The 114,360-nt window shown below is 63.7% G+C and carries 105 protein-coding genes, 1 tRNA gene and 3 pseudogenes (2 of these 109 cut by a window edge); 29 read left to right on the forward strand and 80 right to left on the reverse strand.

All coding sequences use genetic code 11. From position 1 onward, the window contains the following. The 10 genes from X739_RS157165 to X739_RS157120 all read right to left on the reverse strand — a co-directional run. A protein-coding gene (locus X739_RS157165; RefSeq protein WP_023793855.1) for a GMC family oxidoreductase crosses the window boundary here: on the reverse strand, window positions 1–1,133 show its 5' portion. Its footprint begins 370 nt before the window's first position; 1,133 of the gene's 1,503 nt are visible here — the first part of the coding sequence; it begins with the start codon at window positions 1,131–1,133; its stop codon lies beyond the left edge, outside the window. Between the two features lie 68 nt (window positions 1,134–1,201). Further along, a complete protein-coding gene (locus tag X739_RS157160; protein ID WP_023770523.1) occupies window positions 1,202–2,317 on the reverse strand; it encodes an ABC transporter ATP-binding protein in 1,116 nt (371 codons plus the stop codon). Between the two features lie 3 nt (window positions 2,318–2,320). Further along, entirely contained in the window at window positions 2,321–3,265 is a 945-nt protein-coding gene (locus X739_RS157155) for a carbohydrate ABC transporter permease (RefSeq protein WP_023770522.1), read from the reverse strand. Beyond that, the gene (locus X739_RS157150; protein ID WP_015315823.1) at window positions 3,262–4,212 is read right to left on the reverse strand and encodes a sugar ABC transporter permease; all 951 of its coding nucleotides are present in this window, start codon (window positions 4,210–4,212) and stop codon (window positions 3,262–3,264) included. Before X739_RS157150 ends, X739_RS157155 begins: the two co-directional genes overlap by 4 nt. A gap of 89 nt (window positions 4,213–4,301) precedes the next feature. After that, window positions 4,302–5,555, reverse strand: a complete 1,254-nt coding sequence (locus X739_RS157145) for an ABC transporter substrate-binding protein (protein ID WP_031240042.1) — start codon at window positions 5,553–5,555, stop codon at window positions 4,302–4,304. A 58-nt stretch (window positions 5,556–5,613) separates the two neighbouring features. After that, window positions 5,614–7,125, reverse strand: a complete 1,512-nt coding sequence (locus X739_RS157140; protein ID WP_023793859.1) for an aldehyde dehydrogenase family protein — start codon at window positions 7,123–7,125, stop codon at window positions 5,614–5,616. 17 nt (window positions 7,126–7,142) lie between these two features. After that, a complete protein-coding gene (locus X739_RS157135) occupies window positions 7,143–7,919 on the reverse strand; it encodes an enoyl-CoA hydratase/isomerase family protein (protein WP_023793861.1) in 777 nt (258 codons plus the stop codon). Beyond that, window positions 7,912–9,513: an acyl CoA:acetate/3-ketoacid CoA transferase gene (locus X739_RS157130; protein ID WP_023793863.1), complete on the reverse strand. Its 1,602-nt coding sequence runs from the start codon at window positions 9,511–9,513 to the stop codon at window positions 7,912–7,914. Before X739_RS157130 ends, X739_RS157135 begins: the two co-directional genes overlap by 8 nt. Then, window positions 9,510–10,526 carry a Gfo/Idh/MocA family oxidoreductase gene (locus X739_RS157125; protein WP_023793865.1) on the reverse strand — a complete coding sequence of 339 codons (1,017 nt, stop codon included), beginning with the start codon at window positions 10,524–10,526 and terminating at the stop codon, window positions 9,510–9,512. The genes X739_RS157130 and X739_RS157125 overlap by 4 nt, the downstream gene beginning before the upstream one ends. Continuing rightward, on the reverse strand, window positions 10,523–11,581 hold the full coding sequence (locus X739_RS157120) for a LacI family DNA-binding transcriptional regulator (RefSeq protein ID WP_023770516.1): 1,059 nt from the start codon (window positions 11,579–11,581) through the stop codon (window positions 10,523–10,525). Before X739_RS157120 ends, X739_RS157125 begins: the two co-directional genes overlap by 4 nt. A gap of 237 nt (window positions 11,582–11,818) precedes the next feature. On the opposite strand from X739_RS157120, the gene X739_RS157115 reads away from it, so the two are divergent. Further along, the gene (locus X739_RS157115; protein ID WP_023781271.1) at window positions 11,819–12,973 is read left to right on the forward strand and encodes a dihydrodipicolinate synthase family protein; all 1,155 of its coding nucleotides are present in this window, start codon (window positions 11,819–11,821) and stop codon (window positions 12,971–12,973) included. 92 nt (window positions 12,974–13,065) lie between these two features. Here X739_RS157115 and X739_RS157110 read toward each other — a convergent pair. Both X739_RS157110 and X739_RS157105 read right to left on the reverse strand, forming a co-directional pair. After that, a tRNA-Val gene (locus tag X739_RS157110) sits at window positions 13,066–13,140 on the reverse strand. 115 nt (window positions 13,141–13,255) lie between these two features. Then, window positions 13,256–13,618 (reverse strand): response regulator, encoded by a 363-nt coding sequence (locus X739_RS157105; RefSeq protein ID WP_006199474.1) that lies wholly within the window; start codon window positions 13,616–13,618, stop codon window positions 13,256–13,258. 162 nt (window positions 13,619–13,780) lie between these two features. On the opposite strand from X739_RS157105, the gene X739_RS157100 reads away from it, so the two are divergent. Both X739_RS157100 and hisN read left to right on the forward strand, forming a co-directional pair. Then, complete coding sequence (locus X739_RS157100; RefSeq protein ID WP_023781272.1) at window positions 13,781–14,722, forward strand: N-formylglutamate amidohydrolase; 942 nt, start codon at window positions 13,781–13,783, stop codon at window positions 14,720–14,722. A gap of 368 nt (window positions 14,723–15,090) precedes the next feature. After that, complete coding sequence (gene hisN, locus X739_RS157095) at window positions 15,091–15,864, forward strand: histidinol-phosphatase (RefSeq protein ID WP_023770512.1); 774 nt, start codon at window positions 15,091–15,093, stop codon at window positions 15,862–15,864. A 138-nt stretch (window positions 15,865–16,002) separates the two neighbouring features. Here the strand turns inward: hisN and X739_RS157090 are convergent, their stop codons facing one another. After that, window positions 16,003–16,980 (reverse strand): alpha/beta hydrolase, encoded by a 978-nt coding sequence (locus X739_RS157090; RefSeq protein WP_023770511.1) that lies wholly within the window; start codon window positions 16,978–16,980, stop codon window positions 16,003–16,005. 476 nt (window positions 16,981–17,456) lie between these two features. On the opposite strand from X739_RS157090, the gene X739_RS157085 reads away from it, so the two are divergent. Further along, window positions 17,457–17,924: an Hsp20 family protein gene (locus tag X739_RS157085; RefSeq protein ID WP_013893124.1), complete on the forward strand. Its 468-nt coding sequence runs from the start codon at window positions 17,457–17,459 to the stop codon at window positions 17,922–17,924. Window positions 17,925–18,005: 81 nt separating this feature from the next. On the opposite strand, the gene X739_RS157080 is transcribed toward X739_RS157085, so the two are convergent. Continuing rightward, window positions 18,006–19,058, reverse strand: a complete 1,053-nt coding sequence (locus tag X739_RS157080) for a low specificity L-threonine aldolase (protein WP_023793871.1) — start codon at window positions 19,056–19,058, stop codon at window positions 18,006–18,008. A gap of 472 nt (window positions 19,059–19,530) precedes the next feature. On the opposite strand from X739_RS157080, the gene gltB reads away from it, so the two are divergent. Together gltB and X739_RS157070 are read left to right on the forward strand one after the other, a co-directional pair. After that, on the forward strand, window positions 19,531–24,264 hold the full coding sequence (gene gltB, locus X739_RS157075) for a glutamate synthase large subunit (RefSeq protein ID WP_023793873.1): 4,734 nt from the start codon (window positions 19,531–19,533) through the stop codon (window positions 24,262–24,264). A gap of 140 nt (window positions 24,265–24,404) precedes the next feature. Beyond that, window positions 24,405–25,859: a glutamate synthase subunit beta gene (locus X739_RS157070; RefSeq protein ID WP_023781275.1), complete on the forward strand. Its 1,455-nt coding sequence runs from the start codon at window positions 24,405–24,407 to the stop codon at window positions 25,857–25,859. Here the strand turns inward: X739_RS157070 and X739_RS157065 are convergent. Both X739_RS157065 and X739_RS157060 read right to left on the reverse strand, forming a co-directional pair. Then, window positions 25,856–27,046: a DUF459 domain-containing protein gene (locus tag X739_RS157065; protein ID WP_084056159.1), complete on the reverse strand. Its 1,191-nt coding sequence runs from the start codon at window positions 27,044–27,046 to the stop codon at window positions 25,856–25,858. The two genes, X739_RS157070 and X739_RS157065, sit on opposite strands and share 4 nt — an antisense overlap. Before the next feature lie 70 nt (window positions 27,047–27,116). Then, entirely contained in the window at window positions 27,117–28,340 is a 1,224-nt protein-coding gene (locus X739_RS157060; RefSeq protein WP_023770506.1) for a lytic murein transglycosylase, read from the reverse strand. A gap of 202 nt (window positions 28,341–28,542) precedes the next feature. On the opposite strand from X739_RS157060, the gene galU reads away from it, so the two are divergent. After that, the gene (gene galU / locus X739_RS157055; RefSeq protein WP_031240044.1) at window positions 28,543–29,457 is read left to right on the forward strand and encodes a UTP--glucose-1-phosphate uridylyltransferase GalU; all 915 of its coding nucleotides are present in this window, start codon (window positions 28,543–28,545) and stop codon (window positions 29,455–29,457) included. 179 nt (window positions 29,458–29,636) lie between these two features. On the opposite strand, the gene X739_RS157050 is transcribed toward galU, so the two are convergent. Further along, window positions 29,637–31,403, reverse strand: coding sequence for an outer membrane beta-barrel protein (locus tag X739_RS157050; RefSeq protein WP_031251978.1), 1,767 nt, complete (start codon window positions 31,401–31,403; stop codon window positions 29,637–29,639). 249 nt (window positions 31,404–31,652) lie between these two features. Here X739_RS157050 and X739_RS157045 point away from each other — a divergent pair, with 249 nt between their 5' ends. Further along, window positions 31,653–32,654, forward strand: coding sequence for a KpsF/GutQ family sugar-phosphate isomerase (locus tag X739_RS157045; protein ID WP_023793879.1), 1,002 nt, complete (start codon window positions 31,653–31,655; stop codon window positions 32,652–32,654). Between the two features lie 224 nt (window positions 32,655–32,878). On the opposite strand, the pseudogene X739_RS1000000171335 reads toward X739_RS157045, so the two are convergent. From X739_RS1000000171335 to X739_RS156985, 13 genes and pseudogenes are all read right to left on the reverse strand, one after another. Further along, a pseudogene (locus X739_RS1000000171335) lies at window positions 32,879–32,974 on the reverse strand (NfeD family protein); the annotation flags it as partial. Continuing rightward, the gene (locus X739_RS157040) at window positions 32,935–33,450 is read right to left on the reverse strand and encodes an NfeD family protein (protein ID WP_023793881.1); all 516 of its coding nucleotides are present in this window, start codon (window positions 33,448–33,450) and stop codon (window positions 32,935–32,937) included. The pseudogene X739_RS1000000171335 and the gene X739_RS157040, both read right to left, overlap by 40 nt. A 14-nt stretch (window positions 33,451–33,464) precedes the next feature. Beyond that, window positions 33,465–34,415, reverse strand: coding sequence for an SPFH domain-containing protein (locus tag X739_RS157035; RefSeq protein WP_015315843.1), 951 nt, complete (start codon window positions 34,413–34,415; stop codon window positions 33,465–33,467). 121 nt (window positions 34,416–34,536) lie between these two features. Continuing rightward, window positions 34,537–35,748 (reverse strand): FAD-binding oxidoreductase, encoded by a 1,212-nt coding sequence (locus X739_RS157030; protein WP_023781280.1) that lies wholly within the window; start codon window positions 35,746–35,748, stop codon window positions 34,537–34,539. A 52-nt stretch (window positions 35,749–35,800) separates the two neighbouring features. After that, window positions 35,801–36,865 carry a ferrochelatase gene (hemH, locus tag X739_RS157025; RefSeq protein ID WP_023793884.1) on the reverse strand — a complete coding sequence of 355 codons (1,065 nt, stop codon included), beginning with the start codon at window positions 36,863–36,865 and terminating at the stop codon, window positions 35,801–35,803. Between the two features lie 228 nt (window positions 36,866–37,093). Further along, window positions 37,094–39,175, reverse strand: a complete 2,082-nt coding sequence (locus X739_RS157020; RefSeq protein ID WP_023793886.1) for a 5'-nucleotidase C-terminal domain-containing protein — start codon at window positions 39,173–39,175, stop codon at window positions 37,094–37,096. A 211-nt stretch (window positions 39,176–39,386) separates the two neighbouring features. Further along, entirely contained in the window at window positions 39,387–39,764 is a 378-nt protein-coding gene (locus X739_RS157015; RefSeq protein ID WP_023770500.1) for a hypothetical protein, read from the reverse strand. Between the two features lie 185 nt (window positions 39,765–39,949). Next, window positions 39,950–41,395 carry a homospermidine synthase gene (locus X739_RS157010; RefSeq protein WP_023770499.1) on the reverse strand — a complete coding sequence of 482 codons (1,446 nt, stop codon included), beginning with the start codon at window positions 41,393–41,395 and terminating at the stop codon, window positions 39,950–39,952. Between the two features lie 152 nt (window positions 41,396–41,547). Further along, complete coding sequence (locus X739_RS157005) at window positions 41,548–42,477, reverse strand: DUF3445 domain-containing protein (protein WP_023770498.1); 930 nt, start codon at window positions 42,475–42,477, stop codon at window positions 41,548–41,550. A gap of 3 nt (window positions 42,478–42,480) precedes the next feature. After that, window positions 42,481–43,143: an aminotransferase class IV family protein gene (locus X739_RS157000; protein WP_031247674.1), complete on the reverse strand. Its 663-nt coding sequence runs from the start codon at window positions 43,141–43,143 to the stop codon at window positions 42,481–42,483. Then, entirely contained in the window at window positions 43,092–44,234 is a 1,143-nt protein-coding gene (locus X739_RS156995) for an aminodeoxychorismate synthase component I (RefSeq protein ID WP_023770496.1), read from the reverse strand. Before X739_RS156995 ends, X739_RS157000 begins: the two co-directional genes overlap by 52 nt. 174 nt (window positions 44,235–44,408) lie before the next feature. Then, window positions 44,409–45,143 (reverse strand): NADH dehydrogenase, encoded by a 735-nt coding sequence (locus tag X739_RS156990; RefSeq protein WP_023770495.1) that lies wholly within the window; start codon window positions 45,141–45,143, stop codon window positions 44,409–44,411. Window positions 45,144–45,497: 354 nt separating this feature from the next. Then, the gene (locus X739_RS156985; RefSeq protein WP_023793892.1) at window positions 45,498–47,336 is read right to left on the reverse strand and encodes a M3 family oligoendopeptidase; all 1,839 of its coding nucleotides are present in this window, start codon (window positions 47,334–47,336) and stop codon (window positions 45,498–45,500) included. A gap of 191 nt (window positions 47,337–47,527) precedes the next feature. Between X739_RS156985 and X739_RS156980 the strand changes: the two genes are divergently transcribed. From X739_RS156980 to X739_RS01000000165905, 3 genes are all read left to right on the forward strand, one after another. Next, window positions 47,528–49,069 (forward strand): sigma-54 dependent transcriptional regulator, encoded by a 1,542-nt coding sequence (locus tag X739_RS156980; protein ID WP_023781288.1) that lies wholly within the window; start codon window positions 47,528–47,530, stop codon window positions 49,067–49,069. A 398-nt stretch (window positions 49,070–49,467) separates the two neighbouring features. Then, entirely contained in the window at window positions 49,468–51,288 is a 1,821-nt protein-coding gene (locus tag X739_RS156975) for a DUF882 domain-containing protein (RefSeq protein WP_245273801.1), read from the forward strand. A gap of 212 nt (window positions 51,289–51,500) precedes the next feature. Further along, the gene (locus tag X739_RS01000000165905; RefSeq protein WP_245273802.1) at window positions 51,501–51,656 is read left to right on the forward strand and encodes a hypothetical protein; all 156 of its coding nucleotides are present in this window, start codon (window positions 51,501–51,503) and stop codon (window positions 51,654–51,656) included. Window positions 51,657–51,734: 78 nt separating this feature from the next. On the opposite strand, the gene X739_RS156970 is transcribed toward X739_RS01000000165905, so the two are convergent. Next, on the reverse strand, window positions 51,735–52,373 hold the full coding sequence (locus X739_RS156970) for a 2-dehydro-3-deoxy-phosphogluconate aldolase (RefSeq protein ID WP_023793897.1): 639 nt from the start codon (window positions 52,371–52,373) through the stop codon (window positions 51,735–51,737). A gap of 196 nt (window positions 52,374–52,569) precedes the next feature. Between X739_RS156970 and X739_RS156965 the strand changes: the two genes are divergently transcribed. The 3 genes from X739_RS156965 (at window position 52,570) to X739_RS156950 (ending at window position 55,415) form a co-directional block, all read left to right on the forward strand. Then, the gene (locus tag X739_RS156965; protein WP_023793899.1) at window positions 52,570–53,502 is read left to right on the forward strand and encodes a rhodanese-related sulfurtransferase; all 933 of its coding nucleotides are present in this window, start codon (window positions 52,570–52,572) and stop codon (window positions 53,500–53,502) included. Window positions 53,503–53,619: 117 nt separating this feature from the next. Further along, a complete protein-coding gene (locus X739_RS156960; protein ID WP_023793901.1) occupies window positions 53,620–54,357 on the forward strand; it encodes a tellurite resistance TerB family protein in 738 nt (245 codons plus the stop codon). A gap of 302 nt (window positions 54,358–54,659) precedes the next feature. Continuing rightward, window positions 54,660–55,415, forward strand: a complete 756-nt coding sequence (locus X739_RS156950; RefSeq protein WP_023793906.1) for an SDR family oxidoreductase — start codon at window positions 54,660–54,662, stop codon at window positions 55,413–55,415. Window positions 55,416–55,448: 33 nt separating this feature from the next. Here the strand turns inward: X739_RS156950 and X739_RS156945 are convergent, their stop codons facing one another. Next, on the reverse strand, window positions 55,449–55,823 hold the full coding sequence (locus tag X739_RS156945; protein WP_023781295.1) for a YciI family protein: 375 nt from the start codon (window positions 55,821–55,823) through the stop codon (window positions 55,449–55,451). Between the two features lie 148 nt (window positions 55,824–55,971). Then, window positions 55,972–57,156: a pyridoxal phosphate-dependent aminotransferase gene (locus X739_RS156940; RefSeq protein ID WP_023781296.1), complete on the reverse strand. Its 1,185-nt coding sequence runs from the start codon at window positions 57,154–57,156 to the stop codon at window positions 55,972–55,974. 83 nt (window positions 57,157–57,239) lie between these two features. On the opposite strand from X739_RS156940, the gene X739_RS156935 reads away from it, so the two are divergent. From X739_RS156935 to denD, 4 genes are all read left to right on the forward strand, one after another. Beyond that, on the forward strand, window positions 57,240–57,926 hold the full coding sequence (locus tag X739_RS156935) for a GNAT family protein (protein ID WP_023781297.1): 687 nt from the start codon (window positions 57,240–57,242) through the stop codon (window positions 57,924–57,926). Window positions 57,927–57,940: 14 nt separating this feature from the next. Further along, on the forward strand, window positions 57,941–58,909 hold the full coding sequence (locus X739_RS156930) for a cation diffusion facilitator family transporter (RefSeq protein WP_023781298.1): 969 nt from the start codon (window positions 57,941–57,943) through the stop codon (window positions 58,907–58,909). Window positions 58,910–58,998: 89 nt separating this feature from the next. Then, window positions 58,999–59,208 (forward strand): hypothetical protein, encoded by a 210-nt coding sequence (locus X739_RS156925; protein ID WP_015315870.1) that lies wholly within the window; start codon window positions 58,999–59,001, stop codon window positions 59,206–59,208. Window positions 59,209–59,220: 12 nt separating this feature from the next. Then, window positions 59,221–60,201: a D-erythronate dehydrogenase gene (denD, locus tag X739_RS156920; protein WP_023781299.1), complete on the forward strand. Its 981-nt coding sequence runs from the start codon at window positions 59,221–59,223 to the stop codon at window positions 60,199–60,201. Between the two features lie 38 nt (window positions 60,202–60,239). Here denD and X739_RS156915 read toward each other — a convergent pair whose 3' ends face one another. The 4 genes from X739_RS156915 to X739_RS156900 all read right to left on the reverse strand — a co-directional run bounded on the left by X739_RS156915 (window position 60,240) and on the right by X739_RS156900 (window position 64,416). Then, entirely contained in the window at window positions 60,240–61,469 is a 1,230-nt protein-coding gene (locus tag X739_RS156915; RefSeq protein ID WP_084056212.1) for a nickel/cobalt transporter, read from the reverse strand. A gap of 14 nt (window positions 61,470–61,483) precedes the next feature. Continuing rightward, a complete protein-coding gene (locus X739_RS156910) occupies window positions 61,484–62,152 on the reverse strand; it encodes a DUF1007 family protein (RefSeq protein WP_023770477.1) in 669 nt (222 codons plus the stop codon). A 164-nt stretch (window positions 62,153–62,316) separates the two neighbouring features. Continuing rightward, the gene (locus X739_RS156905) at window positions 62,317–63,216 is read right to left on the reverse strand and encodes a LysR family transcriptional regulator (protein WP_015315874.1); all 900 of its coding nucleotides are present in this window, start codon (window positions 63,214–63,216) and stop codon (window positions 62,317–62,319) included. Window positions 63,217–63,219: 3 nt separating this feature from the next. Continuing rightward, a complete protein-coding gene (locus X739_RS156900) occupies window positions 63,220–64,416 on the reverse strand; it encodes an amidase (protein ID WP_023770476.1) in 1,197 nt (398 codons plus the stop codon). A gap of 542 nt (window positions 64,417–64,958) precedes the next feature. On the opposite strand from X739_RS156900, the gene odc2 reads away from it, so the two are divergent. Next, the gene (gene odc2 / locus X739_RS156895; protein ID WP_023770475.1) at window positions 64,959–66,092 is read left to right on the forward strand and encodes an ornithine/lysine decarboxylase; all 1,134 of its coding nucleotides are present in this window, start codon (window positions 64,959–64,961) and stop codon (window positions 66,090–66,092) included. 97 nt (window positions 66,093–66,189) lie between these two features. Then, entirely contained in the window at window positions 66,190–66,759 is a 570-nt protein-coding gene (locus X739_RS156890) for an N-acetyltransferase (RefSeq protein ID WP_023793914.1), read from the forward strand. A gap of 90 nt (window positions 66,760–66,849) precedes the next feature. Here the strand turns inward: X739_RS156890 and X739_RS156885 are convergent, their stop codons facing one another. The 7 genes from X739_RS156885 to flhA form a co-directional block, all read right to left on the reverse strand. Further along, window positions 66,850–67,134, reverse strand: coding sequence for an SCP2 sterol-binding domain-containing protein (locus X739_RS156885; RefSeq protein WP_015315878.1), 285 nt, complete (start codon window positions 67,132–67,134; stop codon window positions 66,850–66,852). Between the two features lie 185 nt (window positions 67,135–67,319). Further along, window positions 67,320–67,841 (reverse strand): hypothetical protein, encoded by a 522-nt coding sequence (locus X739_RS156880; protein ID WP_023770474.1) that lies wholly within the window; start codon window positions 67,839–67,841, stop codon window positions 67,320–67,322. A gap of 29 nt (window positions 67,842–67,870) precedes the next feature. Further along, a complete protein-coding gene (locus tag X739_RS156875) occupies window positions 67,871–68,296 on the reverse strand; it encodes a hypothetical protein (protein WP_023793917.1) in 426 nt (141 codons plus the stop codon). 13 nt (window positions 68,297–68,309) lie between these two features. Continuing rightward, window positions 68,310–68,882 (reverse strand): rod-binding protein, encoded by a 573-nt coding sequence (locus X739_RS156870; protein WP_023770473.1) that lies wholly within the window; start codon window positions 68,880–68,882, stop codon window positions 68,310–68,312. An 81-nt stretch (window positions 68,883–68,963) separates the two neighbouring features. Continuing rightward, window positions 68,964–69,356, reverse strand: coding sequence for a hypothetical protein (locus X739_RS156865; RefSeq protein ID WP_023770472.1), 393 nt, complete (start codon window positions 69,354–69,356; stop codon window positions 68,964–68,966). Between the two features lies 1 nt (window position 69,357). After that, entirely contained in the window at window positions 69,358–70,110 is a 753-nt protein-coding gene (gene fliR, locus X739_RS156860) for a flagellar biosynthetic protein FliR (RefSeq protein ID WP_023770471.1), read from the reverse strand. Next, window positions 70,107–72,194, reverse strand: a complete 2,088-nt coding sequence (flhA, locus tag X739_RS156855; RefSeq protein WP_023793920.1) for a flagellar biosynthesis protein FlhA — start codon at window positions 72,192–72,194, stop codon at window positions 70,107–70,109. The genes fliR and flhA overlap by 4 nt, the downstream gene beginning before the upstream one ends. A 115-nt stretch (window positions 72,195–72,309) precedes the next feature. Between flhA and X739_RS156850 the strand changes: the two genes are divergently transcribed. Both X739_RS156850 and X739_RS156845 read left to right on the forward strand, forming a co-directional pair. Continuing rightward, the gene (locus X739_RS156850; RefSeq protein ID WP_023793923.1) at window positions 72,310–72,609 is read left to right on the forward strand and encodes a putative quinol monooxygenase; all 300 of its coding nucleotides are present in this window, start codon (window positions 72,310–72,312) and stop codon (window positions 72,607–72,609) included. Window positions 72,610–72,840: 231 nt separating this feature from the next. Next, complete coding sequence (locus tag X739_RS156845) at window positions 72,841–74,622, forward strand: chloride channel protein (protein ID WP_023793925.1); 1,782 nt, start codon at window positions 72,841–72,843, stop codon at window positions 74,620–74,622. A gap of 22 nt (window positions 74,623–74,644) precedes the next feature. Here the strand turns inward: X739_RS156845 and X739_RS156840 are convergent, their stop codons facing one another. The 32 genes and pseudogenes from X739_RS156840 to X739_RS156690 form a co-directional block, all read right to left on the reverse strand. After that, a complete protein-coding gene (locus tag X739_RS156840) occupies window positions 74,645–76,288 on the reverse strand; it encodes an MFS transporter (RefSeq protein ID WP_023793928.1) in 1,644 nt (547 codons plus the stop codon). Window positions 76,289–76,459: 171 nt separating this feature from the next. Next, window positions 76,460–78,328, reverse strand: a complete 1,869-nt coding sequence (gene asnB / locus X739_RS156835) for an asparagine synthase (glutamine-hydrolyzing) (protein ID WP_023770467.1) — start codon at window positions 78,326–78,328, stop codon at window positions 76,460–76,462. A 176-nt stretch (window positions 78,329–78,504) separates the two neighbouring features. Then, complete coding sequence (gene fliQ, locus X739_RS156830) at window positions 78,505–78,771, reverse strand: flagellar biosynthesis protein FliQ (RefSeq protein WP_023770466.1); 267 nt, start codon at window positions 78,769–78,771, stop codon at window positions 78,505–78,507. A 13-nt stretch (window positions 78,772–78,784) separates the two neighbouring features. Next, window positions 78,785–79,192: a flagellar hook assembly protein FlgD gene (gene flgD / locus X739_RS156825; protein WP_023770465.1), complete on the reverse strand. Its 408-nt coding sequence runs from the start codon at window positions 79,190–79,192 to the stop codon at window positions 78,785–78,787. After that, window positions 79,192–79,635 carry a flagellar biosynthesis repressor FlbT gene (flbT, locus tag X739_RS156820; RefSeq protein WP_023770464.1) on the reverse strand — a complete coding sequence of 148 codons (444 nt, stop codon included), beginning with the start codon at window positions 79,633–79,635 and terminating at the stop codon, window positions 79,192–79,194. The genes flgD and flbT overlap by 1 nt, the downstream gene beginning before the upstream one ends. Continuing rightward, window positions 79,632–79,979 (reverse strand): flagellar biosynthesis regulator FlaF, encoded by a 348-nt coding sequence (flaF, locus tag X739_RS156815; RefSeq protein ID WP_023770463.1) that lies wholly within the window; start codon window positions 79,977–79,979, stop codon window positions 79,632–79,634. The genes flbT and flaF overlap by 4 nt, the downstream gene beginning before the upstream one ends. 28 nt (window positions 79,980–80,007) lie before the next feature. After that, on the reverse strand, window positions 80,008–81,051 hold the full coding sequence (locus X739_RS156810; protein WP_023793931.1) for a flagellar hook-associated family protein: 1,044 nt from the start codon (window positions 81,049–81,051) through the stop codon (window positions 80,008–80,010). Between the two features lie 3 nt (window positions 81,052–81,054). Further along, window positions 81,055–82,509 (reverse strand): flagellar hook-associated protein FlgK, encoded by a 1,455-nt coding sequence (gene flgK, locus X739_RS156805; protein WP_023793933.1) that lies wholly within the window; start codon window positions 82,507–82,509, stop codon window positions 81,055–81,057. A 27-nt stretch (window positions 82,510–82,536) separates the two neighbouring features. Further along, window positions 82,537–83,796, reverse strand: a complete 1,260-nt coding sequence (locus X739_RS156800; protein ID WP_023781311.1) for a flagellar hook protein FlgE — start codon at window positions 83,794–83,796, stop codon at window positions 82,537–82,539. Between the two features lie 79 nt (window positions 83,797–83,875). Beyond that, window positions 83,876–84,618, reverse strand: a pseudogene (locus tag X739_RS01000000165910) (response regulator transcription factor). Between the two features lie 221 nt (window positions 84,619–84,839). Continuing rightward, window positions 84,840–85,370 (reverse strand): transglycosylase SLT domain-containing protein, encoded by a 531-nt coding sequence (locus X739_RS156795; RefSeq protein ID WP_031240052.1) that lies wholly within the window; start codon window positions 85,368–85,370, stop codon window positions 84,840–84,842. Beyond that, on the reverse strand, window positions 85,357–86,736 hold the full coding sequence (locus tag X739_RS156790) for a flagellar hook-length control protein FliK (protein WP_023793938.1): 1,380 nt from the start codon (window positions 86,734–86,736) through the stop codon (window positions 85,357–85,359). Before X739_RS156790 ends, X739_RS156795 begins: the two co-directional genes overlap by 14 nt. Then, window positions 86,733–88,103, reverse strand: a complete 1,371-nt coding sequence (locus tag X739_RS156785) for a chemotaxis protein (protein WP_023793940.1) — start codon at window positions 88,101–88,103, stop codon at window positions 86,733–86,735. Before X739_RS156785 ends, X739_RS156790 begins: the two co-directional genes overlap by 4 nt. Beyond that, the gene (locus X739_RS156780; protein ID WP_023793942.1) at window positions 88,100–89,473 is read right to left on the reverse strand and encodes a MotB family protein; all 1,374 of its coding nucleotides are present in this window, start codon (window positions 89,471–89,473) and stop codon (window positions 88,100–88,102) included. Before X739_RS156780 ends, X739_RS156785 begins: the two co-directional genes overlap by 4 nt. Beyond that, window positions 89,470–90,090, reverse strand: a complete 621-nt coding sequence (locus tag X739_RS156775) for a hypothetical protein (RefSeq protein ID WP_023793944.1) — start codon at window positions 90,088–90,090, stop codon at window positions 89,470–89,472. The genes X739_RS156780 and X739_RS156775 overlap by 4 nt, the downstream gene beginning before the upstream one ends. Before the next feature lie 3 nt (window positions 90,091–90,093). Next, entirely contained in the window at window positions 90,094–91,743 is a 1,650-nt protein-coding gene (fliF, locus tag X739_RS156770; RefSeq protein ID WP_023781317.1) for a flagellar basal-body MS-ring/collar protein FliF, read from the reverse strand. Window positions 91,744–91,869: 126 nt separating this feature from the next. After that, window positions 91,870–92,940 carry a flagellin gene (locus tag X739_RS156765; RefSeq protein WP_023770453.1) on the reverse strand — a complete coding sequence of 357 codons (1,071 nt, stop codon included), beginning with the start codon at window positions 92,938–92,940 and terminating at the stop codon, window positions 91,870–91,872. A gap of 274 nt (window positions 92,941–93,214) precedes the next feature. Beyond that, window positions 93,215–94,201, reverse strand: a complete 987-nt coding sequence (locus X739_RS156760; RefSeq protein WP_023770452.1) for a flagellin — start codon at window positions 94,199–94,201, stop codon at window positions 93,215–93,217. Window positions 94,202–94,408: 207 nt separating this feature from the next. Next, window positions 94,409–95,140: a flagellar type III secretion system pore protein FliP gene (gene fliP, locus X739_RS156755; RefSeq protein WP_023781318.1), complete on the reverse strand. Its 732-nt coding sequence runs from the start codon at window positions 95,138–95,140 to the stop codon at window positions 94,409–94,411. Beyond that, on the reverse strand, window positions 95,137–95,631 hold the full coding sequence (locus X739_RS156750) for a flagellar basal body-associated FliL family protein (RefSeq protein ID WP_023793948.1): 495 nt from the start codon (window positions 95,629–95,631) through the stop codon (window positions 95,137–95,139). The genes fliP and X739_RS156750 overlap by 4 nt, the downstream gene beginning before the upstream one ends. A 20-nt stretch (window positions 95,632–95,651) precedes the next feature. Next, window positions 95,652–96,356 (reverse strand): flagellar basal body L-ring protein FlgH, encoded by a 705-nt coding sequence (flgH, locus tag X739_RS156745; protein ID WP_023770449.1) that lies wholly within the window; start codon window positions 96,354–96,356, stop codon window positions 95,652–95,654. After that, window positions 96,353–96,940, reverse strand: coding sequence for a MotE family protein (locus X739_RS156740; protein WP_031240056.1), 588 nt, complete (start codon window positions 96,938–96,940; stop codon window positions 96,353–96,355). Before X739_RS156740 ends, flgH begins: the two co-directional genes overlap by 4 nt. A 2-nt stretch (window positions 96,941–96,942) precedes the next feature. Continuing rightward, window positions 96,943–98,184, reverse strand: a complete 1,242-nt coding sequence (locus X739_RS156735) for a flagellar basal body P-ring protein FlgI (RefSeq protein ID WP_023770447.1) — start codon at window positions 98,182–98,184, stop codon at window positions 96,943–96,945. After that, complete coding sequence (gene flgA / locus X739_RS156730; protein ID WP_023770446.1) at window positions 98,181–98,693, reverse strand: flagellar basal body P-ring formation chaperone FlgA; 513 nt, start codon at window positions 98,691–98,693, stop codon at window positions 98,181–98,183. Before flgA ends, X739_RS156735 begins: the two co-directional genes overlap by 4 nt. A 6-nt stretch (window positions 98,694–98,699) precedes the next feature. Further along, a complete protein-coding gene (gene flgG / locus X739_RS156725) occupies window positions 98,700–99,488 on the reverse strand; it encodes a flagellar basal-body rod protein FlgG (RefSeq protein WP_023770445.1) in 789 nt (262 codons plus the stop codon). A 10-nt stretch (window positions 99,489–99,498) separates the two neighbouring features. Continuing rightward, window positions 99,499–99,822: a flagellar hook-basal body complex protein FliE gene (locus X739_RS156720; protein ID WP_023770444.1), complete on the reverse strand. Its 324-nt coding sequence runs from the start codon at window positions 99,820–99,822 to the stop codon at window positions 99,499–99,501. Further along, window positions 99,819–100,235, reverse strand: coding sequence for a flagellar basal body rod protein FlgC (flgC, locus tag X739_RS156715; RefSeq protein ID WP_015315914.1), 417 nt, complete (start codon window positions 100,233–100,235; stop codon window positions 99,819–99,821). Before flgC ends, X739_RS156720 begins: the two co-directional genes overlap by 4 nt. Before the next feature lie 2 nt (window positions 100,236–100,237). After that, window positions 100,238–100,618, reverse strand: coding sequence for a flagellar basal body rod protein FlgB (gene flgB, locus X739_RS156710; RefSeq protein WP_015315915.1), 381 nt, complete (start codon window positions 100,616–100,618; stop codon window positions 100,238–100,240). 72 nt (window positions 100,619–100,690) lie between these two features. Continuing rightward, the gene (locus X739_RS156705; protein WP_023770443.1) at window positions 100,691–101,524 is read right to left on the reverse strand and encodes a hypothetical protein; all 834 of its coding nucleotides are present in this window, start codon (window positions 101,522–101,524) and stop codon (window positions 100,691–100,693) included. Then, window positions 101,505–102,920: a flagellar protein export ATPase FliI gene (fliI, locus tag X739_RS156700; protein ID WP_023770442.1), complete on the reverse strand. Its 1,416-nt coding sequence runs from the start codon at window positions 102,918–102,920 to the stop codon at window positions 101,505–101,507. The genes X739_RS156705 and fliI overlap by 20 nt, the downstream gene beginning before the upstream one ends. A 1-nt stretch (window position 102,921) precedes the next feature. Beyond that, complete coding sequence (gene flgF, locus X739_RS156695; RefSeq protein WP_023770441.1) at window positions 102,922–103,647, reverse strand: flagellar basal-body rod protein FlgF; 726 nt, start codon at window positions 103,645–103,647, stop codon at window positions 102,922–102,924. A 2-nt stretch (window positions 103,648–103,649) separates the two neighbouring features. Further along, window positions 103,650–104,771 carry a DUF1217 domain-containing protein gene (locus X739_RS156690; RefSeq protein WP_023770440.1) on the reverse strand — a complete coding sequence of 374 codons (1,122 nt, stop codon included), beginning with the start codon at window positions 104,769–104,771 and terminating at the stop codon, window positions 103,650–103,652. Window positions 104,772–104,927: 156 nt separating this feature from the next. Between X739_RS156690 and motA the strand changes: the two genes are divergently transcribed. Genes motA through X739_RS156660 form a run of 6 tightly spaced genes read left to right on the forward strand, consistent with a single transcriptional unit; the run spans window position 104,928 to window position 109,761 of the window. Continuing rightward, complete coding sequence (motA, locus tag X739_RS156685) at window positions 104,928–105,803, forward strand: flagellar motor stator protein MotA (protein ID WP_015315920.1); 876 nt, start codon at window positions 104,928–104,930, stop codon at window positions 105,801–105,803. Window positions 105,804–105,835: 32 nt separating this feature from the next. After that, a complete protein-coding gene (locus tag X739_RS156680; RefSeq protein ID WP_023770439.1) occupies window positions 105,836–106,783 on the forward strand; it encodes a FliM/FliN family flagellar motor switch protein in 948 nt (315 codons plus the stop codon). A 17-nt stretch (window positions 106,784–106,800) separates the two neighbouring features. Next, window positions 106,801–107,187, forward strand: a complete 387-nt coding sequence (fliN, locus tag X739_RS156675) for a flagellar motor switch protein FliN (RefSeq protein ID WP_015315922.1) — start codon at window positions 106,801–106,803, stop codon at window positions 107,185–107,187. Between the two features lie 43 nt (window positions 107,188–107,230). Beyond that, on the forward strand, window positions 107,231–108,244 hold the full coding sequence (locus X739_RS156670) for a flagellar motor switch protein FliG (RefSeq protein WP_023770438.1): 1,014 nt from the start codon (window positions 107,231–107,233) through the stop codon (window positions 108,242–108,244). A gap of 3 nt (window positions 108,245–108,247) precedes the next feature. Then, window positions 108,248–109,330 (forward strand): flagellar biosynthesis protein FlhB, encoded by a 1,083-nt coding sequence (gene flhB, locus X739_RS156665; RefSeq protein ID WP_023770437.1) that lies wholly within the window; start codon window positions 108,248–108,250, stop codon window positions 109,328–109,330. Further along, complete coding sequence (locus tag X739_RS156660) at window positions 109,327–109,761, forward strand: hypothetical protein (RefSeq protein ID WP_015315925.1); 435 nt, start codon at window positions 109,327–109,329, stop codon at window positions 109,759–109,761. Before flhB ends, X739_RS156660 begins: the two co-directional genes overlap by 4 nt. Before the next feature lie 24 nt (window positions 109,762–109,785). On the opposite strand, the gene X739_RS156655 is transcribed toward X739_RS156660, so the two are convergent. From X739_RS156655 to X739_RS156645, 4 genes and pseudogenes are all read right to left on the reverse strand, one after another. Next, window positions 109,786–110,556 carry a helix-turn-helix transcriptional regulator gene (locus X739_RS156655; protein ID WP_023770436.1) on the reverse strand — a complete coding sequence of 257 codons (771 nt, stop codon included), beginning with the start codon at window positions 110,554–110,556 and terminating at the stop codon, window positions 109,786–109,788. After that, on the reverse strand, window positions 110,553–111,263 hold the full coding sequence (locus X739_RS156650; RefSeq protein ID WP_023770435.1) for a helix-turn-helix transcriptional regulator: 711 nt from the start codon (window positions 111,261–111,263) through the stop codon (window positions 110,553–110,555). Before X739_RS156650 ends, X739_RS156655 begins: the two co-directional genes overlap by 4 nt. A 463-nt stretch (window positions 111,264–111,726) precedes the next feature. Then, window positions 111,727–112,834: pseudogene (locus X739_RS01000000165915) on the reverse strand (histone deacetylase family protein). Between the two features lie 73 nt (window positions 112,835–112,907). Next, complete coding sequence (locus X739_RS156645; RefSeq protein ID WP_023770433.1) at window positions 112,908–113,561, reverse strand: TetR/AcrR family transcriptional regulator; 654 nt, start codon at window positions 113,559–113,561, stop codon at window positions 112,908–112,910. A 261-nt stretch (window positions 113,562–113,822) separates the two neighbouring features. Here X739_RS156645 and X739_RS156640 point away from each other — a divergent pair, with 261 nt between their 5' ends. Then, a protein-coding gene (locus X739_RS156640; RefSeq protein ID WP_023793958.1) for an amidohydrolase crosses the window boundary here: on the forward strand, window positions 113,823–114,360 show its beginning. 1,136 nt of this gene lie beyond the right edge of the window; only the first 538 of its 1,674 coding nucleotides appear in the window; its start codon is at window positions 113,823–113,825; its stop codon lies off the right edge, out of view.

The following is a 114,360-nucleotide window of genomic DNA, read 5'->3' on the forward strand; positions in this document are numbered from 1 at the left end:
GGCAGGTCCTCGCACATCAGATACCAGTCGACCGCATGGCCGGCCATGAAATCGAGCACGAATTTCGGCACCCGTTTCACATTGGCCTTTAGCATGTTTCCGTCGATCTTGCCGAGAAGCTGGACATTGCCGAGCGGTTTGCCGCCCTTGCCGCCCGTCAGATAGTAGTCGTTCAGCATCAGCGTCTTCTGGTAGACGGCATCGTTCCTGCGGCGCGGATCGATCGCCAGCATGGCGCTAGAATTGTGGTTCATGAAATTGCGACCCACCTGGTCGGAGCGGTTGGCGAGGCCTTTGCCATCGGGAGAAGGCGAGCGCAGCAGGATGACCGCTGAATTGACCGCGCCGGCCGACAGGATGACCAGTTTTGGCGACAGCTTCTTCAGCTCGCCGTTCTGGCGGTAATGAACCGCCGATATGGTTTTGCCGTCCGGAGCAGTCTCGAGATATTCGACATAGGCGCCGGTTTCGAGCTTGATGTTCGGATCGTTCAGTGCCGCCGCCAGCGGTGCGGTCTGGGCGTCCATCTTTCCCTGGCCAGTATTGGGGAAGGCGTCCCAGCCAGTCCTGCCCTCCTTCAGCCAGGTGTCGATGTCGACGCCGAGCGGGAGCGAGGCCGGATGCAGGCCCAGCCGCTTGAGCTCGGCGCGGGCACGCGCGATCGGCGCCTCGTCGGGCACAGGCGTATAGGCATAGGGGACCGAGTGGAACGGCTCGGTCGGATCCTCGCCGAGCGTGCCGCGGACGCGGAAAAGCTGCTCTGCCCTGGAATACCAAGGCTCGAATTCATCATAGGAAAACGGCCAGGCCGGCGAGACGCCGCCGAAGTGCTCCATGGTGGAGAAATCCTCTTTGCGGTAGCGGATCAGCACCGCGCCGAAGAATTTAGAATTGCCGCCGACATAATAGTAATTGCCCGGGTTGAATGCAGCGCCACCGGCCTCGCGCCACATCTCCTTCGGCCGGTAGTGGCCGTCAACGAAGATCGAGCGCGTGTCGCGCGCATGCGGGGTCGCCGGCAAGGGTTCGCCGCGCTCCAGCATCAAGATGGAAGCGCCGCTGCCGGCCAGGCCGGCGGCAACCGTGGCGCCGCCGATGCCGGAGCCGGTGATGACGATATCCGGGTTTGTCATTGTCTAGAGGTCTTTGTTCTGATGCATGTCATTGCCCCAAAACCAGACCCACTTTTGGGCGACACGCATTAGCGAATACGGCTCTCGGTCGCTGGATCGAAGAACACCGCCTTGGTCAGGTTGAAGGCGAGCAGCGTGTTGGTACCGGGCTGGATGTTGGCATCGGCGCGTAGTCGCGCCACCACGCCCTTGCCGCCGAGATTGGTGACGGCGAAGGTGTCGGAACCGGCCGGCTCCACCACCTCGATATGGCAATCGGCGGTGGCGATTTGCGAGGCGTTGCGCTCCGCGCCTTCCGGATCGGTGAGCGCCTCCGGACGAACGCCGAAGATGACCGGCTTGCCCTTGAACGCCGACAATCCGGCCGGGGCGTTGGCCATAGGCAAAGTGATCGGCTGGCGTGCCTCGCGATCGAGCACGACGGCGAGGTCGCCGCCATTGCCGTCGATGGTCGCCGGGATCAGGTTCATCGCCGGCGAACCCATGAAGTCGGCGACGAAGACATTGCTGGGGTTGTTGTAGATCTCGGCCGGCGTACCGAATTGCTGCACCTCGCCGTCGCGCATGACGGCGATCTTGGTCGCCAGCGTCATCGCCTCGATCTGGTCGTGGGTGACATAGACGATCGTCGTGCCCGTGGTGGCGTGCAGGCGCTTGATCTCGATGCGCATGTCGACGCGCAGCTTGGCGTCGAGATTGGAAAGCGGCTCGTCGAACAGGAACAGCTTGGGGTCGCGCACCAGCGCCCGGCCCATGGCGACGCGCTGGCGCTGGCCGCCCGACAGCTGGCTCGGCTTGCGGTTCAGCAGATGGCCGATCTGAAGCACCTTCGCCACCTTGTCGATCGCCTTCTGGCGCTCGTCGGCCGGCACGCCGCGCATCTCCATGCCGAAGGAGATGTTCCCGGCGACCGTCATGTTCGGGTAGAGCGCGTAGCTCTGGAACACCATGGCGATGTCGCGCTTGGATGGGTGCAGATCGGTGATGGTGCGGCCGTCGACGCGGATATCGCCAGAGGTGATCGTCTCCAGTCCGGCAATAGTATTGAGCAAAGTGGACTTGCCGCAGCCGGAAGGGCCGACCAGCACCAGGAAGCCGCCCTTTTCCAGCTCGAGATTGATCCCCTTCAGGATCTCGACCTGGCCGAAACGCTTCCTCAGACCATCAATTTCCAGAAAAGCCATTGGTTATCCTTTGACCGCGCCCGCCATCAGGCCACGCACGAAATAGCGGCCTGCGAGCACGTAGACGAGGAGGGTGGGCAGGGCCGCGATCATCGCGGCCGCCATGTTGACGTTGTATTCGACGACGCCGGTCGAGGTGTTGACGACGTTGTTGAGCGCCACCGTCATCGGCATGGCGTCGCCGGTGCCGGCATAGGCGGAGGCGAACAGGAAGTCGTTCCAGATGTTCGTGAATTGATAGATGACGGTGACGACGAAGATCGGCATCGAGTTCGGCAGCATGATGCGCCGAAAGATCTGGAAGAAGGAGGCGCCGTCGACCTGCGCGGCCTTGACCAGTTCGGTCGGGAACGCCTCATAATAATTGCGGAAGAACAGCGTGGTGAAGCCGATGCCGTAGACGACGTGGACGAACACCAGGTTCACCGTCGGGTTGCCGAGGCCGAAGCTGGTTCCGACCGTGTTCTGCAGCGTCACGCCGAACCGTCCGAGGCTGCCCAGGATCGTCGCCATCGGCAGCAATACCGATTGGAACGGGATGAAGCAGGCAAATAGCATCAGCCCGAACACCAGGGTCGCGCCGCGGAAACGCCATTTGGTCAGCACGTAGCCATTGAGCGCGCCCAACATGGTCGAGATAAGCACGGCCGGAACCACCATCTTGATGGAGTTCCAGAAATAACCCTTGATGCCGGCGCAGGTGAGGCCGACGCAGGTCTCGCCCCAGGCCTTGAACCAGGGGTCGAAGGTCGGCGCCTTTGGCAGCGCCAGCATGTTGCCGTTCTGGATCTCGTCCATGGTCTTGAACGAGGTCACCAGCATGACGAATAGCGGCATCAGGTAGAACAGCGCGAACAGCGCGAGAAGCCCGTAGATCACGATGCGGTTGACGATCTTGACGTTCATGCCGCCGCTGGCCTGGCGGACGGGAGTGGTCACGGCGCTCATCGCGACTTCTCCCTAAGTTCCGAATAGAGATAGGGCACGATGATGGCGACGATGGTCATCAGCATGATCACGGCGCTGGCCGAGCCGACGGCCATTTCGTTGCGCTTGAAGGTGTATTCATACATGAAGTTGGACGGCAGCCAGGCCGAGCCGCCGGGGCCGCCGCTGGTCAGTGCCACGACTAGGTCGTAGGATTTGATGGCAAGGTGCGCGAGCACGATGAAGGCCGACAGGAAGATCGGCCGCAACAGCGGAATGACGATGCGGCGATAGAGCTGGAAGGTGGTGGCGCCGTCGATCTGCGCCGCCTTCATGATCTCCCCGTCAATGCCGCGCAGGCCGGCCAGGAACATCGCCATGATGAAGCCAGAGGCCTGCCAGACGCCGGCGATGACCACGGTATAGATGACGAAATCCTTGTTCTTGATCCAGTCGAAATGGAAGCTCGTCCAACCCCATTGATGCAGCGTCTGTTCGAGACCGAGGCCGGGGTCGAGGAACCATTTCCAGGCAACGCCGGTGACGATGAAGGAGAGCGCCATCGGGTAGAGGTAGATGGGACGCAAAACCCCTTCGCCGCGAATCTTCTGGTCGAGCAGGATGGCCAGGAACAGGCCGAGCGCCAGGCAGATCAAAATGTAGAGAAAGCCGAAAATCCCCATATTGGTGATCGACGTGTACCAGCTCGATGGCGGGTCGGTGTCGAAGGTCCAGCCCCACAATCGCTGATAGGCGCGCGCGCCCGTAATGGCATAGGAGGGGAAGGTCTTGGAGTTGGTGAAGGACAGGTAGATCGTCCACAGGATGAAGCCGTAGACGAAGACGATGGTGATGGCGAAGCTCGGCGCCAGCACGATCTTGGGCAAGGCATCCTGCAGGCGCGAGCGCACCGAGGTGCGCGACCGCTCCGGTGTCAGCTTGATCTGGGTTGTCGCTACACTGCTCATGGGGTTCCTCCCGTCGGCGTCCGGGCGATCGGCCTCACGGACCGGAAACCTTCCCCGCCGGAGCGGGGAAGGTGTTTTGTGGCCGGCGCTTACTTGGCGTCGTCGATCGCCTTGACCAGTTCGGTCACGGCCTCGTCCGAGGTCTTGATCTGACCGTGGACAAACTTCGAGACGACGTCCTTATAGGCATTGGCGACAGCCGGAGGCGCGCCATAGCCCTGGGCCAGCGAGCCGAACAGGGTGCCGCCTTCGTTGGCCTTCTTCAGGTCGGCGATACCCTTCTTGCCGCAAGCGTCGAAGTCGGTGTCAGGCACGTCGGTGCGGGCCGGAACCGAACCCTTGACGACGTTGAAGGCCGACTGAAAGCTCTTCGACAAGGTGGCGGTGGCCAGAGCGACCTGGGCGGCCTTGCGGTCGTCCGGAACGTTGAACATGCCGAACATGTCCGAGTTGTAGATCACCGAACCGTCGGTGCCCGGGAAGCGGTAGCAGAGGAAGTCCGTGCCCGGCGTCTTTTTGGCGGCGTGGAACTCGCCCTTGGCCCAGTCGCCCATGACCTGCACCAGCGCATCGCCCTTGATGACCATGGCGGTGGCGAGGTTCCAGTCGCGGCCAGAGAAGTTCGGGTCGACATAGGTGACGAGCTTGGCGAGATTGTCGAACGACTTCTTCATCGTGTCGGACTTGAGCGACGCGTCGTCGAGGTCGTTCATCGCCTTCTTGTAGAACTCAGGTCCGCCGGTCGACAGCACGACGGAATCGAACATGGTTGCTTCCTGCCAGTTCTGGCCACCAAGCGCGAGCGGGGTGACCCCGGCCGCCTTGGCCTTGTCGAGCAGGGCGATGAAATCATCGAAGGTCTTCGGCTCGGTGCCGCCGATCTTGTCCATCACCGACTTGTTGATCCAAAGCCAGTTGACGGAGTGGACGTTGACAGGAGCGGCAACCCACTTGCCCTCATAGACGGAGAATTTCTGCAGGGCGGCCGGAACCGACTTGTCCCAGCCTTCCTTCTTCGCCGTCTCGGTGAGGTCGCCCATGACGCCGGCAGCGGCATAGTCGAGCACGGTGTAGCCGAGCATCTGCGAGGCGGTCGGATAGTTGCCGGCCGCGACCATCGCCTTCAGCGCGGTCATGGCGGCATCGCCGCCGCCGCCGGCCACGGGGACGTCCTTCCAGGCATAGCCTTCCTTGGCCAGATCGCCCTTGAGCACGTTGAGAGCAGCCGCTTCGCCACCCGACGTCCACCAATGCAGCATCTGCACTTCCTTGACGTCCTCGGCATGGGCCGCGAAAGCCAGGCCCGAAGCGAGCGCCGTTCCGATAAGCAGTTTGCGCAACATGTACTTCCTCCCTTGTTGCATTACACGACCGGTGGCAGCCCACCGGGTTCTTCCCAACTCAGCCGACCCACCAACCGGTGCGCTGGCCGCGATGAAACTGGATTGTCTTTTCCTCGGTATAGTCCTCGACAGCGCGCTTGCCGAGTTCGCGGCCCAGGCCCGACTGCTTGTAGCCCCCGAACGGCAGTTCTGGATAACCTTCCATGAACGTGTTCACCCAGACAGTCCCCGAACGCACGCCCCGCGCCACCGACATGCAGGTGTCGATGCTGGCGCTCCACACACCCGCCGACAGACCATAGGGCGTGTTGTTGGCGATGCGCAACGCCTTTTCAATCGATTCAAAAGTCAGCACCGAGAGCACCGGCCCGAACACTTCCTCGCGCGCGACCGTCATGTTTTCGGTGACGTTGCGTAAGATCGTCGGATCGAGATATTGGCCGGCATTGGAAGGGAGTTGCGCGCCGCCACTGTAGATGCTGCCGCCCTCACTCGCGGCGGCCGCGACGTAACCCGTTACCTTGGCCAGATGGTCGGACGAAATCATCGCGCCGACCTTGGTTAGGTCGTCGAGCGGATCGCCCACGGTTACCTTGGCGGTCAATGCCTTCACGGCGGCCAGGAAGTCGTCGGCGATCGCCTCATGCACGATCAGCCGGCTGCCGGCATTGCAGCACTCGCCGGCGTTGAAGAAGCCGCCGAATACCGCGGCATCGGCAGCTGCCTCGAGATCGGCATCGGGGAAGACGATCTGACCGTTCTTGCCGCCGAGTTCCATCGAAACCTTCTTCAGGGAATTCGAGGCCGCGGCCATGGTCATCTTGCCGACACGGGTGGAACCGGTGAACGAAACCATCTCGACCAAGGGATGGCTGACCATCGGCGCGCCGACATCGGCGCCGAGACCGGCGAGGATATTGACGACGCCAGCGGGAACGCCGGCTTCCAAGAGGATATTGCCAAGCACGAAGGTCGAGGCAGACGTCATCTCGCTTGGCTTGACCACGGCCGTGCAGCCGGCGGCGAGCGCGAAAGGCAGCTTCTGGCTGACGATGAGGAACGGGAAATTCCACGGCGTGATGATCGAGACGACGCCGATCGGCTCGCGCAGCACGACGCCCAGCATGGCATCGCCGAGATTGGCGTAGCTTTCGCCGTGCAACGTTCGGGCAAGCGAGGCGGCATAGCGCCAGATGTCGACGGCGCCGCCGATCTCGCCGCGCGCTTGGGCGATCGGCTTGCCGGATTCCAGCGCATCGAGCCGGGCGATGTCTTCCAGCCGGATCTCGATCAGGTCGGCGGCCTTGAGCAGGAGCGCGGCGCGTTCGGACGCTTTCATGCGCGGCCAGGGGCCGGTCTCGAAGGCCCTGTGCGCCGCCTGCACCGCTGCCTCCACTTCGGCGGCACCCGCCTGGGCATAGTGTGAAACCATGAAGCCGTGGCCGGGGCTCTTGCGTTCCAGCACGCGGCCATCGCGGGCATCGACATGCTTGCCGTCGATCAGAAGCTTGTATGCTTTAGGGGCCACGGAGGCCTCGGCAGGCATGGAAATCCTCAGAGGTGCATTCATATGATTTCCACTCTGTCCTAGGAACGCGAAAACACGGGCTTCTGCTTGGTCTTGAAGGACCCGACGCCGGCCTTGAGATCGCCGGTGAGCGCGATGAAGCCGCTGGCCAAGGCTTCTGTCGCAGCGGCACTTTCCTCGCCCTCCGCAACCGCGATCATCAGCTTGGCGGCTTCGGTCGCCAGTGGTCCGCGTCCGGCGATTTTTTCAGCCCAGATCCTGGCTTCATCCGACGCCTTGCCGGTTTCGACGACGCGGTCGACGACACCCAGCGCAAGCGCTTCCGGTGCCAGGAAAATCTCGCCACCGACAGCCATGCGACGCACCGTCTGGGCGCCGAAGCGACGCACCGCGCGTTGCGTGCCGGACCAGCCGGGGACGACGCCGATCGAGGTCTCGGGGAAGCCGAGCTTCACCTGCGTTTCGGCGACGCGGAAATCACAAGCCACAGCCAGTTCCAGCCCGCCGCCGAGCGCGTGGCCGGACAGAACGGCGATGGTCGGTTGCCGCAGCCGCGCCAGCCGGTCGAAGACACGGTGGCCGTAGCGTACCCATTGCACTTGGAAATCGGCTGCGCTCATGCTCCCCCAGGCCTCGACATCGCCGCCGGCGCAAAACCCCTTGCCTTGTCCGCTTATGAGGACGACGCGGACTTCCTCCGCGCTTTCCGCCTCCTCCAGCGCCGCTTCCAGCGCGCGCAGCATCGGGATATCGAGCGCGTTGAACTTTTCCGGACGGCGCAAGGTGACAACGCCGATCGCGCCATCCCGCTCGAAGGTGACGAGGCGCTCAGCCATGCGCGCCTCCGAGCAAGGCGCCGCCATTCAGGGACAGGCCGATCGGCCGATCCTGGTAGAGCGGCGCCGGCGTCACCTTAAGGTCGTTGGCTACATTGAGCGGGATCTCGGCCTGCGCCAGCACATCGCGCTCGAGGTCGATGCCCGGCGCCAGTTCCGTCACCATCAGCCCGTCCGGCGTCAACTTCATGACGCAACGCTCGGTGACATAGGTGATGTCCTGTCCCTGCGCGACGGCGCGCTTGCCGGAGAAGGAGATGTGCTCGACCTCCTCGACGACTTTCCTGACCTTGCCTTCCTGGTCGATGCGGATGCCGCCATTGGCGAGCGACAGCTTGGCCCCGGCATTGAAGAAGCCGGAAAAGACGATCTTCTTCGCCCGTGAGGTGATGTCGACGAAGCCGCCGGCGCCTGCGGTGACATGCGGCCGCGCCGAAAGCCTGGAGACGTTGACCGAGCCGTGGCGGTCGATCTGCAGGAAAGAGAGCAGCGAAGCGTCGAAGCCGCCGGCCTGGAAATAGATGAACTGGTGCGGCGAGGGCATGATCGCCTCGGCGTTGGAGGCGCAGCCGAACTTGAAGTCGAGCAACGGCACGCCGCCGACCGCGCCCTGTTCGATCAGCCAGGTGACCTTGCCGTGCTGGCCTTCTTCCAGAAGAATACGCGGCACGTTGGCCGAAATGCCGAAGCCGATGTTGACGGCCATGCCGTCGCGAAGCTCCATGGCGACACGGCGGGCGATTACCTTCTGAACATTCATCTCCGGCGTGCGGAAGCTCGACAGCGGCCGGAAGATTTCACCTGAAATCGCCGGGTCGTAAGGCGTCAGCGTCGTCTGCAACTGGTCCGGCGCGACGACAATATGGTCGACCAGCACGCCGGGCACGCGCACGTCATGCGGCTTCAGCGTGCCGTTCTCGACGACGCGCTTGACCTGCGCGATGACGATGCCGCCATTGTTGCGGGCGGCGAGCGCCTGTTCGAGGCCGCCGAGATAGGCGCCCTCATGCTCGTAGGTCAGGTTGCCGCGCTCGTCCGCCGTGGTGGCGCGAATGATCGAGACCTGGGGCACGATGGCGCGGAAATAGAGCCATTCCTCGCCGTCGAATTGCTGCACCGACACGATGGGTTCGCCGGCGGCGGCGTTCATGGCGCAGCCCTGATGGCGGGGGTCGGCGAAAGTGTCGAGGCCGACCTTGGTCAGCACGCCCGGCCGCTTGGCCGCGGCTTCGCGGTGCATGTCGAACAGGATGCCGGACGGCACGTTATAAGCGGCAACCGCATTGTCGCCGATCATCTTCCAGATTTGCGGCGGCTCGGCGGAGGAGGGGCCTGACGGATAGGAGCCGCACAGCGTACGCTTCAAGAGGCCAGGCTTCGCCAGATGATCGATGCCCTTGATGCCATACATGTCGCCGGCGGCAATCGGGTGCAGCGTGGTGATATCCTTCGGATGGCCCTCGCTATCGAAGCGTTCGCCGATCGCGGCGAGCACGGCGTCCGGACACCCGAGGCCGCTCGACGAGGACACCGAGACGACCACGCCGTCCTTGATCAGGCCGGCGGCGTGCGCCGATGAGACGACCTTGCTCAATTCATGCTCCCGAGTTTCGGGTCGATCTTGACGGTCTTGCCGGAAGCCGCCGATTGCAATGCCGCCTCGGCCGAGGCGAGCGACCAGATGCCGTCCTCGCCGGTGGCGGGAGGCTGGCCCTCGCCGCGGACCGCGGCATGGAACCCGCGTACCGACCTCGTGTAGAGATCCTCGCGGTCGAAGCTCAACTGTTCTTCGCCGCTGGCGGTGCGCAAGAGGACCGAGCCGGCCGGCTTTTGCGTCATCACATCGCGGGCGATGAGCGAGCCCCGCGAGCCGTGCACCTCGAAGCCGGTGTCGGCAAACCTGGTGGTGAATCCCTCATGCGATTGCGCGATAAGGCCCGATTTGAAGCGCCAGAGGCACATGGCGCCATCTTCCAGCCCGCTGCCGGCCATGCCGGCGGATTGCGTGAAAGCGGAAACCTCGACCGGATCGTCGCCAAGCACGAAGCGCAGCGTGTCGGCATCGTGCACGGTGATGTCGAGCACCACCCCGCCGCCCGCCTCCGGTCTGGTGATGCGCCAGCCCTGCAGGTTTTCGGGCAGGTAGACGGAATGGAAGACACGCGCGGCAATGGGGTTGCCGATGCGGCCCGCGGCAACGGCGTCGCGCATGGCACGGTGCGCGCCGGCATTGCGCAGATGATGATTGGTACCGAGCACGATGCCCGCGGCCTTGGCCGCGGCGACCATCTTGCGTGCGTCATCGCTGGTCAGCGCCAGCGGCTTCTCGCACAGCACATGCTTTCCCGCCCTGGCGGCGGCCAGCGCCTGTTCGAAATGCAGTTCATTGGTGGTCGAGATGTAGACGGCGTCGATGTCGGATCCGAGCAAGGCATCGAGACTTGATACGGCGGCTGGAATGCCATTTTCCATTGCATAGGCCATGGCGCGTCCGGGGTTGGAGCTCATCACCGCTGATATTTCGCCATCGGGTTGCGCGCGAATGGCGTCGATCATGAATTGCCGGGCGATCGTGCTGGAGCCGATCAGCCCCCATTTGACGCTCATGTCGCGGTTCCCGCCGCCGCGGGCCTTTTTCGCGTGCGGCGATCCGGGCCGCAGCTTTCCCTGACCACGAGATTGACAGCGCCGATATGATCCTCGGCCCGCGTGGTGCGCGACTGGATCATCTTGATCATGACGTGGGCCGCGCGTTCGCCGAGGCCGGCGGAGTCCACCGCTACGCTGGTCAGCGGCGGCATATAATGTTCGGCCTCGACCACGTCGTCGAAGCCGACGACAGCGAAATCCGCGCCCGGCTCAAGTCCGCGCTTGCGCAGCGCCAGCATGACGCCAAAGGCTACGGCATCGTTGAAGCACAGGGCCGCGGTTGGCGGCTCGGTCATTGCGAGCGACGTTTCCAGGCAGGCCATGCCGCCCTTGCGATTGGTCTCGCCTTCGATGATAAGCGCGTCGCGGGCGTCGATGCCGAGGGTGTCGCAGGCCTCGCGAAAGCCGCCCAGGCGCTCATGATAGACGACGAGGTCGGACGAGCCGCCAAAGAAGGCCAGGCGGCGATGCCCCTTGCCAACCAGATGCGAGGTCGCGAGATAGGCGCCCCGATGATTGTCGGGAGCAATCACCGGAATGCGGCTTTCAGGCAGCCGGCGCATGGCGAAGGCAATCGGCAGACCGGCTATTTCCAGCCGCCGGAACGCCCCTGGCGTCGTGCCGCGCGCCGGGGAAACGATGAGCCCGGCGACGCCCTGTTCCATCAGAGACTTCAGCACCTCTTCCTGGCGCACCGGATTCTCGGCCGTGTTGGCGATGAAGGGCACGATGCCGGCCGACTGGAAGACCCGTTCCATGCCGACCGCCAGCTCGGCGAAGAACGGGTTGGTGAGATCGTTGATGACCATGCCGATGACGTTGGAGTGGGCCTTGCGCAGATTGGCGGCGCCGCGGTTGTAGACATAGCCGACATCCTCGATCGCCTTGCGGACCTTGACCGCGGTTTCGGGGCGGATCAGCCCGCTGCCCTGGAGCACGAGCGACACCGTCGATTTGGACACGCCCGCTTCCCGGGCAATGTCGAAGATCGTCGCCTTCGCCCGGCTGGCCATCCAGATATCCTCCCCAGTTTTTTCAATTGGTTTATTGGAACGTTCTAATATCTGTTCCACGGATGAGTCAATCAGGATTTTTCTCGATCAAGAGAAGTGGTCATGGGTGGTCAAATATAGCCTCCCCAAGGCTTTCCGTGTGCAGCGCAACATTGGCCGAGTTTGGCCAGCTCGAATCTCAAAGCTTGTTGATTTATTGGAACGTTCCATTTATAGGAGCCGCGAAGGGAGACATCCATGGACATTGCCTTGCCTGGCGAGGGTGGCCGCGGCACACCCTACGCCCTTGTCGGACAGCCGGTCCAGCCGGTGATCGGCGCGCGGTTTTCGCGCATCACCTATGCCGCCGCGCATGTCGTCGCCGATCCGCTGGGAATGACAGATCCATGGTCGCGGCCCGTTGTCGATTGGGACAGGACGATGGCGTTTCGTCATCATCTATGGCGGCTCGGCTTCCGCATCGCCGAGGCGATGGACACGTCGCAGCGCGGCATGGGTTTCGATTGGACGAATGCGCAGGAATTGATCCGCCGTTCAATCGCGGAGGCGCGGACCGTCGCTGGCGCCGATCTCGCCTCGGGTGCGGGAACCGACCATCTGGCTCCGTCGAGGGCCCGGACTGTCGACGACGTGGTCGCCGCCTATGAGGAGCAGTTCGCCTTCATCGAAGGCCAGGGCGGCAAGGCGATCATGATGGCCAGCCGCGCGCTGGCGGCCGTGGCGAAGGGGCCGGACGATTACGCCCTGGTTTACGACCGCATATTGGGCCAGGCCTCCGGCAAGGTCATCCTGCACTGGCTGGGCGACATGTTCGATCCGGCCTTGAAAGGCTATTGGGGAAGTGACGATTTCGAGACCGCGCTCGATACGGTGATCGCCATCATGGAGCGCAATGCCGGCAAGGTCGAAGGCATCAAGATATCGCTGCTCGACGCCGGCAAGGAAGTGGCGCTCAGGAACCGGCTGCCGGACGGCGTGATGATGTTCACCGGCGACGACTTCAATTATCCCGAGCTGATCGCCGGAGACGGCAAGCGGCACTCGCATGCGCTGCTCGGCATTTTCGACGCGATCGCGCCGGCCGCCAATGCCGCGCTGGCGAAACTGGCTGACGGCGATCGTGCCGGCTACGACGCGCTGATGGCGCCGACCGTGCCGCTGTCACGAAAAATCTTCGAGGCGCCGACTGAATATTACAAGGCCGGCATTGTCTTCATGGCCTGGCTCAACGGCCACCAGGACCATTTTTCGATGGTCGGCGGCATGCAGTCGGCGCGCGGCATCCGCCACTATGCCGAAGTCTTTCGCCTCGCCGACCAGGCAGGGTTGCTGGCCGACCCCGACCTTGCCATTTCGCGGATGAAAAGCCTGTGTGCTGTCGCGGGGGTCTAAACGCGTTTCGCGATCGGATCACCCGTCGTCCATTTCCGGTGAGCGCCAAGACAGGCGCGCCATGCTGCAAGGTCCGAATGTGTGGCTTCGAATGGTGGGCGTGACAGGGATTGAACCTGTGACCCCTGCAATGTCAATGCAGTGCTCTCCCGCTGAGCTACACGCCCATCCGAAGCCGCGCATACACCATTTTTGGTCAGGCGCGTCAATAGCAGGAAAAGAGGAAAAACACGTCGTCCCGCCGCGGCCGTGGACCGACGCCGGCGGCTTGCGGAAGGCGGTTCAAGCCGCCTGCAGCATCTTCTCGACCTCGTTGACCAGATCGCGCAGGTGGAAGGGCTTGGACAGCACCTTGGCGTCTTTCGGCGCCTTGGAATCCGGGTTCAGCGCCACGGCGGCAAAACCGGTGATGAACATTACCTTGAGGTCGGGATCGATCTCGGTGGCGCGCCGCGCCAGTTCGATGCCGTCCATCTCCGGCATGACGATGTCGGTCAGAAGCAGCGAGAACGGTTCCTCGCGCAGCCGCTCATAGGCACTGGCGCCGTTGTCGAAATCGCTGACCTGATAGCCGGCGCGCTCCAGCGCCTTGACGAGGAACCGGCGCATATCGTCGTCGTCTTCCGCCAGAAGAATGCGTGCCATGATATCCCGTCCGAATCACCCGCCCGAGACTGCCGTGGAGCAGGCCCGTTAACCATCCTGTATATGAGGAGGTGAGAGTAAACATCAAGTGAACGCGGACGCGCCTGACCCATATTTGCCCAGCGGCACGACCGCCGAAATGCTGGACATGCGGCCAGCAAGGTGGCAGTTTCATGCCATGATGCACTGGTGTTTTCGGGTTCGTTCAAATTGAAGACGGCAGCCGAGGATTTTTCGGTCTTTCCACCCTTCGAAATCCGGTCGGGCGCCGAGCAGCGCGTCCCCTTCCTGTTCAACTCGCCGCATAGCGGCCGCTACTATCCCGAACGCTTCCTTGCCATGGCAAGGCTCGATCGCAATGCCATCCGCCGCTCGGAGGATTGCTATGTCGACGAGTTGTTCGGCGGCGCCGTGGCGCTCGGCGCGCCGATGCTGGCGGCGAATTTCCCGCGCGCCTATCTCGACGTCAACCGCGAGCCCTGGGAACTCGACCCACGCATGTTCGCCGAGCCGGTGCCGTCCTTCTGCAACATCCGCTCCGCGCGCGTGGCCGGCGGGCTCGGCACCGTGCCGAAGCTGGTGGGCGAGGGGCTCGACATCTATTCGGGCCGCTTGCCACTCGCCGAGGCGGTTGCCCGCATCGAGGCCGTCTACAAGCCCTATCACGAAACGCTGAAACGGCTTTTGACCAGGACCCACGCCCGGTTCGGCTTTGCCGTCCTGATCGATTGCCATTCGATGCCGGCGAGCATCCGTGTCGGCGACAGCGGGCTGCGGCCGGATTTCATCATCGGCGACCGTTTCGGCATCTCGGCCACCGCGGCCCTGACCGAAGCCGCGATCGGCCTATTGACCGCGATGGGCTATACGGTTGCCCACAACAAGCCTTATGCCGGCGGGTTCATCACCGAGCATTACGGCCGTCCGGCGCGTCATTTGCATGCGCTGCAGATCGAGGTCAATCGCGGGCTCTACATGAATGAGCGGACATTCGAGAAAGCCGCCGGCTTCGACGCGCTGGCCGACGATCTGACGCGGTTTTCAGCCGACCTGATGGCGATGCCGGACCATCATTTCATCGACCTGCCGCTGGCCGCGGAGTAAGCCCACGCCTTGTCTCATGCGTGCCACTGCCCAAGATTTTGTGTGCTTCTTTGGGCGGCCCGCTCCAGGAGCGGGCCTGAAAAAAAGACCGCATCGTTTGCACGATACGGTCGAAGTCTAGGGAGGAAACGCCCAAGGAGGGCATGGACAGGAAACCCTGTCCGAGATTGAGGGTATTGTGCAGCGCACAAATGTCAAGCGACGTTTAGGCTTTTTTAATTCAGAGTGATGTGGAAATTGCGTTTCGATGACGTTGGAGTGACATTCCGGCAACAGTCATCGCGGCGTATAAATCGATAAACAAGCTTGTCTTGGCGGCGAAGTCGCGGCAGGCCCGGCTCGGGCGCGCTGCAAAGCGGGAGAATCAGTTGGACATCAGCATCGATTTCATGCGCCGTATCGCGCAAGCGGCCGCAGCGGAGACCTTGCCGCGCTTCCGCGCCCAGGGCGCGGTCGCCAACAAGGAAAAAGGCAGCTTCGATCCGGTCACGGAGGCCGACCGCGAGGCCGAGCGCGCCATCCGGGCGCTGATATCGGCCGAGTATCCCGATCACGGCATCCTGGGCGAAGAACATGGCAGCGAGAACATTTCCAGCCGGCATGTCTGGGTGATCGATCCGATCGATGGCACGCGCGCCTTTATCTCCGGCCTGCCGGTGTGGGGGACGCTGGTCGGGCTGACGATCGATGGTGACGCGGTCGCCGGCATGATGGCGCAGCCCTTCACCGGCGAGCTGTTCTACGCCAACGCCTCTGGATCTCACTATGAGGGGCCGGGAGGGCCCCGCAAGCTGACCACCCGCAAGACGACGAAGCTGGCCGAGGCCACGTTGTTCACCACAACGCCGGCGCTGTTCAAGGGCGAAGCGCGCAATCGCTATGACGCGTTCGAGCGGCAAATCCAGCTCGCCCGCTATGGCGCCGATTGCTATGCCTTCGCCATGATCGCCTCGGGGAGCGTCGACATCGTCGCCGATCCCGGCTTGAAGCCCTACGACATCGTGGCGCTGATCCCGATCATCGAGAAGGCAGGCGGGGTCGTCACCACTTTCGATGGCGGGCCGGCGGAGAATGGCGGCGACGTGCTGGCGGCCGCGACACCGGAGCTTCATGCCGCCGCCATGGCTGCCCTGCGCGGCTGAGGTCACTTCCGGTCGGCGCGGGCTATGGAGCGCTGGAATTCCGCGGGGCGTATCCGTAGACCTGCTTGAACGCCGCCGACGTCTTTCTTCCTGACAATGGGGTTCAGCCATGCCGGCCTTGGAGGAGCCGCGGGCCTGTCAGGCTGTCGGGTCGTCCGAGCCGGGGACGAAGGCGTCGAAGGCGGCGAGGAATTGTTCGCGGTAGAGATCGGCTTCCTGCAGGATCTCGTGCTTGGCGCCGTCGATCATCAACAGCGAACCCAGCCTTAGATTTCTCGCATATGCCTCCACCGCCCTGGTCGAGACGACCTGGTCGGCGCCAGCGGCAATGATCAGCAGAGGCACCTGAATGCGGGCCATGAAGTCGGGGTCGCTAATGGCTGCCGACGCCTTCGCCGCTGCCTGCAGCCAGCGGATCGTCGGGCCGCCGAGCGCCATTTGGGGATATTCTTCATAAATGCGCGTGTTACGGCGATAGCGTTGCGGATCCGATGTCACCTTGTTGGCTTCGAAGGGCAGCGTGTGTCTCGGCCTTGGACCCCAGGCGGCATAGAGCCAGCCGAGCCCCAGGGCGCAGAAAAACGAACAGATCCGGCGCACCGTCCCTATCGAGACCGGCAGGTCGGGCAATGTCAGGAACGGCGCGATCAGCACCATGCGCCGCACGCGGTTCACCATCGACGGCGCGGCAAGCAGCGCGATCACAGCGCCGGCCGAATGGGCGAGGATATAGTACGGTCCGCGGCAGTCCGGCAGCACGATCTCTTCGAAGAACTGCTCCAGGTCAGCCGTATAGTCGCGGAACGACCTGACATAGCCACGCTGGCGATCGCGGATCAGCCTGTCGGAACCGCCCTGACCGCGCCAGTCTAGGATGGCGACACCAAAGCCGCGTGCGGCAAGGTCGCGGATGGTCTCGAAATATTTCTCGATGCACTCATTGCGGCCGCCGAGCAGCACCACGGTGCCCCGCATCGGCCGCGCCACCGCCGCGAACAGGCCATAACGTATTTTCTTGCGGTCGCGCGTGGTGAAAAAGCCGCCCTTGGCGTTTTCCGGTCGCGGATTGCCCTCGGTTTCGTGGAAGAGCGGAGTGTCGTGGAAAAGATCCGTCATTCGGCGCTTTGTGCTCGGCGTCCTTGCGCGCCAGTCGGTCGCGGCTGGCATCGTTACGGTGATAGACGCCAACACATCAAAAGCAAAGCAAATCCGGGTTATGGAGGACTGCGACGGGGAAGGCCGGAAGCGGCTTTGAGCGCGCTTCCGGCCCCTGTCGATCCGGGAGGAAGGGACGTTAACACCCGGTTCGGCCTCGTTGCGGCATCCCGGTAAATCCGGCGCCGCCAATCCTTGATCTTGAAAGCCACTTTAGCGCTGGCTGTCTGAACGGACGCCGAAGCACCGGTTCATCTGCCGTTCATCGAAGGTTGGCCGCCTCGTTCTTTGCCGTCAAACGAAACTTGAAATGCTTTCGAGCGCTCCCCAGATGTGGGTTGCGGTCGCCAATCGGGGCCGCTGGTCCTCCCGAAACGCCGCTCGCGGGTTTCGCACCGACCATACGCAAACCATGTTGCTCAACAGGAGAACACCTCATGCGTCACGTTGATTTTTCCCCGCTTTACCGTTCGACCGTCGGCTTCGACCGTCTCTTCACGATGCTGGATTCGCTTGCGCAGCCTGACGGCGCGCAGACCTATCCGCCCTATAACATCGAGCGCACCGGCGAGGATTCCTACCGGATTTCGATGGCCGTCGCTGGCTTCTCGGACGAGGAAATCTCGATCGAAGCTCACCGTAACGTGCTGACCGTGAAGGGCGAGCGCAAGGACGAGGGCACCGGCGAGGGTTCCGAACTGCTCTATCGCGGCATTGCCTCCAGGGCCTTCGAGCGCCGCTTCCAGCTTGCCGATCACGTTGAAGTCGTCGGCGCCGCGCTGAAGAACGGCCTGCTCTTCGTCGACCTCAAGCGCAACATTCCCGAAGAGCTGAAGCCGCGCAAGATCGCGATCACCTCGGCTCCGGCCAAGGCCAAGCAGATCGAGGCCAAGACGGCAGCCTGACAGCCGAATAAAAATCCAAAGTCTCCTCCCGAGACGGAAGCGGCGCCGCGAGGCGCCGCTTTTTTGTCCGAAGTTTGATTGTTATCCGGCGATCAGCTGGCCAAAGCGGTCGACTTCCTCAGTCGTCGTGGCAAAGCTGGTGACGAAGCGATAGAGCAGTTCGTCCTCGCCGATATGGCCGTCAAAACCATGCGGCCTGTGCCAGTCATAGAAGGCCGCGCCTGCCGCCTGCAGTCTGTCGGCTTCGGTTTTCTTAATCACCGCGAACACCTCATTAGCCTGCGGCAGCCAAGCGAGCTTGGCGGTGGCCGAATCCTCGATCGCCGCTGCGAGGCGCGCGGCCATGGCATTGGCATGCCTGGCGGTGTCGAGCCAAAGCCCGTCCTTGAAATAGGCTTCGAACTGCGCCGCGACGAAACGCGACTTCGAAAGCAGCTGTGCGGCACGCTTGCGCAGGAAGGCCAGTTCCTTGGCACGGTCGAGGTCGAACAGCACGATCGCCTCGGCGCACCAGCAACCGTTCTTGGTACCGCCGAAGGACAGGACATCGACCCCGCGTTTCCAGGTCATTTCGGCCGGCGTGGTGTCGAGCGCGGCCAGCGCATTGGCAAAGCGGGCGCCATCCATGTGCAGGGGCACGGAATGCTGTTTGGCGATGGCCGAGATCGCGTCAATGTCGTCCAGACCATAGACGGTGCCGACCTCGGTCGACTGGGTGATCGAGACGGCCATCGGCCGGCCCCAATGGACGACCTCACTTGCGAAACGGCCGATCGCCCTGTTCAGATCGGGCGGATCGATCTTGCCCAGGGGGCCGTCGACGCCGTGCAGCCGCGAGCCGCCGGAAAAATACTCCGGCGCGCCACATTCATCCTCGATGACATGCGATTCTCGGTGAGCGAAGGAAATGCCGCCCGGCTTGTTGAAGGTGGTCAACGACAGCGAATTGGCGGCGGTGCCGGTTGCCACGAAGAACACCGCGACCTCACGTTCAAAAATTTCACTGAAGCGCTGATAAACCGTCTCGTCGAGGGCGCTGTCACCATAGGCAGTGGCAAAGCCACCGGCCGCGGCCGACAGGCCGGCAACGATATTGGGATGGGCGCCTGCCCAATTGTCGGAAGCGAAGAACATGTATCTGCCTGTGTTGGGGAATTCAGCCGGAGTTGAACGGTTTAACGCGCCGACCGCAAGGGCCAGGCGCCGGAAAACCGTTGACGCCAGCCAACGTGGCGGCAAACGTGGACGACTTAAGCTTACGTTTTTCGGGAACTCCGCGTAATTTTATGTCGCGGATGCTCCAAGTTTTTTGTGAATCGGTCTTGTGCGCGTTTACGAATTCTGCCATAAAAATTTAGGACAGTAGTGCTGTCTTATTTTGTCGCACAAAACAGGCCGGATTGGCGTAACATATTGGCCTCTCCGGCTGTTGTCGCGAGCGACAGTTGGACGGCCGGACGCTGGCCTGTACGATACCAGATGCGAAGCATGCGAAAAGCCGCATGGTTCGAAAAGGATTTCGCAAGACGTGCCGCGAGGATCAGGGTGAGCCAAGCGCTTGCCGAGGCAAACCAGCGCCTGAAGGGCTGGAATGGAGGACAGGACAATGACGGAATTGACGCTCTCTGCGACGAACGGCCAGGCCGCGCAGACGAAAGCGGCTGCCGTCAAAAATACCTCCACCAAAAATCGCGCGACTGCCGGCGGCCTGACCGCCCAGGGTCTCTACGATCCGCGCAACGAGCATGACGCATGCGGCGTCGGCTTCATCGTCAACATGAAGGGCGTGAAGTCGCATCAGATCGTCAAGGACGGGCTTGCCGTGCTCGAGAACCTGACGCATCGCGGCGCCGTAGGCGCCGATCCGCTGGTCGGCGATGGCGCCGGCGTGCTGGTACAGCTTCCGGATCTTTTTTTCCGTGAGGAGATGGCGGCCCAAGGTATCGAACTGCCACCGGTAGGCCAGTACGGCGTCGGACACTGGTTCATGCCGCAGGATGCGGCCCTTCGTGCACATATCGAAGAGATCGTCGCCGAATCGGCGCAGTCCGAGGGGCTGCCGCTGCTCGGTTTCCGTGACGTGCCGGTCGACAATTCGTCGCTATCGAAGGCGCCCGATATCGTCGCATCCGAGCCGTTCCACCGCCAGGTCTTCATCGGCCGCACGGCCGACATCACCGACGACGAGGAATACGAGGCAAGACTTTATCTGCTGCGCAAGGTCATATCGGGCCGCATCTACGCCGAGAACGACAACAAGGACATCGGCGCCTACTGCGTGTCGCTGTCGGCGCGAACCATCGTCTACAAGGGCATGTTCCTGGCTTATCAGGTCGGGGCCTACTACAGGGACCTCAAGGACCCGCGTTTTGAGACCGCGCTGATCCTCGTCCACCAGCGCTTCTCGACCAACACCTTCCCGTCGTGGAAGCTGGCGCATCCCTACCGCATGGTCGCCCATAATGGCGAGATCAACACGGTGCGCGGCAACAACAACTGGATGGCGGCGCGCCAGGCGTCGGTCGATTCCGAACTGTTCGGCAACAACATTTCGAAGCTCTGGCCAATCTCCTATGACGGCCAGTCCGATACCGCCTGCTTCGACAATGCGCTCGAGTTTCTGTTCCAGGGCGGCTACAGCCTCAGCCACGCCATGATGATGCTGATCCCGGAAGCGTGGGCCGGCAACAAGCTCATGGATGCCGATCGCAAGGCCTTCTACGAATACCACGCCGCGTTGATGGAGCCTTGGGACGGGCCGGCGGCGGTCGCCTTCACCGACGGACGCCAGATCGGCGCTACGCTGGACCGCAACGGCTTGCGCCCGGCACGCTACATCGTCACCGATGACGACCGCGTCATCATGGCTTCCGAGGCCGGCGTGCTGCCGGTGCCGGAGGAGAAGATCGTCCAGAAGTGGCGGCTGCAGCCCGGCCGCATGCTTTTGATCGACCTTGCCAAGGGCCGCATCGTCCCCGACGAGGAAATCAAGTCGGAGATTGCGACGAAGCATCCCTACAAGACCTGGCTCGCCAACACGCAGCTGATCCTCGAAGATCTGAAGCCGGTCGAGCCGCGCGAACTGCGCAGGGACGTCAGCCTGCTCGATCGCCAGCAGGCGTTCGGCTACACCCAGGAAGACACCAAGCTATTGATGTCGCCGATGGCGACCACCGGCCAGGAAGCCGTGGGCTCGATGGGCACCGACACGCCGATCTCGGCGATGTCGGACAAGTCGAAGCTGCTCTACACCTATTTCAAGCAGAATTTCGCCCAGGTCACCAACCCGCCGATCGACCCGATCCGCGAGGAGCTGGTGATGAGCCTGGTGTCGTTCATCGGGCCGCGACCGAACATCTTCGACCTGGTCGGCAATTCGCGCCGCAAGCGGCTCGAAGTGCGCCAGCCGATCCTGACCAATGGCGATCTCGAGAAGATCCGCTCGATCGGTCATACCGAGGACCGCTTCGACACCAAGACGATCGACATCACCTACGGGTCGAGCGAGGGTGCTGCCGGCATGCAGGGGGCCATCGACCGACTGTGCGAGCGGGCGGAGGCGGCAGTCGCCGGCGGCTACAACATCATCATCCTGTCCGATCGCCAGCTCGGACCGGACCGCATCGCCATTCCGGCGTTGCTGGCGACGGCCGCCGTGCACCACCATCTGATTCGCAAGGGGCTGCGCACCGCGGTCGGCCTGGTCGTCGAATCGGGCGAGCCGCGCGAGGTGCATCATTTCTGCTGCCTTGCCGGCTACGGCGCGGAAGCGATCAATCCCTATCTCGCCTTCGACACCTTGCTCGACATGCACAAGCGCGGCGAACTGCCCGAGGAGGTCGACGCCTACGAGGTGGTGTCGCGCTACATCAAGTCGATCGGCAAGGGCATCCTCAAGGTGATGTCCAAGATGGGCATCTCGACCTATCAGTCTTATTGCGGCGCGCAGATCTTCGATGCCATCGGGCTGAAGACCGATTTCGTGCAGCAATACTTCACCGGCACCGCGACACTGATCGAAGGCGTCGGACTGGATGAGGTCGCAGGCGAAACCGTCAGCCGTCACACGGACGGCTTCGGCAGTGATCCGGTGCTGCGCAACAGCCTCGAGGTCGGCGGCGAATATCTGTTCCGCATGCGCGGCGAGGCGCATATGTGGTCGCCCGACGCGGTCGCCACATTGCAGCACGCCGTGCGCCAGGGATCGTGGGAGACGTTCAAGGACTATTCGGCGCAGATCGACAGCGAGACGGCCCGCGCCCAGACCATACGCGGCCTGTTCAAGATCAAGCTGGCGGATGAGACCGGCCGCACCAAGGTCGCACTCGACGACGTCATGCCGGCGGCCGACATCGTCAAGCGCTTCTCGACCGGGGCGATGTCGTTCGGCTCGATTTCCAGGGAAGCGCACACCACGCTGGCGCGCGCCATGAACCAGATCGGCGGCAAGTCGAACACTGGCGAGGGTGGCGAAGAGGCTGATCGCTATCTGCCGCTGCCAGGTGGCGGCAAGAACCCCGAACGTTCGGCGATCAAGCAGGTCGCATCGGGACGGTTCGGCGTGACCGCGGAATATCTCGTCAACTCCGACATGATGCAGATCAAGGTCGCGCAAGGCGCCAAGCCTGGCGAGGGCGGCCAGTTGCCCGGCCACAAGGTCGACGCAACCATCGCCAAGGTTCGGCATTCGACGCCGGGCGTCGGCCTGATCTCGCCGCCGCCGCACCACGACATCTATTCGATCGAGGATCTGGCGCAGCTGATCTACGATCTGAAGAACGTCAATCCGGCGGCCGACGTCTCGGTCAAGCTGGTGTCGGAGGTTGGTGTAGGCACTGTCGCGGCCGGCGTTGCAAAGGCGCGCGCCGACCACATCACCATCTCTGGCTATGATGGCGGCACCGGTGCGTCGCCGCTGACCTCGCTCAAGCATGCCGGCAGCCCGTGGGAAATGGGTCTTGCCGAAACGCACCAGACGCTGGTGCTGAACGGCCTGCGCTCGCGCGTGGCGCTGCAGGTCGACGGCGGCCTGCGCACCGGCCGCGACGTCATCATCGGCGCGCTGCTCGGCGCCGACGAGTTCGGCTTTTCGACCGCGCCTTTGATCGCGGCCGGTTGCATCATGATGCGCAAATGCCATCTCAACACCTGCCCGGTCGGCGTCGCGACGCAGGATCCGGTGCTGCGCAAGCGCTTCAAGGGCACGCCCGAGCACGTCATCAACTTCTTCTTCTACGTGGCGGAAGAGGTGCGGGCGCTGCTCGCCGAAATGGGCTTCATCCATATCGACCAGATCATCGGCGACGCCGACCTTCTGGAAAAGCGCGACGTGATCCAGCACTGGAAGGCGCGCGGCCTCGATTTCTCGAAGATGTTCTACAAGCCCGATGCGCCGCATGAAGCGGTGCATTGGACCGAACGGCAGAAGCATCCGATCGACGAGGTGCTCGACCGCAAGCTGATCGATCTGGCCAAGCCCGCGCTGGAGACCAAGCAGCCGGTCAAGATCGAGGTCGACATCCGCAATGTCGACCGTTCGACGGGCGCCATGCTGTCGGGCGAGGTCGCCAAGCGCTTCAAGCACAAGGGCCTGCGCGAGGACACGATCCAGGTAAAACTCACCGGCACGGCCGGCCAGTCCTTCGCCGCCTTCCTGGCACGTGGCATCTCGTTCGAACTCGTCGGAGCCGCCAATGACTATGTCGGCAAGGGCCTGTCGGGCGGGCGCATCGTCATCCGGCCACCGGAAGAGGCAAGGATCGTCGCGGCCGACTCCATCATCGTCGGCAATACGGTGCTCTATGGCGCGACCGAGGGCGAGGCCTATTTCGCCGGCGTTGCCGGCGAGCGCTTCGCGGTGCGCAATTCGGGCGTGGCCGCCGTCGTCGAGGGCGTCGGCGACCATGGCTGCGAATACATGACGGGCGGCGTCGTCGTCGTCATTGGCAAAACCGGCCGCAACTTTGCCGCCGGCATGTCGGGCGGTGTCGCCTATGTGCTGGACGAAGCAGGTGATTTCGCCGAGCGCTGCAACATGGCCATGGTCGAGTTGGAGCCAGTCCCGGAAGAAGATGATCTGATGGAAAAGCTGCTGCACCATGGCGGCGATCTCGACCACAAGGGCCGCGTCGACGTGTCCGGCGATATGACCAGTCATGACGAAGAACGGCTCTACCAGCTGATCTCGAACCACGTGCACTACACGGGTTCGGTGCGCGGCCGCGAGATACTCGACGACTGGGCGATTTTCCGGCCGAAATTCCGCAAGATCATGCCGGTCGAATACCGCCGCGCGCTGATCGAGATGGAACGCATGCGCATGGGCGTCGCGGCCGAATAGATTTGAGAATTGCCGGGGAGCCCAGGCTTCCCGGCCCCCTTCATCGACTGTTTGACCTCGGGCTCAAGGTTGCCACGGCTGCCTCAAGAGGTTAACGGGTGCGGCGAAAACCGCACCATCTGGACAGCAGGAACTGGACTATGGGCAAGGTAACAGGCTTTCTCGAAATCGACCGGCAGGTGCACAAGTACCAGCCGGCCTCCGACCGCATCCGGCATTTCCGTGAATTCACGCTGCCGATGTCGGACAAGGAGGTCGAGAAACAGGCCGCGCGCTGCATGGATTGCGGCATTCCGTTCTGCCATGGGCCAACGGGCTGCCCGATCCATAACCAGATCCCCGACTGGAACGACCTCGTCTACAACAGGGACTGGGACAACGCGATCCGCAACTTGCACTCGACCAACAATTTCCCGGAGTTCACCGGCCGCATCTGCCCCGCGCCTTGCGAGGAAGCCTGCACGCTGAACCTCGAGGACATTCCGGTCGCCATCAAGACGGTGGAGCAGGCGATCGCGGACAAGGCTTACGAGACCGGCCATATCAGGCCCTATCCGCCGGAGAAGAAGACCGGCAAGCGGGTCGCCATCATCGGCTCCGGCCCGGCCGGCATGGCGGCCGCCCAGCAGCTTGGCCGCGCCGGTCACGACGTCCACGTCTATGAGCGCGAGAGCCGCCCCGGCGGGTTGATGCGCTACGGCATTCCCGACTTTAAAATCGAGAAGCACTATATCGACCGGCGCATCGAACAGATGCAGGGCGAGGGCGTCACCTTCCATTGCGGCGTCAATGTCGGCGTCGACAAGCCCGTGGCTGAACTCCTCGCCGAATATGACGCCGTGCTCTATTGCGGCGGTTCGGAAACGCCGCGCGCTGCCGGCATTCCCGGCGACGATCTTGGCGGCGTGCATGACGCGATGCCCTATCTGGTGCAGCAGAACCGCCGCGTCGGCGGCGAGCCGATCCAGTCGGTGGCATGGCCGTCGCATCCAATCATCGCCGGTGGCCAGCATGTCGTCGTCGTCGGTGGCGGCGACACCGCGTCCGACTGCGTCGGCACCGCCTTCCGCCAGGGCGCGGTGCGCGTCACCCAGCTCGACATCCGTCCGCAGCCGCCCGAGAAGGAAGACAAGCTCTCCGTCTGGCCCTACTGGGCGACCAAGATGCGCACCTCGTCCTCGCAGGCCGAGGGCGCCGAACGCGAATTCCAGGTGGCGACGCTCGAATTCATTGGCGAGGAAGGCCAGCTTACGGGCGTGAAGTGCTGCGAGGTCGACGACAAGCGCAAGCCGATCGCCGGCACCGAATTCGTCATCCGCGCGGATCTCGCCTTTATCGCCATCGGCTTTGCCGGCCCGGCGGTGGCGGGCGTTGCGGCGGAACTCGAGGGTGAAATGAAGATCACCACCGACAGCCGCCGTTCCAGGAATGTCGAAGCCAATGACCGCGACTACAGTACGAGCGTCGACCGGCTCTACGCGGCGGGCGACGTTCGCCGCGGCCAGTCGCTGGTCGTCTGGGCGATCCGCGAAGGTCGCCAGGCGGCACGCTCGATAGACGAGGCGCTGATGGGGACGACCGTCCTGCCGCGTTAAGGGCTGATCGCCGTGGTGGTGTCGGACGCTGCCGCCGTCGCCGGACTTGCCTTGGGCGGCTGGGAAAAGTCGTCGGCGCGACCTGGGGAAGCCTCCGGCGCCTTGCCCTCGATCACCAGCCTTTCGCCAGGAAGAGCCGGATTGGCCTTCGGCGGCGGGGCGGCGCCGAGCAATTCTGTGCCGCCGTCGAGCGCGGGATCGCTGAGCAGCATGGGTTGGGTGCGATCGATGACGATAGGCGCTGCCGCCGGAGCGGGGGTCTCGACCGGTGCGCCCGCCGGCGCCGTCGTCGGTGCCACGCTTCCCGGCGCGGCCAGTCCAAGGATCTTAAGCAGCGGCTTTTCGGTATAGAAGGCGAGCTTGCGCTTGCCGGCTTTGGACACGTTGATGCCGTCATCGGCGCGCAGTCGCACCGGCTGGCCGTTCATGTCGGGGCCAGAGGTGACGAAGGCGCCGTTCTCGTCGACGAAGCCGTCCCAGACATCGACGAATTCGCCGCCGTGGCTTTCGGCCGCCTTGTGGTAGATGTCGTTGAAGGCCAGCATGTCGGAGGTCATCTTCGGCACCCGGAAGGCCGGCATGCCGACCCACAGGAAAGGCACCTTGGCGGTGGCGATTGCCTTGCCGAGCTCATCGGTGCGGCGCTCGTATTCCTTGATCCAGTTTTCGGAGCGGGGCTGTTCGCGCACGTCGCCGACCTTCATTTGCTGGCGGTCGTTCGAACCCAGCATGACGACCACCGTGGCGGGTTTTTCGGTGTCGATCAGCGATTTGATCTGTTCGGGCCAGTTGTAGAAATCATCGCGCACGAAGCCTGACGAGCCATTGCTGCGGACAACGATCCTGACGCCGGTATTCTCTGCGAAAGCTTCATCCAGCCCCTCGGCGAGGCCAGCCGCCATGAAGTCGCCGACCACCAGGACGGTGCGGGCGTCCGGCGCTTTTTCGACCACGGGCGCTGCCGGCTCCTCGGTAAGGCGAGGCGCACGAGGTTTCTTCTTCGGCTTAGGTTTCGCCTTCTGGATGTCCTGCGGCGCCTCGACCCGCTCGCCGCGGCGCGGAAACAGAAGGTCGCGCAAAGACCAGCCCCGGCTCTGCTGCGGCTGTTCTTGCGCCATGGCTGGGGCATGGACGGCTCCGGCCACGGCAATGGCGAGCACGGCGATGGCCAGGATCAGCACCAGCATGCGACGAACAAACGTCCCGACGCGCGTATGCCAAACCAATCGCTCCCTCCCTACTCAACTTCGTCAGGCTCTATTTCTGCCTGAGCCATTTCAGCACTTCCAAGCTCGGATAGCCATCCTGGGTCAAGCCAACCTTAGCCTGATAAGCCATGATGGCGGTCTTCGAGCCGTCGCCGATCTTGCCGTCGAATTTGCCGTCATAAAGGCCGTGCTGGGAAAGCCGCTTCTGCAACTCCTGCCGTTCCTCGAAGCTGAGCTTGGTAAAAGGCCGGTTCCAATCCTGGACCAGGCCGCTGCCGCCGGCGATCTCATCGGCAAGCAGACCGACGGCGAGCGCGTATTTGTCGGCATTGTTGTAGGCCTTGATGACCGAAAAATTCCTGACCATCAGGAAGGCCGGCCCGCCACGACCGTCCGGCACTTTCAGCGTCGCCTTGTCGGTGAGGTTCTTGAACGGCTTGCCGCTGGCGCGGCCCACGCCGAGCGCCTGCCATTGCGCCAGCGTCTTCGACCCGGCGGGAAGTTTGCCGGCCGGCAAGGTGACTTCGTAGCCCCAGGTCTTGCCGGCCTGCCAGCCATTCTTCTTGAGCAAATTGGCTGATGTCGCCAGCGCATCGGGGACGGAATTCCAGATGTCGCGCTTGCCATTGCCGTCCATGTCGACGGCATAATGCTGGTAGCTGGTCGGGATGAACTGGGTCTGGCCCATGGCGCCCGCCCAGGAGCCCATCAGGTGGCTCTCGTCGATATCGCCGGTTTGCAGGATCTTCAGCGCCGCGACCAGCTGGGTGCGGGCGTATTTCGACCGTTTCGCGTCGCCATACCCCAAAGTCGCCAGCGAACGGATGACGTTGCGCATGATGTCGTCGCGCTTGAGAATTTCGCCATAGTTCGATTCCATCGACCAGATGGCCAGGAGAACGTAGCGGTCGACGCCGAATCTTGCCTCGATCTTGTCGAGCCAAGGCTTCCATTTCTTCGCCATCTGCCGTCCGACGGCGACGGACTGGTCATGGACGCGGTTGTCGAAATAATCCCAGGCAGGCGCGGTGAATTCGGGCTGGGTGCGGGCCTTCTCCAGTACCACCGGATCGGGCTCGTTGATGCCCCGGAAAGCCTGGTCGTAGACGGCGCCGGAAACGCCACCCGCCACGGCGGTGGCACGGAAGCCCGCGACCCATTGCCGGAAACCGGCGTCGGCGAAGGCCGGCCCGGTGGGGACAAGCAAAGCGAGCGAAAGGCTGGCCGCCGTCATGACGCTGGCGAAACGTTTTGCGGCATTGCGAACGGACATCTTTTCCTCCTTCTCTGTCCTAGGAAAGACCATTCATCGCCGAACCGGGTTAGGAATTAGTTTACCATAGGCGTTGACTGGAACGAAAAGACACCTCGATGCTTTAACCGGTGGGAGTTTCCCTCAGCCGCCCCACTAATCTTCAATCCCGGCGCGAAAATGTCGGGGGACGGGGATTGCGGAGCTGGCCAGCAAACGGATAATTGAAAGTATGAAGAGAGTTCGCAAGGCAGTTTTCCCGGTCGCCGGTCTCGGTACGCGGTTTCTCCCGGCCACCAAGGCTGTTCCCAAGGAGATGCTGACCGTCGTCGACAGGCCAGTCATCCAGTATGTCGTCGATGAGGCGCGCGAGGCTGGCATCGAGCATTTCATCTTCGTCACGGGCCGCAACAAGGCGGTCATCGAGGACCATTTCGATATCCAGTTCGAACTCTATGACACGCTGGCACAGCGCGGCAAGGACGAGCAGCTTGCCCGGCTGCAGCGGCTGCAGCCGGCACCGGGACAGACCAGCTTCACCCGCCAGCAGGTGCCGATGGGTCTTGGCCATGCGGTCTGGTGCGCGCGCGAACTGGTCGGCGACGAGCCGTTCGCCCTGTTATTGCCCGACATGATCATGCAGTCGGAAAAGAGCTGCACGAAGGCGATGGTCGAGCTCTACGAGGAGACCGGCAACAACATCATCGCCGTGCAGGAATGCGACCCGGCGGAGGCTCATAAATACGGTATCGTCGGACGCGGCGAAGACACGCATCACGGCTTCCGCATCACCGAAATGGTCGAGAAGCCGAAGTCGGGTACCGCGCCGTCCAATCTATACATCAACGGCCGCTACATCCTGCAGCCCGAGATCTTTGGAATTCTGGAAGGCCAGGAAAAGGGCGCCGGGAACGAGATCCAGCTCACCGACGCGATGCTGAAGCTGGAGAAGCAGCAGGCCTTCTATGGCTACCATTATAAGGGCCGCACCTTTGATTGCGGCTCGCCGGAAGGTTTCGTCGAGGCCAATGTCGCTTTCGCGCTGTGGCGCAGCGACATGAACCAGAGCATGGCCGGCGTCATCCGCACGCTGCTCGACGAGATGAAGCCATCAGAACGGCGCGGGGCAGCCTTTTAGAGTATGCCGATATTCAGGTGATGCCGGCCTGCGAATGGCCGCTCGTACGATTCCCAGTTCTACTGCGTCGCAGTAGAACTGTGCTCACGTACTCAAAGTACGCTCCGCTCCGGTTCTCGGTATCAGCCATTCTCGACTCGGCCTGACCTGAACCTCGACATGCCTTGGCGCGCACGCCTTCAACGCTGCACTTTCACCCCGACGAAGATGCTGTTGGCGGTGTAGTCGCGGCCGGGCAGGTTGCTGGTCAGCTTTTCGGTCCTTACCCGGCTGGTGAGGCCCGCATAGCGGTTCAGCCACCAGGTCAGCCCGGCCTCGGCGCTCAAGATCCTGTCGTGGCCGTCAATGCCGACATAATCGCGCCAATCCAGGCCCAAGGCCGCATTCGCGGTAAGATCGGATCGGATCACGCGCTCGCCCGTCAAGCGTCCGGAGTAGAGGATGTCGCCGCTTTCGCCCGATGTGGTCGTGGTCTCGACGGTGGTCTTGCCGGTCAAGCCGATGGTGGTGCCGCGCTGCGGCGACCATTTGAGGTCGGCATTGAGAGTGGCCCCCGAAATCGCTTCCAGGCTGTTATCGTCGATCGCCTCCCTGAGCCAACCGGCCGAGAATTCGCCCGACAGCTTCTCACCCATGTCGAGTTGAAGGCCGGCGCGGGCGCCAAGACGCGTCGAGGAGCGCTCGAAGCCTTCATTGTCGATGCGCTGGTCGTAGGCCCGGCGGCCGACCTCGATCTCGGTGAAGGGCGTGAGCGCCGGGGAAATCTCGTAGCCGGTGCGCAAGGTTGCAGTGTAGAGCGTGTTGTCCTGATCTTTCTGCGACAGCGAAGTGCCGTCAGAGAGCTTGGCGTCACCGTAGAAGTCGTGCGAGACCGCCCCGGTCAACGTGTACTGCATCTTGCCGACGGCCTTTTCGACGCCGATGCTGCCGTCGATGGTCTGCCGCAGCGGCTGGGTACTGACGCCGGCGATGGCATCGGGCGAGGACGCGGATTCCGGCACGGCTTCGTAGCCGAGCTTGGCGATGGCGCGCAATTCATGGTCGAGGTCGAGATCGAGCTGGCCTTCGATGCGGCCCTGCGCATCGTGAACCGGGTAGCCCGACACGGTTTCACGGAAAATTCCGTAGCCGTCGATGGTTGCGGCGTTTTCACGCCAGTCGGAAGCGGCGGTAAAGCGCAGCGCCGTCTCGGACAGCAGCGCCGATGTGCCGGCACTGCTCGAATCGCCGTTCGTCGTCGCCGTCAGCCCCTGTTCGATGGTCGGCCGGATGATGAAGGAGCCCCATTTGACGCCGGTGGCAGCGAACGGATCGTCCTCGGGTTTCTTGTTCAGGCCCTCGATTGCAGCCGTGCGCTCGGCGCCAGCGTCGAGTTTCTGCTTGTCCACACTGTCGATGGTGAGTGCACGGCGATTGGCCGCTTCCTGATCCGCCGCGTTATCGTCGGCGTCGTCCGTCGCGGCCGTCGTGGGGGTGGTGGTTGGGTCCGTAGCCGCCGTGGTGCTCTTTTTCTTCTTCTTTTTGTCGGCGACCTTGTCCTTTGCCTTGTCGGCCGCATTCTGCCTGGCGGCCGAAGCGCGGCGTGGCGTGGGTGCGTCGGCGGAGGCGTCGTCGCTGGCCTGGGGCGGGTCGAACACGCTGGTGGCCGAGTTCGCGGCGTCCGCGTCGTCAGGCACGGCGCCGGCGCTGGCCGGCAGATAGGTTCGCGCCGGCGCATTGTCCTGCGCGGCAGCGTTGGCCGCCGCTTGCTGGGCAAGAACCAGGTTTCTCGCCTTGCGCTGCTGGTCGGACAGGATCGCCGATTCCGACACTTCTCCGCGCAGTTCCGTTTCCTGGGCATGGAGTGGCGCAGGGCGCAGCAAGGCAAGGACGCTGGTCGCCAGCAGCAAGGCGCAGATCGCCTTGCCCTGTCGCCCTCTCAATTTTTCTGGCTGGACCCCGGACATCGCCACCACTGCTTGCGCGGCGCACGCGCGCCATACTTACCGAACCGTAAATGGGGATGGTTAACGGAGGGTTGAGGCCGCGCGCGCCACTGGCTCCAAACGCGTATTTCCGCGGGCGACAATGCGGGTCCGCATCCTGCCTTCTATTTTGATCCTTGTCGTCGTCCCCGACGACCGCGCACATCCGGCCGTCATGCAGAGGCCATTTCCGTTGGACAGGCGGGCGGCAAAGCGCTAATCGCATCATCCATGCATGCGAGATCTCTCGATAAGAAGCCTCTGGACAGGCAAGCGTCGATCGAATCGGCTCTGAGAACGGTAACAACCGAACAGGCGGGGATTGCGGCCCTTGCCGAGGCGCTTGAGAACGGACTGGCGGCACCCTTTGCCCAGGCCGTCGAGATGATCTCGAAGATCGAGGGCCGGCTCATCGTCACCGGTGTCGGCAAAAGCGGCCATATCGGTTCGAAGATCGCCGCGACGCTGGCCTCGACCGGCACGCCGGCCTTCTTCGTCCATCCCGTCGAGGCCAATCATGGCGATCTCGGCATGATCGCCAGGGACGACGCCATCATCGCGATCTCGTGGTCGGGCGAGAGCAAGGAGATGATGGGCATCGTCGCCTATTCCAGGCGCTTCTCCATTCCGCTCATTGCCATCACCTCGGGCGAAACCTCGGCGCTGGCGCGCGCGGCCGACGTCGTGCTGCTTTTGCCGCGCACCCCGGAAGCCTGCCCGCATGGCCTGGCGCCGACGACGTCGACGCTGCTGCAACTGGTCATCGGCGATGCACTGGCGATCGCGCTGCTCGAGGCGCGCGGCTTCACGCCGGACCATTTCCGCACCTTCCATCCCGGCGGCCAGCTCGGCGCCAACCTGACCATGGTCTCCGAGATCATGCGTGTCGGCGAGCAGATGCCGCTGGCTTCGCTCGGCACCAAGATGCCGGAAGCGGTGATGACACTGTCGCAGAAGAAGGTCGGCTGCGTGCTGATCGTCGACGCTAAAGGCGAACTGGCCGGGATCATCACCGACGGCGATGTCGCGCGTAACCTGCACCGCAACCTGGCCGACGTCATCGTCGACGAGGTGATGACCCGCACACCCAAGACGGTCGACCCGCAGACGCTTGCAGGCACTGCGATCGCGCTGCTCAACGAGTACAATGTCGGTGCGCTGGTGGTGACCAGGAACAACATGCCGCTGGGCGTGGTGCATTTTCACGACCTGCTGCGCATCGGCGCTGCCTAAGGTATTGATCTTCAGGTGGGGCCGACCTGCGAACGAAGGCTTTCTGCGCTTCCGGCCTGCGCGGGCCGAAGCACTCATGAAGGATCGTGGTAGCGAAGGCTTCGGCCGGCGTAGCCCGGTGCTCAGGGACTCAATGTCCGCCCGCTCGTCGCAAGAGCGACCCCGAAATGCATCATTCTAGCCTCGGCCTGACCTGAATCTCAACGCCTTGTGCGCTTGCGCCATCAGGAGGCTCGGACCTGTTCCACCGTCAGTTCCAGGTCCGTGTCCGCAGCGCTTGTCACACGCACCTGAGTGCCGGCGGGCAGATCGGGGNCAGACGTGTGCTCTTCCGATCTTGTTCCACCGTCAGTTCCAGGTCCGTGTCCGCAGCGCTTGTCACACGCACCTGAGTGCCGGCGGGCAGATCGGGGCCGGAGACACGCCACAGCGTGTCGCCTAGCTTGATGCGGCCACGGCCGTCGCGGATCGGTTCGGCGAGCGTCGCCATCCTGCCGACCATCTGGGCGCCACGGCGATTGAGCAGCGGCTGATCGGTTGGCTGGTCGTGTCCGCCCATGAGTTTCTTGCCGACAAAGGCTGAAACCAGCGACAGCACGAGGAATAGCAACACCTGGACCTGCCATGTCCAGATAGCGACATCCCAGATCAGCAGCGACACCGCGCCGACGATCAGAGCGGCGATCCCGATCCAAAGCATGAAGAAACCCGGTGCGATGACCTCTACCACCAGGAGCACGAAGCCCAGAACCATCCAGTTCCACGGCCCGAGTTCAGAAACGATGCGGTCGATCATGAGAGTGGCCTATCTCAGTTGTCGGAGGGCCTGACGACAGGCGGACGTGCTGCCTGCCTTTGCGCGCCGGTCGTGCCTTCGCTGCGAAAGACTTCCTTGGCGATTTCGCCGATACCGCCGAGTGAGCCGATCAGCGACGACGCCTCGAAGGGCATCAGCACGATCTTGCTGTTGGTGGCGGTGCCGATCTTGCCCAGCGCTTCGGTATATTTCTGGGCGACGAAGTAGTTCAGTGCCTGGACGTCGCCCTTGGAGATCGCTTCCGACACCACCTGGGTGGCGCGGGCTTCCGCCTCGGCGGAGCGTTCGCGCGCCTCGGCGTCGCGGAAGGCGGCTTCCTTGCGGCCCTCGGCTTCGAGGATCTGCGACTGCTTGAGGCCTTCGGCGGCCAGGATCTGCGCGCGCTTGTTGCGCTCGGCGGTCATCTGGCGGCCCATCGATTCGATCAGGTTGGCGGGCGGGTTGATGTCCTTGATCTCGACGCGGGTGATCTTGATGCCCCACGGATGCGCGGCCTCGTCGACGACGCGCAGCAAGCGCTCGTTGATGGCGTCGCGGTTCGACAACAGCTCATCGAGGTCCATCGAACCCATGACGGTACGGATGTTGGTCATCGTCAGGTTGAGGATGGCGTTCTGCAGGCCGGCAACCTGATAGGCGGCCTGTGCCGCATTGAGGATCTGGTAGAAAGCGATGCCGTCGACACCGACAATGGCATTGTCGCGGGTGATGATCTCCTGGCTCGGAACGTCGAGCACCTGTTCCATCATGTTCATCTTGGCGCCGATGCGATCGACGAACGGAAAGATGAGGTTCAGGCCGGGGCTCAGTGTCTTGGTGTAACGACCAAAGCGTTCGACGGTATAGTTGTATCCTTGTGGGATTGTCTTGATGCCCTTGAACAGCACCAGTACGACAAGCGCCACCAGAACAACGACCGCAATATCGAAACCACTGAAATCCATCTGGCCCTCCCTCAGAAGCAGGCCGCGCGAGCCATTCCCGCGCAACCGGCTTCACCAAAGACTTAAGTGTGTTTCAGGAGCGTTACAATCAGGTGATGAGGGATTGTTTGTGGGTATGCACTCAGCGGTTGAAGGCAAACATGCTTGCATCCGTGTCTTCAAGCCCGTCGATCGAAGCCGAGACGATCTCGGCGGCGATCCGCGAGAAGGTGATGCCGTTGCCGCCATAACCCATCACGGCGTGGATGCGCGGGTGCCTGGGAAGAGCGCCGATGTAGGGAAGGCCGGTGGTCGTGGTGCCGAAGGAGCCGGTCCAGGCAAATTCGGGCCTGACGTCGAGGTGCGGAAACATCAGGTCGAGTTTTGCGGCAATGCAGGCGCTCTTGTCGGCGATCAGTTTATCGCGCCGCGTCTCGTCGAGGAATTCCTCGTCCTCGCCGCCGCAGATGACCCGGCCATCGGCGGTTGCCCTGACATAGAGGTAGGGATCCGACGCCTCCCAGATGAACGCCGCGCCCGGCCAGAGCTTCCGTGGTTGTGGACATGTCGCAATCGCCCATGTCGAGATGACCCGGTGAGCGGCCGCCGGCACGATGTCGATCAGCTCGTAACCGGTGGCCAGGACAACATGCCGTGCCGTGATGGTGGGCCCGCCCGTGGTTGCCACGACCACCTCATCGGCGCTGCCCTCGATCGCCGTCGCTTCTACGGGAGCGTAAAAGCGTGCCTTGCGCTCCAGCGCCTTGAGCAGCAGCCCTGCCGTCAGCTTGCGCGGGTCGAGCGCGATGTTGCCATGGCTCAGGATGGCGCCACCGCGGTCGATGCCGAATGCTTCCGCCAGTGGCGCCGATGTAAGATAGGTCGCGCCGATGCCGGCCATCTGCCGCGCCTCGGCTTCCTCCCGGAGTTCCGATGGGCCGAGCACGGTGCCAGCCAGATAGAGCGATTGGGTGCGGCTCATGCCGCAGTTGATACCGAGTTCGGCGATGCGGGCGGCAAGATTGGAAACGGCCAGCCGCGAGCGTCGCCAGGCCTGCCGTGCCTGGCTCTTGCCGATCATCCCCGAGAGCGTTGAAAGCGGCTGGTCGATCTCGAATTGCACAAGCGCGGTGGTTGCCGCCGTCGATCCTTTCAGCGGCCCACGCCGGTCGATGCAGATCACCGCGTGAGCGTCGGCTGTCAGCGCCTCGGCCATCATGGCGCCGCTGATGCCCATGCCGACGATCAGCACATCGGTCTTGACGTCCCGGGTCAAACTGCCAGTCGGCACCGCGGGCGCCCGATAGGCGGACCAGACGGGCCGGCCAGTGCTGAGGTCAAGTTTGCGGAGCATCGGATTCCCCGGAGGCGCTGCTCAACGCTCCGGAGCTGGTGTTGTTCCGGTGTCAGACCCAGCCAGACAGTTCGCGCCGTACCATCGCTTCGATCACCGCCATGCCTTCCGGGCTGTCGTTGAGGCATGGTATGTGGGCGAAGTTCTTGCCGCCGGCGTGGTGGAAGGTCTCGGCCGCTTCGCGGCCAATCTCATCCAGCGTCTCGATGCAGTCGACGGAAAACCCCGGATTGACGATGGCGATCGACTTGGCGCCGTCCTTGGCCAGTTTCTCCACGGTCTTATCGGTGTAGGGCTGCAGCCATTCTTGCGCCCCGAAGCGTGATTGGAAGGTGGTGATCAGTTTTCTATCGTCCCAGCCGAGCCTGTCGCGCAGCAGCCGCGTCGTCTTCAGGCAATGGCAATGATAGGGATCGCCCTTCTCGAAATAGGGTTTTGGAATGCCGTGATAGGAGGCGATGATCACCTCCGGCTGGAAATCCAGGGTCGCCAGGTGCCGTTCGATCGAATTGGCCAGCGCCTCGATGTAGACAGGTTCATCATAATAGGGCGGCACGCCGCGGACGGCAGGTGCTGCCCGCATCTTCATCAAGGCGCGAAACAGCTGGTCGTTTGCGGTGGCGGTCGTCGTCGCCGAATATTGCGGATAGAGCGGGAACGAAAGGATGCGGTCGCAGCCTTGCGCGACCAGCCTTTCGGCGACGCTCGACGTCGAAGGGTTGCCGTAGCGCATCGCCCAGTCGACGACCACGTTGGGCAGATCGCGTAGTGCCTCGGCCAGTTTTTCGCCTTGTGCGCGGGTATAGGTTCGCAAAGGCGACTCGTTCTTCTCCCGATTCCAGATCCTGGCGTAGTTGGCGCCCGACTTCTTCGGTCGCGTGGTCAGCACCAGCCCATAGAGGATCGGATACCAGATCGCCTTGTTGAGCTCGATAACGCGTGGATCGGACAGGAACTCCCTGAGATAACGCCACATCGGCCTGAACTCGGTGCCGTCTGGTGTTCCAAGATTGACCAGCATGACCCCTACCTTGCCGGTCGTGACTGGCGGATGCCCGACCGGCCGTGGACCAGGGGCTTTCGCGGCTTTGGGATCGACAATAGTGGAAAGCGGCATATGGGTCTCCGAGACGTGAACCTAACCATCCTGCAGGAGCTTTCAATGCCGCGTCTGGCCGCACCTTGCAGCATGTCGCGGCGGATAGGATTCGCCCGGCCTGCCGTAAGCTTCTGATTTGTGCATATCGTGGTCCCGGAGGACACTTCCGGGCGACATGCATCAGGCCATAGAATTATAAACCCGTCCGGTTCCCCCGGGCGGGCGATGTGGCGGAACTGGGCGAAATTACTTCGCCGGGATGTTCAGTGTCGCGCCCGGCATAAGCCGATGCGGTTTTTGCCCCTTGTTCGCCTCATAAATGAGCTTCCACTTGGTCGCATCGCCATAGGCCTTCTTCGCCAGAGCCCAGTACGTATCGCCAGTCACGACGACATGGCCGCCGGTAGCTGGCGCGGCTTCAGCGGGCTTTGCCGGCTCGGCGGGCGCGGGCGTCGCCGGGGCAGGAGTGGCCGGCGCGGGAGCGGTCTTGGCAGGCTTCGCCGGTTCGTCAGGTGCCGGCGGAGCCGGTGGTGCAGGCGCGTTTTCCGTCGATATGGCCGGCGGCGTGTTGGCGATATCGCCTGAGTTGGCAGGCAATTCCGGCATGGCCGGTGCAGCCGGTTTAGCAGCCGGGGCCGGCGCCGGCGCTGCGGTCTGCGCGGGCTTTGCTGGTTCGGCAGGCTTGGTTGGTTCGGCGGGGGGAGCTGCCGCTGTCGTCGCGGCGATCTCGGTGATGCGGCCATCGAGCTTCGGCGTATAGGGCCGGTGCGCGCCGAGATAGTCGGCCACGACCTGTTCGAGGCCAGGGCCGTAATCATAGGCGTTCTTGGCCTTTTCGGCGAAGACCTTGTAGCCGTCGCCGCCCTGGCGGACATAGTTGTTGGTGGCGACCAGATAATCCTTGGTCGGATTGATCGGCGTCCAGACGCCGTTCTCCATCACCTCCACCGACTTGACGCGGCCGGCATTGGGCGCGACCGATCTGTCGAAGGAGTATTTGAGGCCCGCCACCTGCGGGAAGCGGCCGGCGCCGTCCTCGATCTGGCTGAGGCCGCCTTCGAGGCCGGCGACCAGGTCCTTGCCAGAAATCTGGAAGGTCGCCAGCGTGTTCTGGAACGGCAGCACGGTCAGCACCTCGCCCATGGTGACGGTGCCCTTGTCGATGGAGGCGCGCAGGCCGCCACCGTTGGAAATGACGACCTCGACGCCCTGTCCCTTGACGCGGTCGAGGATGGCGTCGGAGACGAGGTTGCCCATCGCACATTCCTTGGCGCGGCAGCTTTCGCGGCTGCCGTCGATGACGTCGGTGGTCTCGGCCACTTCCTTGTTCTTCAAGGCCTCGATCGGCGCGCCAAGCTCCTTGATGCGGGCGAGCGCGGCTGGGTCCGGCGTGATCGATTTGTCGAGATAGATCGGGTCGCCGCTTGCCGATTTGACGACCCCATTGTCGTCGAACACCACCTTGAACTCGCCGAGATATTTCGAATAGGACGCCGCCTGCACCACCGGCACCTTGTAGCCGCCGGGGTTGTCGACCATGGTCGGGTAGGGGCCAGCCGCCTTCGGATCGGTATTGGACAGAAGCGTGTGGCTGTGGCCGCCGACCACGATGTCGATGCCAGGGATCTTGGCAATGACGTCGCGCTCCCTGTTGTACCCGATATGGGTCACGGCGATGATCTTGTTGACGCCTTCTCCCTTGAGTTTCTCGACCTCGGCAGTGATCGACTTCACGTCGTCCTCGATTTGGATGTTGGGACCAGGGGAGGCGAGTTCGGGCGTGTCGTTGGTGACGGCGCCGATGATGCCGATCTTCTGTCCACCGACCTCGACGACGATCGACGGCTTGACGCGGTCGCCGAGCTTGGACTGCGCGTTGGCCTTGACGTTGGCGCCGAGCACCGGGAACTTGATCATGTCGAGAAACGGCGCCAGCGCCGCCTCGCCGTCGTCGAATTCATGGTTGCCGAGTGCCATGGCGTCGAACTTCATGTCATTGAGGAACTCGCCTTCGACCTTGCCCTTGTATGTCGTGTAGAACAGCGAACCCTGGAAATTGTCGCCGGCGCTGAGCAGCAACACGTTCTGGCCCTCCAGCTTCTTGCGTTCCTGGGCGATGGCGGTGATCAGCCGGCCGGCGCCGCCGATGCATTCGCCCTTGGTCTCCTCCTCGGCCGAGCAGGTCGATTCGTATTTGTTGTTGCCTTCGATGCGGCTGTGCCAGTCATTGATGTGCAGGACGTTCAGTGTGTAGTCGGCAAAGGATGCGCCGGCCGACAGGCCAAGCGTCGACGCGGAAAGGGCGGCAATGGCGGCAAGCTTCTTCATCTTCGTCTCCCGGTAGGCTGATCAGAGGCGTCTGGCGCCCTTGCTCGACTGGTATTACAGCCAGCGTTTCGATCATGTTCCCATCGCGTTCGGGCCGACGCAAGTGGAAATGCGGCGGTATCTCCAGGCGCGAAACCCGGGCTATTGCCGGCACAAAAAAGAACGGCGACCGAGGGGCCGCCGTCCTTTGTGACTGGAATGTTCGCCGAGTTCAGGTGCGCCGCGTCAGCACGAAATTCTGGCCGGCGGAGCTGGTGCAGTTGAGCTGGCTGGTCGACACCATCAGGCAATTGAAGCTTACCGGGGTTTGGCGGATCAGTGAGGTGCCGTTGATCTGCACCGAAGTGGCGCCGGTCATCGTATAGCTGCCATCGGCAAGCTTCTGTCCCGTGTCGGTGGCGACGGTCGTAAAGGTGCCGCCGGTGAAGGTCGACAGGCCAGTGCCCTTGGCATCGATCCAGGAACCTTCGACCCCTTTCGGGGCGGCGGCCATGGGCGGCGTATCTGGGCCGCTGGTGGCACAGGCAGCAAGCATCGAGGCAAGGGCGCCCGCCAGGCCCGTCGAAAGAACTTTGCGCGCAATCGTCATATGAAATCCTCTCCAAACGCGCCGTCCCACAAATCGGGCCGATTTCTGGGAATTGACGCGAACGTCCAAAGTGCCGGGGTATGCCTTAAGCGTTCAACGGACGCACATCGCCACCCCAGGCCGCCTCCCTTCAATCGCCCGATTTCCGGGCGATTGCAAGGCAATGGCGCATGGTCCGGGTGCTGCTATCGGACGAGGATGTTGCGGAATTGCCACGGGTCGCTTCGGTCGAGGTCCTCCGGGAAGAGGCCCGGGCGTCTGTCGAGCGGCGTCCAGTCGGTATAATAGCCCTTGACCGGTCCGAGATAGGGCGACTGCACGTCCAGGCAGCGTTTGTAATCCATCTCGTCGGCCTCGACGATGCCGGCGGCGGGATTTTCCAGTGCCCAGACCATGCCGGCCAGGACAGCCGAGGTGACCTGCATGCCGGTGGCGTTCTGGTAGGGGGCCAGCTTGCGCGCTTCGGCGAGCGACAGCTGCGAACCGTACCAGTAGGCATTCTTGTCATGGCCGTAGAGCAGGACGCCGAGTTCGTCGACACCGTCGACCAGTTCGTTCTCGTCGAGCACGTGGTGCACCGGTTGCGGCTTGCCGGCCGCACCGAACATCTCGTCCAGCGACAGCATCGCATCGTTGCAGGGATGGTAGGCGTAGTGGCAGGTCGGGCGGTATTGAACCTTGCCCTTCTTGGAGCGCACGGTGAAGAAATCGGCGATCGAGATAGCCTCGTTGTGCGTCACCAGCAGGCCATATTGCGGTCCCGGCGTCGGGCACCAGGAGCGCACGCGGGTGTTGGCGCCGGGCTGCTCCAGGTAGATCGCGGCCTTGGAGCCATGCTTGTGCTTCTTGCCGTTCTTGGGCATCCAGGTCTCATGCGTGCCCCAGCCGAGCTCGGCTGGCTGCAACCCCTCGGAGATGAAGCCCTCGACCGACCAGGTGTTCCAGAACACATCCATCGGCTTGGGCTTCTTGGTGCGCTGGGTGTCGCGCTCGGCGATGTGGATGCCCTTGACGCCGGCCTTCTTCATCAGCTTGGCCCAGCCCTCGCGGTCGTCCTGCGCGGGCTCGGAGAATTCCATGCCAAGATCGGTAGCGAGGTTGACCAGCGCCTGCTTCACGAACCACGACACCATGCCGGGATTGGCGCCGCAGGTCGATATCGCGGTGGCGCCACCCGGCTTGTCGTGCTTTTCCTTGATCAGCGCCTCGCGCAACGCATAGTTGGTGCGGCTGGCATTATCGGCCTTGGCGTCGAAATAGAAGCCAAGCCAAGGCTCGACGACGGTGTCGATATAGAGCACTCCGAGCTTGCGGCAGAGCCGCATCAGGTCCACCGAGCCGGTATCGACCGACAGGTTGACGCAAAAGCCCTGGCCGCCGCCATTGGTCAGAAGCGGGGTCAAAAGCTTCTTGTAGTTCTTCTCGGTCACCGCTTCCTGGACGAAGGCGATGCCACGCTCGTCGAGCAGCTTGCGATCGGCATCGCGGGGGTCGAGGACTGTCATGCGCGACTTGTCGAACTTGAAATGGCGCTCGATGAGCGGCAGCGTTCCGCGTCCGATCGAGCCGAAGCCGATCATCACCACGGGGCCGGTGATCTCACCGTAAACGGGCCAGTTTTCATTCGCCATTTTATCGGGCACTCCTTCAACTCCGTCCAAAAGCTGGGCAACCGCCTGCAAAAGCTGGACAACTGCGTGCAAAAGCCGGGCATTTTCGCCCAACGGCCATGCGCTACATCACAGATCATTGTCACAAACCAGCGAAAAGCGCCAACCAGCGACTACGCGTGCTTGGCCATGTGGTTAAGGACAGCGATCAGCCGATCGCGATCCGATGTCAGGCCCTTGTAGTCGAGCTGGGCGACATCGAGCGCTTCGAGCTGCGCGGCAAAGGACGCTGCCAGCGTCGCCCGGTCCGGGTGCCGCGCCAGCACGGCGAGCGGGTCAAGATGGATGCGGATGGTGAACAGGATGTCGCGTGAGGCGGGCAGTTTGCGCAGCGTCTGACGCTCGACCCGGATGAAGGCGTGCGTCTTCACGTCACTGTCGAGGAAACGCGTCGGCCGGCTGGTGGCCCGGTCGATGCGCTCGATATTGGACAGCGGATGGTAGAGTGCATCGCCTGATTGGATCGACCAATTGTAACGTTCGACAGCCTGGCCCTGCAGGCCATCGAACATCCGGTTGATCACATCGGCCGGCCTTGTGCCTGGGCCGAAGCCCGGCACCGGCTCGTGGATCTGCTGCAGCGGCTTGCCGAATTTTTCGACAAGCGACCAGGACGAGGGAAAGCACAGCGAACCCGCGGCGAGCCGCCAGCCGTCTTCGCCCCGCCGCATGAGGATCAGGTCTTCCTGGACCAGCAGCGAGGCCGCGACGAGGGGGGCGCCGGCGAGGCTGGAGGGGATCGTGGGACGGCTCGTCGCACCCACGACCGCAACGCCTGCATCGCTGCGCCGGTGGGTGTCGGGAAATCTTTCCGGCAGGTAAGCGCCGAGCAATTCGAGCACTTCCTGCTGGGCGTCGCGCGTACCGTCCTGCTCGACAAAGACTCGTTCGGGGATTTCGGCATAGAGCCGGCGCTTTTCGGCGAGGTAGGGCAGCAAATGGCCGTCTACCTCGATCCAGTCCGCGGGGTCGAGCGGCTTCAGCCCGATGGTGAAGAGTTTCGACGAGCCGTCATACGGCGTGTGGGCGGGTAGGGACGTCATGCCTCAGATCAGTCTTGCCGGGATCAGCCCGCGCAGCGAATTGCCGACGAACAGCGCCTTGGCGGATTTCAGGTCATTCAAGCTGTAGATTGCTTCACTGGCGCGGCCTTCATCCAGAAGCGCGCCGCGCAGTACGCCAGGCAGCAGGCCGCAGTCGAGCCGGGGTGTTGCCAGCACCCCGTCGCCGAAATCGGCGAAGACATTGGTGATCGTGCCTTCGCAGATCTCGCCGCGCTCATTGGCCAGCAGCACCTCATCGGCCTGGGTGACGAGGTATTCGGAGCGGGCATGGGTGTAGAGCTGCCGCCGGCTGGTCTTGTGGCGCAGCAGCATGTTGCTCGAACCGAGCCTCGTCCGCGCCAGCCGCAGCGCCCATATCTTGTCGGCGGCAAGCGGTTCATAGGGCTGCGCCGAGGCGTTGGCCTGGCCATTGCGCGACAGGGCGAGCCGCGTGCGCATGGCGACGGGCGATCGATCGACCGCGTTGCTCAGGACCTCGCCAACCCTTTGCGGATCATAGCTGAAGCCCAGTTCCGCCGCCGAGCCATAAAGGCGTGCAAGATGGCGATCGAGGCGCAGGAAGCCCGAGGCGGGCTCCCAGCGGATGGTCTCGATCAGCTCGAAACCGGCGGTGTCCCCGTCGCGAAGCGGGCTTTGAGCAGACATTCCTGGTACTCCTCTTCCGCGACCGAATCGAAGACGATGCCGCCGCCGACATTGTAGACGGCCTCGCCGCTGGCAAAGAGCGAGATGGTGCGGATCGCCACGGAAAAGCGCATCGTGCCGCCGGGTGCGATCCAGCCAATGGCGCCGCAATAGACATCGCGCGACGTGGCCTCGAGATCGTGCAGGATCTCCATGGCGCGGATCTTCGGCGCGCCGGTGATCGAGCCGCAGGGAAACAGCGCCGCGAACACCTGTCGTATCGAGAGGCCGGGCAGCAGCTTGGCCCTGACGTCGCTCACCATCTGGTGCACGGTCGGGTAGGTCTCGATGCGGAACAGTTCCGGCACCTCCAGCGTGCCGACCTCGCTGATCAGCGATATGTCGTTGCGCAGGAGGTCGACGATCATCCGGTTCTCGGCCTGGTTCTTCTCGTCATTGCGCAGGAAATTCTTCTGCCGCTCGTCCTGGTCCCTGGTTGCGCCGCGCGGTGCGGTACCCTTCATCGGATGCGTCTCGATCATCCCCGCCGCATCGATCTCGAAGAACAGTTCGGGCGAGCGCGACAGGACGATCGGATCGCCCAGCGCGATCAGGGCGCCATATTTCACCGGCTGACGCTCGGTCAGGGCGTCGAAGGCGGCGAGCGGATCGCCGGACCATTGCGCGTGCACCGGAAAGGTCAGGTTGCCCTGGTAGCAATCGCCTTGCCTGATGTGCCGATGCAACCGCGAGAACCGCTTCTCGTAGTCCTCGAACGACCACGTCGCCCTTGCGTCGAAGATCGGGCCGTTGGTCGGCGTGCTTGGCGGCGGCACCGCTTCTTCCTCAGGAGCATCGAAGACCCCGAGGCAGACCAGCGGGGCCCGGCGCCGGCCCGGCAGCAAGGGAACGAGTTTCGGTTCCAGCAGGTAACCGGCCTCGTAGGAGAAATAGCCGGCCAGCCATTTGCCGGCATCGTGCGCGGCCTGCGCCGCTTGCAGCGCCGCCGGGAAGTCCTTGGCCTCATGCGCGACGATGACATCGGCGGGCCGCTCGAAAACGAGCTGGCGCGCGCTTTCGTCGTTGCGGAAAATTGCGGCGGGCAGGGACATGGGAACCGGGATCGATGGAGCCGACGATCGCTCTATATGGGGGGCCGGACGCGCGCAATCGAGGGAACGGCACCCTGTCCCTCAAAGCCGACCTTTGCCGGATCGAACCTTGCCGGCAAAAGAAAGCGGCGGCGCCCTTGGCGCCGCCGGTCACAAGGCCTCTGTATCCTTCGTTCAGGTATTGCTGGCGGTTCCGGCCGTCGGAAACTGCTTGGCGAATTCGGCCTCGTTGCCAGCGGCGAGCAGCTTGGCCTGCTCGATCCAGCGTTCGCGCGCGATGCGGCCGTCGAAGTTCATCACGTCCTCGATCCGCTTGATGTCGGCTGATGTCCAGCCGGCGATCTGGGCGTATGTGGTGACGCCTTGCGCCTTGAGCAGCTTTTCGTTGACTGGGCCGATGCCGATCAGCCGGCGCAGATTATCAGGGTTGCCCGACGCCGGCTTGGCCGCCGGCGGTGCGGCCTTCTTGGCGGCTGCCGAACTCTTGGCCGCCGAAGCAGTGGCGGCCGCGGGTTTGCTCGCGGCGGGTTTGGCGGCGGCGGCTTTCGCCGGCGCGGCCTTTGCAACTGGTTTGGCAGGAGCAGCCTTGGCCGCCGCCGGAGCGGATTTGGCCGCGGCCGGCGTCGACATCAAGGCCGCCGGTGGCTGACTTGACGCCTTTGCTCCGCCGGCGCCCGACGAGGCCTGCGCCTCGCGCAGCTGACGCTCGAGGTCGGAGCGGGTCTTGCCGCATGCACCGAGTTCGCCGGTCAGGCGGTCGCTGTCGGCGCGCAACTTGTCGCGCTCGCTGCGGGTGCGATCGAGGTCGCCGCGAAGACTGTCGAGCTCACCGCGCAGGCGTCCCCAGATGAACCAGCCGACCAACACGCCTACCAACAACGCCAGGACCACGTAGAAAAAAGTGCCCATTGTCTCTCTCCAGTCAGATCCGTCTGCCGTGGGTCATGGCCTTCGGCGCAGGACTACTCGATGATGGTTCCGCGGTTCGCGGAACAGCCGGCTTCGGTCAAGCTGTCGGCGATTGGCTTTGCCTGCCCATGGCCAACGGCCGTTGTCGCGTTCGCCTGAGCGCCACGGCCGGCTGAGATTCCCTCGCCGATCCGCATTCGCTCCGGCTTAGCTTAAAGGGAAAGCTATCATAGAGCTTGCGGAAAGCTATGGGAAAATGTCGATGTAGAGTTCTTCAAGAACAAATATTTAGGGCAAGAATAGCGCGGCCCAAACATGCATTCCGGCTAACTGTTCTTGCTGGCGAGAGGCGTCTCAGTCGTCGAGCGTTTCCAGCTCGTCGATCAGGCCGCCGATCACGCCGAGCCCGATCTGCCAGAAGGCCGGATCGGTGGCGTCGAGGCCGAAGGGTGCCAGAAGCTGCGAATGATGCTTGGTGCCGCCGGCACGCAGCATCTCGAAATATTTGTCCTGAAAGCCGCGTTCGGCATTCTGGTAGACGGCGTAGAGCGAGTTCACCAGGCAGTCGCCGAACGCATAGGCATAGACGTAGAAGGGCGAGTGGATGAAGTGCGGAATGTAGGTCCAGAACACCTCGTAGCCCTCGCGCAACTTGATCGCGGGCCCCAGGCTTTCGGCCTGTACCTCCAGCCAGAACTCGCCCAGCCTGTCTGATGTCAATTCGCCGTTGCGACGCTCGGCATGCACCTTGCGCTCGAATTCATAGAAGGCGACCTGGCGCACCACCGTGTTGATCATGTCCTCGACCTTCTGGGCGAGCATGGCTTTGCGCTCGCGCCGGTCGGTGGTCTGCTCGAGCAGCGAGCGGAAGGTCAGCATCTCGCCGAAGACGGATGCCGTCTCCGCCAGCGTCAGCGGCGTCGAGGCCATCAGCGCGCCCTGGCCGGCGGCCAGCACCTGATGCACGCCGTGTCCTAGTTCATGCGCCAACGTCATCACGTCGCGCGGCTTGCCCATGTAGTTGAGCAGCACATAGGGGTGAGCCGAGGGTACGGTCGGATGTGCGAAGGCGCCCGGCGACTTGCCCGGACGCACCGGCGCGTCGATCCAGTTGCGGTCGAAGAAGGTGCGCGCGATCTCGGCCATCTCGGGCGAGAAGCGGTGATAGGCCGACAGAACCGTGTTCCTGGCCTCATCCCAGCCGATCACCCCTTGCGGCGTCTCCGGCAAGGGCGCGTTGCGGTCCCAGTGGTTCATCACTTCCATGCCGAGCCAGCGCGCCTTCATCGCATAATAGCGGTGCGACAGGCGCGGATAGGCCTCGCGCACGGCGGTGGCGAGCGCATCGACCACGCCGCGTTCGACGCGGTTGGCGAGGTGGCGTGAATCGGCAATGTCCTCAAAGCCGCGCCAGCGGTCCGAAATTTCCTTGTCCTTGGCAAGCGTGTTGGTGATCAGCGTGAAGGTGCGCAGGTTCTTGCGGAAGGTCGTGGCCAACGCCTCCGAGGCGCGGCGGCGGACCTCGCCGTCGGCATCCTGCAGGCGATTGAGGGCCGGCTCCAGCGTCAGTTCCTCGCCGTCGATATCGAAGCGAAGATCGGTCATCGTCTCGTCGAAGAGGCGGTTCCAGGCGCCGCGCCCGGTTATCGATTTCTCGTGGAAAAGCTGCTCGACGCGGTCCTCGAGCTGATAGGGCTTGTCCATCCTGAGATCGAGCACCCACGGGCGGTAATGCCCGAAGGCGGGATCGGCGGCCAGCGCGCCCTCGATCGCCGCATCGTCGATCAGGTTCAGCTCAAGCGCGAAGAACAACAGATGCGCGCTGGCGTCGGTCATCTTCTCCTGGATGTCGCCATAGAGCTTGGCGCGCTGCGGATCGGCGGTGTTGCCGGCATAAACGAGGCCGGCATACGAGACGATACGGCCGATCAGTTCCTCAAGTGCCTCGTACGCGGCCAGTGCCTCCCCCAGCCTGCCGGTACTGCCGCGCCCGGCCTCGGCGGCGAGCGTGCCTTTCCAGCGGGCCTCGAATGCGACGGCGTCGGCGGCCGCCTTGGCAATGTCACGCTTCAGTTCCGGCGCGTCCATGCCGGCATAAAGGTCGGCGAGGTTCCATTCCGGCAGATCGCCAAGCCCGGCAGCGCCCTGACCGGACGCTGGCGCTGCAATCCGCCGATCAAACATCATGCGCATCGAGATACCTTCTTTGAATCAAGTGGCCTGGGTTGAATCACGTGGCCGCAATCACGGAGCCGGACTCAACGGGAATAGAGAAGCCCGTCAAATCCTAAGGAATTCGTTCACCGGGTTTTTTGAAACCTTATTTAGAACCCTGTGCCAAGATGATCCATGGGGTTTTCGGGCGCGGGCGAAGCAAGACAGTCATGACAGGTTCCATACTCATAGTCGATGACGATCCCGTGCAGCGCCGGCTGCTCGAGGCCGCGGTGACGCGGTTCGGCCATACCGCGATCGTTGTGGATGGCGGTACCGCCGGCCTCGAAGTTCTCGACGGGCCTGGCGCCCGCGATGTCTCGGTCGTGATCCTCGACCTTGTCATGCCCGGTCTCGACGGCATCGGCGTGCTGAAGGCGATGCGCGAGCGCGACATCAATACGCCGGTCATCGTGCAGACCGCGCAGGGCGGCATCGAAACCGTGGTTTCGGCGATGCGCCACGGCGCTTTCGATTTTGTCGTCAAGCCGGCTTCGCCCGACAGGCTACAGGCCTCGATCTCCAATGCGCTCAAGGTCGAGGCGGTAGAGGGCGAGGTCAAGCGCACGTCGCGAAAACGCGGCGGGCTGCTGACCTTCAGGGACATGATCACCCACAGTCCGGCCATGGACCGGGTGATACGTCTCGGCCAGAAAGCGGCGGCCTCTCACATCCCGATTCTGATCGAGGGCGAGTCCGGCGTCGGCAAGGAATTGGTGGCGCGTGCCATCCAGGGCAGCGGCGACCGCCGCTCGAAACCCTTCGTCACCGTCAATTGCGGCGCCATTCCCGACAATCTGGTGGAATCCATCCTGTTCGGCCATGAGAAAGGCTCGTTCACCGGCGCCACCGACAAGCACACCGGCAAATTCGTCGAGGCGCATTCCGGCACGCTGTTCCTCGACGAGATCGGCGACCTGCCGCTCGACGTTCAGGTCAAGCTGCTGCGCGCAGTCCAGGAAGGCGAGGTCGATCCGGTCGGCGGCCGCTCGACCGTCAAGGTCGACATCCGGCTCATCTCGGCGACGCACCGCAACCTCCTGCAACAGGTCAAGGACGGCAAATTCCGCGAGGATCTGTTCTACCGGCTGAACGTCTACCCGATCTTCGTGCCGCCGCTGCGCGACCGCCGCGACGACATTCCCCATCTGGTCACGCATTTCATGGAGAAGGTGGCGCCGGCCGACCCGCGCCATCGGCTGAAAGGCATTTCGGCGGCAGCACTTGCGGTGCTGCAGGCTTATGACTGGCCCGGCAACATCCGGCAGCTCGAAAACGCCGTCTTCCGCGCCTCGGTGCTGTGCGAAGGCGATGTGTTGACCGCCGATGATTTCCCGCAGATCCGGGCGCAGGTGGAAGGCACCGTCAATCTCGACCGGGACGACACGTTGGCAGCAAGCAGCGCTGCGCCGCCGCCGTCGCTGGAGCCGCGCGACGAGGACGTTGTGCCCGACCGGATGGCTCCGGCGGCTGTGCTGCCGGCCGGGGTCCAGTCCCGATTCGGCATGCTGCGGGCGCTCGACGAGCGTGGCAATGTGCGTGCCCTGGCCGATGTCGAACTTGAAATGATCAAGCTCGCCATTGACCATTACAATGGCCAGATGAGCGAGGTCGCCCGCCGGCTCGGCATCGGTCGCTCGACGCTCTACCGCAAGCTCAAGGAATACGGCATCGACCCGGAAACCGGCCGCGTAGACAGGCTCGCTTCCTGAACCGCAAGGCCGGGGCCAGCTTCCTCCGCCATTATCTGGTCTGACAGAGCGCCGTCGCCGGATAATGGCGGCTCTCGACGGGGTATTGTTCACGCATTGAGGCCGGCGGTAACAGATCGTGTTCGACCAAAGCCGGAATCTTAATGTAAACCAGCGGTTTACCAACATACCTTGCGGACAATTTTTGACGGGATATCGCCATGGTCTTACCGCATTTTGGCTTCAATAAGCGATGATTAACCATTAGGATCGATATTCGGATGTGAAAATGACACGTCCGTTTGGGGAAATCCGGGGACAAACGGCAGCCTGCAAGGCCTTTTGATTTGAATAGAATCGAACGACTCACAAACGGGCGGCACTATCATTTGAGCGTCTGGCCGAGATGGTTGGCGGCGGTGATTGTCGCATTTGGTCTTGTTGCAGCGGCCGCTACTGGCGCCCAGGCCGAAGTTCGTTCGCTGAAGCTCTACCATCTCCACACGCATGAGAAGGCGGAGATCGTCTACAAGCGCAATGGTCGCTACGTTCCCGAAGGCCTGAGGAAGATCAACATCATTCTGCGCGACTGGCGTCGCAACGAGCCGACCAAGATGGACCCGCGTCTGCTGGACCTGGTCTGGGAGGCGTATCGGGAAAGCGGCGCCACCGATTATATCCAGGTCGTCTGCGGCTACCGTTCGCCGTCGACCAATTCGATGCTGCGCAGCCGCAGCCGCGGTGTCGCCGAAAAGAGCCAGCATATGCTTGGCAAGGCGATGGATTTCTACATTCCCGGCGTACCGCTGAGGAAATTGCGCAACATCGGCCTCAAGATGCAGGGCGGTGGCGTCGGCTATTACCCGACCTCCGGTTCGCCATTCGTCCACATGGATGTCGGCAATGTGCGCCACTGGCCCGGCATCAGCCGCCAGGAACTGGTCAGCCTGTTCCCCAATGGCAAGACGCTGCATGTGCCGAGCGATGGTCGGCCGCTGCCCGGCTATGAACAGGCGCTGGCCTCCTACAAGTCGCGCAAGGGTTCGGGCACACCGAATATCGAAGTGGCCAGCGCCGGCGGCAGCGGCAAGAAATCCGGCGGGTTCCTCGCTGCCTTCTTCGGCGGCGGCGGCGACGACGAGGCCGACGACAGCGCCGACGTCGAGACCGCTTCGGCCGCACCTGCGCCCAAGGCTAGAAATCTGAAGCCGGCCGTGACAGCCAAGAGCGGCAACATGCCTGGCATCGCCATCGTGGCCCCCGAGAATGCCCAGCGCGCCGATATTCCGCGGATTGCCGACGAGCAGGCTCCGGAACCGGAGAAGGACACGCCGGAGACAATCATCGCGGCGCTGCCGGCCAAGGAAATCCCGCTGCCCGATTTCGCGCCGCGGCCGAAGGCCGATGTCGGCGCACAGACGCCTGAAAACGTTCCCTTCGCCACGGCGGATGCGACGGCCACCACGGAACAGGCCGTGGCGACCGCGCAGGCGCCGGCGAACATGCCTTTCGGCAAGGCCGATCCGGCAGTGCTAGCAGCGGCCGCGGCCGCCGATCCGGCGCAGGTCGCCGTCAACAACATCCCCTTGCCGACATGGCGTCCCGAACGCACGCTGCCGGCGGATCTTGCGCCGCCGCCCAGCAAGGATGTGCTGATGGCGCTGGCCGAAACGGCTGACCAAGGCAAGACCGCGACGGATGCGTTCTCCGTGGTGCCGACGGCGCGTCCCGAGCCGGCCAAGCCGGATGCCGTCAAGGCCGTGCTCGACGAGGCCAATGCCAATGCCAAGGTCGGCGCCGCCGACGAATATCAGCTGGCCTCGCTATCCGTAGAACCGCGTTCGGCCTTCAACGATCCGTCTGGTATCGATGCGGCATCGCCGCGCCAGGCTGTTGCCGGCCGGCCGGCCGGTTCGGATCCGGCCGCCGCGATCGGCGCCGGTGTGAAGACGACCCGCAAGGAAGCCAGGGCCACCGCCCGCGATCAGAAGCCCGGCCCCAGGGCCGTGGTGGTTGCCGCGGCGCCGCAGGCCGCCCGCTGGGCACTGACCAGCGGCGAGAACGTCGCCACCGTTTCGAGTGCGACGACCGCGCCGGGTTACGCCTACAACATCGTGCATACGCCGCCGAGCGAGGTCTATACGGCCGGCTTCCAGCAGGACAATCAGGTCGCCGACGCCAATCGCTTTACCGGCAACGCCGTCAAATTCCTGTCCGTCGCCCGCTTCCAGACGAAGTAACGAGCAGGCCGCAACATGCTGAGGCCGCGCCGGGCGACCCGCGCGGACTTTTGCTAACCCAGAGTGCGATACAGGCGGTTTCCGATCCCTGAGGATCACGCGCGGCTGAACTTCTCGTGAAGCGGGAACGGCTCACTCATTTCCGGTTTGGTGCGGGTACGCTCCAACCCGACGATACTCATGAAAAAGATTCTACTGGCAGCAGTTGTGGCGTGGCGGCAGCATCGGCCGCGATCGCTCCGTCACAGGCGGAGACCGTTGTCGTCAAGACCGACAATCATATGCACATGATGAAGAAGCATTGCCGCGCTGAGGTGGTGACGCACTGGCGGCACCATCGCAAGGAGACGGTGAAGGTCTGCAACTGATCGCAATCTGGATTAGCCAGTTAAAAAAACCCGGTCGACGCTGGTCGGCCGGGTTTTTTCATGCCGTCCGGAAAGACGCTATTTCCCGAGCTCGCTGGCAGCGCGTGCGAGCGCTTCGATCTCGTCCCACTTGCCGGCCTTGACCATGTCGTCGGGCGCCACCCACGAGCCGCCGACGCAGATGACATTGGACAGGCTGAGATAATCGGCCGCGTTCTTGCTGGTGATGCCGCCGGTCGGGCAGAATTTGACGTCCGCCAGCGGCGAGGCAAAAGCCTTGAGCGAAGCGATGCCGCCGGACTGTTCGGCCGGGAAGAATTTCAGGAAGCGCAGGCCGGCTTCGCGCGCGGCCATGATCTCGCCGGGCGTGATGGCGCCGGGCAGCAGCGGAACCTCGCTGTCGGAGGCGGCAGCCAGAAGCTCGCGGGTGATGCCGGGGCTGACGATGAAGCGCGAACCGGCCGCGGCCGCTTCGTCGAACTGGCTGGCATCCAGAATAGTGCCGGCGCCGACAATGGCTTCGCCGACTTCGCCCGCCACGCGACGGATCGCTTCGAGCGCATCCGCGGTCCTAAGCGTGATCTCGATCGCCGGCAAACCGCCGCGCGCCAGGGCACGGGCCAGCGGCACCGCATCGGCAACGTTGGCGATCTTCAACACCGGGATGACCGGCTGGCCATTGAGGAGCGACAGGAGGTTCTCGGGCTTGCTGGACATTCGGTCTCTCCTTGTCGGCGGCGTATCGATGGGATTTCAACCGATTAGCAGACCGGTATTGCCATGTCCACGGAACCGGTCGCGGCGCGATGTCACGCGTTGCCGCTCAGCTTAAAGGTTCTCGACATGGCCATGACAGACGGATCGAACCCGTTTCACTTGAATCGGCTTCTACTAGCGTCTAGTTGCTCTGGCAATGACAACACTGTCCGCGCCATCCCAGCCAGTCCGCGTCGCCGCACTCTACCGTTTTGCCCGGCTCGATGCTTTCGAGGCGTTGCGCGCGCCGCTTGCTGCCTTTTGCTGCGGGCGCGGCATCAAGGGCACGCTGCTCCTGGCGCATGAGGGCATCAACGGCACCGTCGCCGGCAGCGACGAGGCGATCGCCGCGCTGATCGAACAGATCGAAGCGATCGACGGCCTGTCAGGTCTCGAGGTCAAGTACAGCAGTGCCGCGGCCATGCCATTCCATCGCATGAAGGTGCGGCTGAAGCGCGAGATCGTCACCATGGGCGTCGAGACCATCGACCCGGCGGCAAGTGCCGGCACCTATGTGGAGGCGGGCGACTGGAATGCGCTGATCTCGCAAGCCGACACGATCGTCATCGATACGCGCAATGCCTATGAGGTCTCTATCGGCAGCTTCAAGGGCGCCGTCGACCCGGCGACGGCGAGCTTTCGCGAATTCCCGGCCTGGGTCGAAGCGCATCGGGCGGATCTCGAAGGACGCAAGGTTGCGATGTTCTGCACCGGCGGCATTCGCTGCGAAAAGGCGACCGCCTATGTGAAGTCGCTCGGCTTCGAGGACGTGTTCCACCTCAAGGGGGGCATCCTCAAATACCTTGAGGAGGTTCCAGCGGAGCAGAGCCTGTGGCAAGGCGAGTGCTTCGTCTTCGACGAGCGGGTTTCGGTGTCGCACGGCCTCGCGGTGGGCAACGGGGAACTCTGCCGCGCATGCCGCCATCCACTGATGGAGAGCGACCTGGTGTCGCCGAAATATGCCGTCGGGGTTTCCTGCCCGCACTGCTTCGAAGCCCGCTCGGACGAAGACCGAAAGCGCTACGCGGAGCGGCAGCGACAGGTCGAGCTCGCGCAAGCCCGGGGTAGGGGACCGCACATCGGGTCCTGATCGAGGGCACCGGAGCCCAGCAAACCGGGGCTCTGTCATTGCAATGGCAACCCTCGGGACCTACCTCTTCGGCGTTCGAAACCTGCCCGTTCGGCCGGGCAAATCCTGGAGGCGTTGATGTTCGATCCCAAGAAGCTTCTCGACGATCTGCTCGGCTCGCAAGTTCCCGGTGCCAGCGGCACGGTCCGCGACAAGGCCGGCCAGGCGGTGCAGATGGCCAAGGACAATCCGCTGGCCGCCGGCGCGCTGGCCGCCGTGCTGCTTGGGACCGGCGCCGGCCGGCAGGTGACGGGTGCCGCGGTGAAGCTCGGCGGCTTGGCCGCCATCGGCGGTCTCGCCTACAAGGCCTACCAGAACTACAAGGCCGGCAACGCACCGGAACAGGCGCCCGCCGCCAGCGAGCCGGAATTGCTGCCGCCGCCCAAGGACACCGCCTTCCACCCCTCGCAGGCGCCGCAAGGCGAGGACGAGTTCACGCTGACCCTGGTGCGGGCGATGATCTCGGCGGCTAAGGCCGACGGCCATGTCGACGACGAAGAACGCCGGAAGATCGCCGGCAAGCTCAGCCTCGCCGGGATCGGCACCGATGCGGAAAAATTCCTGATGGCGGAGTTAGAGAGCCCACTCGACCTCGACGCGCTGGTGGCGGGTGCTCATACCGATGCGCAGAAGCTCGAACTCTACACGGCGTCGCGCCTCACCATCGACCCCGACTCGCGCGCCGAGCGCGGCTATCTCGACCTGCTCGCCGGACGGCTTGGCCTGCCGGACGCGCTGGTCGACCATGTCGAGGCGACGGTTTCCGCGGCCAAGGTGCCGGCCAAGGCAGGAACTTCACCCAATCCGCGCTGGTAAGGTCAAATCGGCACAGGCGGGCCTTCCGGCGTTAGTCTTTCGTTAACTCAGGAAGCGCATGATTCTACACAGTCGGATCGGCTTTTCCTCCTCCCAAGCCCGGTCCAGATCAGGGCGGTCGCCAATGACCGCCCTTTTTGTCGGCCCATGCAGGCTGCCCTCCAACCAAATGGCTTCACTTTTCGAGGGCATGTCCCGGTGGCCGCGCTTGCCATCGCTGCCATCATTTGCGATGCCTTCTCCACTCGAACCAAATTTGTAGATCAGGCGAGCACGCACTGCGCTGCCGGAGGACATCAGCCATGACCGAGCAAAGAACCGCCATCGTCACCGGCGCCGGCACCGGGATCGGAAAGAGCGTAGCCACGGCATTGCTCAAGGCCGGCTGGAACACGGTGTTCTGCGGGCGCCGCAAGCCGGTGCTGGATGCCGCGATCGCCGAGGCCGGACCGACCGAGGCCAGGGCGTTGGCGGTTGCCTGCGACATCAGCAAGGCCAGTGAAGTCGACGATCTGTTCGAGACCGTGGCGGAGGCTTTCGGGCGGGTCGATCTGCTCTTCAACAATGCAGGCATGGGCTACAAGTCGACGCCGATCGACGAAATCCCGATCGAGGTCTGGAACGATGTCGTCGGCGTCAACCTCACCGGATCTTTCTTGTGCGCGCGCGCGGCGTTCGGCGCCATGCGCAAGCAGAAGCCGATGGGCGGCCGCATCATCAACAATGGTTCGGTGTCGGCCTATGCGCCGCGCCCGGGCTCGGTGCCCTATACGGCGACCAAGCACGCCATCACGGGCCTGACCAAGACACTGGCGCTCGATGGCCGCCCCTATGACATCGCCTGCGGACAGATCGACATCGGCAATGCATTGACCGACATGGCGCAGCCGATGACCGTCGGCGTGCCGCAGGCCAATGGCTCGATATCAGCCGAAGCGGTGATGGATGTCCAGCACGTCGCCGACGCGGTCGTGCACATGGCCAGCCTGCCGCTCGACGCCAACGTGCTGTTCATGACCGTGATGGCGACCAAGATGCCGTTCGTGGGGCGCGGGTGAGCAGCGGGTGCTGGCGGCGCTTTTGCCCGTGTCTCATTTTTCCGCCAGCGGCACGCCGGGCTTGAAGAGCAGAATGGGCCTTATCTCGTAAACGGCGGTTGGATTAACACGACGAAGGTCGCGGGCGATCTCGATGGCGTCGTCCCTGGTGATGCAATCGACGACATAGAGGCCGAGCAACTGTTCCTTGGTCTCGGCAAAGGGCCCATCGATGATCACACCGTCGCCCGGGCCGCGCAAGGTGCAGGCATCCCGTGTCGTTCCCAGGCGCGCCGACGGCCCAAGCGTGCCTTCCGCATGAAGCCTGGTGTTGATCTTGAGCAACTCGGCCATCAGCGCCGCATCTTCCCGCGGCGTCAGCGCCTCGATCGCATCTTCCACGTGATAGGCAAGGATTGCATAGAACATCCGAGATCCCTCATTGGTCCTGATACCGGAGTTCGTAGCCGTTTTCGGTACGCCCGCACAGCCTCTGGCTACGCGCCTCCGGACGGCTCATGACACCGTCATGGAATGCGGTGGCAGGCTATCCGGCTCGCGCGGCGGACGCTGAAGCTCATCTGGCCAGGAATGCCCCGATCCGTTCCAGCGCGCGCAGGATGTTTTCCTCGGAATTGGCGTAGGAAAGCCTGACATAGCCTTCGCCGAGGATGCCGAAATCGGGACCGCCGATCAGCGCCACGCCGGCCTCGTCGAGCAAAGCGGAGGCGAGTTTCTTTGCCTTCCAGCCGGTCTTCGAGACATTGGGGAAGGCATAGAACGCACCTTTGGGCGTGATGCAGGAGATGTTTGGCAGGGCGTTCAGGCCTTCGACCACGATTTTCCGGCGGTTGTCGAAGGCGCGCATCATGGTGTCGACGTCGTCCTGCGGGCCGTCGATCGCCGCGATGCCGGCGAACTGGCTTGGCGCGTTGACGCAGGACCAGCAATTGACCGCCAGCTTGCGAACCTTGTCGTAGAGGTGGGCGCCCTTGTCGCCGTTCGGCCAGATCGACCAGCCCATGCGCCAGCCGGTCATCGCCCAGGTCTTGGACCAGCCGTTGAGCACGATCAGCCGGTCGCGGATCTCGGGAAAGCCAAGCAGCGAGCAATGCGTCTCGCTATCATAAGTCATGACATCGTAGATTTCGTCGGAGAGAATGGCGACGTCTGGATGCTTATCAAGCCCGTTGACCAGCTTCTCGATCTCGGTGCGCGGGGTGACGCCACCGGTCGGGTTGGCCGGCGAGTTGAGGATCAAGAGCCTGGTCTTCGGCGTGATCAGCCCCAGCGTCTCTTCGGCCGAGAAGGCGAAGCCGTTCTCCTCGCGCATCGGCACGGGAATGGGGGTTGCACCGGTGAACTCGATCATCGAGCGGTAGATGGGAAAGCCGGGGTCTGGATAGAGGATCTCGGCGCCGGGCTCGCCGAACATCAGGATAGCGGCGAACATGGTTGGCTTGCCGCCGGGCAGGATCATCACCGCCTCCGGCGAGACCTCGACGCCGGTGGTCGTCAGCGTGCGCCGCACCACCGCCTCGCGGGTCGCCAGCAAGCCATTGGCCGGCGTGTAGCCATGGTGGCCGTCACGCAGCGCCTTGATCGCCGCCTCGACAATGTGTTGCGGCGTCTTGAAGTCGGGCTGACCGATGCCGAGGTTGACGATGTCACGGCCCTGGCTCGCCAGCGCCGTCGCCCGGGCCAGCACGGCAAAAGCGTTTTCCTCGCCGAGCCGGTCGAAGGCCGAAATCGTGTGGAGCATTTTTCCCGTCCCTGTGGTTCTTACTGTTGGCGAGCGTTTTTGTGAGCGTCCGCCCGCAAAAGTCAAACGGATTGGAGTTTTCGGTGTCGGAAAATCTGAAAGACTGGCAGCCGCGCCCGCGCCCGGAGCGCAAGGTTCTGGAGGGCCGCTATGTCAGGCTCGAGCCATTGAGTGCCGCAACACATGGCGACGGCCTCCATGAAGCGTCTTCCGTGGCCGACGTCGACGGCCGCTTCGCCTGGCTGCCGGACTATCCGCCCGAAACCCGCGCCGCCTTCCAGCCCTGGCTGGACAAGGTGGAGGCGAGCGAGGATCCACTGTTCTTCGCCGTTGTCGACAAGCCAAGCGGCAAGGTCGCCGGCCGCCAGACGCTGATGCGCATCGATCCGACCTATGGCGTTATCGAGATCGGCAACATCTACTGGGGACCGCTCATCTCGCGCAAGCCGGCGGCGACGGAAGCGCAGTTCCTGTTCATGAAATACATCTTCGACGAACTCGGCTATCGCCGCTACGAATGGAAGTGCAACAACCGCAACGAGCCGTCGAAGCGCGCGGCGGAACGGTTCGGCTTCAAGTTCGAGGGTATTTTCCGCCAGCATCTCATCGTCAAGGGTGAAAACCGCGACACCGCGTGGTATTCGATCATCGACAAGGAATGGCCAGCTCTGCGCAAGGCTTATGAAGCCTGGCTCGATCCGGCCAACTTCGACGCCAATGGCCAGCAGAACCGCCGGCTCGAGGATTTTCGCGCGGAATTCGGCGCCTAACGGGAGTTTGCCATTTGGCGCATATCCACGATCACAGCGGGCACGATCACGGCGGCGGCCATGTGCATGGCTCGACGGACAAGAAGCGCGTGCTGATCGCGGCCTGCCTGACCGCCGGCTTCATGGTGGCCGAGGCGCTCGGCGGCCTGTTCACCGGGTCGCTGGCGCTGCTGGCCGATGCCGGCCACATGCTCGCCGACGCCATTGCGCTTGGCCTGGCCTGGTATGCCTTCCATCTGGCGGGCCGGCCGGCAACCGGCCAGCTCACCTACGGCTTCGGCCGCGTCAAGACGCTGGTGGCCTACACCAATGGCATCGCCATTTTCGTCATCGCGCTGTGGATCGTATACGAGGCGTGGGATCGCCTGCTGACACCGGCGCCGGTGCTGGGCAGACCGATGCTGGTGGTGGCGATCCTCGGCCTGCTGGTCAATATCGGCTCCTTCCTGGTGCTGCATGGCGGCGATCGAGACAATCTCAACATGCGCGGCGCCATCCTGCATGTGCTCGGCGATCTGCTCGGCTCGGCAGCCGCGATCGTCGCGGCACTGGTCATCCTGGCGACCGGCTGGACGCCGATCGACCCGATCCTGTCCGTGCTGGTCTCGCTGCTGATCCTGTCCACCGCATGGTCGCTGATGCGCGCCGCCGCCCACGTCCTGCTCGAAGGCGTGCCGCCAAGCCTCGATCGCGACCTGATCGCGGGGGACATTCAGGCAACGGTCCAAGGCGTGCGCGAGGTGCACCATATGCATATCTGGTCGCTCGACGGGTCGAGCAGCATGGCGACGCTGCATGCCTGCCTCAACGAGGGCGTCGATGCCCATCAGGCGGTCAGCGCCATCAAGAAGCGGCTTGCCAGCGAGCACGGCATCAGCCATGCCACAGTGGAACCGGAATTCGGCCGGTGCGCCGACGATGGCGACGACCATCATCACGAGCATGAGCACGATGCGGCCGCGCATCACGGCCACTATCACTAGGTCCGATCGATGGCCATTGATCGGACCTGCCTTAGGAGTCCTCCAGCTTTGCAACTCAGCTCGATGAACGACCGCCGTTCCGGTGCGGCATGATGGACCGTGACACGCGCAATGCGGCCATTGCGGCGGTTTGGATCATGCTTCTGTTCGGCATTGCCGCTTTCTACTTGCCGACCGTGATGTTGGCACTCGGCAGTTATTCGACCGTGCTGGCGGGTATCTTCGGCACCGTCTTCGTGCTGGCGTTTTTCCTGGTGTTCTGGTTGCGCGCGCGCACCCAGCGCAAAAATCGGAAGTAAGGGATATCGGACATGCGCATTCTGATCACTGGCGCCGCGGGCATGGTCGGCCGCAAGCTCATCGCCCGGCTGGCCAAGGACGGCACGCTGCGCGGGGAGAAGATCACCGCGCTCGACCTGCACGACATCGTGCCGCCGCAGGCGCCAGCCATGGATGGCGTCAGCGTCGCGCTGCACACGGGTGACCTTGCCGAAGCAGGCGCCGCGGAAAGCCTGGTTGTGTCGCGCCCCGATGTCGTTTTCCACCTCGCCGGCATCGTGTCGGGCGAAGCGGAAGCCAATTTCGACCTCGGTTACCGCGTCAATCTCGACGGCACGCGCGCGCTGTTCGACGCCATCCGGCTGGCAGGGTTTGCGCCGCGCATCGTCTTCACCTCGTCGATCGCGGTGTTCGGCGCGCCGTTCCCGGATGTCATTCCCGATGAATTCCATCCGACGCCGCTGACCTCCTACGGCACGCAGAAGCAGATGAGCGAAGCCCTGCTATCAGACTATTCCAGGCGCGGTTTCTTCGACGGCATCGGCATCCGGCTGCCGACGATCTGCGTGCGGCCCGGCAAGCCCAACAAGGCGGCCTCCGGCTTCTTCTCCGGCATCATCCGCGAGCCGTTGAGCGGCCATGAGGCGATCCTGCCGGTGCCGCGCTCGGTCGTGCATACCCATGCCAGCCCGCGCTCGGCGGTGAATTTCCTGATCCACGGCGCGGAGATTGACGGCGCAGCCGTTGGGCCGCGCCGCAACCTGACGATGCCGGGTGTCGCCGTCACGGTCGGCGAACAGATCGAGGCGCTGGAACGGGTGGCCGGATCGAAGACGACAAGCCTCATCCGAGAAGTTCCGGACGAGACGATCTGGGCGATCGTCGAGGGCTGGCCGACCCGCTTCGAGGCGCGCCGGTCAAGGGAACTTGGCTTCAGTGCCGAAAAGAGTTTTGACGAGATCATCCGCGCGCATATCGAGGATGAACTGGGCGGCAACATTCCCAGTTGGTAGCGCACGTTGCCTATCCCATTCCGACGGAATGGTAGGGTCTAAACGCTGCCCGTCAGGCTCGCAGACAGCAGCAGCAGTCCGAACAGAAAGACGAAGGCCGCGCCGCCGATCTCGACGATCGAGTGGATGCGGTTGCCCATGCGGCCGTCGCCTGCGAAATACACCGCCCAGTTCTTGGCGGTGACCGCCAGTGTGGCCAGGGCCGAGACGGTGATCGCGGTTCCGATCGACATTGCCAGCACTGACAGCAGGCCGCCGAGCCAGAGCCCGTTGAGCAGCGCGAAGCTGAGAACGATCAACGCACCGGAGCAAGGGCGGATACCGACGGCGGCCACCGCCGACCAGGCGGTGCGCCAATCGAAGCGGTCGCCCGACAGCAGCGCCGGATCGGGTGCATGCGAGTGGCCACAGGTGTCGCAGACCTCGCCGCCGGCGTGGCCGTGATGCGCATGATCATGATGATGCGCATGATCGTGCGCGCCATGGTCGTGATGGTGGTCATGCGCGGCGTGGTCGTGATGGTCGTGCGAATGTTCATGGACATGGTCGTCATGCCCGTGCTGAGCGTGCGCCGAATGGCTGTGCGCGGCATGCGAATGGCCGGCGTGGGAATGACCCGCGTGAGAATGCCCAGCGTGCGCGTGACCCGCATGCGGATGACCGACGTGCGCAGCCGACAGGCTGTAGGCGGGCCCTCTGCCAAACAGCCGCAGGATGGACGGGCCGAGCTTGCGCCACAACAGCCAGGCGCCGAACAGGGTGACGAAGACAAAGCTCATGATCTCCATGAACCAGGCCGCGTCGGTCATCGAGATCGCGGTGCCGCGCAGGACGAAATAGGCGACCGCCATCACCAGGATCGCCGTCAGGCCCTGCAGCAGCGCCGAGACGAAGGACAACAGGATGCCGCGCTTCAGCGCCACTTCGTTGGCCACCATATAAGACGAGATCACCGCCTTGCCGTGGCCGGGGCCGGCGGCGTGGAAAATGCCATAGGCGAAGGACAGGCCGATAAGTATCCAGATCTTGCTGTTGTCCTGGCGCATTGCCTTCATGGCTGTCGCCAGCGCGCGGTAGAATTCCTGCTGCCTGAGATTGATCCACATCAGGATATGGGCGAACGGACCGGTGGTGGGTGCCATGCCGTCATTGACGCCGATGCCGAGCGAACTCTGGGCGTGCGCGGCACTGGCGACATGCATCATGGCAAAGGTAAGGGCCAACAGGCCGACTGCCAAACGCGGGGACGGTTTCGAACAGTTGCCGATCAGGTTCACCGGATTTATCCTTCTGGCTGACAGGTCAGTTCGAGTTTGGTGGCAAAGATCTTGCTCATGTCGGTGCCTGTCGGATCGTTGAAGAAAGCATCCGTCAGGGTCTTCTGGTTTTCCTTGATCGCTTCGTCCGGGTCCGGCCGGATGACTTTGCTCGTGCAGTTCGACGGCAGGCCCTCGACGGCAATGTTGGAATCCTCGGTGAAGTCGATGGCCGTGTAGAAGGTCGGATCGTAGACGCCGATGTCGATCGTGCCGGACAGCTTGATCGGCACCTTAGGTTCGGACTCGAACAGGATGATCAATTGGTCGTTGTCGAAATTGGCCATCAGATGCGGCGGCGGCACCATCGTCACGTCCTTGCCGTTCTGCGTGACGAGCTGGAAATAATTGAACTCGGCCAGCGAGGCATGGACGGTGTCGGCGACATCCTTCAGCTCCTTGTCGTCAAGCTTCAGGTCGGAGTTCTTGTCGAACTCCATCATCACCGTACTCGAAAACAGATCGTCGAAGCGCCACAGATGACGCAACGCTTTCACACTTTGGTGATCCGGGGACAGGATCACGTCGAGGCGCGCCTCGGCGAAGACGTGCGGATGCACCTCGGCCGGCCCAACGGTGGCAAATGTCGCGGCCAAGGCCGAAGCCAGCATGATTGCGTGCCGTTTCAGATGCATTCGCGGTCGCGATTCCCTTGGCTTTCGAGAGCGTGGTCGAAGGTTACCAGAAAGGGGGCGAAATTGGGACTGCGGGCGCATGTCACCCAAAAGTGCGCGAGGCTTTGGGATAGCGCCACGTCTGCACGAGAGCTCAAAACGTGCGGTATCCAGGCTGGGGCAGGTCAGGCGCTTTCGCGCGTCCTGAACCACTGCACCAGGAAGTCGACGAAAACGCGCACCTTCGCCGGCAGATAGCGGCGGTGCGGATAGACGGCGAAGATGCCGCCGCCCGACAGGATGCGGTCGTCGAGCACCGCCACCAATTGGCCGCTCTTGAGGTCGGGCGCGGCGATGAAATCCGGCAGGATGCAAAATCCTAACCCCGACAGGGCCGCGGCCCGCGCCGCCATTGGGCTGTTAACCTCGATCGGGCCCGACACGGCGATGCTCACCGGATCGCCATTGTCGCCCTTGAACGGCCAGTTGTTCAGTCCGCGGCCATTGGTGTCGACGATGCAGGGCATATGGCCGAGATCCTGCGGTCGCGTCGGCATGCCGTGCTTGGCGATCAGCTCGGGAGAGCCGCAGAGCTTGATCGAAAACGGCGCCAGCCGCCTGGCGATCAGCGACGAGTTCTCCAGCCGCGAGATGCGCACCGCGAGGTCGAAGCCTTCCTCGACCAGATCGACGAAGCGGTCGTCGAGCTGGATGTCGAGCACGATGTCGGGATACTGCTTGGCGAAGTCGATCAGCGACTGGCCGATCGGCGCGTCGGCGAAGGTGCGCGGCGCCGACAGCTTGATGCGGCCACGCACGTCCCCGGAGGATTCGCGCACGGCGTCGGCCAGGCTGTCGACCTCGCGCACGATCTCCGAGGCGCGGCGGTAGTAGGTGTGACCGGCCTCGGTCATCGAGAACTGGCGCGTGGTGCGGTTCAGCAGCAGCGCGCCGAGCTCGTCCTCCAGCTCGCGCACGTATTTCGACAGCAGCGCCTTGGAGCGGCCGATCTTGCGTGCCGCCGCCGAGAATCCCTCGGCCTCCACGACGTCGATGAAGGCGCGCATGCGGGTCAGTGTATCCATTGTTCAGGCTCTTTGTGCTGCGTCGAGAAGTTTTCGGCCGAGCCGTATCAGGGCAATGTCGCTGCCGGAAGGGCCAAGCAGCGAGAGACCGAATGGAGCGCCGGCGACCGAGCCGATCGGCAAGGTGATTTGCGGAAAGCCGGAGAGCCCGCCCAGGCACAGGAGATGGAGCGCGCGTTCGCGGTAGGCCTGGAATTGCTCCGGTGTGCTGTCGACATAGGGTGCCGGGCCCGGCACTGTCGGCAGGACAAGAAAGCCGTGCTTGCCGAGCATGGCGCTGAGTTCGCCGCGGAAGGTCAGCCGGCGCACCTTCTCGGCCTGTGCTGTCCGGTCGTCGACCGCACGGCCAAAGCCGAACCGCTCCTCGACGCCGGGCCCGAGCTCGCGCTCCCCGCTGGTGATCCATTCGCCATGCACCGCCCAGGCCTCCCTGGCCTGCAGGCGGCGAAAGCACCAGTAGAGTTCGTCCGGGGACGAGCTGAAGTGCGTCGTCGGCGTCGCCGGCGTGCCGAACACCGTGGCCACCAGCGCCTTCATTCCGGCATATTCGGCGGCCGCCGGCGGGGCGACCATCTCGTCCAGCCAGCCGAGCGCAAGCGGGCGGTCCAGGGAATGCTGGTGCGGATCCCGGCCAAGCAGCAGCTTGCCGACAGTCTCATAGGTTTCGATGTCGTCGGCGAACCAGCCGAACGTGTCGAAACTCGGCGCCAGTTGCATGGTGCCGTCGAGGGAAATGCGGCCATGCGTGGTGCGCAGCCCGATCAACCCGCAGAAACTCGCCGGCGCGCGGATCGAACCGCCGGTGTCGGACCCCGTGGCAATGTCGGCCAGCCTGCCCGCCACCGCCGCCGCCGACCCCGACGACGAGCCTCCGGTGACGCGATCGGGAGCCGCGGGGTTCACCGGAAACGGAAAATGCGCGTTCTGGCCGAACAGAGCGAAGGCGAGTTCGTCGGTCTGCGTCTTGCCGATGAAGCGCGCACCGGCGTCGAGAATCGCCTGCACGGCCGGCGCCGTGCGCGAAGCGGCGTGGCCATTGGCGAATTTCTGCAAATTGCCGCAACCGGTGCGGTAGCCGGCAACATCGTAAATGTCCTTGACCGCCAGCCGCAGGCCGGCCAGGAGCCCAAGCTCGGCGTGCGCCACGGGCATCTGGCGAAGGTCGAGAAAGGCGTTGAAAGGGCCGTGCGTGCCTGTCATCGTTCGATATCCGTATACGGTTGCGCCAACATTGTTCGATGCCAGAAATTTTACAACCGGCGATACGATTTTTATTGATTGTGAAATGCTTCGCTCTTATATCGCCCTTGCCCAAAGTCGCACGTGCCTGTGGGTGTCCGCCGATCCTCGAATGGTGAGGGAAATCGGTAAGGTAACTGGAGCTAACCCCTCCAGTCGGTTTAGCGGCCAACCGCCAGACCGAGGACACCTTGAAGCAACGACGGTGCGGGCCTTTCTGGTTCTCTGCCGGTTGTCCAAAGACCGGGGTTACTGAAGAGGCACACCTTCATTGCCGGCAGTGCGGAACGGGGTTCTCCCAATCCAAGCCAAGGCAGACAAAGCGAACCGAAGCCGGGCAAGGCTAAGGTTCATCGCCGCGAGACGGCGTTTCATGGTTCCGGGGTCTCCACCGGCTGGTTCCGTGGATTTTCCGTCCCGCCTTTGTTTGACCGCGTGTTCGCGAGGCCGACAGCCCGCGCCCGCACCCTTGTGCGCGCCGAAAGGCGCGATGGAGAATCCCGATGGCCACACAGCGCATCCTCGACTTCCTCGCCACCCGACGTCCGTCCGGCCCCTGCCTCGTCGTCGACCTTGACGTCGTGCGCGACAATTTCCGCGCCTTCGAGAAGGCTCTGCCCGATTCCAAGATCTACTATGCGGTGAAAGCAAACCCGGCGCCCGAAATCCTGCGCCTGCTTGCTGCGATGGGCTCGTCCTTCGACACCGCTTCCGTTGCCGAAGTCGAGATGGCGATGGACGCCGGTGCGCCGGCGGACCGCATCTCCTTCGGCAACACCATCAAGAAGGAGCGTGACATCGCACGCGCCTACCAGCTCGGCATCAAGCTGTTCGCGGTCGATTGCGTCGAGGAAGTCGAGAAGATCGCGCGCGCCGCGCCAGGCTCCCGCGTGTTCTGTCGCGTGCTGACCGATGGCGAAGGCGCCGAATGGCCGCTGTCGCGCAAGTTCGGCTGCGTGCCCGACATGGCTGTCGACGTGCTGCGCCATGCCAAGGGCCTCGGTCTTGACGCCCATGGCGTGTCGTTTCATGTCGGCTCGCAGCAGACCGACCTGACCGCGTGGGACCGTGCTCTGGCCGACGCCAAGAAGGTGTTCGCGACGCTCGCGGAAGAAGGCATCGTGCTCAAGATGGTCAATATGGGCGGCGGCTTCCCGACGCGCTATTTGCGTGACGTGCCGGCGGCGCAGGCCTATGGCCAGGCGATCTTCTCGGCTCTGCGCAAGCATTTCGGAAACGCCATTCCCGAGACGATCATCGAGCCGGGCCGCGGCATGGTCGGCAATGCCGGCGTCATCAAGTCGGAAGTCGTGCTGATCTCGAAGAAGGCCGACAACGACAATGTGCGCTGGGTGTTCCTCGACATCGGCAAGTTCGGCGGTCTGGCCGAGACCATGGACGAGGCGATCCGCTATCCCCTCGTCACCCGCCATGACGGCAGCGAGACCGCGCCTTGCGTGCTCGCCGGCCCGACCTGCGATTCGGCTGACGTGATGTACGAGAAGACGCCCTATCCGTTGCCCTTGTCGCTGACCATCGGCGACGAGGTGCTGATCGAAGGCACCGGCGCCTACACGACCACCTACTCGGCGGTCGCGTTCAACGGCTTCGAGCCTCTCCGATCCTACGTGATCTGAGGGTTCGAAAGAACCACTCGGATCACCCCAGGTGGGCGCCTGTCGCCCGCTTGGGCTCGCCTGTGGAACAGATCTCCGCTCGCCAGGGATTGCGGAAATGGAAATGTCAGTCGAATTCGTAGCTCATGCGCCGGCCTTCGCCACGGTCGCCGAAACCGCTGCCGACGTGGCGGCGCGCGAAGCCTTGCTCGATCGCGCCATGGGGCCGAAGCGCAAGACCAAATCATCGGAGAAGCTGCGCCGCGGCCGCCGGCCCTCGGAGGGGCTTGCCTTCGCCGCACGCAATGCCTCGGGCGGCGTGGCCGGCACGGTGCGGCTATGGGACGTCACGCTGGGCGAGGGCGGTCCGGCAGCGCTGCTGCTTGGCCCGCTCGCCGTCGACCCGTCGTCCAAGAATGCCGGCATAGGCTCGGCGCTGATGCGGCATGCCATCGCGGAAGCCGTGCGCCTCGGCCACACTGTGATCCTGCTGGTCGGAGACGAGCCTTACTATGGCCGCTTCGGCTTTTCGGCCGCGAGGACCGGGGCGCTCGCCATGCCGGGGCCTTACGAACGGCACCGTCTGCTGGCCTTGGAACTGGTGGAGGGCGTGCTCGACGGCGCCAAGGGCACGCTGAAGGCGTCCGGCCGCAAGCTCAAGGCACAGGCGTCGACCCTGGCGGCGTGAGGGCTTAAGCGCGACCGCCTTTCAAACGAAACGCCGCCTCAAAAGGCGGCGTTTCGTTTATCTCGAGGTCGCTTCTGGCGACCGTGCCTGTCAACCGATCAACTGGCTCAGCGCCATGGCGACGGTCATGTCGCCTTCGACCTTTATCTTGCCGGTCATGAACGCCATGGTCGGGTTCAGGTCGCCCGCGATCAGCGAATCCAGATCGTCGAGCGACAGCTTGATGGTGCAGTCGGCGGGAGCGTCCGTGGTCGAGACGGTCGCGCCGTCGATGACGATGACGCCGTCGCTGCCGGTGTCGAACTTCACGGAACGGTCGAAGCCGCTGCTTGCCACGCGCGACTTGATCTTCTCGGCTATATCCTGAACGCTCACGCTATTCTCCCTGTCTGTTGCATCTGTCACGCGACGCACTTCGGTCCAGCCGAAGTCCATGCGGCATCCCTGGCGATCATGATCGCTGCCGCATATAGCTTCGAATTGACGTTTACGTCAACGCGGATTGCAGGGATTGGTCCCAACGCCGACCGTTCTAGGGCCACCGGTACTGGGCCGATGGCTCAATGCGCGCTGACCGGCTTGGGAGTCTCGGTCGCCGGGGTGCTGGCATCCTGCCGCCGGCGCAGCCAGTTGTCGCGGATCTCATCCTTGCTCAGGAAATTGACTTGGTCGATCAGGACCTCATGGACCAGGGTTGCGCCGACACGCGTGTTGATCGTGTCGCGGATCGCGGCGCGAAAGGCATCGAGGTCGAGCGTCGCCTTCTTGGTGAAGTCGATCTGGGGGTTGGCGTAGAGATAGCTGTAGACCTGATCGGTAATGAGAGCCTCGGCCGGGATCGACAGCTTCTTTATCTGCTCCGGCTCCACGGTGTAGACGAGCTTGGCCAGGAAATAGCCGTCGATCTTGGAGTCGTGGATCAGCGGCACCGAAATGATGTCGGTCTTCACGTAGTCCAGCCCGCCCAACATCGGCTTGGGCTTCTCACCGACGCCCTGTTCACCGGCGGCCTGGAACGAATAGAACACCGCGCCGAGCGTGGCGGCGCAGATCCAGACCGCTATGGCGATGACCTTGATCATTTTGAACCCGAGCCCGGCATTGCCGCGCTCTAACCTTTCATCCTGCCGAACTCGCCGGCGGAGTAGGTGCCGTCGGTCTCGGCGCGCTGGATGGCACTGCGCAGCAGGCTGGCGACCTCGTTGACGGCGCTCAGATGCGCCAGGATAGCAGCTTCGTTCTTCGCCAGCTTCTGGCGCAGCCGGGTCAGGCCCTCGCGGTGCTGCTCGAGGAATTCGGCTTCGCTGCCGCCCTTCATGGCACGGGTCAGCTCGTAGAGATAGCGGCTCTTGCGGGCGTTCGACGCCTTGAGGTCATAACTTGTATCGCTGCGGATGCCGGCGGTCTCTTGCTCGACCACCTCCTCGATGCGGCCGATGATGGCGGCAAGGTTTCCGGGCCGCGCGAAAGGAGTCGGTGCGTCCGACGCGGTGGTGCGCGCCGGCAGCTTGGCGGTGAATTCCGAAGAGTCGGCCATGTGTTTCCCAGTCCTAGATCTTGATGTCTGTTTTTTTGGTTGTCTCGTCGCCGGTCATCGACTTGGCGGCCTTGCGCTGCAACTCCTGGACGAGCGAAGTGGACAGACGGGTCTGCTGATCGATCTCGGTTTTTTCCGGCCCATTCGAGACCGGGCCGATCGGAACCTTGCGCTTGCCGTCCATGTAATGGTCGGCGAGCAGCGACTTGGCGATGCCGATGCCGCCGCGGTCAGCCATGACGTCGGCGACGCGCTCGGCGAGCTGCGATTTCCACATGTCGCCAGCTAGACCCGTGCCATAGACGCCCTCGGTGTCCTTGGGCAGCATGTTCTGGATGAAGGTCTGCAGGACCATCGCCTCGAACTTCTTGAACTTCTTGGCCGGGTCGGCTGTCGCGGCGGCCTTGTCCGCCGTCGCGCGCGACAGGACCGAGCCGGCATCGACCGAAGCCGCGGTGTCGACCGAAAACGTGCCGGCGACGCTGCCGGCGCGCTTGGTCAGCGCGGCGCGGGCAGCCTCGATATCCATCGGATCGGCAGCTCGGGCGACATCCATCACGATGTCGCTGGGTGGAGAAATCGCCAAGAAGGTCCGCCTTTTGCCGGGTTTCCTTAGCCAGGACCATGCCTCAACAAGCTTGTGGCAGGCTTGCGGGGAGTGGGAGGCCTATTCACCTGCTTCGGGATGTCGCTTCTGCGCGATCAGGTCCAGCCGCTCACGGTCTGATGCCTCGCGTTCGTGACGGTTGCGCAGGTCCTTGTAGGCGCGCTCGACCATGTTGGTGCGCGCGCTTGCCGCGGCGATCAGACCGGCTTCCTTCCTGGCGCTTTCCAGGCTTTCCTCCTGGCGCACGACGGCCTGGGCGATGCGGCGATGATAGAGATCGGGAAACAGGCTGGAGAGGGAATTGTCCTGGTCGAAATGGCCGATCAATTCGCGGGCTTCGGTCTCGGCGGCGCTTGCCTCGGCGACGAAGGTGGCGTGGCGGGTCTCGTGCAGGGCTTTCAGCTGTTCCTGCACCTTGATCAGTTTCCTCAGACGATCCTTACGCGTGCTCATGTCACCTCGCCAGCGTGAGGTCGACGAAGCCGTCGACGAACAGCGACAGCATGGTGCCGACGGCGAAATAGAAGATCAGCATGCCGCCGGCGATGACGAAGGGCTGCGAGATGAAATAGATCGGGATCTGCGGCGTCAGCTTGTTGACGAAGCCGATCGTCAGATTGACGAGAATGGCATAGGCGACGAACGGGCTGCCGAGGCGGATGACCAGGAAGAACGTGTCCGACACGGTGTCGGTGATGTCGACCAGCGCTGCCTGGGGGTTGAAGAAGACGTTGACTGGCGCGACCGTGTAGGACGCCACCAGGGCGCGGACGATCTCGTGATCGAAGTCGAAGACGAACAGCATCAGCAGCGCCGAGAATGAAATTATGGCGGCAAGGGCCGCCTGCGGCTCCGGTTCCTCGATCGCCGGTCCGCCGGAGCCGCCATAGCCGATCAGCATGGCGATGGCCGAGCCCATGAAGCGAAGCGCCTCCATGTAGAGCCTGGTCATGGCGCCGATCAGTCCGCCGACCAGCAACTCCGAGACGATCATCGGCACCAGGATCTGCGGACGCGGATCGACGAAGGGAAAGATCTTGTCCCACAGGAAGGCGAGCAGGCCGCCTGTGGCGGCGACCGCGACGAACAGCCTGACCTGCACCGGGACGCGGGCGCTGGACAGGCCCGGCATCAGCATGAAACAGGCACCGATGCGGCAGAAGGCGAGGAACGCCGCGATGACGGCGGCCTGCGAGAGAATGCTCACGATATGGTCCCGAGCACCCTGATCTCGACGCCCTTCGCGATTTCGACATGGGAGAGCACCGGCAGCGTGGTGAACAGGCGCTCGATGATCATGCGCACATAGGGGCGGGCGTCGGGCGCGGTGACGAGGACAAAACGCTCGCCGGCTTCGAGGTGTTTCTTGATCGCCTTGGTGGCGTCCTGGCCGAATTCCTCCAACTGGCGCGGATCGATGTCGAATTCGCGCACCTCGCCCTTGGCGTCGCGCTTGAGGCTCTGGTGGAAGGCGAGATCCCAGCGGTTGCCGAGGCGCAGCACCTTGAGCACGCCACCTTCGGAGAGGTCGCCGCAGATCTGCTGGGCCATACGGATGCGCACATGCTCGACGATCTGCTCGGTGCGGCGCACATGCGGCGCGATCTCGGCGATGGCCTCGATGATGAGATGCAGGTTGCGGATAGAGACGCGTTCGGCAAGCAGCAGCTTGAGCACCGCCTGCAGGCCGGGATAGGAGATGTGGGTGGTGCAGATCTCGTCGGCGAGCTTGCGGTATTCCTGATCTTGACGTTCGAGCAGCGCCTTCATGTCCTTGTAGGACAGGAGCTGCGGCAGATTGTTGCGGATGACTTCCGAGAGATGGGTGAGCAGCACCGACATGTTGTCGGCGAAGGTGAAGTTCTCGCGCTTCAGATCCTCGGCGAAGGTTTCCATGACGGAGTAGGCGCGCATGCCGAAGGCGGGCTCGCGAATTTCCTCGCCGGGGATTTCGGGTATGTCGCGGTTGCCGAGCAGCACCATTATCTCGCCGACGCGCATCGAATATTCGGCGACCACGGTGCCGTGCACCTTGATCTGATAGCTTTTCGGCGGGATGGCGAAGTCGTCGGCGACGCGGACTTCAGGCACGACGAAGCCATACTGCTGGGCGAATTTCTTGCGCATCTTGGACATGCGGAAGACCAGTTCCTGATGCGAGACCAGGAGCCGCGTGGAAAGCTGCTTGCCGATCAGCAGTTCGATCTCGGCGGTGGCGAGCGAGGCCTTGACCGAGTTCTTCTCTTCCTCGGCCTTGCTCGCTTTTTCCTGGCTCTTCACCGCCTCGGCCTCGGCGATGGCCCGGTTATGGCGCATTGGTATGACGTAGCCGAGGCCGGCCATGCCGGCGGCAAGCGCGAAGAACGGGAACAGTGGCAGGCCGGGCATCAGGCCGAGCAGCACCAGCAGTGCGGCCGCCACGTAGAGCGCGCGCGGGTGGGCGCCGAGCTGGCCGAACACGGCCTGGTTGGTCGAGCCGCGCGTGCCGCCCTTGGAGACCAGCAGGCCGGCGGCGAGCGAGACGATGAGCGCCGGGATCTGGGTGACGAGACCGTCGCCCACCGACAGCTTGATGAACACGTCGGCGGCCTCGCCCATGCCCATGCCGTGCCTGATGTAGCCGATGGCGATGCCGCCAACGATGTTGATGGCGGTGATAATGAGGCCGGCGATGGCGTCGCCGCGGACGAATTTCGAGGCGCCGTCCATCGAGCCGAAGAAGGAGGATTCCTCTTCCAGTTCGCGGCGGCGCAGCTGTGCGGTCTTGTCGTCGATCATGCCGGCGGAGAGGTCGGCGTCGATCGACATCTGCTTGCCGGGGATGGCATCGAGGGTGAAGCGCGCGCCGACCTCGGCGATACGGGTGGCGCCCTTGGTGATGACGATGAAGTTCACCACGATCAGGATCATGAAAACGATCAGGCCGATAACGAAATCGCTGGCCATCACCAGCTTGGAGAAGCCGGCGATGACATAGCCGGCGGCGTGCGTGCCCTCATTGCCGTGCGACAGGATCATGCGCGTGGTGGCGATGTTGAGCGACAGGCGCAGCATGGTGGCAATGAGCAGCACGGTCGGGAAGGACGAGAAATCGAGCGGCCGCTGGATCCACAGCGCCACCATCAGGATCAGCACCGAAAGCGCAATCGAGAAGGCAAGCCCGATGTCGATGAGAAAGGCCGGGATCGGCAGGAACAGCACGGCCAGGATGACGACGATGCCGAGCGCGAAGAAGACGTCGCGGCCGTTCTTGGCCACCGCGCCGGGCTGGATGCTTTCGCTGATCGCCATTCTCGTCCTCGAACCACAGGGCTGCCGAGCATGCGACAGCCCGGCGAGGGTAGCTGGCCAAGCTTGCGCGAGGGTGGGAGAGTGACGGGATCGACTCTCTCGCGAAGGACACTTCATGCTGCTGATCATCGGTACGATCCGCCTGCCGCCCGAGAGGCTTGACGAGGCAAGGCCGGCGATGGAGCGCATGGTTCGCGCCAGCCGCGCCGAGGACGGCTGCCTTGAATATTCCTATGCGCAGGATGTGCTTGATCCCGGCTTGATCAGGATCACCGAGGTGTGGCGTGCCAGACCGGCACTGGACGCGCATTTCCGCTCTCCGCATCTTGCCGACTGGCGCGCGAGCTGGCCGGGGCTTGGCATCGGCGAGCGCAATCTCGTGCTCTACGAGACCGGCGAAGCCATGCCGACCTGAGCGGTCCGGCGGCTAGGTCCTCGCCGGCTCCAGCTCGGTGTACGCATTGTGCCGAAAGGGCATGGTGAGTTCGCAACTGGCGGGCAGCCCCGTCGGCCCAAGGCGGGAAGGCCGGATCTGGCGGTTTCGCGGCCATAATGGCGCCTTGATGTCGGCATTGTGGTTGTCACGACGTGCCGCCCGGCGTATCAGGCGGGTCTTCCTTTGCCTTGATATCGGCGAGCCGTCGCGGTGCTTTCCAGAAACCAACCCCAAGTCTACGCCCGCCGGCTGCGCGCGGTGCTTTTGAGGTCAGTCCCTCTGCTGGAGGCGCGCGGCATCGCCGTCGTCGTGCTGGCGGGCGTTGTCGGCGTCATGGCTGGCATTCTGGTCACCGCGATGAGCCAGATCGTACAGGACCTGCACGGGCTGCTGTTCGGCGTTCAGCCCGGCGGCCGGCTGTCGGGCATGTTCTCGCTTGCCAATCCGATACAGGCGCTGATCCCGGCGATCGGCGGCATCCTGCTCGGAATATCGGTGATCTGGCTGAGGCTCCGGAAATTCCGCACGCCGGTCGATCCGATCGAGGCCAACGCCCTCTATGGCGGGCGCATGTCGCTGACCGACACCTTCATCATCGTCGTCCAGACGATGATTTCCAGCGGCTTCGGCGCTTCGGTCGGCCTGGAGGCGGGCTATACACAGGTCGGTTCAGGCGTCGCCTCACGACTGGCGCGCGCCTTCCGGTTGCGCCGCAACGATGTGCGCATCCTCGTCGGCTGCGGTGCGGCCGGCGCCATCTCGGCCGCCTTCGATGCGCCGCTGACGGGCGCCTTCTACGGCTTCGAGCTGGTCATCGGCATCTACTCCGTCGCCAATGTCGCGCCCGTCATGACGGCCGCGATTTCGGCGTCGCTGACGGCGGAAGTGTTCGGCGGCGTGCCCTTTCCGCTCGAGCTTTCAGGGTTGCCGCAACTCACTGCCAGCCAATATGTGCCCTTCCTGTTGCTCGGCCTGCTTGGCGGTGCTGCCTCGATCGCCATCATGCAACTGGTGACGTTGATCGAGCGCGGGTTCAACAGGCTGTCGGTCGATGCCTCGCTCCGTCCCGTCGTCGGCGGTGTCCTGGTCGGCCTCCTCGGCCTGGTCACGCCGCAGGTCCTGTCCAGCGGCCACGGCGCGCTGCATCGCGAATTCGCCATGAATTACGGGCTGGCGGTGGTGGCGAGCGTCTTCGCGCTTAAGCTGGCGGCGTCGGCGATCTCACTGGGTTCGGGCTTTCGCGGCGGACTGTTCTTCGCCTCGCTGTTCCTTGGCGCGCTGCTCGGCAAGGCGTTCGCCGGTGTCATGGCGCTCGTGTCGCCGGCGACCGGTATCGACCCCTCCGTCGCCGCCGTCGTCGGCATGACGTCGCTTGCCGTCGGTGTCGTCGGCGGGCCGCTGACCATGACTTTCCTGGCGCTGGAATCGACCCGCGACCTGACGCTCACCGGCGTGGTGCTTGCCGCCTCGATCATGGCGGCGATCCTGGTGCGCGAGACCTTCGGCTATTCGTTCTCGACCTGGCGGTTCCACCTGCGCGGCGAGACGATCCGCAGCGCCCACGATGTCGGCTGGATGCGCAGCCTGACCGTCGGCTCGATGATGCGCGAGGACATCAGGACCATCGATGCATCGACGACGCTGGCCGCCTTCCGCAAGGAATTCCCGTTGGGTTCGGCCCAGCGCGTGATCGCGGTCGACCCAGGGGATGAATATGTCGGCGTGCTGATCGTGGCCGAACTGCACAGCGATCCTTCCGGGGGCGAGGCGCTGGTGCGCGACCTTGCCCAGTACAAGGATGCCGTCCTGGTGCCCAGCATGAACGTGCAGGCCGCCGCCGAGACCTTCCAGCGCGCCGGCGCGGAGGAACTGGCCGTGGTCGAGGACTTCGCCGACCACATCGTGCTCGGGCTTTTGACCGAGGGCCATTTGATGCGGCGCTATGCGGAAGAGCTCGAGAAGGCGCGCCGGGACCTGTCGGGCGAGGGGTAGGCGCCGCGAACCTTCGAATTCGTCAGTGCTCAATCGGCCCCTTGGCCATCACCAACGCGGTGCCGGCGGTCGTCGGACGCTCGATGACGCGGCGCACGCGCGGCGGCTCGTCGCCCGAGTGCAGCGCCCGCAAGCGTTCTCCGACCATGGCGTCGGCATGGGTGATGCGACCGTTATGCCTGACATATTCGAGCCAGGTCGGCGTGTGGTAGTGCTCGATCCAGATCGACGGATTTTCGAGATCGCGAGCCAGTGTCCAGTTGCGGGCGCCGTCGCGGCGGCGGATGCGGCCGCGCTCGGCCATTGTGGCGAGGAATTCCGCCTCGTCCTCATGCCTGATGATGTATTCGATCATAATGGCGATCGGACCGCTGCGCGGCTTCAGGTCGAGTGCCAGGTGCGGCTCCTTGAAGCGATTCAGCGGGTCGAGGTTGAGCACCTGCTGTTGCGGCAGCGGCAGCACGAGGCCGATGGCGCCGCCGGCCAGCATGGCGATGGCCGCGGCGATCAGCGACGTCTCGGCGCCATGCGCGTCGGCGACGACACCCCAGATCCAGCTGCCCAGTGCTATGCCGCCGAAGGTTGCGGTCTGGTAGACCGACAGAACCCTGCCGACCACCCAGCGCGGTGTCGCCATCTGCACGGTGACATTGAAATGCGAGAGCGCGATCACCCAGCAGGCACCGCCGACCAGCAGGCCGAGCGAGGTCTGCCAGGCATGCTGGCTGACGGCGGCGTTGAATGCGCAGGCCGCAAAGCCGGCGAAGGCACAGCGCACCATCGTCTCGCTGGAGAGCAGTTGGCGCAGCCGCACGCTGATCAGCGCCCCGCCGACGGCGCCGATGCCGAAGGCGCCCAGCATGATGCCGTAGGTCAGCGCATCGCCCTTGACGACGTCGCGCGCCACCAGCGGCAGCAGCGCCAGCACCGCGCCGGCGCTGAAGCCAAAAGCGGCGCCCCTGACCAGCACCTTGCCGATATTGGGCGACATGGCGACGTAGCGCAGGCCGGCGCCCATGGCCGCCCCCAACGACTCGCGCGGCAAGGTCGAGGCCGGTAGATCCGGCTTCCAGCGTGCCAGCACGACGATAAGACCGACATAGCTCACCGCGTTCGCCGCGAAGGCCGCGGCCGCGCCGGCGGCCGCGACGATGATGCCACCGATTGCCGGGCCGACGCTACGTGTCAGGTTGAAGCCCATGGAATTCAGCGCCACGGCGGCAGGCACCTTGTTGCGCGGAACGATGTCGCCGACGGAGGCCTGCCATGACGGACTGTTGAGCGCAGTGCCGCTATCGATCAGGAAGGTAAAGGCCAGCAGCGTCCACGGCGTGATCAGGTCCAGATAGGTGAACGCGGTCAAAAGCACCGAAACGACCAGCATGAAGGTCTGCGCGACCAGCATCACCTTGCGGCGGTCGAAGCTGTCGGCGATGGCGCCGGCGACAAGCGCGAACAGCATGATCGGCAAGGTGGTCGAGGCCTGGACCAGGGCGACCTGGTAGGGCGAGGTGGCTATGGTGGTCATCATCCAGGCGGCGCCGACGCCCTGGATCAAGCCGCCGAAATTGGAGACGAGGCTCGCACCCCATACGGCCCGGAAGATGCCATGCCGGAACGGCGCCAGCGCCGAGACGCTTTCGCTATCGGGCTTCTCGTCAGTCATGGATGGGTTCCTGCCACGGCGCGCTGATCCTTGCGGGGATCCGTTTCCCCGCATGATTTGCCGAAACTATGGCATCGCGGCGCGAAGGGCGAATGCGTTGCTGGGAAGATCATGGTCCAACAAGGGGAGAGCGAAGGGCCACGGCGCGCCTTTGGCATCCAGCCTGCCGTTTCAACGCGCCTCGGCCACGGCCGCATGCAACGCTTCGCTCAGTTGGCCGGCGGACTGGCCGCCGGCATGGAGACGAAGGAAAAGCTCCATTCCCACCAGCCGAAGCCTCGACGGCTGGTCGCGCCTGGCCAGGTCGACCAGATCCGCGACCGAAGATGCCGGCCACTTCATCGCATCGCGCAGAAAGCCACCATTCAACAGGGTTTCGGTGCCGGTGGTAAAGTTCGCGGATACCTGAAAACCGTTCTTCCTGGCCTTTACATTCTGAACCGGAATGTGTTTTTCCGCCACCCTCTTCAAAAGCCACTTTCCCTGCTTCTGGCGGTATTTGTGGCGCCGAGGCAGATGGATCGCGAAGTCGATCAGCCGGTTCTCGAGGAATGGCACCCTGAGTTCCACCGAGGCCGCCATGCTGAGACGGTCATGCCGGTTCAGCAGATCCTGCAGATGCGAATACATGTCGTGAAGGCAGCATCCCAGGAAGGCGCGGTCGCCAAGCGGCGTCACCGGCTCCAGCCGGTCGAAGATCCTTGCCTGAAGGAAATTCAATTCCGGCGAAAGCGCCCTGAGCACGGCGTTGCGGTCCCAGCCATGGGCAAAGCCGATCGCGGTCCGGAAGGGGGCATGGCGCTGGCGCTCGAATCTGCGGGCGAGCTTGTTCCTGGACCGAAACAGCCGACCCGGCCAGGACCATGGCCGCCACAATTTCAGGCTGGCTTCCTGCCAGTCGTAGCCGCCAAAGAGTTCGTCGGCGCCTTCGCCGGTCAGCAGCACCTTGAAGCCATCGGCCCGGCATTGCTCGGCCAGCGCGAGCAGGCAGACATGGCTTGCATGCCAGCCGTCGCTTTCCAGATGCCAGATGGTCTTCGGCCACAGGTCGAGGAACCGGTCCTTATCGACCGGCACCCTGTTCAGCGGTACATGGGCGTGGCTGGCGGTACGCTGCGCGTCATCCGCCTCGCTGTGGCCAAGGCGGGGGTCGACGACATAGGCCGTCATCTCCGGCCTGAACCGTTTGGCCAGCGTGGTGACGAGGCCGGAATCGACGCCGCCGCTGCAGGCAGCGGCGAGGCTGGTGTCAGCGATGCAATGGAGCCCGACACTATCTTCGATCAACGCTTCCAGCGTTGCCATGTGCTCCGCGTCGGTGGCGGTATCGCCAACGATACGGGCGGCATCGAGCACGTCGAGGACATGCCAGAAACAGCGCTTCTCGACGCCCGCATCGCTGATCTTCCATAGAGCTGCCGGCGGCAGCCGCTCTATGCCCTGAAACAGGCTGGAACAGGAATCACGGCTTTGCCAAGCGAGGCGCAACGTGATTTCGCGCGCATCGATGGTTCGGGCGACGCCATCGCAGGCCAGGATCGCCTTATCCTCGGAGGCGAACAGGATCCGCTCACCCATTTCGGCAACCGACATCGGCTTGATGCCGAGACGGTCGCGCGCGAGCCACAGGGCGTCGGCACGGGCGTCGAAATAGGCGATGGCGAACATGCCGTCGAACATCGGGATGGCTTGGTCCGGCCCCCAATGGTGCAGCGCTTCGAGAACCACCTCGGTATCAGAGGCTGTCCGGAACCGCCTGCCTTCAGCCCGCAGCGTGTCCCGCAGCGAGCGATAGTTGTAGACCTCGCCATTGTAGACCAGCACGCCCTGGCCACAGGCGGTGAGCATCGGCTCGCGTGCCTGCGCCGACAGATCGATGATCGAGAGCCGGCGGTGACCGAGCGCCAGCCGGCGGTCGTTCCAACTGGCGTGGTCGTCTGGCCCGCGATGGACCAGCGCCTGCATCATGCGGGCGACGTCGGCAATGTCGCCGCCGCCGATCGGATCGCGTTTGCGCCAGACGCCGGCTATGCCGCACATGGAGTGCCGGGCTGGTTCAAGGGTGCGCGAGACCTCATCGAGACAATACCGCTATGTCAGGCCGACAAATCGCCGGATCATGGAACGGCACTCTAGCTGCAACCCGGCCGCCCGCAAGCCGTGCGCCATCCGGCGCAATATAGACGGAAGGGTCGAGCACCCTTGCTGGAAATCGCTCAGAAACCGTTCTGGATTCGCTCGAAGATGACATTGGTGAAGGCCGATATCTGGCCACCGATGAAGGGACCCGTAAGCGCCACCACCAGCATGATGGCGACGATCTTGGGCACGAAGGTCAAGGTGATTTCCTGGATCTGTGTCAACGCCTGGATCAAGGCGATGCCAATGCCGACCGCCATGGCGACCAGCACCACCGGAGCGGATGCGGTCAGCACCGTCCACACCGCATACTGGACGATGTCGAGTGCGTCGGCCTCGTTCATGTCGGCGGTTGGCCTAGCTCGCCGGCTTGATCGACACGCCCGCGCCGACGGGGACCGTGGTGCCATCCTGCAGCACTGCGATCAGTCCGTTGCTGCCAAGCGTCACCGACGCCACGGTGCCCGTTGTCTTGCCATCGGCCGAGGTGATGTTGCGGCCTATGAGAGCGTCGGCCTGCGACAGCGCCGAGGACTGCATGATCTGGTCGAGCTTGGTGTTGGCCTGCACCGATTGCTCGACCTGGGAGAAGGTGGCGAGCTGGGCGACATACGCCGTCGAATCCATGGGCTTGGTCGGATCCTGGTTCTTCATCTCCGCGATCAGAAGCTTCAGGAAGGACTGATAGTCGACCGCCGTCTTCGAGGTCGACGTGGTGGTCTGGTTGGCGCCAACCGGCACCGTCGTCGTCATGTCCACGGTCATCAGTATCGTGCTCCCACGGCCAGCGGGCGCGCGGCGCCCGAAACATCGTCATTGCCGCCAAGCGCACGGCGTTCCAGAGGATAAAGCGAACGGATCGCCTTCAAGGCCTCGTAAATGTGATCCTCGCCGACCATGCGGTCGACCTGTTTCAGCGCGCTGCCGATCTCGGCGTCTTCGAAACTTGCAATGAGCAGTGGCAGCGAGCGTCGGAACATCTCGCGCGCTTCGTCGGCACCAGTCGGGTTTATCAGCATGACCTGCACGATGAAATAGAGCTGCCGCAATGGCGTCGACGCGTCGTCTGCTTGGATCACATGGCTCTCGAGCAGGAACTGCACGTCGTTCATCAGCTCGATGGTGACCTTGCGGTCGACGCGGATGACCGCGCCGTTGATGTAGATCTTCTCATTGGGCTTCAGCGATAACTTCAACGTGTTGGTCATTGAATGCCGTCGCGGATGATCTGGGATACTTCGATCAGCCCCTCGAAATTGTCGGTGCGGCCCTGGCGGATGTCCTCGGCCTCGCGCAGCAGCCACAGGCCGATGGAGATCAGGTTGGCGCGCAATTCCTTGGGGAGCGCATTTTCGCTGGAGCCGAGATCCTCGACGAAGGTGGTCCAGACGCGATTGGTGAAATGCAGCGCCTCCACTGCCTCCATCGAATGCTGGCCGGCCGCGGCGGCGGCCGACAGCATGTCGATCGAGCGGGTCAGGAGGTCCCGCTCGCGGTCCTTGGCGTCCGTGACGGAGGTGCTCTGAACGTCGGCGTAGGAGAATTGGTACATCGGTGGCTCTACCGTTCCGCTGGAGGTGTCAGGTCAGGTAATTCAACAGGCTGAGCTGCTGCAGGCGCGCCGTCAGGGCGAAAGAGGTCTCGATATGCTGCGTCAGATTGGCGACGCGGGTCGCCGCTTCCGCCGGATCGACTGCCTCGAGATCCAGAATGTGCCGTTCGAACAGGTCGATCTGCGTCTTCATGCGGTCGCTGGCATCGGAGACGCGCTTCTGCACGATGCCGGTCTGGGATTGGACCTGCGCGATGCCGCTCAGCGCCTCGCCGACCAATTTCTGCGAGTGGTCGATGATGATGTCTTTCGCCGCCTGGCTGATGCCGGTGGCCATCAGGCTGGAGACCAAGGCCGCCGCCATGGCGAGCTTCCTGATGCCGTCGCTGTTGGCGCCGGTCGAGGTCTCGGTGGTTTCGTTGAGCGCGATGCGGCTAACGATCTGCGGGTCGGTGGCATTCGACATGTTGGTCTGCCAGCCCGAACCGACGAACTGCGGCGTGACATCGTTGGTGATGAAATCGTCCATCTGGGCCGCGGTGATGTTGGCTGCGGCCGGGTCATTGGGCGTGAAGCCGAATTTGGCGAGGAAGGAGGCGTCGAAGGCAGCCTTGGCGGGAGAGCCGGCGGCCGTGAAATCGTTGATCGGCTTGACGTCGGTGTTGGTGCCAGCGAACAGATATTCGCCGTTGACGCTGGTGTTGAGGATCGACGTAAGCTGCTGGATCGTTGTCTGGCCGGTCGATTGGGTCAGGCTGTCGGAGTTGTCGCCCGACGACGCGGTGGTCAGGCTGGACAGGAAAGTCTGCGCGACGTTGGAGAGCTGGCCGAGCGAGGTCTGGGTGGATGAGAGCCGGGCGGCCACCAGTCCGTTGGAATCGACAATGACGTTGAGCCGGTCGAGGTCGCGCGAAAAGGTAACGGATTGGGCGGTACGCCCACCAAGTGCCAGACCGACATCGGCGACCTTGCCGGTCGAGGACTCTTTCGTGGCTTTGACGAGATCGGCCTGCATGCGCATCTGCTGATAGCGCATGGCATTCGTAAGGGCAGCAGAGGAGACAAAGGTCATGGCTTATCCCACCGCGCTCAACAGCGCCGTCATCATGTCGTCGATGGTCTTCATCATCCGGGCGGATGCCTGATAGGTGTGCTCGAGATCGAGCATCAACGACATTTCCTGATCGACATTGACTCCGGTTGCGTTGGACAAGGCATCGGCACTGCGCTGAGCCAGGGCTTCCTTGGCGTCGGCGGCGGCCGAAGCCTGCTGACGAACGCCCTGCAACCAGCCGATCGAATTGGCGGTATAGTCGGCAACGCTGGAGGTTGCCGAAATCCCGGCCGAGGGATCGAACGTCATCGGTTTGTCGAGCTGGTCGCCATAGGCGACCAGGAGGTTGGAGTATGAAGCCCCTCCGGTGGTGTTGGCGACGTAGGCGGCGCCGTTGGCGCCCCCATCGCGCAGCAATGTCGGGTTGCCGCCGGTGCTGGGATCCATCGCGGCATTGATCTTGATCGTTCCAGCAAGGCCGTCGACGAGCGTGCCCGCGGCTGGCACCGCCGGTGCGCCCGACCAGGTGAACAGGCCCGCCGCGTTGGGCATCGACGGCGCCGTTTCGGCAAAGGCGGTGATCAGGCCACGCGCGGTTTCGTCGAGCTGGCTCTGCATGGTCGAGGCGACGCCGTCGCGCAATTGCAGCAGGCCGGCAATCGTGCCGCTGGCTGTGGTGTTGCCGCCGCTGCCCGCCGAGACCGGTACGTTGTCGATATAGACCGTGTTGCCGGCCGCACCCGCGGCATAGCCCGAAGACGGAGCGAAGCTGACGGTGCGTGGGATCGTCTCGAACAATGTCGTGCCGTCACCCGTGGTGATGACCATGTCGTTGTCGCCACGCGTGAAGGTCGACACCGGAATGTAATTGGCGATCTTCTTCAACAATGCGTCGCGTTGGTCGAGCGCATCGGAAACGTCGGTGCCGGAACGGGTTCCGGACATGACCGCGATGTTGGCATCCTGGAACTGGTTGAGCAGCGAATTGAGATCCTTGACGGCGGTATCGATCTGGCCGTCGGTTTGGGTACGAAAGTCCTGAATGGCCTTGGAGCCTTCATTCAGGGACCGCACGACCTGTTTGGCCGCGTCGATCACGCTCGAGCCAAGATTCTGGTTGGACGGCGAGGTGGCGTATAGCTGCAGCGCCTGCTGCAGATTGCCGATCGCTGTCGAAGGCGAGGAGGCATTGTCGACGCCATTCACCGATACGTCGAGCTGATCCATGCCGTTGTAAAGCGCGCTCTGGCCGGCGTAGGCGGACAGAGCGCCGAGGTTCTGGCGAAACAGCAGATCGTTCGCCGCACGCTGGACATCAACCGAACGCGCGCCGGGCGTCGTGCTGGTGACCAGCGCGATGCGGCGCGAATAGTTCGGATTGTCGGCGTCCGCCACGTTGCGCGTGACGACGCTTGTCTGCCGCGAGGTGGCCAGAAGCGCCGATTGGGCGATGCTCAGTGCGGAGGAAAGCGACATGCTGGTCTTTCACGGGCGAAGCCCGGTTTATCTCTTCAGGTTGACAAGGACGTCCATCAGGTCGGAACCGGTCTGGAAGACTTTGGAATTGGCGGTGTAGCTGCGCTGGGCCGCGATCATGTCGGTCAATTCCTCCGCGATATCGACGTTGGAATTCTCGAGCGCGCCCGAGATGATCGAACCGGCCTTGCCTTCGTTGGCAAAGCCGACACGGACCGCACCGGAGTCGGTACCTTGCGCGTAGACATTGCCGGGCAGCGCCTTGAGCTGGTCGGGGCTCTGCACGTCGGCCAGCGGAATTTTGTAGAGCGGCTTGGAGGTGCCGTCCTTGTACTGGGCGTAGATGGTGCCGTCCTTGCTGATCTGCACCTTGTCGATGGTGCTCGGCGCGTTGCCGTTCACCTGGGCGTCGGTGACGGTGAAGCCGGTGCCGAGCTGGGTCAGCTTCGACAAGTCGAGGGCAAGGCTGGCGCCGCCCGGGACGGTGAATGAAATGCCGGTCGGGGTGCCGGTGAGCTTGCCGGTGGTGGTATCGAAGGTTAGGTTGGCCGTGCCCAAGGCGCCGCCGGCAGCGTAGGGAAAGCCAGTTCCGGCTGTCGCCTTCGACTGGTCGAAGACCGCCACCTCCCAGGTGCCGGCCCCGGTGTTGGTGAAATAGACGTCGAGCAACTTCTTGTTGCCGAGATTGTCATAGGCGACCATCGACGATTTCGAAGTATACTGCGCTCCCGCCGAGTTCGTGCTGGGCAGGTTGCCGGCAGCGACGGGTGTCGCGCCTGCCGGCAGATTGCCGCTGAAATTGCCTTGGGTGCTCGGAGTCGCGGTCAGTCCCTGGTCGGCGATGACAACCGGCTCGAGACCTTCGAAGCCGTTCACCGTGGCCGCCGGCGCCCCATTGGCGTAGCTGTAGGCCATCAGCTGGAAACCGGCGGCATTGACAAGCCGGCCCTGTGCGTCGGGAACGAAGGCGCCGGCGCGGGTCAGGAAAGGCGTGCCGCTTGGATCCTGGACGACGAAGAAACCATCGCCGCTGACGGCAAGGTCGGAGACCGAGGTCGTGTATTGAAGCACGCCCGGATCGCTGACCGCCTGGCGGATAGTGGTGGTGACGCCGCCGGAATTATAGGCGCCACCGGTCGACGGCATGATCAATGTCGAAAATTCGGCCGAGGACCGCTTGTAGCCGGTGGTATCTGAGTTGGCGATGTTGTCGGCTGTCGTCGACAGGCGGTTCGCCTGGGCGTTCATGCCCGAAACGCCGGTCCGCATCATTCCGTAGAGGCTCATCGAGATGTCTCCGCAATATCCATGCCACTGGCTTCGAGGCTACGCGTCCTGTCTTGCGCGAGGCTGGCGCGGAGCCGCATCAGAACACGAGCCGGTAGCCGAGGAAGCGCTTGGAATCGATCGGGTCGGTGCCCAGCTTCTCGCGCAGTTTCTTACGCAACTTGCTGATGTGGCTTTCCACCACGTTCTCTTCGACCTCCTCGTCGAAGATGCCGTAAATGGCGTTGAACACCTGGGTCTTGGTGACGCGGCGGCCACGGTTGCTCGCTAGATATTCCAGGATACGGCGCTCGCGGCGCGGCAAGGGCAGCGGCTGACCGTCGATCTCTGGATCGCGGCCGTCCATGAAGATGCGCATGGCGCCGATCTCGGTATAGGCGACGTCCTCGCTGGCGCGGCGGCGAATGGCGGNCCGTCCATGAAGATGCGCATGGCGCCGATCTCGGTATAGGCGACGTCCTCGCTGGCGCGGCGGCGAATGGCGGTGATGCGGGCCAGGATTTCGCGGATGTGCACCGGCTTGCGGATGACGTCGTCGACGCCGCTCTCGAACAACCGGAGCGTGTTTTCAAGCGAATGCTGCTCACTGAGCGCAATGACCGGAGCTCCGGTGCGGTCGCGGATCTGGCGCGGCGAGATCGCGCCGTCGCGACAGTCGCCGATCAGGAAGGCCCGCACCGATCGCAGATCGGTGTCGGCGGCCGAGTTGACCCACTCGCCGAACTCGCCCGGCGCGAAACCGGCGCAGGCGATCCCCTCGCGGTCGAAAAGTGAATTGTAGCCCTCTGTCACGAGCTCTCGCTCGTCAACGATAACGATCATCGGCCCCGCCTCCGAATCAGCACATTTGCCCCGTGGAGAAAGGCGTATCCGCTGGCGGGAATCCTGAACAACCGTCATTTCTTGTAACTAGTTTCTTGGGAGTCTGGAACGTGTCGGTTGCATTAGCGTGCAGCCAGATATGCTTGCGGTCCAAGTCCCGGCCAAGTCGAATCGACCGCTCCGCAGCCGCGGGACTGATGTATTAGAAGTGGAGAATGCGCTTACGGGTTGCAGAAGGCGCGAGCGTTCGTCGTCCATTTGCCAAAGCCGGTGGCCACCATGTTGGCGATCACCCTGCAGACATAGACCTTCTGCGCCGGGTCGTTGTCGGGTCCGGCATGATAGCGGGCGACGGCCATGGACCAGGTCTCATGGCGGGCATGGAGGCTGGCCAGGAAGCGTGCCGCGTAGTCGACGTTCTGGCGCGGGTCGAGCATGTCCTTGACGCTTCGGAAATGCGAGGCATGATAGTGATGGTTGATCTGCATGCAGCCGAGATCGATCAGCGTCTTGCCCTCGCGCTGGGCGTCCGCGAAGGCTGCAAGAGCTTCGTCCCGGCTTCTCGGGAAGACTGCTTTTCCTTCTATATTCAATGCGTTGGGTTGAAGGCTGCCTTTGTTTCCGGTTTCCGTCAACCCGACCGCATAGAGGATGCCGGCAGGCACGCCATAGCGGTCGGCGGCACGCAGGATCTCGGGTTCGCAAGGATTGGTGGCGGCGCCTGCGCTGCTCGCTAGGCTAGATAAAAACATCGCCGCCAGCGCGCTCGCGAGAAGGCGAAGCGGCGCGGCCGTGTGCTTGCGCTTCATCATGATTACCCCTTGCGGATTGCTGACCTGGCTGCTGGCCGCCGGCTCCACTGTTGCCGCCGCTGGAATTTCCGGGCTGGAAGGATGACGGATCGCGGCCGGGTGCAGCGCTCACCGAGGCGGTTGCATCCGTGCGGGTTGTGGAGGGAATTGCGACCGAAGGTTGCAGGATGGTGACCTTGTCGACCTCGAAGCCCAGCCCGCGCAGCGACTTAAGGATCGCCTCGCCGTCACTGGAAAGCCGGCGATAGGCATCGTGTGTTTCGGGCTTCAACTCAATCGACAGTTGTTCTCCGGAGAGCCGAAGGTGGGCAGTGACCATGCCCAGTTCGGCCGGGTGAAGTTCGATCTTCAACACATGTGTCGGAACGGCAACAGAGCCCGTCAGCTGAGCTGTCGCGGAAGCGGTGGAAAGCGCCTGGTTCGGACCGCCATCGGCTGAAATGGCGCCGATCACGTTGAGGGCTGCCTGGCTTATCGGTGCCTGCGGCGGCGCGGGGAAGCTGCGTTCGGAAACAACGTCGATGCGTGCCGCCGCCGACTGCTGTTTTCCCGGCTCGGACCGCAACGAGGACTGGAGATCGGCGATCGATTTCAGCTGCGGCGCCGCCTGTTTCGTCTCCACGCCCGGCACTTCCGCAGGCACCTCGGGCAAGGGGCCGGCCGCGATCGTACTGTCATGTTTCGGCGTGCCGGCGGCATCGCGAATGAGCCGGCCGTCGAGTTTCATCAGCGGTACGTCGACCAGTGATACCCGCTCGGGCTTGGCCATGGGCTCGAGACCGTCACGCCCGGCGGCGGATTTCTGCCGATAAGCCTTCGGCGGAAGCTGTCCAACGACCGTGGCGTCCTGTCCCGTTCCGGCCGCGCTCTTGTCGGCCGTTTTGGCCGATGTCGAGAAATGGCGCAGGTCATGAAACGCCATCAGCAGCGCTAGATGCTCGTCGAGCGGCGTCGCGCCCGGTTCGGCAGCCGGCGCGTCGGCATAGGCATACTTGTCCGTCCCGGCGTCCTTGCCGTCCTTCATGGATTTCGCGGCAGACGATCCGCTCGGCGTGGTCCTTGCCTTGCTGGCCGGCCTGGGCTCGTCCTCGCCTGCCTTTGCCGCAAGCTCCGCGGCAAGCTTGCTCCACCGCGGATCGCGGGAGCCTGGCTCGGCCGGTGGCTGCTTCTCCGAATGGGCAGGGCTTGCGCCGCCGTGTACCATCTCTCCGAACCCGGTGTCGTCCTTCTTTCCGGACGCGGCCGGCTGCTCGGCCGTGCGCGCGGTGGTAAATCCTGGCAGGGCCGGGCCGAGGCTGGGGGTCATTTCGGGGCGGCTCCAAGCATCTGGTCGATCAGGTCTAGCTGTCGACGGGTTTTCGTCATGGCGGCGTCGGTCGGGTCTGTCGTGTCGGCGCTGGCCGCGACCGCCGGGGCCGATGCCGGCAGGACGGTTGCCGCGTCGGTTGCCGGCGCGGATACGTTCGGCGCAGCGGGCGCCGCCGCCTGGGGCGCCATGGCCGGCTTCTCGGACACGGCACCCTCGACGGGTGGCAATCCGGCGGCATCCGCGGTCGATGCGGCCGCAATTTCGGGTTCTGGCGATGGTACGACCGACGCGGGCGCCGGATTGGCGACCGGAAGGGAAGCAGGCGGCGCCACCACTTCGCCGGCGATGGCCTGGGCCGCATCGAGCAAGGCCCGGTCGCCGTCCGATAATTTGCCGCGGTCGATCTTGCCAAGTTTGGTGCGCACGTCCTCGATGGTATCGGAGGTCACCGTGGACAGGCTGGAATAAAGCAGGGCGCGCGGATCGCCCTGGTTGGTGTTGCCGTCGCGACCCTGTTCGGCCCGCGCCGAGGCGAAGGCCGACAAGTCACTCATGCCGTCAATCGCGGCGCGGCGCGCGATACGCAGATAGATCACCTTCTCGCGCTCGGGGTCCATCATCGAGGTGATGTCGGCCAGCTTGTCCTGGCTGATCGACATATGCAGTGCGATGACGCCGGAGACGAAGGAGTCGGCGAACTGGCTGGCGTAAGGCGAATAGAGGTAGCGCTCGACATATTGGGTGGAGGCAAGCGCGAACCGCGCCGCGTCGCCCTGCGTCACGGCAATGCCGACCGATCGACGCAAAGCCGCTTCCTCGACCAGAGTGCCGGGGCTGAGCAGCTTGGCCTCATCGAGCAGCGTGAGTGCGGCCGCCGGCTGATCCGTGGCAAGCAGTGACCCTTTGACCAAAGCGAGGAATGCGCCGAGATCGCCTGGCAGGGTCATCGGGTCGATCGGCCTCAGAGCTTCGATCGCTTCGCCTGGCCGGCCGTTCAGATAGTCGATTACCCCTTTGGCTATGGCAAGGTTCTGCGGATCGGAGGCGGCACGCGATACGGCCGCCTCGACGGTCACCGGATTGCCGCCGCTCATGCCGTAGACCAGCAGCGCGCGAAAATTCTTGGCATCCTTGAAATCCTCGGCGTCCGCCGCGCGTAACCGCGCATCGGTCATTTCGAGCAGCTTGGCCTGCATGGGCATCGCGGCGTGATCGCCGGCGGCGATGCGGTCCTGAACGAGCTGCAACGAGCGGACCAGCTGATAAGGCTGCAGCGCATCCTGGGCGAGGCCCACGGACGGACTAGCCGTGGCTAGCAGCAGCAGCAGCGCCATCATGCGGCTGGTGAGCGCCGCCCGTTTCATCCGCCGGTCGCCATCAGGATTTCGATGCGGCGGTTGGCCGCCGACATTGGATCAGCGGCATCCTTGGGCTGGCGATCAGCGAAGCCGGCAACCTCGGTGATGCGGCGTTCATCGACGCCGCCACGCACGAGCATGTAGTAGGCCGAGTGCGCGCGCGCCGTCGACAGCCGCCAATTGTCGTAGCTGGCACCGCGGAAGGGACGCGCATCGGTGTGACCGTTGATGCTGATGGTGCCTTTCTGGCTGTTGACGATGCGGCCGATCTTTTCCATCGCCAGCACCAGTTCGCGGCTCGGCACCGCAGAGCCGACCTCGAACATGCCGAAGTCGAGCTGATCGGTGATGGAGATGACGACACCCTTGTCGGTGGCTTCCACCGAGACGCCGTCATGCAGCTTGTCGCCGGGCTTGAAGGCGTCGGCCAGCAGCTGCTTAACGTCCGCGGCGGCCTTCAGCGCGGCGGCGGTCGGAGCCTTGTCCTCCTCGGATTTTGCGGCCTCCTGCTTCGCTGCGGCCGTGTCCGCCTTAGCCACATCCGCCTTGTTGTCCGTAGCTTTAGCGCTGCCCGCCTTGGCATCACCGATCTTGGCATCACCAGTCGTGACCATTTTCGCCGCGGTGTCCTTGCCATCCCCGGCCAGGGGCTCCAGTGGTGCATCCTTGACCGGCGGCGCCGGCGGCACGGCCTTGACCTTGGCGATCTGTGTCTCGGCAGCCTTGTCGCCGGGCTTGAGCGGATCGCCCTCGACCCTGGGGCGCTGGGCACTCGCCTCGGCGCCGGGCGCGGCGACCTGCTGCGACCAGAAGTCCGGCTCGAAAGGATCGCGGTAGGACGCGCCGCCCGAGGCGCCCGTCGCGGGGCCGGAATTCTGCGCGCCGCCATCGCCCTTCTGGCTGACATTCTGCATGACGCCGGTATCCGTGGCGATCTCCGAAAGCACCGCATAGGGGTCGGCGAAAAGATGCTCGTCGGACTGTTGCGACTGCTGTGGCTCCTGCTTGTCCTGTTTGCGATTGGACGAGCCCGCGGCGCCGGTGCCGTCCTGTCCAGCCTTGGTGGTCGCTTCCTGCGGGTCGTCGGCCGTCGGCCCGGCCGCGCGCGGTCCATTGCCGAGATCCTTAAGGCCCTTGCGGCTAGACTCGCGGTCGACCAGCTTGACGGGATTGAAATAGCTGGCGACGGCCGTCTTGGTCTGTTCGTTGGCGGCATTGATCAGCCACATGACCAGGAAGAAGCACATCATCGCGGTCATGAAGTCGGCGAAGGCGATCTTCCAGACGCCCCCATGATGACCTTCGTCGTGGTCGTCATGGCCGCGCCGCACGATGATGATCTCGTGCCTGCCATGATCGGCTTCGGCGACGCTCATGACAGGACCTCGGACAGGGTTACCGACCATTCGGCCATGCGCGTTTCGAACACGGCCTCGTCGATGGTGACCATCAGGTCGAAGCCGGGCGCCTCGATGAAGTCGAGATTTGCGGCGCGGGAGCCAAGCGACGCCTTCAGCGTTTCGAACAGCGAGAGCGGCCCGCGAACGGCAATGCGCACCGCTTCGCCATCGCCAACGGCTTCGCGGATCGCGCCGGCGAGCGCTTCGAGCGAGCGCTCCCGCAGATCGTCGCTGACAACGCCGCCGATGATGCGGGCGACAGTGGCGGCGACAAGATCCGTCACGCGCGCCTCCATGGCGTCGATGCGCGACGAGACCGTCTTGCCGACATCGCCGCCGAAGCTGTCGAGAAAGGCCTTCGCTTCGTCGGCATTTGCCTGGCGTTCCGCTTGCAGCGCCGCTTCATGGGCCGCGGCAAGCCGTTCGCCGAGCGCCGCCTCCGCCTGGGCAACGGCTTCGGCGATCAGCGTGCCGATATCGGCCGTCGATGCTGCCGCCTCGGGCTTGTGCTCGGCGGTGGCCTGCGGCTGACTGGCGCGTTGCGCGCGCGTGCCGAAATCCGGGAGAAGATCAAAGAGGGCTGCGGAGGGCATGGTCTACGCCGCGACTTCCTGGGCCGCCCATTTGCGCAGGATCTGCGCGGTGCGTTCCTCGTTGATGTCGACCATGCGGGCAAGCCGCTCCTGCGGAGCCGGCCTGATCTTCTGGCGCAGATCGTCGAGCGGGGTGGCGCCGGCACGCGTGCCGGGCAGAGCGCCAATGGCGGCACCCGCATCGGCGGAAGCGGCCGCCTCCGGGGTGGGCAGGGAGCGCTGGACTTCATCGAAATTGGGGCCTGCTATAGCGGGCGTCGCCTTTGCCGTCAGCGCGGCCGCCATCGGCCGCAAGCCGAAGAAGGCGACCAGGAACACCACCACGATGAAGGCGCCGGCATTGATCAGCGTGCCGGCATGCTGGCCGATGGAATCGAGCATTCCCGCCTGTGGCACCGCCTCGCCGTCCAGCCCGTCGATGAACTCGACGGCCGAGACGTCGATGACGTCGCCGCGCTTGTCGTCGAAGCCGGTGGCGGAGCTGACCATCTTCTGGATTTCGGCGACGCGCTTGGCGATCTGGTCCGGTGTCGCATCCTTGCCCAGGATCGTCTTCAGCCGATCCTGGTTGACGACGACGGCGATCGACATCTTGGTGACGCTGTAGCCATTGGAGACGGTGGCGATCTTCTTGGAGTTGATCTCGTAGTTGGTGATCTCCTCCTTGCGGTCGTTGGCCGAGGAGGTCTGCGGACCCTCGGTGCTGGTCGCTTGGGTCTCCGGCAGGTTCTGCTCGACGCTGGCCGGGGTCGAGGCCTGTTTCTGGTTGCTGTTCTCGTTGGCGCGCACCGACTGCACCGAGCGCTCGACGCGGGACTCCGGATCGAAGATCGTCTCTTCGGTCTGGCGGGTGTCGGTGTTGACATCGGCTTTGACGCTGGCGCGGAAATTGTCGGGACCGAGATAGGGCGTAAGCGCGCGGCGGATGTTGTCGCCGATCTGCGCTTCCACGGTCTGCTCGACGCCGAGCGTGCGAGCGGCACTGGTGTTGGATGGGTCATCGCCCGCGGCCAGCAGATTGCCGTTGGAATCGAGCACCGTCACCTTGTCGGCCGACAGGCCAGGGACGGCGGCGGCGACGAGATGGCGGATCGACATGGCGCTCTTCTCCGCGTCGATGCCGGCGTAGCGGATGACGACCGAGGCCGAGGGCTGCTGTTCGTCGCGACGAAAATTGGCGCGCTCGGACATGACGATGTGGACGCGCGCCGCCTTGATACCCGATATCGACTGGATGGTGCGGGCGATCTCGCCTTCGAGCGCGCGCACCCGGGTGATCTGCTGCATGAAGGAGGTGAGGCCCATCGCGCCGACATTGTCGAACAGTTCGTAGCCGGCATTGGCGCTGGTCGGCAGGCCCTTTTCGGCAAGCAGCATGCGCGCCTGCGCCGTGGTGCCGGCCGGAACCAGCACGGAGGTTCCGTCGGCGCCGACGTCGAAGCCGATGCCGGCCTCGCCCAGCACCAGGCCGATCTGGTTCACGTCGGAGCGATCGAGCCCGACATAGAGCGTGTCGTAGGCCGGGCGGTTGAGGTAGACCGAGGCGATGCCGATGACGCCCATCACCAGGACGGCGATGCCCGCCAGCATGGCCAGGCGCCTGACGCCAAAGCCGCGGAGATTCGAGATGATGCTCTGGATCTGTTCCGGCACGATTGAGCGACTCCCAGCATGACTGTCCGCCGGAACACTAGCCCCCGAAGCTTGTGCGAAAATGAAATCGGGCCGCGCTTGCGGCGCGGCCCGTGAATTTCGGAGTATGCGTCAGCTACGCCGAGGTTAGCCGTTCTTGAACAGCGACAGGATCGACTGCGAGGAGCTGTTGGCGATCGACAGCGACTGGATGCCGAGCTGCTGCTGAACCTGCAGCGCCTGGAGGCGGGTCGATTCCTTGTTCATGTCGGCATCGACCAGCTGGCCGACGCCGCGATCGATTGAGTCCATCAGGCTCTGCGTGAAGGTCTTCTGCAGGTCGATGGAGCTCTTGGCCGCGCCGAGGATGGTGGCGGAGTCGGTCAACTGGCTCATGACCTTGTCGATCTTGCCGACCATCTGGGTGATGATGTCGTCGGTCACGCCGGCCGCGGTGATATCGAGATTGTAGGCGGAAACATTGTCGATCCTGGGAACCACCGCCCCGGCCGCGGTCTGGCCGGCGGTGTTGGCGGCAATGTCCGTGCCGCCGCCGGCGATTGCGGCCGCATAAGCGGTATCATACAGGTCCTGGGCCGCCGCCGTGGAATAGACCGAGGTCTGGCGGTCAAGTGTGCCCTGGTTCTTGACGGCGGTGGAGAGACCGGAATCGAACAGCTTGGTGCTCTCGACATCAATGTCGATCGTCCCGAGCGAGATGGCGCCCGACGATGAGCGATTGAAGGACGACACGATCTTGGCGTCTGCCTGGACGCCATCATTGGGGGCGGCGACCTGCGTAGATGTCACCGACAGATAATTCGAGCCCGAAAAGGTGGCGGCATCGGCAAAGGACTTCATCTGCGCCTGGAGCGCGGTGATTTCAGTCTGCGTCTTTGCCTTGGCGGCACCCGTCTGGCCAATGGTCGAAAGCAACTTGGTCTTGATCTTGCCGATCGTATCCAGCGCATTGTTCATGCCGGTATAGGCAGTGTCGACCTTCGAGGCGCCGAGGCCAAGCGCATCCTGGACTGTCGACAGCGCCTGGTTGTCGGAGCGCATCGTCGTGGCGATCGACCAATAGGCGGCGTTGTCGGAAGCCTCGGAGACCCTGTAGCCCGTCGAGATTCGGGCCTGCGTTTGCTCGAGCGACTTGTTGGTTGCGTTGAGGCTCTGAAGTGCGGTCAACGCCGCGGCGTTCGTCATGATGCTCGCCAAGAAACTCGCTCCTTTTCCAGACCGGTCTTTCTCAAACCGGCGTTGCCCTCGCGTGCCGCTCGACCCGCTCGTGGATTACCGTCACCCGATCGGGCCGATTCGGCAATCCGTTGTAAGTCATTGGTTAACCATGACTAGCGCGTTATGGTTAACGTCCTGTTAAAAGCCGGCCTTCGAGGGTTAAGAAACGGGGGTTGCGCGGAGCTGGAGCAAACGCAAAACGGGCCGCGCTTTTGGCGCGGCCCGTTTGCCTAGTTTGATCGGTCGAAAGGGATCAGCCGCGGAAGAGCGACAGGATCGACTGCGACGAGCCGTTGGCGATCGACAGCGCCTGGACGCCGAGCTGCTGCTGGACCTGCAGGGCCTGGAGGCGGGTCGATTCCTTGTTCATGTCGGCATCGACGAGCTGGCCGACGCCGCGATCGATGGAGTCCATCAGGCTCGAGGTGAAGGTCTTCTGCAGGTCGATCGAGCTCTTGGCGGCGCCGAGCTTGGTGGCGGCGGTCGTCATGTCCTTGAGCGCGGCGTCGACAACCGTCATCATCTGCGAGATTTGAGCGTCGCTGGCGGCCGTAGTGCCCGAGAAGATGGCCAGGCTGGCGACCGAATAGGTATCGCCTGCAACGATAGCGCCGCCAATGGTCGGGGCCTGTGCTGTGGTGGTTGCAGCGCCAGTGGTGCCAAGACGGGCTGTGTCGAGGATGCCCTTGGCTGTCGGCGCTGCGCCGGCGTCATAGAGCTTGATGCTTTCCACGTTGACGTCGATCGTCGAGATCGAAACCGCGCCTGTGGCGCTGCGGTTGAAGGCCGAAACGACCTTCACGTCGGCCGCCGTGCCCGAAGCGGTGGACACCGAAAGCATGTTGGTGCCGGAGAAGGTGGCGCCATCGGCGTAGGCCTTCAACTGATCCTGCAGGGCCTTGATTTCGACCTGTGTCTTTTCCTTGGAGGCGTCGGTCTGACCATAGGACGCGGTCAGCTTCTGCTGGATCGTGTTGATGGTTGTGATCGCGCTGCTCATGCCGGTGTAGGCGGTGTCGACCTTCGAGGCGCCGAGACCGAGCGAGTCCGAAACGGTGGACATGGCCTGGTTGTCGGAGCGCATGGTGGTCGCGATCGACCAGTAAGCAGCGTTGTCCGAAGCCTGGGAAACGCGATAGCCCGTCGAGATGCGGGCCTGGGTGGTTGCGAGGTTGTTCTGGGTGGCGTTAAGGCTCTGCAGCGCCGTCAACGCGGCAGTGTTCGTCATGATACTGGACATGGCTACTCGTCCCTTGTTTTTACACGGTGTTTTTTTGCATACCGGCTTTCCCGGTATGACGGAGCGGCATCATGCCAATGATCGTTATTTCCAATCACCCGCCATCTGCGAGGACTATGGCGGCAAGTCCCTACCAAACGACTAAACCGCACGGTTAATCGAAAATATTCCGAGAAAAATAGAACGGGCGCGGCTGACGCGGGAAGGTCAGGTGAAAGAGCGCACCAGGCTGCCGACGAGCAGGTTCCAGCCGTCGATCAGGACAAAGAACAGGATCTTGAACGGCAACGACACAACCGTGGGCGGCAGCATCATCATGCCCATCGCCATGGTGATGGTGGCCACGATCAGGTCTATGACCAGGAATGGCAGCACGATCAGGAAGCCGATCTCAAAGCCGCGCCGGATTTCGGAGATCATGAAGGCAGGCACCAGGATGCGCAGGTCGACCGTCTCTTTTGCAACGGTCTGGCCGCGTTCGCGGGCGAGGTCGGCGAAAAGGTCGAAATCCTTGTCGCGCACATTGTGCAGCATGAAGGTGCGGAACGGATCGGAAATCTTCTCGAAGGCCTCTGTCTGGCTGATCTGATTGTCCATCAACGGCTTGACGCCAGTGTTCCACGCCTGATCGAAGGTCGGCGCCATGACATAGAAGGTCATGAACAGCGACAGCGAAATGAGGATGAGGTTCGCCGGCGTCGATTGCAGGCCGATGCCGGCACGCAGGATCGAGAAGGCGATGACGAAGCGGGTGAAGCTGGTCACCATGATCAGCAGCCCCGGCGCCACCGACAGCACGGTAAGCAGGCCGAACATCTGGATGATGTAGCCGACGGTGGCGCCATCGGCCTTGCCGATACCGCCAAGGTCCAGTTGCTGGGCCGCCGCGACGGAGGTGGCGGCACCGATCAGTGCCGCGGCAAGAAGGAGTTTTCTCATTCGAGCAGCAATGTCCTGACGAGGACCTGTTTGACGTGTCCCTGACTGCGGATCGAGGCGCGTTCGTCGAGATCGGCCTTCAGGTGCTGGTAGCCGCTGGCGCCCTCGATCTGGTGCATCTTGAGGGTACGCACGAAGGCCAGAAGATCCTGCTGGACGTCCTCCGCCATCGCCGGCGGCTGCGGAGCGTCGTAGACCACGGAGACTTCCATCCTGATCCAAGTGTCCGCAGGTGAGGCGATGTTGGTGGTGATCGGCGCCAGCGCGACGACCGTCGGCCCCGCGCCTGCTTGTTGCGCGGCTTCGGGCTGGGGTGGCTTGCCCTCGTTCTCAGGCGCGCCTGGCACCGACGATGGTGCGCCGACGCCCTTGAGATAGCCGCCCGACATCCAGCCCATGCCGATGGCGGCGGCCGTCACCACGAGCAGCATGGCGCCCTGCACGGCAAGAGAAGGACCCTTGCGAGGCTGAACCTGATCGACATTGGCCATGGCGCTACGCTCTCCAACGCCTAGAACGGAAGAACCTGGTCGAGAACCTGCTGGCCATAGGCCGGCTGCTGGACCTCGCTGACGCGGCCACGGCCGCCATAAGAGATGCGCGCCTCGGCGATGCGTTCATAGGAGATGGTGTTTTCCGCGCCGATGTCCGACGGGCGCACCATGCCGGCGATGGTGAGCACCCTGAGCTCGTAGTTGACGCGCACCTCCTGGGACCCCCTGATCATCAGATTTCCGTTGGGCAGGACCTCGGTAACGACGGCGGCGACGTTGAGCTCCAGGTTTTCGGAGCGCTTGACTTCGCCGTCGGCGTTGGTTTCGGTGCTGGAACTCAAGCCGGCGTCGCCCTTGCCGCTGGTGCTGTTGCCTTCCCATCCGAGCGTGACGTCATAGCCCAGCTTACGTGCGGCGGTGCGGCTCCGGTCGTTCTGGTTCTTGAAGTTGGCCTTGTCGTTGAGCTTGATCCTGACGGTCAGGATGTCGCCTTCGCGCAGCGCCCTGGGATCGGTGAAAAGCCGGCTCTGGCGGTCGTCCCACAAAGAGAACTTCTTGACCGGAGCGGCGGGCGGCTGGGGATAGCTGTAGGGTGCTGCCCCGTCGCCGGCGATGCCCGAACCGACCGGCGACAGCGATGGTTCCCTACCGATTTCCTTTAAGTTGGTTGCGCAGCCGGACAAGGCCGCGGCCGCGCACAGGATGAGCATTCTGCGGATCATGACGGATCTACCCTTCGGGCTGCGCTGGCCATGATGCCGGTGAGCGTCGCCGCCGCCTTCTGGTCCATTTCGTTAAGGATGACACCCGCCTTGCGTGAATCGAGCTTCATCAGGATAGCCGCGGCGAGGTCCGCATTGACGATCGCCAGGCGTTCGGCCGCCGCATCGGGCTTCATGCCGGCATAGATCTTGACGACGCCGTCCTCGGCCCGGGCCAGAAACACCTCGCGCCGCTTTAACCAGGTTTCGTATTCGGCTTTTTTTGCGTCCAGCGCCTTCATGCGCTCGTCGATGCCTGCCTGCAGCTGCTTCAACTCCTCCGCCTGCAAGGCGTAGCGGCGGTCGCGCGCGGCATCGGCGATGTTGGAACAGAAGCGCTCGATCTCGCTCTGGTCCGGCGCCTTTTCTCGTGTCAGTTGCTGCGGTGCGATCCCGGGCTGCGCTCCGGGCAGGATCTGACGAACGACATCCTCGCCGCGTGCGCCGCTGCTCGAAACGGACATGGCCGCGATGACCGCGGCGGCGAACACGATTGCGCGGGGAGGGCGTCCTTGATGGGATGAGATGGAGATGATCATCGGCATCGCTATTGGAGAACCAGATCGGCTTGCAAGGCGCCGGCCGACTTGATGCCTTGCAGGATGGCAATGATGCCGTCCGGCTTGACGCCGAGACGGTTGAGGCCGGAAACGAGAGTTTGCAGGTCGGGCCCGTCGAGCACGGCGACGCGGGCGTTGGGCCGGCTGGCATCGATGGCTGTGAACGGTTCGACGGCGGTTTCGCCCTTCGAGAAGGGTTCGGGCTGCACGACGCGCGGCGCTTCCGTAATGCGCACCGTCAGTGTGCCGTGGCTGATGGCGACACGTGAGATCTTGACGTCGTTGCCGATGACGATGGTACCGGTGCGCTCGTCGATGACGACGCGGGCCGGCGTGTCGGACTCGACCACCAGATTCTCGATCTCGGCATAGAAGCGGGCCGCCGAAACGCTCTTCGGCCGCCTGATCTGCACGGTGCGGGAATCGCGCTCCGCGGCCACGCGCATGCCAAAGCGCTGGGCGGTGTAGTCGTTGATCGCGTCTGCGATGCGGATGGCGGTCGAAAAATCGGGATTGCGCAATTGCAGCGTCAGCGTCGACTGGTCATCGAACTCAGCCTTCACCTGCCGCTCGACTATGGCCCCGTTCGGCACCCGGCCGGCGGTCGGTACGCCTTGCGTCAATTGCTGGGCCTGGCCCTGGGCAGTGAAGCCGGAGACGATCACCGCGCCCTGGCCGACCGCGTAAATCTCGCCGTCCGCCGCCTTCAGCGGCGTCATGATCAGCGTGCCGCCGGCAAGCGAGGTGGCGTCGCCCATCGAGGAGACGTCGATGTCGATGCGGGCGCCGGACTGCACATAGGGCGGCATATTGGCGGTGACGATGACGGCGGCGACGTTCTTTGCGCGTGCGCTGCCGCCTTCGGTGGCGATGCCGAGATTTTCGAGCATGGCGCGGATCGACTGTTCGGTGAATGGCGAATTGCGCAGGCTGTCGCCGGATCCGGCCAGCCCGATGACGAGGCCGTAGCCGACGAGCTGGTTGTCGCGCGAGCTCTGCAGCTGCGCGATGTCCTTGATGCGCGAGGCGACCTGGCCTGGCGGCAGTGAACTCGGCCCGGGCGATACGCGGAACATCCGCGTGGTGGTGGCGGGATCATATTCCGGATCGTCGTAGACACCGCCATTCCTGGCGGCGAGTTCGCGCTTGGCCTTGGGCGTCAAGCCATCGGCCAGCGCCGGCTGCAGGCCAAGGGCCGCCGCGAGCAGGAGGGCAAAAGGGCGCATCATGAAGCGCCGACCTGGATGGTGCCGTCGGCCATCACCGTGCCGGAGAGTATCTTGCCGCTGTCGCTGTTGCGGACCTTGATGAAATCGCCCGCCGAGCCCGGCTGCAAGGTCACGGCGGTGGCCGTGATCGTCAGCCCGCCGGCGACGAAGTAGACCTGCACGGCGGCACCCTGCTCGACCAGCCAGGCCTCACGAACCGCGGCTGAAGGAATGTAGCGGCCGGGAAGCAGCGTGCGCTTGGCGATCTTGCCCTGCAGTTCCTCGGAACGGGTCGCAACAGCATCGGGCTTGTGCTTGCCGGGGATCAGAGTGACCTGCTTCAGGGCGGCGAGTTCGATAGTCTCGCCGGGATAAATGACCCGGTTGGGGATCAGCACGACCTCGCCAGCAGGTTGGTTGCTGGCGATCTGGTTGGCCGAGTCCTGGGCGAAAGCCGGCATGCCGCCGGCCACCAGCGCAAGGAACAGCGCGGAGCGGCGGAATGCGGAGCAGGAGATCGGCATGGCCATCATCCGTTACCTGATGTTCTTGGAGACGACGGAGGCCATGTCGTCGGCGGCCTGGATCACCTTGGAATTCATCTCATAGGCGCGCTGCGCCGAGATCAGCTCGGTGATCTCCTTGACCGGGTCGACGTTGGAAGCCTCGAGATAGCCTTGCTGGATGGTGGCGAAGCCGGGATCGCCGGGCACGCCGACATTGGCAGGGCCGGAGGCTGTCGTTTCCTGGAACAAATTGTCGCCGAGCGGTGCCAGGCCTGCCTCGTTGGCGAAGTTGGCGATCTGAAGCTGGCCGAGAGTCTGCAGGTTGGTCTGGCCGTCGATGCGGGCAAAGACCTGGCCGGTCTTGTTGACGATCACCTCGACCGCATTGGTCGGTACGGTGATGGCCGGAATGACACTGGCGCCGTCCACCGTCACCAACTGGCCGGTGGCGTTGGTGTTGAAGGCGCCGGCGCGGCTGTAGAGCGTGCCGCCATCGGCGCCCTCGATCTGGAACCAGCCCCTGCCGGTCAGCGCCATGTCGAAACTGTTGCCGGTGCTGGTCAGTTCGCCCTGGGTGTGGACGTTGCGCACGGCGGTCGTCTTGACACCGAGACCGATCGACACGCCTTCCGGCACCAGCGAGGCGTTGGAGCGGTTGGGGACGCCTTGCGTACGGTCGACCTGGTAGAGCAGGTCGGAGAATTCGGCGCGCGCGCGCTTGTAGCCCGTGGTGTTGATGTTGGCGATGTTGTTGGCGATGACCTCCAGATTGGTCTGCTGGGCATTCATGCCGGTGGCGGCGATGGCGAGTGCTTTCATGGCCTGCTCCTCAGATGCCCATGCGACTGACTTCGAGATAGGCCGAGACCACCTTGTCGCGGATGGCGACGGCGGTCTGCAGCGCCTGCTGGGCGCTCATCACGGCATCGACCACCTGGCGGGTGTCGGCCTCGCCCTTGAGCGCCTGCGTCGACACCTGCTCGGCATTCTGCATGGTGCTGACGGTCTTGGAGGCAGCCTGGCTCACCGCTTCGGCGAAGGAGGTGCCAAGGTTGCCCGATGCCGCCGGCGCAACGCCACCCTGCAGCAGATCGGTGGCTGTATCGCCCAGCCCAGGCTTCAGGTTAAGCGCGCCTATGCCGTTGACGATCATTGATTCCTCATCAGGTCGATGGTCATTGAAATGAGATCACGCGCCTGCTTCACGACTTGCAGGTTGGCCTCGTAGGAGCGGTTGGCCTCGGTCATGTCGGCCATCTCGATCAGCACGTTCACATTGGGCATCTTGACGTAGCCCTTGTCGTCGGCGGCCTCGTTACCCGGCTGGAATTCGACGGGAAAATTGCTGGGGTCGCGGTCGATCGAATTCACCTCCACCGTCGAGCTGCCGGAGGCCCGGTCGAGTTCGGAGACGAAGCTGATGGTCTTGCGGCGATACGGGTCGGCGCCCGGCGTCGTGCCTGTCGACTGGGCGTTGGCGAGGTTTTCCGAAACCACGCGCAGGCGCTCGGACTGAGCGCCAAGGCCTGATGCTGCGACTTTGAGGGCTGCGGTCAGTGCGTCCATGGTCAGCTCTTCACCGCCATCATCATCATTGAGTGGAATGCCTTGACGATGGCCGTGTTGAGTTCGAAGGAGCGGCGCACCTCGCCGGCCTTGAGAAGCTGGTCTTCAAGCACGACCGTGTTCTTGGAGGGCATGACCACCCCGTCGTCTTCCTGCGGCTTGATGGAGAAGCCGGCATTGGTCGCCGCGGTGCCAAGATGGCCGGGCTCGGTGATCTGGAGCGACACCGCGGTGCGGTCGAGCACCTTCTCGAACGGCTCGACATCGTTTGCCGTGTAGCCCGGCGTGTTGGCATTGGCGATGTTGCCGGCGACCGCCGACTGACGCACGGACAGCCACTGCGCTTGCTTGGCGGCAAGATCGAAAAGGGAAACAGGCTCCATGGGAATCTCCGGGCATATGCCCAAAGACTAGGACGCCAGTCTTGCGCGGACCTTGCGATCGGTCGTGGCGGCTTATCTGGACAGCTCGATCACATGGTTGGCGCTGGTGAGCATGACCCATTTGCCGTTGCGCTGCTCGATCGCCGATACCTTGCTGGAATCCGGCAGCGTCGAACCGCGCTGGACCATCCACAGGCCGGTGTCGTCCTCGATCATGGCGCGGCCATTGGCGACATGGACCATGCGGAACTTCCCGATATCGGCGGGGAAGGGCTGCTCGCCGGGCGGCTGCGTTTTGGAATCGTCTTGCACCGTGCCGGTGGCAAGCAGATCAACATCGGCATTGGGAACGTCCCTGTCGGTCAGCGGCGCGCTGCGCTCGGCGACCACGCCACCCCCCGCACGTCCCGAATTGGTGCCGGTGCCGCCGAACTTGATCGCCTGCACGCCGAACTGGTCCTGGTTAAAGAAGATGTACCAGGGAAACAGGGCGCAGGTCAGGCCGAGCGCGATGCCGAGCGCGGCGATGACGATGTCGCTGCGACGGTCCGCCTTCTTCTTGCCCAGTCTGGGGAATTGCGGCTTTGGCGGCTGCGGCCATTCGCCGGCGGCAAACAGGCCGTCGATCAGCGATTCACGACTGGCTTGCGCCAAATCGGCAGCCTCGCGGGGAAGGGAATTCATACGGGGCTTGGCGGTCCGGGCCGGAAAAGGCTCGGATCTGGGGAGAGCCGGCTTCACGGCCCTGGCCAGAACAAGCGCGGTCCGGGCAGCCATGGCGCCGGCGGCGTTTGCCCTGGCGACCCTGGCCTCCTCCGCTCGAGCCTGCTCCGCGGCGTTCGCTTCGGCGATCATCTCGTTCAGGAGGCGCTCGGTGTATTGGCGTTCAGTCTCCTGGTTCGGCATTCTGCTTTCCCTTGAGATGGCGGGCAAGATCGGAGAACGGATCGGCGGACGGACGGTCCCTGGGCGATTGCGTCAGCGCCTCATAGATGACGGGCACCTGGCGCACGGCCATGTCGAGCTCAGCGTCGACGCCGCCCTGATAGGCGCCGAGCAGCCGGATGTCGCGCGTGTCCTCGAAGCGGGATATCATCGACTTCAGCCGCGTCACTAGGGCTCGCTGCTCGACGCTCCAGGCCTTGCCGGCCAGTCGCGAGATGGACGACAGCGGATTGACGGGCGGATAGCGGCCCTGTTCGGCGATCGCGCGGTCGAGCACGACATGGCCGTCGAGGATGCCGCGCACCGAATCGGCGACCGGATCGTTGTGATCATCGCCGTCGACCAGCACGGAAATGATGGCCGTGATCGATCCCTTGCCTTCCAATCCTGGGCCTTCGGTTCCAGGCCCGGCGCGCTCGAGCAACTTGGGCAGTTCGGTGAAGACCGAGGCGGGATAGCCGCGGGCAACCGGCGGCTCCCCTGTTCCCGTCGCCACCTCGCGCAGGGCGTGAGCGAAGCGGGTGATCGAATCAAGCACCAGCAGCACACGGTGGCCCTGGTCGCGAAAATGCTCGGCGACGCGCATGGCGGTGTCGGGCGCGCGCCGGCGCATCATGGCGCTCTCGTCGCTGGTGGCGACGACGGCCACTGTCTTGGCCATGCTGTCGCCGATCGTATCCTCGAGGAATTCGCGGACCTCGCGGCCGCGTTCGCCGATCAGCGACACGACGACGGTGTCGAACGCGTCGGCGCCGGCGAGCATGGCAAGCAGTGTCGACTTGCCGACGCCCGATCCGGCGAAGACCCCCATGCGCTGGCCGAAGCAGAGCGGCGTGAAGATGTCGATGACCTTGACGCCGGTCATGAAGGCGGTTCCGACGCGCTGCCGCGCCATGGCGCCGGGTGTCGCGGCGATAGCCGACATGTCGTCACCCCTGACCAAGGGCGGGCCACCGTCGATTGCCCGGGTGAGCGCGTCGATGGCGCGGCCGCGCCATGAGGCATGCGGCGCCACCGCGAGCGGACCCCTCCGGAACACGGCATCGCCGATGCCGGCGTCGGCGCTGCGTTCGAAGGGGGCGATCACAACCTCGTCACGGCTGATCTTGACGATCTCGCCGCGGCGCGAGCCGGACTGGCCGCGCTGCTCGACGATGTCACCCAGCCTGGTGAAATCGGAAAGGCCGCGCACCTTGTAATGCGTTGAAGTGACTTCGGTGACGAGCCCGCCGCGCTTGACCAGCCCGTCGCTGTCGCCAAAGCGCCTTATAATTCGTTCCAAAGCGGCAAGCCGATCCAGCGGCGCCGGCTGGAGCTGTCTTTCGGGTGCGCGGAGGGCTGGCTGCTCTGACGACATGCTACGACTTCGAGCCGAGCGTCTTTATCGCCTCCTCGGCGGAGGAATCGGTCTGCCGCATCAGCGCGGCAGTGTTCTCGAAGGCGCGCTGGACCATGATCAGCCGGGTCATTTCCAGCACGGGATTGACGTTGGATTCCTCGAGGAAACCCTGGGCGACGCCGATGTCGGAGCGGTCGGTGACCGGTTCGGGCGTGCGTGCGGGCACAATGCCGGAATTGCCGTAGCGCACGAAATTCTCGCCCGGGTCGAAATTGTAGAGGCCGATCGAGCCGACGAGCTGTTCGTTCTGGCGCAGCGAGCCGTCGGCACCGGCCTTGGGCGGACCGTTGCGGGGATCGAGCTGGATCGGCGCCCCGCCGGCGTCGAGAACGGGATGGCCCTCGACCGACATCAGCTCGCCATTCTCGTTCATCGAGAAACGGCCGTCGCGGGTCATGACGGTGCCCACTGGCGTGTCGATGGCGAACCAGGCGTCGCCCTGGATGGCGAAATCGAACGGGCTGCCGGTCTCCGTCATGGCGCCGTGAGCCCCCGACAGAAAGGTCTTGCCGGAGGAGGCGAACGAAACCGACTTCTGCCCTGCGCCAGACACCACGTCCTCGAACTTCACGCCGGTGGCGCGAAAGCCGACGGTGCTGGCGTTAGCGACGTTGTCGGCGATCGTGTCGAGCCGGCGCTCGAGGGCTATCTGCGCGGAGAGGGCGACGTAGAGACTGTCTCGCATGATCAGAACTTCAGTCTCTGCATGGCCATCATCAGGTCGGTGGAGATGCCCGATGTGACGGGTTGCGCGAACAGCACACTGACCGATGTCACGGCCGTCGATGTCGGGTTGTTGATCTCGTACATGCTGGTGAAGCGGGTCAGGAACTTGTTCAGTTTGACCGGGTCCCTGAAATCCGAGATGTCGAGCTTCTGCCCAAACAACTGCGCCTGCTTGTCGATGTCGGCGGTGGCGAAGGAATCGGGGAGCCCAAGCGCGGTACGCACCACGCTGGCAAGCGCCGTGTCGGCGAGTACGTCGTACCAACTGGTGATGTCGGGCGCCTTGCGCTGGAAGTAGAGCGCCAGCCGCACGCCCTCATTGGTCTGGCCGGCATCCTCTTCCAGCGTCTGGCGCATGTATTTGTCGACGGTCGGCTGCTGCGCCGGATTGATGGTGGTGGCGTTCTCGCCGTACTGCTCGAAGTTAAAGGCTGAGGCCAGTGCCGCGTAAGCCGGATCCGTCTGCTTGTTGGCGACGCTGTTGGGGTCGCGCACGCCACCTTGCAAGACCTGCTTGATGAGATCCTTGTTCTCCGTCGCCGAATCGAGACCGAACGCTGCCAGCGCGTAGGTGTAGAGCCGGCTGTTCGAGATCAGGTCGTCAACGGATTTCACCTTGGTAATGTTGGCGAGATAATATGTCGTCTCGCCCTTCACATAGTCCGAATTCGGGTCGAGGCCGGCGATCTGCGCCTGCGTGGCATAGTTCTTGGTCACCAACTGCTGCGCCTTGTTGTAGATCGTCGCATTGGGGCCGTTGGCGGCGAAATTGAAGGCGCTGACGAACGCGGCGTAGCGCTTGTCGGTCAGTTTGTTGGCAAAACTGTCGGGATCTGAGACGCCTTCCTTGAGCGCCTTCACCATGAACGCCTTGGCGTAGTCCATGTTCTCCAGGCCGTAGGCCTTCATGGCGTATTTGAACAGCCGATCATTTTTGACGAAATCGTCGATCGATTTCACCTTGGTGATGTTGGCGAGATAATATCGGGTATCGCGGTCGACCGTCGGCTGTTGCTCGATGCGGTCGATCGACTTGTTGATGTCTTTGGTGATCAACTGGTAGCTGGTATAGGTACTGAGCAAGGACGCGCCTCCGGCCGAAGCTATGCCAGCACAATAAGCTCACTTCCTTGCGCGAAACTGAATCGCCAACTTTCGTTCCATGGCGGCTCGAATTCAAGCCTCACACAAGGCACGGGGACTATCCCTTGTCGGACGTGAAATGCGGAAGGACCGGTCGTGGGCATTCTGATTGGACTTGTGGTGACGCTTGGCTGCGTCCTAGGCGGCTTCATGGCCATGGGCGGGCATCTGCACGTGCTGGTGCAGCCATGGGAAGCCGTGGTCATCTGCGGCGCCGCACTCGGCACCTTCCTGGTCGCCAATCCGATGAAGACGGTCAAGGATACCGGCAAGGGCATTCTGGAGGCCTTCAAACAGGCGGTTCCGAAGGAGCAGGACTATCTGGAAACGCTCGGCGTGCTGCACAGCCTGATGCGCGAGTTGCGCTCCAAGTCGCGCAGCGAGGTCGAGGCGCATATCGACAATCCGGAGGAGTCGGCGATCTTCCAGGCCTTTCCTACCGTGCTCAAGAATCACGATTTGATGAATTTCATCTGCGACTACTGCCGCATCATCATCATCGGCAATGCCCGCTCACACGAGATCGAGGCGCTGATGGACGAGGAAATCCAGACCATCAAATCCGACAAGATGAAGGCCTATCACGCGCTGGTCGCGGTCGGCGACGGCCTGCCGGCGCTCGGCATCGTCGCCGCCGTGCTCGGCGTGGTCAAGGCGATGGGCGCGCTTGACCAGTCGCCGGAAATCCTCGGCGGCCTGATCGGCGCAGCGCTGGTCGGCACCTTTCTCGGCATCTTCCTGTCCTATGCGGTGGTCGGACCTGTCGCCACCAAGATCAAGACGGTGCGCGAGAAGAAGAACCGCCTCTACATCATCGTCAAGCAGACGCTGCTCGCCTACATGAACGGCGCGCTGCCGCAGGTGGCGATCGAGTTCGGCCGTAAGACCATCTCCTCCTATGAACGGCCGACCATCGACGCCGTCGAACAGAGCACCATGAACACCGGCAGCGCCGAGAAGAAGGCCGCCTGAGCGATGCGCGACAGATCGGTGCCAAAACTGTCATGACGAGTCCGGGCAGCCCCTCGCAGGCGCGTTCGTTGATCATCGAGCGTCTGGTCGGCGACAGCGGTGAGACCGATCAGGTCGTCGCCGCCGGCCGTGCCATGGCCGAACGCGCCGTGCCGCTGCTGCAGAAGGGGCTCTCGGGCGAGCTCGGCATTCCCGTGATTGTCGACCTCAAGGCCGTCGAGGTCAGCCGCGTCCCGGAGGCGCGCTCGCGCGCCGGTGACAATTTCGCGATGACCGTCGTCGGCTCGCCGGCGTCCTCGGACGCGATGACACTCGTCATGGATGCTCCCGCAATCGCGATCATGGTCTCCACCCTGTTCGGCGGCGACCCGGATATGCCGGTGTCGCCGATCGAGCGCGAACTGTCGTCGATCGAGGCCGACGTCTCGACCATGGTGCTCCAGGAAGTGGCGCAGGCGCTGAATGGATCGGGGCGGCGCTCGCTCGAACTGCGGCTGCCCGCACCGCGCGCCATGTCGGGGATCGAGGCCAGGCGGCACGTGTTGCGCGACGGTGCCGCGATCCGCATCGTCCTTGGCATCTCGACGCCGGTCGACAGCGGTTCGATCACCGTGACGATGCCGCAGCGCATCGTTCTGGCAGGCCGCGATGCCACGGCCAGCATCAGCGAGGACGATCATGGAACCAGTTGGCGGGCACGCTTTTCGGAAGAGGTGATGCGCTCGACCGTAGCGCTCGAAGCCACCATGCCGCTGGCGCGGCTGACGCTGGGCGACCTCGCCAACCTCGAAGTGGGCCAGGTCATCGACTTCGAAGAGACGGCACAATCGCGGGCTCGCCTCGGCGCACGCGGCCAGACGCTGTTCGTATGCGAGTTCGGCAAACTGGGGCAGAATTACACCGTCCGAATCAGGCATCCCTTCGATGCCGGGCAGGATTTCATCGATGGGCTCATGCCGGCTGGTGCCGGGCGCGCCTGAGCTTTTGGAGACGACGCATGGCCAAGACCAAGGTAGAAGCAGAGCTCGACCAGCCCGACGAGCAGCTCGATCGCGCCATCGAGGAATTGCGCGGGGTCCTGCACGAAGAAGAGCAGCGCCCCGATGCCGCGTTCCGGGCCGCCGCGGGAGCCAATTCGAGCGTCATCATGAACATCCCCGTCGATGTCCAGATCATCCTCGGCAGCACCGAGATGGCGGTTGCCGATCTGATGGCGCTGCAAAAGGGGTCGACGGTCGCGCTCAATCGCCGCATCGGCGAGCCGGTCGATGTCGTGGTGAACGGCCGCAAAATCGCGCGCGGCGAGATCACGGTGCTCGAAAGCGACCCTTCGCGCTTTGGCATCAGGCTGACCGAAATCATCGCCGGCACGAAAGGCGCCTAGACATGGATCGCGGAGCTCGCCGGTGGCAGCGGAGGCGAAAGGCATGACGACGCCGCTGACGACCCTGACGCGGGCGCAGAAGGCGGCAGCCATATTGGTGGCGATGGGCAAACCGTCCGCCAGCCGCCTGTTGAAATTCTTCAAGCAGGAAGAGCTGAAGGCGCTCATCGAGGGCGCGCGGCTGCTCAGGACCATACCGCAGAGCGATCTCGAGCGCATCGTCGCCGAATTCGAGGCCGAGTTCACCGAGGGCGCGGGCCTGCTCGATTCCGCCGACAGGATGGACACCATTCTCAACGAGTCTCTCTCGCCCGAAGAGATGAGCGCCATCATGGGCGACAAGAAAGTCGAAGTCGCGCCTGAAGGGCCGCCGCCGATCTGGCCCGATCTCGAAAAGCTGGAACCCTCGCGGCTGGGCGCCTTCCTGGCGGGCGAACACCCGCAGACGGCGGCCATGGTGCTGTCGAAACTGGCGCCGCAGGCGGCGGCGAGTGTGCTTTTGACGCTGACGAAGCCGATGCGCGGCGAGATCATCAAGCGCATGGTGACGATGGCCAATGTTCCGGCCGCCGCCACCAGGATCGTCGAGAACCGGCTGCGCGCCAGCGTGCTGTCGGATACCTCGACCAAGGACACTTCGGCCGGGCAGGCGCGCGTCGCCAGCGTGCTCAACGAGCTGGAAAAGCCCCTGCTTGAGGAGGTCATGCAGGATCTCGAAGCCGCCGGCACGCCCGACCTCGACGGTGTCCGTGCCAGGCTGTTCGCTTTCGACGACCTGCCGCTGCTCACCCAGAAGGCGCGCGTGCTTTTGTTCGACGGGCTGTCGACCGAGCTTGTCACGCTGGCGCTGCGCGGCACGTCGGCGGCACTGGCCGAGGCGGTGCTGTCGGCGATCGGCGCGCGCTCGCGGCGCATGATCGAGGCCGAACTCGGGCAAGGCTCGGAGGGTGTCCCGGCCGCCGACATCATGGCCGCGCGCAAGACGATCGTGACGACCACCATCCGCCTGTCGCGCGAAGGGGCTTTCGAACTTCCCTCGACGCAGAACGCCGCCTAAGGCATGTCCGACGCCGTCGACAAGGATTCGAAAACCGAAGAGGCGACCGAAAAGAAAATCCGCGACACCATCGAACAGGGCAAGCTGCCCCATTCGAGGGAAACCGCGATCCTCGCCTCCTTCGTCGCCATACTGGTGTTCACGGTCTTTTATGCCAAGGACGCGATTGTCGAGCTCGGCATGTTCCTGTCGATGTTCCTCGAGAAACCCGAGGCATGGCCGATGGACACCGAGACCGATGTCATCGCCCTCTACAAACTTGTCATGCTGGAGGTGGGCCGCGCCTTACTCAGCCTGCTGGTGCTGCTGACGGTTGCCGGCATCGGCGCCTCGGTGCTGCAGAACATGCCGCAATTCGTCGGCGAGCGGATCAGGCCGCAAATGTCACGCATCTCGATCGTCAAGGGCTGGAACCGGATGTTCGGCGCCCAGGGCTGGGTCGAGTTTTTGAAGTCGCTGGCAAAAGTCGGTTTTGCCACCACCGTGCTCATCTTCACGCTGTCGGAGGACCACCGCAAGCTGCTTGCCGGGATGATCACCAATCCCGTCACGTTTGGCCTCGTCATCCGCGGCATCGCCGTCGACATACTGGTGGCGATCGTCTTCGTCATGGGACTGATCGCGGCGATCGACATCGTCTGGTCGCGCTTTCACTGGAAGCAGGACCTGCGCATGAGCAAGCAGGAGGTCAAGGACGAGTTCAAGCAGTCGGAGGGCGACCCGATCGTCAAGTCGCGGCTGCGTTCGTTGGCGCGCGACCGCGCGCGCAAGCGGATGATGACGGCGGTGCCGCGCGCGACGCTTGTTATCGCCAACCCGACCCATTTCTCGATCGCGCTGAAATATGTGCGCGACGAAGATTCGGCGCCGCTGGTCGTAGCGAAGGGGCAGGATCTGGTGGCACTGAAAATCCGCGAAATCGCCAAGGAGCATAACATCCCGATCTTCGAGGACGTGGCGCTCGCCCGCTCCATGTACAAGCAAGTTTCGGTCGATAATGTGATCCCGTCACAATTCTACCAGGCCGTCGCCGAACTGGTGCGGATCGTCTACTCGAAAAAGGCTGAGCGCAGACAGATTTCATGAACCGGCAACCGCACGCAAAATCCCGCGAGATCATCGTCGCCAGCGCCATCGAACAGGTGGTGGTGGAGCTCAGACTGATCGACGTCGCCGACTATATCGCCTTCATCCGGCTGGAGCATTTCGCCTGCCTGTCGGATCTGGTCGATTCAGCGGCGGAGCTGTTCTTCATGCCGGGTACGCTTAGGCTCGGTCATGGCGGCGAGGCGCATGTCGACTGGAGCGGCAGCCCGCGCATCGTGCTCGATCTGGAACTCAGGCCGCCCGGCGTGACCGTCTATTTCCAGCTGACGCTGAGCGAGACCGGCAGCACGGTCCTGGTCAATTACGTGTCGTTCGAAAAGCCGGGCGAAGACCCCGGGCACAATACGGCGCTGCTGGAGGCGGTGATCGAACAGGCCCGCATCCGCAAGGTCGAACCGCTGGCGTTCTAAAGCGCTTCCTTCAGCCGGGAGCGGCTACTCGATAAGCCCCAGCCGCAACGCCTTGGCGACCGCTTGGTTGCGGTTGACCGCATTGAGCTTTTGGGTCGACTGGGTGAGGTACTGGTTGGCGGTGTGCACCGACAGTTTCAGGAGCCGCGCGATCTCCTCGCTGGTGTTGCCGTTGGCGGTCAGCTTCAGGCATTCGAGCTCGCGCTTGGAGATCGAGCGCATTCTGCCGACGTCGCCCGGACGCATCCGCGCGACGGCGGCGAACAGCGAGAAGCAGCGGGCGTGAATTTCGTAGAGCGCATCCTGCGGCAGCGCGATCTCCGATCCCAGGAAGACGACAAGACCGCACTGACCGCGATCGGCATGGACGGGGAAGGCAATGCCGCTCGACCCGGGTGTCAGCGGCGCCATCTGTCCGGTCCAGGCGAGACTGCCGAACATGTCGGCCATGGCCGCCACGCCGTCATCCGTCCACCAGCGCGGCTCGGTCGAAATCCGGCTATGGCGAACGATGTCCTCGCCATTGGCGCCTGAAATGAATTTGGTCGCCACCGCGACGCCGGGATAATCTGAATCAAAGCACGGGACCAGCCGCGCTCGCTCCGGCGACGGGCTGACGAAGAACAGGCCGAAGGCGGAGGCATTGATGTCGACTGAGATCCAGCGGCAGCGGCGCACCGCATCGGGAATGGTGACGGCGTGATGTGTTTCGGATCCCAGCGAGAAGGCACCGAACGGGCTGCGCTGCTCGTTGAAAAGGGCCTCCGCGGCGTCCTTGATGTCGGCGTGTTTCAAATGATGCCACTCCTGATCGCCGTGGCGATGGCCATCGCACGGTTCGAGGCCGCGAATTTCTGGATGGCGTGGGTGATGTAGCTGTTGACCGTGTTGGACGAGACGCCAAGGATCACCGCCACCTCGTCGGTGGTCTTGCCTTCCGAGACCCAGAACAGGCATTCGCGCTCGCGGTCCGACAGCGGATCCTGCATCGCCGCGGCGGCGATCAACTGCGGGATGTGCGAAAGCGCGTAGCAGCATTTCAGCTGCGCCTTCATCAGCGCCGGCTGGTCGATCCGGCCGGCGGCCGCCGCCGAGAACAAGGCGAAGAGGCGCTGACGGCCGACATTCAGCCGCAGTGAATAGACCTCGGCATGGCCGAGCACGTCGAGGAGCCGAGCCTCTTCGCCCGAGACCAGTCCACCGGAATTCGGCGCCTGGGCCGCCACCAGCGGCGTCGGACGGATACCGGGTGCGGCGGTGAGCGGGCCCTGGGCAAGGCCGGCGATCAGCCGCTTGCCGATCAACTCGATGGCGTCGAAGATCCAGTTCGAAGAGACGATACGCGCATCGTTGCGGTCCTGATCATGGACGATGGCGACCAGCATGTAGCTGTCGGCGCCGATCTCGGCGGTTAGCTCCATGAAGAAGGAGGTGAGATCACCGCGCGACGTCAGGCGCGAGCCCAATGTGTCGGATTGAAGAGGCGCGGCGGGACTGCTCATCTGCTGCTTTTGGTCGGAATCAATTCTGATGCCCGGCTGCTGGAGTGCCAGCCGCCGAACCCGAAAACGCGTTACTTTTACGAGACACACACGAGGCGCGGGGCCGCGCCCAACCAGACGGAATCCATTCAGGGAACGCGAGACATCCGCGTCTGGCGCCGGAAAAATTCCGGAACGTGAGACTTTGGGTGGTCGCCGTGCCCCCGAGGACCGGCTGATTCGGGTCTAATCTACCCGCAGATGAATCCGACATCAAACGCGATTTGACAAAATCGAATCCGGTGGACTCGGACTGCGACTCAGCGGCCAATTTCTTTGCATTTCCGGGGCCCGGAAATCGAGCCGCGCAGGCCGGTCATAATTCTTGCGATGGGCTTACGCGGCGCCTCTGGGTCCAAAAACGGGCGGCTGCCGCTACCCTTCCTTTGTCCGTCCTCCCCGCAGTCGCTTTCTGGACGACCCTCTACCGATCCTCGAACCCGGTCAGCACGCCGACGGCATTGATACCGATCTCCTCGACGGCATAGCCGCCTTCCTGGACGAACAGCGTCGGCAGGCCGAGCTTGGCGATGCGCTGGCCGATCTTCGGATAATCCGGGCTTTTCAGCTTGAACTGGCTGATCGGGTCCTTTTCGAAAGTGTCGACGCCGAGCGAGACGACAACGATGTCGGGAGCGTAGGCGGCGAGCCTGGCGCAGGCGTCCTCCAGCGACACATTCCAGGCATCCCAACCGGTGCCGAAGGGCATGGGATAGTTGATGTTGAAACCTTCGCCAGCACCCGCGCCACGCTCATCGGCATGGCCGAGGAAGAACGGGTACTCGACCATCGGATCGCCGTGCAAGTTGAGAACCTGTACGTCGGCGCGGTCATAGAAGATCTCCTGCGTGCCGTTGCCGTGGTGATAGTCGACGTCGAGGATCGAGACACGTTTTGCGCCCTGGTCGCGGAACCATTGCGCGGCGACCGCCGCGTTGTTGATGTAGCAATAGCCGCCCATGAAGCCGGCCCCGGCATGGTGGCCGGGCGGACGGCAAAGCGCGAAGGCCGACCTCTCGCCGTCCTTGACGAGGCCGGCGGCGGTCAGCGCGACGTCAAAGGACGATTTGATCGCGGCCCAGGTGCCCTCGACGAAGGTGGCGCCGCCGTCGAAGGAATAATAGCCGAGCAGGGCGTCGATGCGCTTGGGCGGCACGTCGCCGCGCAGGCCGCGCGTCGGCCAGGTGAAGGGCATCGCCGTGCCCGCATGACCCTCGGCGATCCATTGCGGCCAGACGGTCGGCAGGAAGTCGATGAAGTCGGCCCTGTGAACACGCTTGGCGGCGGCAAGNGGCGATCCATTGCGGCCAGACGGTCGGCAGGAAGTCGATGAAGTCGGCCCTGTGAACACGCTTGGCGGCGGCAAGGTCATGCTCGACCGGCGCGAGGATCGGCCCGAGCTTCTCGCTTTCGACCCGCGCCTTGATGAACTCCGCCCGCGAGGGCTTTTCAAAACCGGGCACGATGGCCGAGGTGACCAGTTCCATCTGTCCGGCATGACCGGCATGAAGGGGCGAATAGACAGTCTTCATGAAATTCCTCTCGAAATGCGTAGCTAAGGCAATTCCAGAAAGCGGTTTCCGTCCGGAATCTCATTGAAACTGGTCAGTCAAGGTTGAGGTAGGGGCTCACCAAAGCGAGCCACATGGTTTCGACATCGTCCTCGATGAGGTCGTACGTCCTGCGATCTCTTTTCATCCCGACAAGCCGGCAGGCGTGCCCGACTTCCATCATCACCAGGCCAAGCCGCTTGGCGATCTTGTCTTCGAGGGCCGGGTTCACATGCCGCAGCCATGCGGCATAGAGGGCGACGATCTCCTCGTCATATGCGTCCTGGATAGGCCTGAGATCGGCATTGCCGGATATCGCCTCGATCACCGGCATCAGGGTGGCGTTGTCGAGATAGATCCTGGACGTGTCGATGAAGAGCTTGCGCACTTCCCGCCGAAACTCTTCGCGGTTGGTAGGCGGCGCGACCTTGATGCGCCTCGCGATCACCTCGGGAAAGGATGACAGCCAGCGCCGGGCGAGATCCAGAAGAATGGCCTCCTTGTTGGGGAAGTACTGGTAGACCGAACCGACGGACAGGCCGGCGCGCTGCGCTATGGCGAGCGTCGTCGGCGCCTTGGTTCCTTGCTCGCGCGTCAAGGTCAGCGCCGCGTCGAGAATGCGGTCGACCACCTTGCTCGACCGCTGCTGCCGCGGTTGCTTGCGCGGTTCGAGCGCTATTTTGGTTTTGCGATCGAGACTGCGCTTCACTGCTTGATGTCCTCGTTCCCCGCCTGGTCCCAACACAAGCGGGGCGTGCTGTCCACAATACATTCTAAATCCGGCATGTTGACAAACGCGAATAATCAGTCGCATTCTTTATCCACGCTGTCCCAAGGGATAACAAGGGAAATTTCGAAGACAGCGTACTTGGCGCCATTCATTGTCCGATAGCGCCGCTCCGTAGCGGCGGGTCGTTGGACGCGGAGTTTTGCCCAGTCTCATTTCAGTCGTCAAAAGCGCGGAGTTGCGATGTCGGTCACGGATGCGGGGGATGATGCGGACCTGATTGTCATCAATGGTCGTGTGTTGACCATGGACGGCGACAATCCCGCCGCCGAGGCCGTTGCCGTCAAGGACGGCGCCATCATCGCCATTGGCAGCCGTGCTGCAATCGAAGAGCTCAAGGGAACGGGTACAAAGGTCATCGACGCCGAGGGCGGTTCGGTGATCCCCGGTTTCATCGAAGCCCATATGCATCTGTTCGGCGGCGCGGCTGAACTCGACAATCTGCATCTGGCTGGCGTGCATGGCTTCGATGCCTTGCGGGATGCTATCCAGTTCTTTGCCGCGGCGCGGCCCAATGCCAAGCTTCTGATCGGCGCTGGCGTCGACTATGCGGTCCTTTCCGAGCCGGTTACGCGGCATCATCTCGACCGCATCATTCTCGACCGCCCCTTCGTCATGTCGGCTTCCGACCATCATACGATGTGGGCGAACACCAAGGCGCTGGAGCAGGCCGGGCTTCTGCATGGCCGCCAATTGGGGCCGGGCAACGAAATCGTCATGG

Source organism: Mesorhizobium sp. LNHC209A00 (assembly GCF_000502915.1).
Lineage (GTDB): Bacteria > Pseudomonadota > Alphaproteobacteria > Rhizobiales > Rhizobiaceae > Mesorhizobium.

What these genes read in the sequence shown, in the direction of transcription:
- X739_RS157160 (WP_023770523.1), bottom strand. Translation starts at nt 2,317, where the DNA reads ATGGCTTTTCTGGAAATTGATGGTCTGAGGAAGCGTTTCGGCCAGGTC.
- X739_RS157155 (WP_023770522.1), bottom strand. Translation starts at nt 3,265, where the DNA reads ATGAGCGCCGTGACCACTCCCGTCCGCCAGGCCAGCGGCGGCATGAAC.
- X739_RS157150 (WP_015315823.1), bottom strand. Translation starts at nt 4,212, where the DNA reads ATGAGCAGTGTAGCGACAACCCAGATCAAGCTGACACCGGAGCGGTCG.
- X739_RS157145 (WP_031240042.1), bottom strand. Translation starts at nt 5,555, where the DNA reads ATGTTGCGCAAACTGCTTATCGGAACGGCGCTCGCTTCGGGCCTGGCT.
- X739_RS157140 (WP_023793859.1), bottom strand. Translation starts at nt 7,125, where the DNA reads ATGAATGCACCTCTGAGGATTTCCATGCCTGCCGAGGCCTCCGTGGCC.
- X739_RS157135 (WP_023793861.1), bottom strand. Translation starts at nt 7,919, where the DNA reads ATGGCTGAGCGCCTCGTCACCTTCGAGCGGGATGGCGCGATCGGCGTT.
- X739_RS157125 (WP_023793865.1), bottom strand. Translation starts at nt 10,526, where the DNA reads ATGAGCGTCAAATGGGGGCTGATCGGCTCCAGCACGATCGCCCGGCAA.
- X739_RS157120 (WP_023770516.1), bottom strand. Translation starts at nt 11,581, where the DNA reads ATGGCCAGCCGGGCGAAGGCGACGATCTTCGACATTGCCCGGGAAGCG.
- X739_RS157115 (WP_023781271.1), top strand. Translation starts at nt 11,819, where the DNA reads ATGGACATTGCCTTGCCTGGCGAGGGTGGCCGCGGCACACCCTACGCC.
- X739_RS157105 (WP_006199474.1), bottom strand. Translation starts at nt 13,618, where the DNA reads ATGGCACGCATTCTTCTGGCGGAAGACGACGACGATATGCGCCGGTTC.
- X739_RS157090 (WP_023770511.1), bottom strand. Translation starts at nt 16,980, where the DNA reads ATGACGGATCTTTTCCACGACACTCCGCTCTTCCACGAAACCGAGGGC.
- X739_RS157085 (WP_013893124.1), top strand. Translation starts at nt 17,457, where the DNA reads ATGCGTCACGTTGATTTTTCCCCGCTTTACCGTTCGACCGTCGGCTTC.
- X739_RS157080 (WP_023793871.1), bottom strand. Translation starts at nt 19,058, where the DNA reads ATGTTCTTCGCTTCCGACAATTGGGCAGGCGCCCATCCCAATATCGTT.
- gltB (WP_023793873.1), top strand. Translation starts at nt 19,531, where the DNA reads ATGACGGAATTGACGCTCTCTGCGACGAACGGCCAGGCCGCGCAGACG.
- X739_RS157070 (WP_023781275.1), top strand. Translation starts at nt 24,405, where the DNA reads ATGGGCAAGGTAACAGGCTTTCTCGAAATCGACCGGCAGGTGCACAAG.
- X739_RS157065 (WP_084056159.1), bottom strand. Translation starts at nt 27,046, where the DNA reads ATGCTGGTGCTGATCCTGGCCATCGCCGTGCTCGCCATTGCCGTGGCC.
- X739_RS157060 (WP_023770506.1), bottom strand. Translation starts at nt 28,340, where the DNA reads ATGTCCGTTCGCAATGCCGCAAAACGTTTCGCCAGCGTCATGACGGCG.
- X739_RS157050 (WP_031251978.1), bottom strand. Translation starts at nt 31,403, where the DNA reads ATGTCCGGGGTCCAGCCAGAAAAATTGAGAGGGCGACAGGGCAAGGCG.
- X739_RS157045 (WP_023793879.1), top strand. Translation starts at nt 31,653, where the DNA reads ATGCATGCGAGATCTCTCGATAAGAAGCCTCTGGACAGGCAAGCGTCG.
- X739_RS157035 (WP_015315843.1), bottom strand. Translation starts at nt 34,415, where the DNA reads ATGGATTTCAGTGGTTTCGATATTGCGGTCGTTGTTCTGGTGGCGCTT.
- X739_RS157030 (WP_023781280.1), bottom strand. Translation starts at nt 35,748, where the DNA reads ATGCTCCGCAAACTTGACCTCAGCACTGGCCGGCCCGTCTGGTCCGCC.
- hemH (WP_023793884.1), bottom strand. Translation starts at nt 36,865, where the DNA reads ATGCCGCTTTCCACTATTGTCGATCCCAAAGCCGCGAAAGCCCCTGGT.
- X739_RS157020 (WP_023793886.1), bottom strand. Translation starts at nt 39,175, where the DNA reads ATGAAGAAGCTTGCCGCCATTGCCGCCCTTTCCGCGTCGACGCTTGGC.
- X739_RS157015 (WP_023770500.1), bottom strand. Translation starts at nt 39,764, where the DNA reads ATGACGATTGCGCGCAAAGTTCTTTCGACGGGCCTGGCGGGCGCCCTT.
- X739_RS157010 (WP_023770499.1), bottom strand. Translation starts at nt 41,395, where the DNA reads ATGGCGAATGAAAACTGGCCCGTTTACGGTGAGATCACCGGCCCCGTG.
- X739_RS157005 (WP_023770498.1), bottom strand. Translation starts at nt 42,477, where the DNA reads ATGACGTCCCTACCCGCCCACACGCCGTATGACGGCTCGTCGAAACTC.
- X739_RS157000 (WP_031247674.1), bottom strand. Translation starts at nt 43,143, where the DNA reads ATGTCTGCTCAAAGCCCGCTTCGCGACGGGGACACCGCCGGTTTCGAG.
- X739_RS156995 (WP_023770496.1), bottom strand. Translation starts at nt 44,234, where the DNA reads ATGTCCCTGCCCGCCGCAATTTTCCGCAACGACGAAAGCGCGCGCCAG.
- X739_RS156990 (WP_023770495.1), bottom strand. Translation starts at nt 45,143, where the DNA reads ATGGGCACTTTTTTCTACGTGGTCCTGGCGTTGTTGGTAGGCGTGTTG.
- X739_RS156985 (WP_023793892.1), bottom strand. Translation starts at nt 47,336, where the DNA reads ATGCGCATGATGTTTGATCGGCGGATTGCAGCGCCAGCGTCCGGTCAG.
- X739_RS156980 (WP_023781288.1), top strand. Translation starts at nt 47,528, where the DNA reads ATGACAGGTTCCATACTCATAGTCGATGACGATCCCGTGCAGCGCCGG.
- X739_RS156970 (WP_023793897.1), bottom strand. Translation starts at nt 52,373, where the DNA reads ATGTCCAGCAAGCCCGAGAACCTCCTGTCGCTCCTCAATGGCCAGCCG.
- X739_RS156965 (WP_023793899.1), top strand. Translation starts at nt 52,570, where the DNA reads ATGACAACACTGTCCGCGCCATCCCAGCCAGTCCGCGTCGCCGCACTC.
- X739_RS156960 (WP_023793901.1), top strand. Translation starts at nt 53,620, where the DNA reads ATGTTCGATCCCAAGAAGCTTCTCGACGATCTGCTCGGCTCGCAAGTT.
- X739_RS156950 (WP_023793906.1), top strand. Translation starts at nt 54,660, where the DNA reads ATGACCGAGCAAAGAACCGCCATCGTCACCGGCGCCGGCACCGGGATC.
- X739_RS156945 (WP_023781295.1), bottom strand. Translation starts at nt 55,823, where the DNA reads ATGTTCTATGCAATCCTTGCCTATCACGTGGAAGATGCGATCGAGGCG.
- X739_RS156940 (WP_023781296.1), bottom strand. Translation starts at nt 57,156, where the DNA reads ATGCTCCACACGATTTCGGCCTTCGACCGGCTCGGCGAGGAAAACGCT.
- X739_RS156925 (WP_015315870.1), top strand. Translation starts at nt 58,999, where the DNA reads ATGATGGACCGTGACACGCGCAATGCGGCCATTGCGGCGGTTTGGATC.
- denD (WP_023781299.1), top strand. Translation starts at nt 59,221, where the DNA reads ATGCGCATTCTGATCACTGGCGCCGCGGGCATGGTCGGCCGCAAGCTC.
- X739_RS156910 (WP_023770477.1), bottom strand. Translation starts at nt 62,152, where the DNA reads ATGCATCTGAAACGGCACGCAATCATGCTGGCTTCGGCCTTGGCCGCG.
- X739_RS156905 (WP_015315874.1), bottom strand. Translation starts at nt 63,216, where the DNA reads ATGGATACACTGACCCGCATGCGCGCCTTCATCGACGTCGTGGAGGCC.
- X739_RS156900 (WP_023770476.1), bottom strand. Translation starts at nt 64,416, where the DNA reads ATGACAGGCACGCACGGCCCTTTCAACGCCTTTCTCGACCTTCGCCAG.
- odc2 (WP_023770475.1), top strand. Translation starts at nt 64,959, where the DNA reads ATGGCCACACAGCGCATCCTCGACTTCCTCGCCACCCGACGTCCGTCC.
- X739_RS156890 (WP_023793914.1), top strand. Translation starts at nt 66,190, where the DNA reads ATGGAAATGTCAGTCGAATTCGTAGCTCATGCGCCGGCCTTCGCCACG.
- X739_RS156880 (WP_023770474.1), bottom strand. Translation starts at nt 67,841, where the DNA reads ATGATCAAGGTCATCGCCATAGCGGTCTGGATCTGCGCCGCCACGCTC.
- X739_RS156875 (WP_023793917.1), bottom strand. Translation starts at nt 68,296, where the DNA reads ATGGCCGACTCTTCGGAATTCACCGCCAAGCTGCCGGCGCGCACCACC.
- X739_RS156865 (WP_023770472.1), bottom strand. Translation starts at nt 69,356, where the DNA reads ATGAGCACGCGTAAGGATCGTCTGAGGAAACTGATCAAGGTGCAGGAA.
- flhA (WP_023793920.1), bottom strand. Translation starts at nt 72,194, where the DNA reads ATGGCGATCAGCGAAAGCATCCAGCCCGGCGCGGTGGCCAAGAACGGC.
- X739_RS156850 (WP_023793923.1), top strand. Translation starts at nt 72,310, where the DNA reads ATGCTGCTGATCATCGGTACGATCCGCCTGCCGCCCGAGAGGCTTGAC.
- X739_RS156840 (WP_023793928.1), bottom strand. Translation starts at nt 76,288, where the DNA reads ATGACTGACGAGAAGCCCGATAGCGAAAGCGTCTCGGCGCTGGCGCCG.
- asnB (WP_023770467.1), bottom strand. Translation starts at nt 78,328, where the DNA reads ATGTGCGGCATAGCCGGCGTCTGGCGCAAACGCGATCCGATCGGCGGC.
- fliQ (WP_023770466.1), bottom strand. Translation starts at nt 78,771, where the DNA reads ATGAACGAGGCCGACGCACTCGACATCGTCCAGTATGCGGTGTGGACG.
- flgD (WP_023770465.1), bottom strand. Translation starts at nt 79,192, where the DNA reads ATGACCGTGGACATGACGACGACGGTGCCGGTTGGCGCCAACCAGACC.
- flbT (WP_023770464.1), bottom strand. Translation starts at nt 79,635, where the DNA reads ATGACCAACACGTTGAAGTTATCGCTGAAGCCCAATGAGAAGATCTAC.
- flaF (WP_023770463.1), bottom strand. Translation starts at nt 79,979, where the DNA reads ATGTACCAATTCTCCTACGCCGACGTTCAGAGCACCTCCGTCACGGAC.
- X739_RS156810 (WP_023793931.1), bottom strand. Translation starts at nt 81,051, where the DNA reads ATGACCTTTGTCTCCTCTGCTGCCCTTACGAATGCCATGCGCTATCAG.
- flgK (WP_023793933.1), bottom strand. Translation starts at nt 82,509, where the DNA reads ATGTCGCTTTCCTCCGCACTGAGCATCGCCCAATCGGCGCTTCTGGCC.
- X739_RS156800 (WP_023781311.1), bottom strand. Translation starts at nt 83,796, where the DNA reads ATGAGCCTCTACGGAATGATGCGGACCGGCGTTTCGGGCATGAACGCC.
- X739_RS156795 (WP_031240052.1), bottom strand. Translation starts at nt 85,370, where the DNA reads ATGTTTTTATCTAGCCTAGCGAGCAGCGCAGGCGCCGCCACCAATCCT.
- X739_RS156790 (WP_023793938.1), bottom strand. Translation starts at nt 86,736, where the DNA reads ATGACCCCCAGCCTCGGCCCGGCCCTGCCAGGATTTACCACCGCGCGC.
- X739_RS156785 (WP_023793940.1), bottom strand. Translation starts at nt 88,103, where the DNA reads ATGAAACGGGCGGCGCTCACCAGCCGCATGATGGCGCTGCTGCTGCTG.
- X739_RS156780 (WP_023793942.1), bottom strand. Translation starts at nt 89,473, where the DNA reads ATGAGCGTCGCCGAAGCCGATCATGGCAGGCACGAGATCATCATCGTG.
- X739_RS156775 (WP_023793944.1), bottom strand. Translation starts at nt 90,090, where the DNA reads ATGCCCTCCGCAGCCCTCTTTGATCTTCTCCCGGATTTCGGCACGCGC.
- X739_RS156760 (WP_023770452.1), bottom strand. Translation starts at nt 94,201, where the DNA reads ATGTCCAGTATCATGACGAACACTGCCGCGTTGACGGCGCTGCAGAGC.
- fliP (WP_023781318.1), bottom strand. Translation starts at nt 95,140, where the DNA reads ATGAGAAAACTCCTTCTTGCCGCGGCACTGATCGGTGCCGCCACCTCC.
- X739_RS156750 (WP_023793948.1), bottom strand. Translation starts at nt 95,631, where the DNA reads ATGGCCAATGTCGATCAGGTTCAGCCTCGCAAGGGTCCTTCTCTTGCC.
- flgH (WP_023770449.1), bottom strand. Translation starts at nt 96,356, where the DNA reads ATGATCCGCAGAATGCTCATCCTGTGCGCGGCCGCGGCCTTGTCCGGC.
- X739_RS156740 (WP_031240056.1), bottom strand. Translation starts at nt 96,940, where the DNA reads ATGCCGATGATCATCTCCATCTCATCCCATCAAGGACGCCCTCCCCGC.
- X739_RS156735 (WP_023770447.1), bottom strand. Translation starts at nt 98,184, where the DNA reads ATGATGCGCCCTTTTGCCCTCCTGCTCGCGGCGGCCCTTGGCCTGCAG.
- flgA (WP_023770446.1), bottom strand. Translation starts at nt 98,693, where the DNA reads ATGGCCATGCCGATCTCCTGCTCCGCATTCCGCCGCTCCGCGCTGTTC.
- flgG (WP_023770445.1), bottom strand. Translation starts at nt 99,488, where the DNA reads ATGAAAGCACTCGCCATCGCCGCCACCGGCATGAATGCCCAGCAGACC.
- X739_RS156720 (WP_023770444.1), bottom strand. Translation starts at nt 99,822, where the DNA reads ATGATCGTCAACGGCATAGGCGCGCTTAACCTGAAGCCTGGGCTGGGC.
- flgC (WP_015315914.1), bottom strand. Translation starts at nt 100,235, where the DNA reads ATGGACGCACTGACCGCAGCCCTCAAAGTCGCAGCATCAGGCCTTGGC.
- flgB (WP_015315915.1), bottom strand. Translation starts at nt 100,618, where the DNA reads ATGGAGCCTGTTTCCCTTTTCGATCTTGCCGCCAAGCAAGCGCAGTGG.
- X739_RS156705 (WP_023770443.1), bottom strand. Translation starts at nt 101,524, where the DNA reads ATGCCGAACCAGGAGACTGAACGCCAATACACCGAGCGCCTCCTGAAC.
- fliI (WP_023770442.1), bottom strand. Translation starts at nt 102,920, where the DNA reads ATGTCGTCAGAGCAGCCAGCCCTCCGCGCACCCGAAAGACAGCTCCAG.
- flgF (WP_023770441.1), bottom strand. Translation starts at nt 103,647, where the DNA reads ATGCGAGACAGTCTCTACGTCGCCCTCTCCGCGCAGATAGCCCTCGAG.
- X739_RS156680 (WP_023770439.1), top strand. Translation starts at nt 105,836, where the DNA reads ATGACGAGTCCGGGCAGCCCCTCGCAGGCGCGTTCGTTGATCATCGAG.
- fliN (WP_015315922.1), top strand. Translation starts at nt 106,801, where the DNA reads ATGGCCAAGACCAAGGTAGAAGCAGAGCTCGACCAGCCCGACGAGCAG.
- X739_RS156670 (WP_023770438.1), top strand. Translation starts at nt 107,231, where the DNA reads ATGACGACGCCGCTGACGACCCTGACGCGGGCGCAGAAGGCGGCAGCC.
- flhB (WP_023770437.1), top strand. Translation starts at nt 108,248, where the DNA reads ATGTCCGACGCCGTCGACAAGGATTCGAAAACCGAAGAGGCGACCGAA.
- X739_RS156660 (WP_015315925.1), top strand. Translation starts at nt 109,327, where the DNA reads ATGAACCGGCAACCGCACGCAAAATCCCGCGAGATCATCGTCGCCAGC.
- X739_RS156650 (WP_023770435.1), bottom strand. Translation starts at nt 111,263, where the DNA reads ATGAGCAGTCCCGCCGCGCCTCTTCAATCCGACACATTGGGCTCGCGC.